General features: G+C 57.3%; 102 protein-coding genes and 4 tRNA genes (1 of these 106 running past the window's edge). 36 read left to right on the forward strand and 70 right to left on the reverse strand.

The annotated features are described in order from the left end of the window. Window positions 1-152: 152 nt before the first annotated feature. Genes G5149_RS15240 through G5149_RS15265 form a run of 6 tightly spaced genes read right to left on the reverse strand, consistent with a single transcriptional unit; the run spans window position 153 to window position 4,980 of the window. The gene (locus G5149_RS15240) at window positions 153-1,331 is read right to left on the reverse strand and encodes a hypothetical protein (RefSeq protein WP_421212842.1); all 1,179 of its coding nucleotides are present in this window, start codon (window positions 1,329-1,331) and stop codon (window positions 153-155) included. A 2-nt stretch (window positions 1,332-1,333) separates the two neighbouring features. After that, window positions 1,334-1,996: an energy transducer TonB gene (locus G5149_RS15245; RefSeq protein ID WP_005339371.1), complete on the reverse strand. Its 663-nt coding sequence runs from the start codon at window positions 1,994-1,996 to the stop codon at window positions 1,334-1,336. After that, the gene (locus tag G5149_RS15250) at window positions 1,993-2,394 is read right to left on the reverse strand and encodes an ExbD/TolR family protein (RefSeq protein WP_005339369.1); all 402 of its coding nucleotides are present in this window, start codon (window positions 2,392-2,394) and stop codon (window positions 1,993-1,995) included. The genes G5149_RS15245 and G5149_RS15250 overlap by 4 nt, the downstream gene beginning before the upstream one ends. Beyond that, window positions 2,391-2,921 (reverse strand): MotA/TolQ/ExbB proton channel family protein, encoded by a 531-nt coding sequence (locus G5149_RS15255; RefSeq protein ID WP_421212844.1) that lies wholly within the window; start codon window positions 2,919-2,921, stop codon window positions 2,391-2,393. The genes G5149_RS15250 and G5149_RS15255 overlap by 4 nt, the downstream gene beginning before the upstream one ends. Then, complete coding sequence (locus G5149_RS15260) at window positions 2,918-4,222, reverse strand: MotA/TolQ/ExbB proton channel family protein (protein WP_421212846.1); 1,305 nt, start codon at window positions 4,220-4,222, stop codon at window positions 2,918-2,920. The genes G5149_RS15255 and G5149_RS15260 overlap by 4 nt, the downstream gene beginning before the upstream one ends. Then, the gene (locus G5149_RS15265; RefSeq protein WP_337073458.1) at window positions 4,219-4,980 is read right to left on the reverse strand and encodes a DUF3450 domain-containing protein; all 762 of its coding nucleotides are present in this window, start codon (window positions 4,978-4,980) and stop codon (window positions 4,219-4,221) included. The genes G5149_RS15260 and G5149_RS15265 overlap by 4 nt, the downstream gene beginning before the upstream one ends. A 208-nt stretch (window positions 4,981-5,188) precedes the next feature. Here G5149_RS15265 and G5149_RS15270 point away from each other — a divergent pair, with 208 nt between their 5' ends. Next, window positions 5,189-5,965 (forward strand): helix-turn-helix transcriptional regulator, encoded by a 777-nt coding sequence (locus tag G5149_RS15270; protein WP_005342366.1) that lies wholly within the window; start codon window positions 5,189-5,191, stop codon window positions 5,963-5,965. A gap of 59 nt (window positions 5,966-6,024) precedes the next feature. Here the strand turns inward: G5149_RS15270 and glmS are convergent, their stop codons facing one another. Both glmS and G5149_RS15280 read right to left on the reverse strand, forming a co-directional pair. Further along, window positions 6,025-7,857 (reverse strand): glutamine--fructose-6-phosphate transaminase (isomerizing), encoded by a 1,833-nt coding sequence (gene glmS / locus G5149_RS15275; RefSeq protein WP_421212848.1) that lies wholly within the window; start codon window positions 7,855-7,857, stop codon window positions 6,025-6,027. 56 nt (window positions 7,858-7,913) lie between these two features. Beyond that, the gene (locus tag G5149_RS15280; RefSeq protein ID WP_005355851.1) at window positions 7,914-8,687 is read right to left on the reverse strand and encodes a DeoR/GlpR family DNA-binding transcription regulator; all 774 of its coding nucleotides are present in this window, start codon (window positions 8,685-8,687) and stop codon (window positions 7,914-7,916) included. 122 nt (window positions 8,688-8,809) lie between these two features. Here G5149_RS15280 and blrA point away from each other — a divergent pair, with 122 nt between their 5' ends. From blrA to creD, 4 genes are all read left to right on the forward strand, one after another. Further along, window positions 8,810-9,484 carry a beta-lactam response regulator transcription factor BlrA gene (gene blrA, locus G5149_RS15285; protein WP_013724228.1) on the forward strand — a complete coding sequence of 225 codons (675 nt, stop codon included), beginning with the start codon at window positions 8,810-8,812 and terminating at the stop codon, window positions 9,482-9,484. Further along, window positions 9,481-10,902: a beta-lactam sensor histidine kinase BlrB gene (blrB, locus tag G5149_RS15290; RefSeq protein ID WP_421212850.1), complete on the forward strand. Its 1,422-nt coding sequence runs from the start codon at window positions 9,481-9,483 to the stop codon at window positions 10,900-10,902. Before blrA ends, blrB begins: the two co-directional genes overlap by 4 nt. Before the next feature lie 80 nt (window positions 10,903-10,982). Then, the gene (blaOXA, locus tag G5149_RS15295) at window positions 10,983-11,777 is read left to right on the forward strand and encodes an OXA-12 family class D beta-lactamase (protein WP_421212852.1); all 795 of its coding nucleotides are present in this window, start codon (window positions 10,983-10,985) and stop codon (window positions 11,775-11,777) included. Window positions 11,778-11,897: 120 nt separating this feature from the next. Beyond that, on the forward strand, window positions 11,898-13,274 hold the full coding sequence (gene creD / locus G5149_RS15300; RefSeq protein ID WP_421212854.1) for a cell envelope integrity protein CreD: 1,377 nt from the start codon (window positions 11,898-11,900) through the stop codon (window positions 13,272-13,274). Window positions 13,275-13,325: 51 nt separating this feature from the next. Here creD and glmU read toward each other — a convergent pair whose 3' ends face one another. The 15 genes from glmU to mioC form a co-directional block, all read right to left on the reverse strand. Next, on the reverse strand, window positions 13,326-14,687 hold the full coding sequence (glmU, locus tag G5149_RS15305) for a bifunctional UDP-N-acetylglucosamine diphosphorylase/glucosamine-1-phosphate N-acetyltransferase GlmU (RefSeq protein ID WP_421212856.1): 1,362 nt from the start codon (window positions 14,685-14,687) through the stop codon (window positions 13,326-13,328). A gap of 93 nt (window positions 14,688-14,780) precedes the next feature. Beyond that, window positions 14,781-15,209 (reverse strand): F0F1 ATP synthase subunit epsilon, encoded by a 429-nt coding sequence (locus G5149_RS15310; RefSeq protein ID WP_005339345.1) that lies wholly within the window; start codon window positions 15,207-15,209, stop codon window positions 14,781-14,783. Window positions 15,210-15,227: 18 nt separating this feature from the next. Then, window positions 15,228-16,616, reverse strand: a complete 1,389-nt coding sequence (atpD, locus tag G5149_RS15315; RefSeq protein ID WP_026455856.1) for a F0F1 ATP synthase subunit beta — start codon at window positions 16,614-16,616, stop codon at window positions 15,228-15,230. 33 nt (window positions 16,617-16,649) lie between these two features. After that, the gene (gene atpG / locus G5149_RS15320; RefSeq protein WP_041210471.1) at window positions 16,650-17,516 is read right to left on the reverse strand and encodes a F0F1 ATP synthase subunit gamma; all 867 of its coding nucleotides are present in this window, start codon (window positions 17,514-17,516) and stop codon (window positions 16,650-16,652) included. 42 nt (window positions 17,517-17,558) lie between these two features. Next, the gene (gene atpA, locus G5149_RS15325; protein ID WP_216952485.1) at window positions 17,559-19,100 is read right to left on the reverse strand and encodes a F0F1 ATP synthase subunit alpha; all 1,542 of its coding nucleotides are present in this window, start codon (window positions 19,098-19,100) and stop codon (window positions 17,559-17,561) included. A gap of 15 nt (window positions 19,101-19,115) precedes the next feature. Then, on the reverse strand, window positions 19,116-19,649 hold the full coding sequence (atpH, locus tag G5149_RS15330; protein WP_204480539.1) for a F0F1 ATP synthase subunit delta: 534 nt from the start codon (window positions 19,647-19,649) through the stop codon (window positions 19,116-19,118). 13 nt (window positions 19,650-19,662) lie between these two features. Next, window positions 19,663-20,133, reverse strand: a complete 471-nt coding sequence (atpF, locus tag G5149_RS15335) for a F0F1 ATP synthase subunit B (protein WP_204480536.1) — start codon at window positions 20,131-20,133, stop codon at window positions 19,663-19,665. 55 nt (window positions 20,134-20,188) lie between these two features. Beyond that, entirely contained in the window at window positions 20,189-20,431 is a 243-nt protein-coding gene (gene atpE, locus G5149_RS15340; protein ID WP_005307205.1) for a F0F1 ATP synthase subunit C, read from the reverse strand. A 58-nt stretch (window positions 20,432-20,489) separates the two neighbouring features. Continuing rightward, window positions 20,490-21,272, reverse strand: a complete 783-nt coding sequence (gene atpB, locus G5149_RS15345; RefSeq protein ID WP_005342348.1) for a F0F1 ATP synthase subunit A — start codon at window positions 21,270-21,272, stop codon at window positions 20,490-20,492. A gap of 8 nt (window positions 21,273-21,280) precedes the next feature. Further along, on the reverse strand, window positions 21,281-21,691 hold the full coding sequence (locus G5149_RS15350; RefSeq protein WP_421212858.1) for an ATP synthase subunit I: 411 nt from the start codon (window positions 21,689-21,691) through the stop codon (window positions 21,281-21,283). A 190-nt stretch (window positions 21,692-21,881) separates the two neighbouring features. Continuing rightward, window positions 21,882-22,790: a ParB/RepB/Spo0J family partition protein gene (locus G5149_RS15355; RefSeq protein ID WP_421212860.1), complete on the reverse strand. Its 909-nt coding sequence runs from the start codon at window positions 22,788-22,790 to the stop codon at window positions 21,882-21,884. Continuing rightward, window positions 22,787-23,590 (reverse strand): ParA family protein, encoded by an 804-nt coding sequence (locus tag G5149_RS15360; protein ID WP_005357226.1) that lies wholly within the window; start codon window positions 23,588-23,590, stop codon window positions 22,787-22,789. The genes G5149_RS15355 and G5149_RS15360 overlap by 4 nt, the downstream gene beginning before the upstream one ends. Before the next feature lie 26 nt (window positions 23,591-23,616). Further along, window positions 23,617-24,243: a 16S rRNA (guanine(527)-N(7))-methyltransferase RsmG gene (gene rsmG / locus G5149_RS15365; RefSeq protein WP_005339331.1), complete on the reverse strand. Its 627-nt coding sequence runs from the start codon at window positions 24,241-24,243 to the stop codon at window positions 23,617-23,619. Between the two features lie 21 nt (window positions 24,244-24,264). Next, the gene (gene mnmG / locus G5149_RS15370) at window positions 24,265-26,154 is read right to left on the reverse strand and encodes a tRNA uridine-5-carboxymethylaminomethyl(34) synthesis enzyme MnmG (RefSeq protein ID WP_100654726.1); all 1,890 of its coding nucleotides are present in this window, start codon (window positions 26,152-26,154) and stop codon (window positions 24,265-24,267) included. 507 nt (window positions 26,155-26,661) lie between these two features. Further along, window positions 26,662-27,111 (reverse strand): FMN-binding protein MioC, encoded by a 450-nt coding sequence (mioC, locus tag G5149_RS15375; protein ID WP_033138545.1) that lies wholly within the window; start codon window positions 27,109-27,111, stop codon window positions 26,662-26,664. A 396-nt stretch (window positions 27,112-27,507) separates the two neighbouring features. Here mioC and G5149_RS15380 point away from each other — a divergent pair, with 396 nt between their 5' ends. The 5 genes from G5149_RS15380 to fhuB all read left to right on the forward strand — a co-directional run bounded on the left by G5149_RS15380 (window position 27,508) and on the right by fhuB (window position 35,038). Beyond that, window positions 27,508-29,604 (forward strand): TonB-dependent siderophore receptor, encoded by a 2,097-nt coding sequence (locus tag G5149_RS15380; RefSeq protein WP_421212863.1) that lies wholly within the window; start codon window positions 27,508-27,510, stop codon window positions 29,602-29,604. A gap of 79 nt (window positions 29,605-29,683) precedes the next feature. Continuing rightward, the gene (locus G5149_RS15385) at window positions 29,684-31,330 is read left to right on the forward strand and encodes a multidrug ABC transporter permease/ATP-binding protein (RefSeq protein ID WP_421212864.1); all 1,647 of its coding nucleotides are present in this window, start codon (window positions 29,684-29,686) and stop codon (window positions 31,328-31,330) included. A gap of 46 nt (window positions 31,331-31,376) precedes the next feature. Further along, window positions 31,377-32,141, forward strand: coding sequence for an ATP-binding cassette domain-containing protein (locus tag G5149_RS15390; RefSeq protein WP_421212866.1), 765 nt, complete (start codon window positions 31,377-31,379; stop codon window positions 32,139-32,141). 33 nt (window positions 32,142-32,174) lie between these two features. Then, window positions 32,175-33,059 carry an ABC transporter substrate-binding protein gene (locus G5149_RS15395; protein WP_421212924.1) on the forward strand — a complete coding sequence of 295 codons (885 nt, stop codon included), beginning with the start codon at window positions 32,175-32,177 and terminating at the stop codon, window positions 33,057-33,059. Next, a complete protein-coding gene (gene fhuB / locus G5149_RS15400) occupies window positions 33,056-35,038 on the forward strand; it encodes a Fe(3+)-hydroxamate ABC transporter permease FhuB (protein WP_421212868.1) in 1,983 nt (660 codons plus the stop codon). The genes G5149_RS15395 and fhuB overlap by 4 nt, the downstream gene beginning before the upstream one ends. Window positions 35,039-35,111: 73 nt before the next feature. On the opposite strand, the gene mnmE is transcribed toward fhuB, so the two are convergent. From mnmE to G5149_RS15440, 8 genes are all read right to left on the reverse strand, one after another. Next, complete coding sequence (mnmE, locus tag G5149_RS15405; RefSeq protein ID WP_019445516.1) at window positions 35,112-36,473, reverse strand: tRNA uridine-5-carboxymethylaminomethyl(34) synthesis GTPase MnmE; 1,362 nt, start codon at window positions 36,471-36,473, stop codon at window positions 35,112-35,114. Window positions 36,474-36,571: 98 nt separating this feature from the next. Next, complete coding sequence (gene yidC / locus G5149_RS15410) at window positions 36,572-38,218, reverse strand: membrane protein insertase YidC (RefSeq protein WP_005342319.1); 1,647 nt, start codon at window positions 38,216-38,218, stop codon at window positions 36,572-36,574. 5 nt (window positions 38,219-38,223) lie between these two features. Beyond that, on the reverse strand, window positions 38,224-38,472 hold the full coding sequence (gene yidD, locus G5149_RS15415) for a membrane protein insertion efficiency factor YidD (protein ID WP_075116235.1): 249 nt from the start codon (window positions 38,470-38,472) through the stop codon (window positions 38,224-38,226). Continuing rightward, window positions 38,439-38,798 carry a ribonuclease P protein component gene (gene rnpA / locus G5149_RS15420; protein ID WP_005342318.1) on the reverse strand — a complete coding sequence of 120 codons (360 nt, stop codon included), beginning with the start codon at window positions 38,796-38,798 and terminating at the stop codon, window positions 38,439-38,441. Before rnpA ends, yidD begins: the two co-directional genes overlap by 34 nt. After that, a complete protein-coding gene (gene rpmH / locus G5149_RS15425; protein WP_005307156.1) occupies window positions 38,798-38,932 on the reverse strand; it encodes a 50S ribosomal protein L34 in 135 nt (44 codons plus the stop codon). Before rpmH ends, rnpA begins: the two co-directional genes overlap by 1 nt. A gap of 270 nt (window positions 38,933-39,202) precedes the next feature. After that, the gene (locus G5149_RS15430; protein WP_040068428.1) at window positions 39,203-39,937 is read right to left on the reverse strand and encodes an amino acid ABC transporter ATP-binding protein; all 735 of its coding nucleotides are present in this window, start codon (window positions 39,935-39,937) and stop codon (window positions 39,203-39,205) included. 12 nt (window positions 39,938-39,949) lie between these two features. Further along, window positions 39,950-40,618, reverse strand: a complete 669-nt coding sequence (locus tag G5149_RS15435) for an amino acid ABC transporter permease (protein WP_019445518.1) — start codon at window positions 40,616-40,618, stop codon at window positions 39,950-39,952. Further along, window positions 40,619-41,377, reverse strand: coding sequence for an amino acid ABC transporter substrate-binding protein (locus G5149_RS15440; protein ID WP_005339308.1), 759 nt, complete (start codon window positions 41,375-41,377; stop codon window positions 40,619-40,621). A gap of 311 nt (window positions 41,378-41,688) precedes the next feature. On the opposite strand from G5149_RS15440, the gene dnaA reads away from it, so the two are divergent. The 4 genes from dnaA to gyrB all read left to right on the forward strand — a co-directional run bounded on the left by dnaA (window position 41,689) and on the right by gyrB (window position 47,760). Beyond that, window positions 41,689-43,059, forward strand: coding sequence for a chromosomal replication initiator protein DnaA (gene dnaA / locus G5149_RS15445; protein WP_005339307.1), 1,371 nt, complete (start codon window positions 41,689-41,691; stop codon window positions 43,057-43,059). A gap of 83 nt (window positions 43,060-43,142) precedes the next feature. Continuing rightward, on the forward strand, window positions 43,143-44,246 hold the full coding sequence (gene dnaN / locus G5149_RS15450) for a DNA polymerase III subunit beta (RefSeq protein ID WP_005339306.1): 1,104 nt from the start codon (window positions 43,143-43,145) through the stop codon (window positions 44,244-44,246). A 2-nt stretch (window positions 44,247-44,248) separates the two neighbouring features. Next, entirely contained in the window at window positions 44,249-45,352 is a 1,104-nt protein-coding gene (gene recF / locus G5149_RS15455) for a DNA replication/repair protein RecF (protein ID WP_421212869.1), read from the forward strand. Continuing rightward, window positions 45,349-47,760 carry a DNA topoisomerase (ATP-hydrolyzing) subunit B gene (gene gyrB / locus G5149_RS15460; protein WP_421212871.1) on the forward strand — a complete coding sequence of 804 codons (2,412 nt, stop codon included), beginning with the start codon at window positions 45,349-45,351 and terminating at the stop codon, window positions 47,758-47,760. Before recF ends, gyrB begins: the two co-directional genes overlap by 4 nt. Before the next feature lie 97 nt (window positions 47,761-47,857). On the opposite strand, the gene G5149_RS15465 is transcribed toward gyrB, so the two are convergent. The 4 genes from G5149_RS15465 to G5149_RS15480 form a co-directional block, all read right to left on the reverse strand. Continuing rightward, a complete protein-coding gene (locus tag G5149_RS15465; RefSeq protein WP_374996077.1) occupies window positions 47,858-48,235 on the reverse strand; it encodes a VOC family protein in 378 nt (125 codons plus the stop codon). A 66-nt stretch (window positions 48,236-48,301) separates the two neighbouring features. Then, entirely contained in the window at window positions 48,302-49,006 is a 705-nt protein-coding gene (locus tag G5149_RS15470) for a helix-turn-helix transcriptional regulator (RefSeq protein WP_421212873.1), read from the reverse strand. Between the two features lie 65 nt (window positions 49,007-49,071). Further along, window positions 49,072-50,031, reverse strand: a complete 960-nt coding sequence (locus G5149_RS15475; protein ID WP_421212875.1) for a helix-turn-helix domain-containing protein — start codon at window positions 50,029-50,031, stop codon at window positions 49,072-49,074. Between the two features lie 91 nt (window positions 50,032-50,122). Continuing rightward, entirely contained in the window at window positions 50,123-50,893 is a 771-nt protein-coding gene (locus G5149_RS15480; RefSeq protein WP_265061855.1) for an MBL fold metallo-hydrolase, read from the reverse strand. A gap of 280 nt (window positions 50,894-51,173) precedes the next feature. On the opposite strand from G5149_RS15480, the gene G5149_RS15485 reads away from it, so the two are divergent. Both G5149_RS15485 and G5149_RS15490 read left to right on the forward strand, forming a co-directional pair. Continuing rightward, window positions 51,174-51,587 carry an Hsp20 family protein gene (locus G5149_RS15485; protein WP_005339298.1) on the forward strand — a complete coding sequence of 138 codons (414 nt, stop codon included), beginning with the start codon at window positions 51,174-51,176 and terminating at the stop codon, window positions 51,585-51,587. Window positions 51,588-51,679: 92 nt separating this feature from the next. Continuing rightward, window positions 51,680-52,117, forward strand: coding sequence for an Hsp20 family protein (locus G5149_RS15490; RefSeq protein WP_421212877.1), 438 nt, complete (start codon window positions 51,680-51,682; stop codon window positions 52,115-52,117). Between the two features lie 77 nt (window positions 52,118-52,194). On the opposite strand, the gene G5149_RS15495 is transcribed toward G5149_RS15490, so the two are convergent. Then, window positions 52,195-53,445: a valine--pyruvate transaminase gene (locus G5149_RS15495; RefSeq protein WP_421212878.1), complete on the reverse strand. Its 1,251-nt coding sequence runs from the start codon at window positions 53,443-53,445 to the stop codon at window positions 52,195-52,197. A gap of 293 nt (window positions 53,446-53,738) precedes the next feature. On the opposite strand from G5149_RS15495, the gene G5149_RS15500 reads away from it, so the two are divergent. After that, on the forward strand, window positions 53,739-53,972 hold the full coding sequence (locus G5149_RS15500) for a hypothetical protein (RefSeq protein WP_005342304.1): 234 nt from the start codon (window positions 53,739-53,741) through the stop codon (window positions 53,970-53,972). On the opposite strand, the gene G5149_RS15505 is transcribed toward G5149_RS15500, so the two are convergent. Then, window positions 53,902-54,726 (reverse strand): AraC family transcriptional regulator, encoded by an 825-nt coding sequence (locus tag G5149_RS15505; protein WP_421212880.1) that lies wholly within the window; start codon window positions 54,724-54,726, stop codon window positions 53,902-53,904. The two genes, G5149_RS15500 and G5149_RS15505, sit on opposite strands and share 71 nt — an antisense overlap. Before the next feature lie 92 nt (window positions 54,727-54,818). On the opposite strand from G5149_RS15505, the gene G5149_RS15510 reads away from it, so the two are divergent. Next, window positions 54,819-55,946, forward strand: coding sequence for an MFS transporter (locus G5149_RS15510; RefSeq protein ID WP_421212881.1), 1,128 nt, complete (start codon window positions 54,819-54,821; stop codon window positions 55,944-55,946). Between the two features lie 4 nt (window positions 55,947-55,950). On the opposite strand, the gene G5149_RS15515 is transcribed toward G5149_RS15510, so the two are convergent. The 10 genes from G5149_RS15515 to G5149_RS15560 all read right to left on the reverse strand — a co-directional run bounded on the left by G5149_RS15515 (window position 55,951) and on the right by G5149_RS15560 (window position 72,424). After that, on the reverse strand, window positions 55,951-56,634 hold the full coding sequence (locus G5149_RS15515; RefSeq protein ID WP_421212882.1) for a response regulator: 684 nt from the start codon (window positions 56,632-56,634) through the stop codon (window positions 55,951-55,953). Window positions 56,635-56,664: 30 nt separating this feature from the next. Continuing rightward, a complete protein-coding gene (locus G5149_RS15520; RefSeq protein WP_421212884.1) occupies window positions 56,665-59,253 on the reverse strand; it encodes a DUF4118 domain-containing protein in 2,589 nt (862 codons plus the stop codon). A gap of 103 nt (window positions 59,254-59,356) precedes the next feature. Beyond that, window positions 59,357-59,884, reverse strand: coding sequence for a potassium-transporting ATPase subunit C (locus G5149_RS15525; protein ID WP_135318699.1), 528 nt, complete (start codon window positions 59,882-59,884; stop codon window positions 59,357-59,359). Between the two features lie 60 nt (window positions 59,885-59,944). After that, a complete protein-coding gene (kdpB, locus tag G5149_RS15530) occupies window positions 59,945-62,002 on the reverse strand; it encodes a potassium-transporting ATPase subunit KdpB (RefSeq protein WP_421212886.1) in 2,058 nt (685 codons plus the stop codon). Between the two features lie 55 nt (window positions 62,003-62,057). Beyond that, on the reverse strand, window positions 62,058-63,740 hold the full coding sequence (gene kdpA, locus G5149_RS15535; RefSeq protein WP_421212888.1) for a potassium-transporting ATPase subunit KdpA: 1,683 nt from the start codon (window positions 63,738-63,740) through the stop codon (window positions 62,058-62,060). 349 nt (window positions 63,741-64,089) lie between these two features. Further along, window positions 64,090-65,439, reverse strand: coding sequence for a glutathione-disulfide reductase (gene gorA / locus G5149_RS15540; RefSeq protein ID WP_337073432.1), 1,350 nt, complete (start codon window positions 65,437-65,439; stop codon window positions 64,090-64,092). Between the two features lie 76 nt (window positions 65,440-65,515). Continuing rightward, a complete protein-coding gene (locus tag G5149_RS15545; protein ID WP_421212890.1) occupies window positions 65,516-67,483 on the reverse strand; it encodes an ATP-binding protein in 1,968 nt (655 codons plus the stop codon). A 118-nt stretch (window positions 67,484-67,601) separates the two neighbouring features. After that, window positions 67,602-70,682: a multidrug efflux RND transporter permease subunit gene (locus G5149_RS15550; RefSeq protein ID WP_216952542.1), complete on the reverse strand. Its 3,081-nt coding sequence runs from the start codon at window positions 70,680-70,682 to the stop codon at window positions 67,602-67,604. A 15-nt stretch (window positions 70,683-70,697) separates the two neighbouring features. After that, window positions 70,698-71,831, reverse strand: a complete 1,134-nt coding sequence (locus G5149_RS15555) for an efflux RND transporter periplasmic adaptor subunit (RefSeq protein WP_005355753.1) — start codon at window positions 71,829-71,831, stop codon at window positions 70,698-70,700. Further along, on the reverse strand, window positions 71,828-72,424 hold the full coding sequence (locus tag G5149_RS15560; RefSeq protein ID WP_005339267.1) for a TetR/AcrR family transcriptional regulator: 597 nt from the start codon (window positions 72,422-72,424) through the stop codon (window positions 71,828-71,830). Before G5149_RS15560 ends, G5149_RS15555 begins: the two co-directional genes overlap by 4 nt. 232 nt (window positions 72,425-72,656) lie before the next feature. Between G5149_RS15560 and G5149_RS15565 the strand changes: the two genes are divergently transcribed. From G5149_RS15565 to G5149_RS15585, 5 genes are all read left to right on the forward strand, one after another. Beyond that, a tRNA-Arg gene (locus G5149_RS15565) sits at window positions 72,657-72,733 on the forward strand. Between the two features lie 51 nt (window positions 72,734-72,784). Beyond that, window positions 72,785-72,860, forward strand: a tRNA-His gene (locus G5149_RS15570). A gap of 20 nt (window positions 72,861-72,880) precedes the next feature. After that, window positions 72,881-72,966, forward strand: a tRNA-Leu gene (locus G5149_RS15575). Between the two features lie 71 nt (window positions 72,967-73,037). Then, window positions 73,038-73,114 (forward strand) — tRNA-Pro (locus G5149_RS15580). Between the two features lie 178 nt (window positions 73,115-73,292). Continuing rightward, window positions 73,293-73,808, forward strand: coding sequence for a ricin-type beta-trefoil lectin domain protein (locus G5149_RS15585; RefSeq protein WP_216979787.1), 516 nt, complete (start codon window positions 73,293-73,295; stop codon window positions 73,806-73,808). 34 nt (window positions 73,809-73,842) lie between these two features. Here G5149_RS15585 and G5149_RS15590 read toward each other — a convergent pair whose 3' ends face one another. The 8 genes from G5149_RS15590 to G5149_RS15625 form a co-directional block, all read right to left on the reverse strand. Continuing rightward, on the reverse strand, window positions 73,843-74,658 hold the full coding sequence (locus G5149_RS15590; RefSeq protein ID WP_216980250.1) for a Cof-type HAD-IIB family hydrolase: 816 nt from the start codon (window positions 74,656-74,658) through the stop codon (window positions 73,843-73,845). Window positions 74,659-74,747: 89 nt separating this feature from the next. Next, window positions 74,748-75,788 (reverse strand): alpha/beta fold hydrolase, encoded by a 1,041-nt coding sequence (locus G5149_RS15595; protein WP_216979786.1) that lies wholly within the window; start codon window positions 75,786-75,788, stop codon window positions 74,748-74,750. Further along, a complete protein-coding gene (locus G5149_RS15600; RefSeq protein ID WP_216979785.1) occupies window positions 75,788-76,447 on the reverse strand; it encodes a CatB-related O-acetyltransferase in 660 nt (219 codons plus the stop codon). Before G5149_RS15600 ends, G5149_RS15595 begins: the two co-directional genes overlap by 1 nt. Continuing rightward, the gene (gene trmH, locus G5149_RS15605; protein WP_216979784.1) at window positions 76,447-77,178 is read right to left on the reverse strand and encodes a tRNA (guanosine(18)-2'-O)-methyltransferase TrmH; all 732 of its coding nucleotides are present in this window, start codon (window positions 77,176-77,178) and stop codon (window positions 76,447-76,449) included. Before trmH ends, G5149_RS15600 begins: the two co-directional genes overlap by 1 nt. 44 nt (window positions 77,179-77,222) lie before the next feature. Then, window positions 77,223-79,340, reverse strand: coding sequence for a bifunctional GTP diphosphokinase/guanosine-3',5'-bis pyrophosphate 3'-pyrophosphohydrolase (gene spoT, locus G5149_RS15610; RefSeq protein ID WP_216979783.1), 2,118 nt, complete (start codon window positions 79,338-79,340; stop codon window positions 77,223-77,225). Window positions 79,341-79,471: 131 nt separating this feature from the next. Then, window positions 79,472-79,747: a DNA-directed RNA polymerase subunit omega gene (gene rpoZ / locus G5149_RS15615; RefSeq protein ID WP_005307060.1), complete on the reverse strand. Its 276-nt coding sequence runs from the start codon at window positions 79,745-79,747 to the stop codon at window positions 79,472-79,474. A gap of 79 nt (window positions 79,748-79,826) precedes the next feature. Then, window positions 79,827-80,453, reverse strand: a complete 627-nt coding sequence (gene gmk, locus G5149_RS15620) for a guanylate kinase (protein WP_005339253.1) — start codon at window positions 80,451-80,453, stop codon at window positions 79,827-79,829. A gap of 303 nt (window positions 80,454-80,756) precedes the next feature. Next, window positions 80,757-81,809: a glycosyltransferase family 9 protein gene (locus tag G5149_RS15625; RefSeq protein WP_421212893.1), complete on the reverse strand. Its 1,053-nt coding sequence runs from the start codon at window positions 81,807-81,809 to the stop codon at window positions 80,757-80,759. Window positions 81,810-82,031: 222 nt separating this feature from the next. Here G5149_RS15625 and G5149_RS15630 point away from each other — a divergent pair, with 222 nt between their 5' ends. Both G5149_RS15630 and G5149_RS15635 read left to right on the forward strand, forming a co-directional pair. Further along, window positions 82,032-82,745, forward strand: a complete 714-nt coding sequence (locus G5149_RS15630) for a 3-deoxy-D-manno-octulosonic acid kinase (protein ID WP_005339249.1) — start codon at window positions 82,032-82,034, stop codon at window positions 82,743-82,745. A gap of 70 nt (window positions 82,746-82,815) precedes the next feature. Then, window positions 82,816-83,679, forward strand: coding sequence for a GGDEF domain-containing protein (locus G5149_RS15635; protein WP_421212895.1), 864 nt, complete (start codon window positions 82,816-82,818; stop codon window positions 83,677-83,679). Window positions 83,680-83,685: 6 nt separating this feature from the next. Here the strand turns inward: G5149_RS15635 and G5149_RS15640 are convergent, their stop codons facing one another. Beyond that, on the reverse strand, window positions 83,686-84,540 hold the full coding sequence (locus tag G5149_RS15640) for a carboxylate/amino acid/amine transporter (RefSeq protein ID WP_421212896.1): 855 nt from the start codon (window positions 84,538-84,540) through the stop codon (window positions 83,686-83,688). A gap of 40 nt (window positions 84,541-84,580) precedes the next feature. On the opposite strand from G5149_RS15640, the gene G5149_RS15645 reads away from it, so the two are divergent. Continuing rightward, on the forward strand, window positions 84,581-85,042 hold the full coding sequence (locus G5149_RS15645; RefSeq protein WP_421212897.1) for a DUF6314 family protein: 462 nt from the start codon (window positions 84,581-84,583) through the stop codon (window positions 85,040-85,042). Window positions 85,043-85,168: 126 nt separating this feature from the next. On the opposite strand, the gene G5149_RS15650 is transcribed toward G5149_RS15645, so the two are convergent. Then, entirely contained in the window at window positions 85,169-85,330 is a 162-nt protein-coding gene (locus G5149_RS15650) for a hypothetical protein (RefSeq protein WP_421212898.1), read from the reverse strand. Continuing rightward, on the reverse strand, window positions 85,315-86,214 hold the full coding sequence (locus G5149_RS15655; protein ID WP_058056571.1) for a DMT family transporter: 900 nt from the start codon (window positions 86,212-86,214) through the stop codon (window positions 85,315-85,317). The genes G5149_RS15650 and G5149_RS15655 overlap by 16 nt, the downstream gene beginning before the upstream one ends. Before the next feature lie 91 nt (window positions 86,215-86,305). On the opposite strand from G5149_RS15655, the gene G5149_RS15660 reads away from it, so the two are divergent. Continuing rightward, the gene (locus tag G5149_RS15660) at window positions 86,306-87,265 is read left to right on the forward strand and encodes a LysR family transcriptional regulator (protein ID WP_042656845.1); all 960 of its coding nucleotides are present in this window, start codon (window positions 86,306-86,308) and stop codon (window positions 87,263-87,265) included. On the opposite strand, the gene trpS is transcribed toward G5149_RS15660, so the two are convergent. Both trpS and G5149_RS15670 read right to left on the reverse strand, forming a co-directional pair. Continuing rightward, window positions 87,244-88,257, reverse strand: a complete 1,014-nt coding sequence (gene trpS, locus G5149_RS15665; protein ID WP_069529120.1) for a tryptophan--tRNA ligase — start codon at window positions 88,255-88,257, stop codon at window positions 87,244-87,246. The genes G5149_RS15660 and trpS overlap by 22 nt on opposite strands. Window positions 88,258-88,449: 192 nt before the next feature. Then, window positions 88,450-88,887: a universal stress protein gene (locus G5149_RS15670; protein WP_005339229.1), complete on the reverse strand. Its 438-nt coding sequence runs from the start codon at window positions 88,885-88,887 to the stop codon at window positions 88,450-88,452. Window positions 88,888-89,288: 401 nt separating this feature from the next. Here G5149_RS15670 and fabV point away from each other — a divergent pair, with 401 nt between their 5' ends. From fabV to G5149_RS15690, 4 genes are all read left to right on the forward strand, one after another. Beyond that, window positions 89,289-90,476, forward strand: coding sequence for an enoyl-ACP reductase FabV (gene fabV, locus G5149_RS15675; protein WP_421212901.1), 1,188 nt, complete (start codon window positions 89,289-89,291; stop codon window positions 90,474-90,476). 92 nt (window positions 90,477-90,568) lie between these two features. After that, window positions 90,569-91,093, forward strand: coding sequence for a non-heme ferritin (gene ftnA, locus G5149_RS15680; RefSeq protein WP_005339225.1), 525 nt, complete (start codon window positions 90,569-90,571; stop codon window positions 91,091-91,093). Window positions 91,094-91,243: 150 nt separating this feature from the next. Next, on the forward strand, window positions 91,244-92,428 hold the full coding sequence (locus G5149_RS15685) for an NAD(P)/FAD-dependent oxidoreductase (protein WP_080764968.1): 1,185 nt from the start codon (window positions 91,244-91,246) through the stop codon (window positions 92,426-92,428). 216 nt (window positions 92,429-92,644) lie between these two features. Then, window positions 92,645-93,892, forward strand: a complete 1,248-nt coding sequence (locus tag G5149_RS15690) for a winged helix-turn-helix domain-containing protein (protein WP_421212903.1) — start codon at window positions 92,645-92,647, stop codon at window positions 93,890-93,892. Between the two features lie 284 nt (window positions 93,893-94,176). Here the strand turns inward: G5149_RS15690 and G5149_RS15695 are convergent, their stop codons facing one another. The 5 genes from G5149_RS15695 to G5149_RS15715 all read right to left on the reverse strand — a co-directional run bounded on the left by G5149_RS15695 (window position 94,177) and on the right by G5149_RS15715 (window position 99,733). Continuing rightward, the gene (locus tag G5149_RS15695) at window positions 94,177-95,085 is read right to left on the reverse strand and encodes a hypothetical protein (protein ID WP_421212905.1); all 909 of its coding nucleotides are present in this window, start codon (window positions 95,083-95,085) and stop codon (window positions 94,177-94,179) included. A 185-nt stretch (window positions 95,086-95,270) separates the two neighbouring features. Further along, entirely contained in the window at window positions 95,271-95,840 is a 570-nt protein-coding gene (locus G5149_RS15700) for a fimbrial protein (RefSeq protein ID WP_421212906.1), read from the reverse strand. A gap of 10 nt (window positions 95,841-95,850) precedes the next feature. Beyond that, entirely contained in the window at window positions 95,851-96,594 is a 744-nt protein-coding gene (locus G5149_RS15705; RefSeq protein ID WP_216979777.1) for a fimbria/pilus periplasmic chaperone, read from the reverse strand. Between the two features lie 34 nt (window positions 96,595-96,628). Further along, complete coding sequence (locus G5149_RS15710; RefSeq protein ID WP_421212908.1) at window positions 96,629-99,094, reverse strand: fimbria/pilus outer membrane usher protein; 2,466 nt, start codon at window positions 99,092-99,094, stop codon at window positions 96,629-96,631. An 84-nt stretch (window positions 99,095-99,178) separates the two neighbouring features. After that, complete coding sequence (locus tag G5149_RS15715; protein ID WP_005342239.1) at window positions 99,179-99,733, reverse strand: fimbrial protein; 555 nt, start codon at window positions 99,731-99,733, stop codon at window positions 99,179-99,181. 1,082 nt (window positions 99,734-100,815) lie between these two features. On the opposite strand from G5149_RS15715, the gene G5149_RS15720 reads away from it, so the two are divergent. The 3 genes from G5149_RS15720 to G5149_RS15730 all read left to right on the forward strand — a co-directional run bounded on the left by G5149_RS15720 (window position 100,816) and on the right by G5149_RS15730 (window position 104,579). Further along, window positions 100,816-102,489 carry a LytS/YhcK type 5TM receptor domain-containing protein gene (locus G5149_RS15720; protein WP_421212910.1) on the forward strand — a complete coding sequence of 558 codons (1,674 nt, stop codon included), beginning with the start codon at window positions 100,816-100,818 and terminating at the stop codon, window positions 102,487-102,489. A gap of 46 nt (window positions 102,490-102,535) precedes the next feature. After that, window positions 102,536-103,279, forward strand: a complete 744-nt coding sequence (locus G5149_RS15725; RefSeq protein WP_421212912.1) for a LytR/AlgR family response regulator transcription factor — start codon at window positions 102,536-102,538, stop codon at window positions 103,277-103,279. Window positions 103,280-103,388: 109 nt separating this feature from the next. After that, window positions 103,389-104,579, forward strand: coding sequence for an MFS transporter (locus tag G5149_RS15730; RefSeq protein ID WP_421212913.1), 1,191 nt, complete (start codon window positions 103,389-103,391; stop codon window positions 104,577-104,579). A 549-nt stretch (window positions 104,580-105,128) separates the two neighbouring features. Here the strand turns inward: G5149_RS15730 and G5149_RS15735 are convergent. From G5149_RS15735 to ecpA, 5 genes are all read right to left on the reverse strand, one after another. After that, the gene (locus G5149_RS15735) at window positions 105,129-105,797 is read right to left on the reverse strand and encodes a fimbria/pilus periplasmic chaperone (protein ID WP_421212914.1); all 669 of its coding nucleotides are present in this window, start codon (window positions 105,795-105,797) and stop codon (window positions 105,129-105,131) included. A gap of 14 nt (window positions 105,798-105,811) precedes the next feature. Beyond that, window positions 105,812-107,428 carry a hypothetical protein gene (locus tag G5149_RS15740; protein WP_421212916.1) on the reverse strand — a complete coding sequence of 539 codons (1,617 nt, stop codon included), beginning with the start codon at window positions 107,426-107,428 and terminating at the stop codon, window positions 105,812-105,814. Between the two features lie 2 nt (window positions 107,429-107,430). Beyond that, window positions 107,431-109,878, reverse strand: coding sequence for a TcfC E-set like domain-containing protein (locus tag G5149_RS15745; RefSeq protein WP_236348279.1), 2,448 nt, complete (start codon window positions 109,876-109,878; stop codon window positions 107,431-107,433). 82 nt (window positions 109,879-109,960) lie between these two features. Beyond that, window positions 109,961-110,626: a hypothetical protein gene (locus G5149_RS15750; protein WP_421212918.1), complete on the reverse strand. Its 666-nt coding sequence runs from the start codon at window positions 110,624-110,626 to the stop codon at window positions 109,961-109,963. 59 nt (window positions 110,627-110,685) lie between these two features. Then, complete coding sequence (gene ecpA, locus G5149_RS15755; RefSeq protein ID WP_288728203.1) at window positions 110,686-111,270, reverse strand: common pilus major fimbrillin subunit EcpA; 585 nt, start codon at window positions 111,268-111,270, stop codon at window positions 110,686-110,688. 595 nt (window positions 111,271-111,865) lie between these two features. Here ecpA and G5149_RS15760 point away from each other — a divergent pair. Further along, window positions 111,866-112,489 (forward strand): response regulator transcription factor, encoded by a 624-nt coding sequence (locus G5149_RS15760; RefSeq protein ID WP_216979767.1) that lies wholly within the window; start codon window positions 111,866-111,868, stop codon window positions 112,487-112,489. Between the two features lie 2 nt (window positions 112,490-112,491). Next, window positions 112,492-115,343: the 5' portion of an ATP-binding protein gene (locus G5149_RS15765; protein ID WP_421212926.1), read on the forward strand. 736 nt of this gene lie beyond the right edge of the window; only the first 2,852 of its 3,588 coding nucleotides appear in the window; it begins with the start codon at window positions 112,492-112,494; its stop codon lies off the right edge, out of view.

Genomic DNA, 115,343 nt, shown 5'->3' on the forward strand with positions numbered 1-115,343 from the left:
GGAAGCTGGCTCATCAGTTCGGCGTGTTCCGCCGTGCTGGTAGGGGCGCATTATAGGGAGCCGCGCCGGGATGACAAGGGCTTTTTGCAAAAATGCGTTCGTTTGCTGAAAAAGCGAACTGAACGCCCCAAAACAACCCCTTGGCACCTCTTTTACGCCGCTTTTTTACTCAACTCTTCGCTTTGTGCCCGGATATAGTTGACCCAGCTGGTTGCCTTCTGCTGCCAGTTATCCTGTTGCTGCAGCTCACGGGCCAGTTCCAGCGCCTGGGCATACTGCTCCTTATTAAGGTGTGCCTGCACCAGCAGCGCTTTGGCACGATTGCCTTGCTCGCCTTTTACCGACTTGATGGCGGCGAGCTGGATCATGGCAGCATCAGTCTTGCCCTGTTGCAGCATCAGTTCGGCGGCGCGCATGGCAGCTTTGGGCTGACCATGTAGGCTGGCCAGCTGCTGCCAGCTATCAACTGCTTGTGACCACTCCCGGGCACCTTCCCACAATTGGGCCAGCAGTTGGCGGTTTTCAGCACTTTGCTTCATCTGTCCCTTGGCCATGGCCGCCTCCAGCAGACGGGCACCACGATAAGGCAGCCCTTGCCAGGCATAGAGGCGGATCAGCTGGTTGCGGGCTGACGCGTCATCCATCAGTTTTCTGTCGATGGCAGTCTGCAGCAGCGCCAACGCCTGATCCCCACGTTTGGCGGAGAGGTTGAGCGACACCGCCTGCTGCCACCATTTGCTCTCTTTGGGTTCGTGGCTGATCAACTCGGCCGCCTGATCAGCAGCCACGCCATAACGTTGCTGAGCGGTGAGGGCGGAGAGACGAATAATGGCGGCCTGCTTCTGCCAACCCTTCTTCAACAACTGTTCGCTCTGGCTGGCAGCGTCACCGTACTGTTTGTTGTGGTAATAGAGGCCGGCCAGACGCAGGCGCAGCCCATCGTCTTGTTTGAGTGCCAGTGCCGCCTTGTAGCTGGCGATGGCGCCAGACCAGTTGGATTGCTGGGCCTGAATATCGCCGCGCAGTCGCAACAGCTGGAGCTGTTGCTGCTCGGGCCACTCTTTATAGGCAAGAGCCTGTTCGACATAACGGCTCGCCTGGGCGGTCTGTTGCAGATTGGCCGCCAGCGAGGCTTGCAACTGCGCCAGCCAGGCACGCTCGGCATCGCTATTTGGCTTGAGGCCGGACGCCTTGCTTTGAGCTTGTTGCCACTGACCGGACTGATAGAGCTTCATCACGGGTTCAAGCTGACGGGAGAAGTGAGGGCTGACCTCCATCGCCAGACAGACTTGGCCGACCAGGGCCAGCAGACAGATCCAGATCCGCAACATAGTTATGACTCCAGTTTGAATTTGAGCGTGATGACTTGCACCAGCTTGTCGGTGGCGCCCGGTCTCGGCTGATAGCGCCACTTGTTGATCGCCTGAATGGCCGCCCGCTCGAACTGACGCTTGGGCTTGGCCTCGACCACTTCCACATCCTGCACGCCACCTTCGGCATTCACGCTAAAGCGCAGGGTGACGAATCCTTCGATCCCTGACTGCTGGGCACGATAGGGGTAGACCGGCTCGATCCGTTGCAGCGGCATCAGCATGTCACCTGCGCCGATACCCGCTCCCTGCTGCTGGCCGTGGTAGTTGCCACTCAATACCGGTGCGGTACTGGTCGCCACGCCGGGGGCATAGACCTGCACCGCACTGAGGCTGGAGACCAGATCCAGACTCGGCTCAACGGCCGCCAAGGGGGCCGCGGCAGGCATCGGCAGCGGTGTCGAGGCCAATGCCGCGGGAGGCTCTGGCAGAGGCTCGGGTTCCTGCGGTACCGGACGCTCGCGTACCTGCACCTCGGTCACCTCGTTCTGCATATTGATGACGATGGGCTTCTGTTCGCTCGCCACCTTCTCGCCCCGGGGCGGTTCAACCAGCGTGGCCATGAACAGCAGGATGCCCAGACTGAGGGCGATCCCCAGCCCCAGGCTCATTAGCTTGTATTTCATTTCGGCGCCACCGCCACGGCGATATTGGCGATACCCGCCGCCTTGGCCTCATCCATCACCCGCACCACCTTGCCATGGGGCACTCGCTCGTCGGCCTGGATCACCAGGCTGGCATCGGGCTGCTCCGCCAGCAGACGGGCGATGGTGGCCTGTACCCGCTCCACATCGATCTGCTTGCGGTCGAGGAAGATCTGACCCTGAGCCCCGATCGCCAGCATGATGCTGGAGGATTTCTGCGCCTTGGCCTGACTGGCCTGGGGTCTGTGCACCTCGAGCCCGGCTTCGCGCACGAAGGAGGTGGTGACAATAAAGAAGATCAGCATGATGAACACGATATCCAGCATGGGGGTCATGTCGATCTGCACTTCGTCACGCTGGCGTTTGGATTGCCGTCTCATTGCATTACCTTCTCTTCTCGCAGGCCGTCCCAGGTCTTGGCCAGCGCACGCTTGGCCTGACTCTCGAGCCGACTGAGTAACAACACGCCGGAGAGCGCCACCACCATGCCCGCCATGGTGGGGATGGTGGCGCGGGAGATCCCGCCAGCCATGCTCTCCGGGTTAAAGCGGTTGGCCGCAGCCAACGCATCGAATACGCCGATCATGCCGGTCACAGTGCCCAGCAGCCCCAGCATGGGACAGAGCACCACCAGGGTGCGGATGAAGATCAGATGACGGTTCAGTTCCAGCTCCGCCTGCGCCAGCCAGCGGCTGCGGATCGCCCGGGCGTGCCAACTGTGGCGCTCGCTGCGGGCCTGCCAGCGGCCGAGCAGCTGTTGCTGCAGCGGACCGAAACCCAGATTGAGGTAGAGCAACCGCTCGATCATCAAAATCCACATCAGCACCAGCAGGGCCAGAATGACCCAGAGCACCGGGCCGCCACGGCCCATGAAGCTCTGCAGCTGTTGCCAGATGTCGAGCATCATGCTGCTCGCTCCATCCCGCCGTTATTGCTCTCGGCGCGCTCGGCCAGAATGCCGGCTACCTGCTGCTCCAGTACATTGGAAAGCTCGGTGAAGCGTGATTGCAGCAGGCTGTGGGCCAGGATCAGCGGAATGGCCGCAACCAGACCCTGTACCGTGGTAACCAGCGCCATGGAGATGCCGCCCGCCATGATCTTGGGATCGCCGGTGCCAAACTGGGTGATGGCCTGGAAGGTGCCGATCATCCCGGTTACGGTACCGAGCAGACCCAGCATGGGGGCGATGGCCGCGATCACCTTGACCATGCCGATGCCGCGCTCCATGCGAGGAGTCTCCTGCAGGATCGCCTCATCAAGACGCAGCTCGAGGGTCTCCATGCTCAGCTCGGGGTGTTTGTCTGCCACCGTCAGCACCCGGCCGAGGGCGTTATCAGCGTGATACTCGCCGCTCTTGAGCTGGCGACGAACCCGACCCAGCTCGCGAGAGAGGCTCCACAGCCGTACTGCCGCAATTCCCAAACCGATAGCGGCCAGCAGCACGATAATGGCGCCGACCTGACCACCTTGCTGTACCTGCTGCCAGAAGGTAGGTGCCTGTGCCAGCATCGCCAGCAGAGTGCCATGCGAAGGATCCAGCGGCAGCGCTTCCCCTTCCTGACCCTGATAAGCCGCAACGGCAGAGAGCACGCTACCGGGCAGACCCAGTACCGGGCTCAAGCCTTCGGCGGTCTGTTGCAGGAAGCCTTCGCTCCCCAGCAGGGCAAAACTGCCAACCCGGGTCAGCAACTGCTCGCTGGCAGCCCCCTGGGCATCTAGCACCTTGCCATTGAACTGGGCAATCCGGCCAGATTCACGGATCTCCTGCAGCAGCGTGGCGGGCAACAAGGCGAGAGCGGCGCGATCCGGCACCTGTTTATCCTGTGCCATGGTTTTCAGCGGGGCGAGACGCTCCGGGTACTGGCCCTCGACGGCGGATTCGCTCAGCAGCTTGACCGCATCGCTGGCGCCCTGACGGGTGACCGCGAAGATCTCGTTCATATCGCCGGAGGCTTGCTCCCACTGGGCGTTAAGCTCGACCAGCTGCTTCTCGTTGCTGGCGAACTTGCCAGCCAGCTCCTTGCTCAGGCGCTGGGCCTCGGCCAGTCTGGCGCGGGCAGTGCCGAGCTCCTTGGCAACGGTCGCCAGATCTTGCTGAGCCTGCTGTTCACGAGCCTGTTCCTGCTGCTGCCACTCATCGGCGACAGCGGCGTTGGTACCGCAGGAGAGGGCAATAAGGAGGGGGAACCACTTCATGGTGACTCTCATGATTGGGCCTCCTGACTGCGGCTGACAGAGAGGGGGACATTGAGCAACTGGGGAACTTTCTTGTCGGCGGCCACATCCATCGCCTCGGCGATAGGGGAGAGCCACTTGCTGTCGAGGGCTTGCCACTGCTTCGCCTCGGCAGACCAGCGCCATGCCTGACTGCGATCGGCCGTCATTGCCAGCAGGGAGACCCGACCCAGCGCCAGCACATCGACCCGACGCGGGGCACCATCCAGCTCCAGCTCGGCGGAATAGCGGTCCATCCTGCTGCCGTACTCGGCTTCGATCTGATAGGCCTGCAGCAGCTGACGGAATTTCTCTGCCTCGCTCACGTCCGCACGGGCCAGGGTCGCTTTCAACTGTTCAACCCGCGCTAAACGATCTTCCTTGCGCAGCGGGATGTCGTTTTGCACCAGCTGTTCCAGATCTGCCTGCATCTGCAGCATCAGCGGGATCAAGCCCTGACGGGTCTCTTGCACCGCTTCCAACTGCTGGCTCAATTTACCCAGCTCATTTTGCTGATCGGCCACCAGAGATTGCATGTAGCGGTTGTAGGCTTCGAGGTCACGCAGTTGCAGCTGGGCATTTTGCAGCTCCAGTCGTGCGGCAACCGCGGCATCGGCGGCTTTTTCCACCCGCTGCTGGGAGGCTTTCCCGGCAGCGATGCTGTTCTTGAGAGCGGGAGCAACCAGCTCATCCCCAATGGCAGCAAAGTGGACTGACAGTGGCAGCAGGGCCACACCCCATAATTTGTTCATTGAAATACATCTTACTAATGATAACTATTATCATTATCTCAAATACAGGGCGGACTGGCAACGAGAGGATTTTCTTGGCCTTTATGCACAAAAACAGGATAATTTTTAAACACGCACGGAATAAGTGGCTCCAATAGCCACCGACAAATATAAATAACGAGAAAAATCTTTTCGATCAGTGTGATAGAGATCGAAAAAGGAGAAAGTCATGCTCAACGATGCGATCTGGGAACATATCGACAAGTTCACCAAGGCAACAAAAACCAGCGATATCCAGCAACAGCTGGAGCGCTTCAGTCATCAAATGGGCTTTGATTACTTCCGGCTGCTGATTATTTTCCCCATCACCATGCAAAAATCCCATGTGGCGCTGTTTAACAACTGTCCGACCAGCTGGTTTGACGCCTATAGCGAAAACCAGTATCTGACCCAGGATCCGGTGGTCTATCTGGGGCTGAAACAGACCCAGCCCATCTTCTGGAACAAACTCGACTGCGACTCGCCCTGGCTACCCAGCGCCAGTCGGGAGGTGATGAACCTGGCGGCCGATTTCGGTGTACGCAATGGGGTCTCATTTCCGCTGCACACCCCGCAGGGGGAGCACGGTATCCTCTCATTCATCACCAAGGACAAATCCAACTCAGACCTGATGTTTGAAAACGTGCCGCTGCTGTCGTTCTGCGCAAGCTACATCTTCAACTCTGCGCTGCAACTGATCAAAAGCAGACCGGATATGATGAAATACCTGACCGAACTGTCGGATCGGGAGAAGGAGTGCCTGTTCTGGGCAAGCGAGGGCAAGACCTCCTGGGAGATCGCTACCATACTCGGCATCAGTGAGCGGACGGTCAACTTTCACCTGACCCAGGTGACCAACAAGACCGACTCGAAGAACCGCAGTCAGGCCATCGCCAAAGGGATCACCAGCGGCATCATTGTGCCCTCCCTCGACGAGGTCACCATCACCAACCTGCGGCTGTCGTAACCCCTCAGCCAAAACAAAAAGAGCCGCAATTGCGGCTCTTTTTCATTTGAGAGAGTGACTTACTCAACGGTCACCGATTTTGCCAGGTTGCGCGGCTGATCTACGTCGGTGCCCTTGATCAGGGCAACGTGGTAGGAGAGCAGCTGCAGCGGCACGGTATAGACGATCGGCGCGATCACCTCTTCCACATGGTTGAGGTTCATGACCCGCATGGTCTCGTCGCTCTTGAAGCCGGTATCGGCATCGGCGAAGACGTAGAGGATACCGCCACGGGCACGCACCTCTTCCACGTTGGACTTCAGCTTCTCCAGCAGATCGTTGTTCGGCGCCACCACAATGATGGGCATCTCGGCATCGATCAGCGCCAGCGGGCCATGCTTCAGCTCGCCAGCAGCATAGGCTTCGGCGTGGATGTAGGAGATCTCTTTAAGCTTGAGCGCACCTTCCATGGCGATGGGGTACTGGCTGCCACGGCCGAGGAACAGGCTGTGCTGCTTGTCGGCAAACTCTTCGGCCAGAGTCTCGATCTGCTTGGCCAGCGCCAGGCTCTCTTTAATGCGCTGGGGCAGGGCGTGGAGCGCCTTGACCAGCTCGGCCTCGGCGGCCGCACTCAGGTTGCCGCGGCAGTGACCGACCGAGGCCACCAGCATCAGCAAGCCAGCCAGCTGGGTGGTGAATGCCTTGGTGGAGGCAACGCCGATCTCGGCACCGGCACGGGTCATAAAGGCCAGCGCCGATTCACGCACCAGCGAGGAGCCCGGTACGTTGCAGATAGCCAGCGAGCTCATATAGCCGGACTCCTTGGCCAGACGCAGGGCGGCCAGGGTATCGGCGGTCTCACCGCTCTGGGAGAGGGTGATCAGCAGGCTGTTGGGGCGCACCACGGATTTGCGATAGCGGAATTCGGAGGCGATCTCCACATCGCAGGAGACGCCGGCGATCTCTTCAAACCAGTAACGGGCGACCATGCCGGAGTGGTAGGAGGTACCGCAGGCGACGATCTGTACGTGCTCCACCTTTTCGAAGATGGCGCGCGCGCCGTTGCCGAACGATTCGACTACCACGTGATCGCTGCCCAGACGCCCTTCCAGGGTGTTGGTGATCGCTTTGGGTTGCTCGTGGATCTCTTTGAGCATGTAGTGACGGTATTCACCCTTGTCACCGGCATCGTGGGAGAGTTCGGACTCCTGCTCTTCACGCACCACGGCGTTGCCGTTGGTATCGAAGATATGCACGTCACGGCGGGTCACTTCGGCCACATCACCCTCTTCCAGGAAGATGAAACGACGGGTCACCGGCAGCAGCGCCATCTGGTCGGAGGCGATAAAGTTCTCGCCGATACCGCGGCCGATCACCAGCGGTGAACCGGAGCGGGCAACCACCACGCGGCTGTCGTCGCGGCTGTCCATCACCACGGTACCGTAGGCACCGCGCAGCTGCTTCACCGCAGTCTGCATGGCGGCCAGCAGGCTGCCGGCGCTCTTCAGCTCGTGATGGACCAGATGGGCAATCACTTCGGTGTCAGTGTCGGAGCTGAACACATAGCCCAGCGCCTTCAACTCTTCCCGCAGCTCTTCGTGGTTCTCGATGATGCCGTTGTGCACCACCACGATATGCTCGGAAACGTGAGGGTGAGCGTTGCGCTCGGAGGGCTCGCCGTGAGTGGCCCAGCGGGTATGGGCAATACCGGTACCGCCGTGGACGGACTGCTCGTCGAGCGCCTTGGCCAGCTCAGCCACCTTGCCCAGACGGCGAACCCGCTGCAACGGCTGGTTGGCGCTGAACACGGCCACACCGGCTGAGTCATAACCGCGGTACTCCAGACGGCGCAGGCCCTCTACCAGAATTTCAGCCACATCACGTTGGGCGACAGCCCCGACGATGCCACACATACACTTCTCCTTGAGATGCAAATCGTAAAGTCAGTTCGATGGTTCAGAGCTCGATGTCAGCAAGTGACCGGGGCGCAGATAAGCGTCACCCCCTGGGCTTGAATCTGTTCTCTGGCCTCGCTGGCCAGCCCCTCGTCGGTCACCAGGGTATGGATGCTCGACCAAGGAAGTTCGAGATTGGGGATCTTGCGGCCGATCTTTTCCGATTCGACCATCACAATGACCTCCCGCGATACCTCGGCCATCACCCGTGACAGGCCCACCAGCTCGTTGAAGGTGGTGGTGCCACGCTCCGGGTCGATACCGTCGGCACCGATAAAGAGCTGGTCAAAGTCGTAGGAGCGCAGCACCTGTTCCGCCACCTGCCCCTGGAAGGATTCGGAGTGAGGGTCCCAAGTGCCACCGGTCATTAACAGGGTAGGCTCATTTTCCAGCTCGCGCAGGGCACCGGCCACATTGAGGGAGTTAGTCATCACGATGAGGCCGCGCTTGTTGCCCAGCATGGGGATCATGGCGCTGGTGGTGCTGCCGCTGTCGATGATGACGCGGTTGTGATCACGCAGCCGCTCGGCCGCCGCACGGGCAATGGCTAACTTTCGGTTCGAAACTTGTTCAGGGTTGACCTCGACCACCATCTCGCTCGGCAAAGGGACAGCACCACCGTAACGGCGCAGCAGCAGACCACCGGTCTCCAGTACCGCCAGATCTTTACGGATGGTCACTTCGGAGGTAGAAAAGTGTTTGGCGAGGGCGTCGACGCTCACTTCACCCTGCTCTTGTACCAGGGTCACTATGGTGTGGCGGCGTTGTTGAGTATTACGTTTGGTCATTTTTAAGTTTCGATTCGAAAGAACATCGAAATGTTAGCCCCTTTTTCGGAAAAATAAAACAGCAAATAGGATCCGGTTTGGTTCGATGCCAGAATGGGGTGCCAATTTGCGACGAGGATGCCATGCAAAAGAGAGTCATCTGGCTGGTGGAGGATGAGGCCAGCATCGCCGACACCCTGATTTATGCCCTGCAGACCGACGGGTTTGAGGTGGAGTGGTTCATGCTGGGCCAACAGTTGCTGACACGACTGGAACAGACGCGACCCGACTTCCTGATCCTCGATGTGGGGCTGCCCGACATCAGCGGCTTCGAACTCTGCAAGCAGGTGAGGGCGCTGACCGATATTCCCCTGATGTTCCTCACCGCCCGCAGCGAGGAGATAGACCGGCTGATCGGGTTGGAGATCGGTGCCGACGACTATGTGGCCAAACCCTTCTCGCCACGGGAAGTGTGTGCCCGGGTGCGGGTCATCCTGCGCCGCAGCCAGCCCGTCGCCCCCCAACCCAGCGCCCTGCTGGTGCTGGATGAGGAGCGGGCCCGCATCCATTTTCGCGGCCAACCGCTGGCCCTCACCCGCTACGAATATCTGCTGCTCAAGACCCTGATGCTGGCGCCGGGCCGGGTCTACTCCCGCCAACAGCTGATGGATCTGGTGTGGCAGGATGCGGAGGAGAGTCTGGATCGCACCGTCGATACCCATATCAAGACTATCCGCGCCAAGCTGCGCGAACATGATCCCGAGGCCAACCTGATCCTCACCCACCGCGGGCTGGGCTACAGCCTGGAGCTGGCATGAGACTCGGGTTGCAACTGCTGTGCGGCCTGCTGCTGATCTTCGCGCTGGCCGCCTGGTTCGTGCTGGAGATCTTCGTCGAGGAGATAAAACCCGGGGTGCGCAGCGCCACCGAGGATACTCTGGTAGACATGACCCAGCTGCTGGCGCCGCTCGCCCTCGATGATCTGAAAGAGGGCAATATGATGAACGGGCGGTTGGCCAGCGCCTTCGCCCGCCTCAACCAGAATCCCATCAATGCGATGATCGACGGCCACCTCAAGCAGCAGGCGGAGTACCGCATCTATGTCACTGACCAGAAGGGTATGGTGATTTACGACTCCGACGGCACGGATCTGGGCAAGGACTATTCCCGCTGGAACGATGTCTACCGCACCCTGCGCGGCCAATATGGCGCCCGCAGCACCCGCACCGATCCCGACGATGCCGCCAGCTCGACCATGTATGTGGCGGCACCGCTGCGGGAAGGGGCCAAAATCATCGGCTCCCTCACCGTCGCCAAACCCAATCGCACCCTGATGCCAGCCATCGAGCGCGGGGAACAGGAGCTGCTGCGGGCCGGCGGCCAGATGCTGCTCATCTCGCTGCTGATCGGCAGCCTGCTGGTGTGGTGGCTAAACCGCGCCATCGGCAAGCTGGTGCACTACGCCGACTCGGTCAGCAAGGGGGAGGCGGCACCGCTGCCACGGCTGCACACCGTCGAGCTGGATCGGCTCGGCCGCTCACTGGAGACCATGCGCCACCAGCTCGATGGCAAAAGCTACATCGAAGCCTATGTGCACAGCCTGACCCACGAGCTGAAGAGCCCTCTGGCCGCCATTCGCGGGGCGGGGGAGATTTTGGCCGAAACGCCGCCCCCCGAAGTTGCCAAACGCTTTATCGGCAACATCAATCTGGAAACCGCGCGCATGCAGCAGCTGATCGAGCGAATGCTGCAACTGGCGCGGCTGGAGTCGGGGCAGGGGCTGGATCGCCAGTCGGTGGAACCGGCAAAACTGGGCAAGCGCACCCTCGACGCCCGCCAGATCATCGCCCAGCGCCGTCAGGTCGAGTTGGTGGCCGAGCTGGCCAGCGCGCCGAAACAGAAGTGGGATCCGCTGCTGGTGGAGCAGGCCATCGGCAACCTGCTGGATAACGCCATCGACTTCTCTCCCGCCTACGGGCTGGTCACCCTGAGTGGCAGCCAGCAGGAGGAGGGCTACTGTTTTCGGGTCACCGACTGCGGCCCCGGCATCCCCGACTACGCATTGCCACGCATCTTCGAGCGCTTCTACTCCCTGCCACGACCGGACAAGGGCAAGAGCAGTGGTCTGGGGCTCAGCTTCGCCCATGAGGTTGCCCACCAGCATGGCGGCCGTCTGACCCTGAGCAACCGGCCGGAAGGGGGCGCGCTGGCGGAACTCTGGCTGCCGTTCGCCTAGTCCCCCCGCAACTTCACATTCCCCACACAAAGCGGCATTAGACTGCCGCTTTCTCTCATCCATTTGCTCAAGGAAATGCTATGTCCCGCCTGCTTCTCTCCAGCCTGCTGGCTGCCGGTCTACTCGCAGCCCTGCCTGCCTCCGCCGCCAGCGGCTGCTTTCTCTATGCCGACGGCAACGGCCAGACCCTCTCCAGCGAAGGGGACTGCTCCAGCCAGCTGCCGCCCGCGTCCACCTTCAAGATCCCGCTGGCGCTGATGGGTTACGACAGCGGCTATCTTGTGGATGAAGAGCATCCGGCACTGCCTTACAAACCGAGCTATGACGGCTGGCTGCCCGCCTGGCGTGAAACCACCACCCCGCGCCGCTGGGAAACCTACTCGGTGGTCTGGTTCTCCCAGCAGATCACCGAGTGGCTGGGGATGGAGCGCTTCCAGCAATATGTCGACCGCTTCGACTACGGCAACCGGGATCTCTCCGGCAATCCGGGCAAACATGACGGCCTGACCCAGGCCTGGCTCAGCTCCAGCCTCGCCATCAGTCCGGAGGAGCAGGCTCGCTTCCTCGGCAAGATGCTCAGCGGCAAGCTGCCGGTCTCGGCGCAAACCCTGCAATACACCGCCAATATCCTCAAGATGAGCGAGATCGAGGGCTGGCAGATCCACGGCAAGACCGGCATGGGCTACCCGAAGAAGCTGGATGGCAGCCTCAACCGCGATCAGCAGATCGGCTGGTTCGTCGGCTGGGCCAGCAAACCGGGCAAGCAGCTGATCTTCGTCCATACCGTGGTGCAAAAGCCCGGCAAGCAGTTCGCCTCCCTCAAGGCAAAAGAAGAGGTGCTGGCCGCATTGCCCGGGAAGCTGAAGACCCTGTAATTCCTCCAGAAACCGGCGCAATGCCGGTTTTTTTATCCCCCTTCACCACCACTTCACACAAGCCCATCACCACTTCACGCCGGACTGACAGACTCACTCCATCAAACAAGGAGACGTGTCATGGTCAAACAGATATTCACCCACAAGATCTTTCTGCTGCTGTTGCTCAGCCTGTTGTTGATGGTGCCGGTGCAATCCATCATGGAGCTCAACCGGGAGCGTCAGGCTTACCGCAATCAGGCCATTCACAGCATCATGTCCAGCAGCAGCGGCCCGCAACGACTGATGGGGCCCATTATCGTGCAGCCCTATACCCGTTCGGTGACGGTCGAGCAGGAGGGCAAGCGCTTCGTCCGTCAGGAGCAGATCTACCGCTACCTGCTGCCGGAGCAGTTGGATATCAAGGCCAACATGGAGGTGACCCCGCGCAAGCTGGGCATCTATCAGGCGCAGGTCTACCAGACCCGCATCACCCTATCCGGCCGCCTGCCCACCCGGCAGAGTTTGCTGAATGACGCGACCTCACCGCTCAGTGAAACGGCCGAGCTGGTGGCGGGCAAACCCTACCTGAGCCTGGTGCTCTCCGATGCCCGCGGTATCAACAGCGTCCCCGAACTGCAACTCGGCACACAGAGGATCCCGTTTGCCCCCGGCGCCCGCCTCGGCGACGCACTGGCGGGTATCCATGCCCCACTCGACAACCTGCCGCAGCAGGATGGCACCTTCCATCTGGAGCTCAATCTACAGGGGATGAACGCCCTCGACATAGTCCCGCTGGGCAAGGAGAGCACCCTGCAGCTGGCGGGCAACTGGCCCCACCCCAACTTTATCGGTGACTTTCTGCCGGGCAGTCGCACCCTGAGCCCACAAGGGTTTGAGGCCAACTGGCAAACCAGCTGGTTCGCCAGCGACATGGAGACCCGCTTCAACCGGATGATGAACGGGGGCGATAGCCATCTCTCCACCTTCAGCGTCAGTCTGGTGCAGCCGGTGGATCACTATCAACTCAATGAGAGGGCGGCCAAATATGCCCTGCTGTTTATCGGCCTCACCTTTATCAGCTTCTTCATGTTCGAGCTGCTCAAGGGGCTGCGGGTTCACCCGATCCAGTACGCGCTGGTAGGCATGGGGCTGGCTATCTTCTATCTGGTGCTGCTGGCCCTGACCGAGCACCTCGGCTTTGGCTGGGCCTATCTGGTAGCCGCGCTGGCCAGCGTGCTGCTCAACGGCTTCTACCTCAGTCATGTGCTGGGTGGCCCGAAAAAGGGGATCGGCTTCGCAGCGCTGCTCGGGCTGGTCTATGCCATCCTCTACAGCCTGCTGCAGGCCGAAGAGATAGCTCTGCTGCTCGGCGCCCTGCTCTTGTTCGCCACTCTGGCACTGATCATGATGCTGACCCGCAAGCTCGACTGGTATCAGGTGATGGATTACAGCACACCCGCCACCACATGGGCGGCCCCCCAGCCATCGACCAGTGACCTCAGCCATAAGTCATAAGCCAAAAAAACCGGCGCCATCAGGCGCCGGTTCTATTTTATTGATCGGGCATCACTTCTTCTTGACCGGGCGAGCCCAGTTCTTGATGTGGCGCTGGGGCACCCGAGTGATCACCAGCTCGTTCTCGGCCACATCCTTGGTGATGGTAGAACCCGCCCCCAGAGTCGCCCCCTTACCGATGCGCACTGGCGCCACCAGCTGGGTATCGGAACCGACGAACACATCATCCTCGATGATGGTCTGGAATTTGTTGACCCCGTCGTAGTTGCAGGTGATGGTACCGGCACCGATATTCACCCCAGCTCCGATCTCGGCATCACCCAGATAGGTCAAATGACCGCACTTGGAACCGACACCAAGACGGGCCTTCTTCATCTCGACGAAATTGCCGACGTGAGCATCCTGCTCCAGAACCGCGCCAGGACGCAGACGGGCAAACGGGCCGACCGAACACTGATCCGCCACCTGAGCCCCTTCGACGATGGAGTAGGGCTTCACTTCGGTGTGATCGCCAATGACGCAATTCTTCAGCACGGCACCGGCACCGATACGGACGTGGTTACCGAGGGTTACCTTGCCTTCGATGATGACGTTGACGTCGATCACCACCTCTTCACCGATCTCGAGGGTTCCGCGCAGATCGAAGCGGGCCGGGTCGATCAGGGTGGCACCGGCGATCATCAGCTTCTCGGCCTGCATCTGCTGATAGCTGCGCTCAAGCTGAGCCAATTGCACCCGATTGTTGGCCCCTTCCACCTCGGCGGCACGCTCCGGATGAACGGCGGCAATCGGGCAATTATCGCCGTGAGCCATGGCGATCACATCGGTCAGATAGAACTCGCCCTGGGCGTTTTTGTTGTCGAGACGAGACAACCATTGACGCAACTGGCCCCCATTGGCCACCAGCACGCCGGTGTTCACCTCACGAATGACCAGCTGTTCGGCATTGGCATCCTTCTGCTCGACGATACCGACTACCTGACCATTTTCACGGACGATGCGGCCATAGCCGGTGGGGTTGTCCAGCACCACGGTCAGCAGTGCCATCCCGTTTTCAGCCTTGGCGGCGAGCAAGCGCTGCAGGGTCTCGGGCTGGATCAGCGGGGTATCGCCGTAGAGCACCAGCACATCGTCTTCATCCTTCCAGAACGGGATGGCCTGGGCGACGGCATGACCAGTTCCCAGCTGCTGAGCTTGCAGCACCCAGTTCACATCGGCCGCCACGATCCGCTCTTTCAGCAGCTCGGCACCGTGGCCATAGACCAGATGCAGCTGCTCGGCACCGACCTGACGAGCGGTATCGATCACATGGGAAACCATGGGTTTGTTGGCTACCGGGTGCAGTACCTTGGGCAGGGAAGAGCGCATACGGGTACCTTTACCCGCAGCCAGGATCACGACGTTGAGGGACATAAATTGGCCTTTGGAACATGAAAAATACTCGGCGGAGTCTATCCAACGGGTAAAAAAAAAGCGACCCGAAGGTCGCTTTTTGCATCACCGTTATTAGCGGTAATTCTTTTTGACGATATCGATGACTCGCAGTTGAGCCATCGCCTTGGCCAGCTCGGTGGCGGCCTGGGCGTAGTCGATATCACCATGGGAGCTGTGGATCCGCTCTTCGGCTGCGCGCTTGGCTTCCTGGGCTTTCGCCTCATCCAAGTCGTCAGCACGAATCGCGGTGTCCGCCAGCACGGTCACGGATTCAGGTTGTACTTCCAGCATACCGCCGGAGATGTACAGCACCTCTTCAGTTCCGTTCTGCTTCACCAAGCGGACCAGGCCCGGCTTGATGGCAGTCAGCAACGGAGCATGACCGTGGCGGAGACCCAACTCACCTTCGGAGCCTGATACCTGAGCGGATTGCACGCGACCGGAAAACAGTTTTCCTTCGGCGCTCACCACGTCCAGGTGAAAGGAGATCATCTCTGCCATGGGCCCTCCTGTCGAGGCTTACAGTTTCTTGGATTTCTCGACGACTTCGTCGATACCGCCAACCATGTAGAACGCCTGCTCGGGCAGATCGTCATACTCGCCTTTCAGGATGCCCTGGAAACCACGGATGGTCTCTTTCAGCGGCACGTATTTACCCGGAGAACCGGTAAACACTTCTGCAACGAAGAACGGCTGGGACAGGAAACGCTCGATCTTACGGGCACGGGCTACGGTCAGTTTGTCTTCTTCTGACAGTTCATCCATACCCAGGATGGCGATGATGTCCTTCAGCTCTTTGTAGCGCTGCAGTACGGTCTGAACGCCACGAGCGGTCTCGTAGTGCTCCTTGCCAACCACCAGCGGATCCAGCTGACGAGAGGTAGAGTCCAGCGGGTCAACGGCCGGGTAGATACCCAGTGCCGCGATCTGACGGGACAGTACGACGGTCGCATCCAGGTGGGCGAAGGTGGTCGCCGGAGACGGGTCAGTCAAGTCATCCGCAGGAACGTAAACGGCCTGTACGGATGTGATGGAACCGGTCTTGGTGGAGGTGATACGTTCTTGCAGAACACCCATCTCCTCGGCCAGGGTCGGCTGGTAACCTACTGCGGAAGGCATACGGCCCAGCAGTGCGGATACTTCGGTACCGGCCAGGGTGTAACGGTAGATGTTGTCCACGAAGAACAGCACGTCACGACCTTCGTCACGGAACTTCTCGGCCATGGTCAGGCCGGTCAACGCTACGCGCAGACGGTTTCCGGGCGGCTCGTTCATCTGACCGTAAACCAGAGATACTTTGTCCAGTACGTTGGACTCCATCATCTCGTGGTAGAAGTCGTTACCCTCACGGGTACGCTCACCTACACCGGCGAATACAGAGTAACCACTGTGTTCGATCGCGATGTTACGGATCAGCTCCATCATGTTTACGGTTTTGCCTACACCGGCACCACCGAACAGACCAACCTTACCACCCTTGGCGAACGGACATACCAGGTCGATAACCTTGATGCCGGTCTCCAGCAGCTCGGTGCTGTTGGACTGATCTTCGTAGCTGGGGGCTTCACGGTGGATTGACCAGCTCTCTTCTTCACCGATCGGGCCTTTCTCGTCGATTGGCTCGCCCAGTACGTTCATGATCCGACCCAGTGTCGCAGTACCGACCGGAACCTGGATGGATTTACCGCTATTCATTACTTCCAACCCACGACGCAGACCGTCGGAGGAACCCATGGTGATGCAACGAACGACGCCGCCACCGATCTGTTGCTGAACTTCCAGCACCAGACCCTGGCCTTGACCTTCGCTAACGACCTTCAGTGCATCGTACACCTGGGGCACGGCATTCTGCGGGAACTCGATGTCCACTACAGCGCCGATGATTTGGACGATGAAACCGTTACTCATGTCAAATCCTCTAAACCTTTGATAACCCTTGCCTTACACCGCAGCAGCACCGGATACGATCTCTGTCAGCTCCTGGGTAATACTGGCCTGACGGGCCTTGTTGTATACCAGTTGCAGATCGTTAATCAGGTTACCGGCGTTGTCAGTCGCGGCTTGCATGGCAACCATTCGGGCTGCCTGTTCACTGGCCAAGTTTTCCACTACACCTTGGTAGACCTGAGATTCGACATAGCGAACCAGCAGGGTATCCAGCAGCTTCTTGGGATCCGGCTCATAGAGGTAATCCCAGTGGTGTTTCTTGGCGAGCTTGCTGTCTTCAGTTACGGGCAAAGGCAGCAGTTGATCGACCCGTGGTTGCTGCACCATGGTGTTGACGAACTTGTTGTACACCAGATACAGCTTGTCAATCTCACCGTTGTCGTAAGCCTTCAGCATGACCTTGACTGAACCAATCAGGTCATTGACGCTCGGGTTATCGCCCAGTCCTGCGACATGAGCTTTCACCTTGGCGCCGTGCCGTTCAAAGAAGTTGGAGGCTTTGTTGCCGATCAGAGCCAGGTCAACCTTGGCACCTTTCGCGCTCCATTGCTTCATATCATTGAGGGCAGCCTTGAACAGGTTGATGTTCAGACCACCACACAGGCCACGGTCGGTGGAGACGACGATGTAACCCACTCGCTTGACCTCACGTTCGATGAGGTAGGGGTGCTTGTATTCCAGGTTCCCCTGAGCGATATGGCCGATCACCTTGCGCATGGTTTCAGCGTACGGACGGCTGGCAGACATGCGATCCTGCGCACGGCGCATCTTGCTTGCTGCCACCATTTCCATAGCGCTGGTGATCTTTTGAGTGTTTTTAACACTCCCGATCTTGTTACGTATCTCTTTTGCGCCGGCCATCTCTTCTCTCCATCAGGTGGCAGCTTGCGCTGCCACACTCGCTTACCAGGTCTGGGTTGCCTTGAAGTCATCCAGCAACGCAGTCAGCTTGCCAACGATCGCGTCGTTGTAGTCAGCCTTGGCATTGATTTCAGCCATCAGCTCAGCATGCTGGGTATCGGCGAAAGAGAGCAGAGCGGCTTCGAAGTCGAGGATCTTGCTCAACTCGACATCAGAGAGATAGCCTTTTTCCGCGGCGAACAGCACCAGAGACTGGTGAGCCACGCTCATCGGAGAGTACTGCTTCTGTTTCATCAGCTCGGTCACTTTCTGACCGTGGTCCAGCTGCTTGCGAGTTGCATCGTCCAGGTCGGAAGAGAACTGGGCAAAGGCAGCAAGTTCGCGATACTGGGCCAGCGCGGTACGGATACCACCGGACAGCTTCTTGACGATCTTGGTCTGGGCGGCACCACCCACACGGGATACGGAGATACCCGGATCAACCGCAGGACGAATACCGGCGTTGAAAGACTGGGAAGTCAGGAAGATCTGACCATCGGTGATGGAGATCACGTTGGTCGGAACGAACGCGGATACGTCGCCCGCCTGGGTTTCGATGATCGGCAGCGCGGTCAGAGAACCGGTTTTGCCCTTCACTTCACCCTTGGTGAACTTCTCTACGTACTCGTCGTTGACGCGAGCTGCACGCTCCAGCAGACGGGAGTGCAGATAGAATACGTCGCCCGGGAATGCTTCGCGTCCTGGCGGACGGCGCAGCAGCAGGGAGATCTGACGATATGCAACGGCCTGCTTGGACAGGTCATCATAAATGATCAGGGCATCTTCACCGCGGTCACGGAAGTACTCACCCATGGAGCAACCTGAATACGGAGCCAGGTATTGCAGGGCAGCCGCTTCGGAAGCAGAGGCAACCACTACTATGGTGTTGGCCAGAGCACCGTGCTCTTCCAGCTTGCGCACCACGTTGGCGATGGTGGAGGCCTTCTGGCCAATCGCAACGTAGACACACTTAATGCCGGAGTCTTTCTGGTTGATGATGGTGTCGATCGCAATGGCAGTTTTACCTACCTGGCGGTCACCGATGATCAGCTCACGCTGGCCACGACCGATAGGGATCATGGAGTCGATGGCTTTCAGACCGGTCTGGACAGGCTGGTCAACAGACTTACGCTCGATAACGCCCGGGGCAATCACTTCTACCGGAGAGAAGCCATCGTGCTCGACCGGACCTTTACCGTCGATAGGCTGACCCAGGGTGTTGACCACCCGGCCCAGCAGACCACGACCGACCGGCACTTCCAGAATGCGGCCAGTACCTTTTACTTTCATCCCTTCGGCCAGATCGGCATAGGGACCCATCACTACGGCACCAACGGAGTCACGCTCCAGGTTCAATGCCAGAGCGTAGCGGTTGCCCGGCAGCTCGATCATCTCACCCTGCATGGCATCGGCCAGGCCGTGGATACGAATGATACCGTCACTCACGGAGACGATGGTACCTTCGTTACGCGCTTCGCTCTTTACATCAAACTGCGCAATGCGCTGCTTGATCAGCTCGGCGATTTCAGTGGAATTCAGTTGCATGCTCTAATACCCCAATCAAGATTGCAGCGCGTCAGCCATGCGATCCAGCTTACCGCGGACAGTTCCGTCGATAACCAGATCACCGGCCTTGATGAGCACCCCGGCCATCAAGGACGCGTCGATGCTGCAATTCAGCTTCACTTTGCGCGCGAGACGTTGTTCCAGAGAAGCCTGAATATTGGCTTTCTGCTGGTCGGTCAGTGCAATCGCCGAAATCACGTCAGCCTGAACTTCTTTGTCCAGTTCAGACTTGAACACCACAAATTCGGCAACGACCGCCGGCAGCACACCCAAGCGACCATTCTCTGCCATTACCCGGATCAGGTTCTGGCCATGCTCGTCGAGTTGCTCCCCGCAGATGCTGACAAACAGTTTTGCCAGCTCGTCGGCAGCCACAGAGCCGTTAACCAGGGAGTGGATGGTCTCGTTCTTCACTACTTCCGCAGCGAAGCTGAGCATCCCCAGCCACTGATCAACCGCCTTGTGCTCAACGGCAAACTCGAAAGCAGCCTTGGCGTAGGGGCGAGCGATTGTAGTCAGTTCAGACATAGCCCCGTTCCCGTTACAGTTCAGCTACCAGTTTGTCGACGATGTCGCTGTTGGCAGCCTGGTCGATTTGGCGCGCCAGGATCTTCTCTGCACCCGCAATGGCAAGAGCAGCAACCTGCTTGCGCAGTTCCTCTTTGGCACGATGACGTTCAGCTTCAATCTCGGCACGGCCTTGAGCCAGGATTTTTTCCCGCTCAGCCTGAGCACCGACAGTTGCCTCATCAATGATCTGGGCCTTGCGTTTGTTGGCCTGTTCAATGATTTCAGCAGCCTGCAGCTTGGCTTCTTTCAGCTGATCGACGGCATTGGCCTTGGCCAAATCCAGATCTTTCTTGGCTCGTTCGGCAGAAGAGAGACCGTCAGCAATAGCTTTCTGACGGGCTTCGATGGCAGCCATCAGCGGCGGCCATACATACTTCATGCAAAACACAACGAAGAAGAAAAAAGCAATTGCTTGGCCGAGGAGGGTGGCGTTGATATTCACAGCCGATGTCCTCTTTAGTTAGTTAATGGGTTATGCCTGGAGATGTCGTAACGACTTAGCCAGCAACCGCAAACATCACATACAGACCCAGACCAACGGCGATCATCGGGATCGCATCCACCAGACCCATTACGATGAAGAACTGGGTACGCAGAACAGGGATCAGATCAGGTTGACGAGCAGCACCTTCCAGGAACTTGCCACCCAGAATACCGATACCGATGGAAGCGCCGATAGCAGCCAGACCCATCATCATTGCAGCAGCGATGTACAGCAGGTCCATGTTCAAGTTTTCCATGAGGATCTCCATTTATTTAGATGTAATTGATTGTATAAAAAGGATTATTTGAGTTGCATCAACCATGGTCTTCCTGCGCCATCGACAGATAGACGATGGTCAGAACCATGAAAATGAATGCCTGCAAAGTGATGATCAGGATGTGGAAAATTGCCCAAGGCACGGACAGGATCCACTGTGACCACCAGGGTAACAAACCCGCAATCAGGATAAAGATCAGTTCGCCAGCATACATGTTGCCGAACAGTCGAAGACCCAGAGAAACAGGTTTGGAAATCAGCGTAACAGTTTCCAGGATGAGGTTAACCGGGATGGCCGCCGGGTGGTTGAAAGGCTGAAGCGTCAGCTCCTTCACAAACCCGCCGATACCCTTGACCTTGATGCTGTAATACAGGATCAAGAAGAACACGCCCAAAGCCATGGACATGGTGATGTTAACGTCAGCAGAGGGAACCACACGCAGATAGGGAATACCCATCAATTGTGCAGCGTGAGGGATAAAGTCAACGGGGATCAGATCCATCAGGTTCATCAGGAAGATCCACACAAACACCGTCAGCCCCAAAGGTGCGATGACCTTGTTGCGACCGTGAAAGATGTCTTTGACGTTACCATTCACAAACTCGACCAGCATCTCCACAAAGCACTGCAGCTTACCCGGCACCCCGCTGGTAGCATTAACGGCTACTTTGCGGAACAGCAGGATAAACAGGGCGCCTAGCACGACGGAAAATACCATTGAGTCGATATTGACCGTCCAGAACCCGGACCCGACTTGAAGGTGGGTCAGGTGGTGGGAGATATATCCCTGAGGAGTCAGGACTTCTCCGGTTGCAGACATGAGTTTTCCTAATAGTGGTTGTTAAGCGTGAATGAAACCATCCACTGTACAACGAGGGCGAGGATATAAGTGGCGAAAAACGAGACGGTAACGACCTCGACTCCCGCACCAAACATCAGGGCGAATAGACCTGTTGTAGAAATGAGCTTAATCCCTGCCCCACCATAAAAGTCCCGCAAAACCAGGCCTACACTCTCGGTTGTCACCTTGCGGCGCAGCACCCAGACAGTAAACAAGGCTTGAGGAACCCAGTACATCCCCCCTCCGTAGAGGGCGGAATAACCGGCGCTGGCACCAGTCAGGTAAAACCAGACGGCACTCATCGCCAGGATCAGGATGAGCTGACAAACGAGCATAACCAAGGCCAGTGTCAAACCTTCCAAGGCTATTTTCTGCTTCACCAACTTACCCCTGAACATTACAGAACTGTAAAAAATCGGGATCCGAAGACCCCATGTTAACAGCTCTTAAAGCCGGTCAAATTATACCCTTGAGGGCAGCTATTGCAATATGACAAAAATCCTTAATTTTTGCGGCTTTCCGCGGCAAATCAGGGTTATGGTCATATCAAAAGGAATGGATGTTTTATTACTACAAAAAGCGTAAAAATCACGATTCCGACACGCCAAAATAGCCCAATATACGGTCCAAATCGGACAAATTCTCGTAACTTATTACTAACTTCCCGCTATCCCGCTTGCCAGGCTGAAGTTGCACCTGATTGCCAATTTTTTCTGCCAGTTGGCGCTCCAGGTAGCCGATCTGCGGATCACGGGCCGGTTCAACCCTGGCTTTTGCCGGTTCGAGCGCTTTTTGCACCAGCTTCTCGGTATCGCGCACGGTCAACCCTTTCTGGGCAACCAGCTTGGCCAGTTCGGACTGGGCCTGGCCGCTCAGAGCCAGCAGGGCACGGGCATGGCCCATATCGAGGTCGCCATGTTCAACGAAACGCTTCACATCGTCGTTGAGCTGGTTAAGACGCAGCAGGTTGGTCACCGTGGTGCGGGACTTGCCCACCGCCTCGGCCACCTGCTGGTGGGTGAGTTCGAATTCGGTCAGCAGTCTTTGTAGAGCGACCGCCTCTTCGATGGCATTGAGGTCTTCCCGCTGAATATTCTCAATCAGCGCGATGGCGACGGCAGCCTCGTCGGGTACATTCTTGACGATGCAGGGCACCACCTCGAGCCGCGCCAGTTGGGACGCGCGCCAGCGCCGCTCACCGGCGATGATTTCGAAGGATTGTTCGCCGAGAGGGCGTACCACGATGGGCTGGATCACCCCCTGAGCGCGGATGGAGTTGGCAAGCTCTTCCAGTGCATCCTGGGACATGTCTTTGCGGGGCTGGTACTTGCCGGACTGCAACCACTCCACCGGCAGCTTGCGCAGCTCGCCCTGATTGGTGGGGGCCATGGCCTCTTCAGTACGTTGATCGCTCATCACCTGTTTCTGGCGGGCAGCCGTGCTGGTACTGAGCAGGGCATCCAGCCCCTTGCCCAGTCCACGTTTTTTCGGAGTCATATGCTCTCTCGGTCTGCGATGGTCGCCTGACGTTCCTGCTCCTGGCGGCGCAGGATCTCGCCAGCCAGTGCCAGGTAGGCCTTGGCGCCCACCGATGATTTGTCATAGTGCATGGCCGGGGCACCGAAACTCGGGGCCTCAGCCAGTCTAACGTTGCGGGGAATGATGGTGCGGTAGACTTTGTCGCCAAAGTGCTGTTTTAGCTGATCGGACACATCATTGGCCAGCCGGTTGCGGTGATCGAACATGGTGCGCAGCACCCCTTCGATCTTGAGCTCCGGATTGACCACGGCGGCCAGCTTGCTGATGGTGTCGACCAGGGCGGTGAGCCCCTCCAGCGCGTAATATTCGCACTGCATGGGCACCAGCACGGAGTCGGCGGCGGCCATGGCGTTCACGGTCAGCATGTTGAGAGAGGGCGGGCAGTCGATGAAGACGTAGTCGTATTTGTCCCGCACCGAAGCCAGCGCATTGCGCAGGCGGATTTCGCGGGCGAAAAATTCCATCAGACGGATTTCGGCCGCGGTCACGTCGGCGTTGGCGGCAATCAGGTGATAGCCCCCGGTGGTTTCGGGGATGATCACTTCGCTGATGGGGGCATCCTCGATCAGCAGCTCATAGGCGGTGCGCTCGACGTCATACTTGTCGACACCGCTGCCCATGGTGGCATTGCCCTGCGGATCCAGATCGATCACCAGCACCTTGCGCCGGGTGGCAGCCATGGAGGCGGCCAGATTCACACAGGTGGTGGTTTTACCCACTCCACCCTTCTGGTTGGCTATGGCGATGACTTTTCCCACACGATCCCCTAAATGAAACTGCGACCCTATTCGGGCTGGATATGTTTGAATTCCAGCAGATGACGTTCGCCTTCCAGCTCCGGCACCCGCAACTCATGACAGGCTACCAGACGGATATTGGCAGGCAACTGGGCCAGCTCCTGCTCGGGATATTGTCCCTTGAGCGCCAGGAAGCAACCCTGTTCTGACGGCAGGTGGTGACACCAGCTCAGCATGTCCTCCAGCGAGGCAAATGCCCGACTCAGTACACCATCAAACCCCACCTCAGGTTGATACTCTTCAACCCGGGATTTGACCGGCGTCACATTAGTCAGACCCAGCTCCTGGATCACCTGGCGGATGAAGTTGATCCGCTTGCCCAGACTGTCGAGCAGGACGAACTGCTTGTCCGGATTGATGATCGCCAGCGGCAATCCCGGCAGGCCGGGACCTGTCCCCACGTCGATGAAGCGCTCACCGTGCAAGTGGGGGCTTACCACCAGGCTATCGAGGATATGCTTGACCAGCATGGCGTCCGGATCTCGCACCGAGGTGAGATTGTAAGCCTTGTTCCACTTGTGCAGCAACTCGACCAACTGCACCAGTTGGCTCTTTTGGGTATCGGTGATAACAATTTCGGCCTGCTTGAGCAGGCCGTTCAATCTTTCCAGCATATTTTCCAACGGTAAGAATCCTCAGGCGGTTTTACGCAGCAGGCCGTGTTTTTTCAGGTGAACCAGCAGGATGGAGATGGCTGCCGGGGTGATGCCGGAGATGCGGGAAGCCTGACCAATGGTCTGCGGCTTGGCATCGTTCAGCTTGGCTTTCACCTCGTTGGAGAGGCCGTTCACCTCGCGATAGTCCAGATCCAGCGGCAGCAGGGTGTTCTCGTTGCGCAGCTGTTTTTCCACTTCATCGTGCTGACGCTCGATGTAACCGGCGTACTTGATCTGGATCTCAACCTGTTCGGCCGCGGCAGGATCGGTCACGGAGGGGCCAACCCCTTCGATGGCCATCAGCGCATCATAGGTCACCTCGGGGCGACGCAGCAGCTCTTCCAGACTCTGTTCGCGGGTCAGCGGGGTGTTGACCAGGGCGTTGACCGCTTCCAGTGACGGATGTTGCGGGTGGATCCAGGTTGAACGCATGCGCTGACGCTCCAGCTCGACCTGTTCCATCTTGGCGTTGAATTTGCTCCAGCGCTCGTCATCCACCAGACCCAGTTCGCGACCGATGGCAGTCAGGCGGATATCGGCGTTGTCTTCCCGCAGCAGCAGGCGATATTCGGCGCGGCTGGTGAACATGCGGTAAGGCTCGCGGGTCCCCAGGGTGGAGAGATCGTCCATCATCACGCCCATGTAGGCCTGATCCCGACGAGGATTCCAGGGATCCTTGTCCTGGGCACGCAGGGCCGCGTTCAGACCGGCCATCAGGCCTTGTGCCGCCGCCTCTTCGTAACCGGTCGTGCCGTTGATTTGGCCAGCGAAGAACAGGTTTGGAATGCACTTGCTCTCCATGTTGGCCTTGAGATCCCGCGGATCGAAGAAATCATATTCGATGGCATAGCCGGGGCGGGTGATGTGGGCATTCTCGAAGCCGCGCACGGAACGGACGATCTGCACCTGCACGTCAAACGGCAGGCTGGTGGAGATCCCGTTCGGATAGAGTTCGTGGGTGGTCAGGCCTTCCGGCTCGACGAAGATCTGGTGCGCCGTCTTGTCGGCGAAACGGGTGATCTTGTCTTCGATCGACGGGCAGTAGCGCGGGCCGATCCCTTCGATCACCCCGGCGTACATGGGGCTGCGATCCAGGTTATTGCGGATCACCTCGTGGGTGCGCTCGTTGGTGTGGGTGACGTAGCAGGGCACCTGACGAGGATGCTGACTGGCATTGCCGATAAACGAGAAGACCGGACGCGGATCGTCGCCGTGCTGTTCCTGCATGACGGAGAAATCGACGCTGCGGGCATCGATGCGCGGCGGGGTGCCCGTCTTGAGACGATCGATGCGCAGCGGCAGTTCACGCAGGCGCTGGGCCAATGCGATCGAGGGAGGATCCCCGGCACGGCCGCCCTTGTAGTTTTCCATCCCGATATGGATCAACCCGTTCAGGAAGGTACCGACCGTCAGCACCACAGTCTTGCCGCTGATGCGGATCCCGCTCTGGGTGACCACACCGGCAACACGATCCCCGTCCATGATCAGATCGTCACAGGCCTGCTGGAAGATCTTCAGGTTCGGGTAGTTCTCCAGCATCTGGCGAACGACGGCCTTATAGAGCAGGCGATCCGCCTGGGCACGAGTGGCTCGCACTGCCGGGCCCTTGGAGGAGTTGAGGGTGCGGAACTGGATCCCGCCAAGATCGATGGCACGCGCCATGATCCCGCCGAGTGCGTCAACTTCCTTGACCAGGTGTCCCTTGCCGATCCCGCCGATCGCCGGATTACAGGACATGTGTCCCAGCGTATCGATATTGTGGGTCAGCAACAGGGTGTTCATGCCCATACGGGCTGCCGCTGTTGCTGCTTCGGTTCCGGCATGACCGCCACCGACGACGATCACATCAAATTGTTCATGGTATTGCATTGGGATCACCTTGATCTGCACGCCTGAAGATCTTTATTTGCCTGGGCTAAAGGGCGGAACATTCTATCTGTTTCGCGTCCTGAGGGGAACGTCTACTTAACGTTCAGTATGAAGGGAGGATCCACTAATTAGATCTTAAGGATCTTTAGATCGATCTTTTACTGGATCTCTTATTAGGATCCACCCTTTCTGTTGATAAGCACTTTTTGATCATAAAGATCATTAATTTAAGGACGATCCTAGCTTGTGGAAAAGCTTGGATCCTGGCCTGGTGAACGAGGGGATAACCAGGACTTTTATACACAGAGGTCTGTCAGTCTGGATCTAATACATGGATAACTATAGGTTTTGCAGAGCTTTACACCGTAGTTATGCACATTACCCCTGGGCGTTGTGGGTAACCTTGTAGAACAACTCCCCCGGATCAATCTGTTAATAACATGGTGGATAGTCGATCTGGGGATAAGTGGGGAAATCAAGCTTTTTTCAGGATCTCCCGCACGCTGATCAGGCGATCATCGTCATCCAGTCGCGGATCCACACTTCTGCGGCATCTTCCGGGATCTCGTGTTGGGTCACATCGATGTCGAGCCGCTCGCCGATCCGGCTGGCACCGCACTCGGCCAGCAGCCGATCCAGCGTCTTGCCACCCTGGCAAAAGGTGTCATAACTGCTGTCGCCAAGGGCGATCACGCCATATTTCAATGAATTAAGATCCGGATGCTGCTCGGCAAGATCCTTGGCGAAGGGTTGCAGGTTGTCGGGCACATCCCCGGCACCGTGGGTCGAGGTGACCACCAACAGGATGGATCCCGCATCATCCAGCACCTCTGCCAGCTTGGCCGGGTTGTGGATCCGGGTCTGGTGGCCAGCCTGTTCCAGCAGGTTGGCGACGTGGTCTGCGACATATTCGGCGGCGCCCAGCATGGAGCCGACGACGAGATTGAGTTTGGCCATGGAATGGATCCTGATTTCAGACAAAGAAACGGAAAGCCGGATTCTACCGCCAAAGGGTGTGGATAAATATGGATAAAGCTTGGGGATAATGGATCCAGTCAGATAATGCCGCCGGATCCATCCTGCCGATCTTTTTTCTGCTTCTTTATTTTCCTCTCAATTTTCTTCTCCGCTCATGGCTCTCCTGATGGCTCACATCTTCCGCGAAATCCTGCCAACGATGCAGTCAGATAACAATGTAGATGCAAATGATTAGCAATTATTGAATCGATTCGATCACGGCTCCTGTAGTAGGATTGCGCTGCTTTATTCGCCCATGGAACAGGGTGATGTCGTGACAAACGACCACAAATAACAATTAAAACAACATAACTCATTGATAAACGAGACTTTAATATGATTGCGCAAAAATACACTACAGGACCCGGCAAGAAGGGCGCCTTCGGCGTGCTTTCGCTCTCCGGTTTGCTCGTCTCCCTGCCGCTGATGGCCGAACAAACCACCGCTGAGCTGCCCAAAGCCAGCGAAACCATGGTGGTGACAGGTACGGCTATGAAGGTGGAAGTGCCGATGGCCGAGACCCCTCGCGCCGTTTCCGTGGTTAATCGCGAGGAGCTGGATCAGCACGCCGTGTTGCAGCTGGATGAAGCGATTCGCTACCGTTCCGGCGTATTGACCGGCCTCTATGGCTCAGACAACAACACCGACTGGTTCAAGGTGCGTGGCTTCGATGCCTCCTCTTATCTGGATGGCAACCGCTTGTTTGGCACCGGCTACTACGTCTGGACGCCGGAACCGTTCGGTCTGGATAGTGTGGAAGTGCTGAAGGGGCCAGCCTCGATCCTTTACGGTGAGGCGCCTCCGGGCGGGGTGATCAATGCCATCAGCAAGCGACCGACCGCCACGCCGCAAGGGCAGGTGGATCTGCAGCTTGGCAGCCGGGATCACCGTCAGGTCGGGGTGGACGTCTCTGACGCGCTCTCCGACAACAGCCGCTACCGCATGGTTGCTCTTTATAAAGAGCGTGATGGAGTGCTTACCGGCACCTACAACGATCGGGTTTATCTGGCGCCGAGCGTCACCTTCGATCTTTCGGATCTTACCAGCCTGACCCTGCTGGCCAGTTTCCTGCACGACGAAGGGGTCCCGACCAACGGTTTCTTCCCGGTCTATGGCACCCTGAATACGTCAGGTGGCCAGATTGATCCCTCCACCAACCTGAGCCAGCCGGATTACGATCGCAACCGCAATACCCAGATCTCCACCGGTTATGAGCTGGCCCACCAGCTCAACCAGGCCTGGGAGTTCAAGCAGAACGTCCGCTTCAACTACAACGATCTGCTGCTGCGCCAGACCTATATCTTCCCGACCTATGAAGGCACAACTGCCAGTCGTGGCCTGGTTTACCGTGATGGCAATACCAAGAGTGCCACTATGGACAACCAGATGGTGGGCTACTGGAACACCGACAGCACCGAGCAGACCTTGCTGCTGGGGGTGGATCTGCAGCGTCACGTCAATGAAGGGGTCGAGGCCGACAACTACGCCATGGGCTCCATCAATACCATGAACCCGGATTACAGCGGCTTCCCCGGTTTTGACGAGTCGACCTCCACTCACCAGAAGAGCAGCAAGGGCCAGAGCGGCCTCTATGCCCAGCACCAGATCCGCTGGGACGATCGCTGGTTGCTGACTGCCGGTGGCCGTTTCGACTATGTGGAGACCCACAACACCAATACCAGCAAGGACGAGCGCCAGTACGATCACGAGCTCTCCCTCTCGGGCAGCCTGATGTATCTGGCTGACAACGGCCTCTCTCCCTACTTTGCCTATGCCGAGTCGTTCGAGGTGCTGCCGGGGATTGATCCTAACACCCGAAACTCCTACAAGCCGCTCAAGGGCAAGCTCTACGAGACCGGCATGAAGTATGCGCCAGCCTTCCTCGACGGATACATCAATCTGGCGCTGTTCGATCTGGCCCAGACCAACTCGCTGGTCTCTACCGGTTCCGGCCAGCAGACCCAGGCGGGTGAAGTGACCTCTCAGGGGGTTGAGCTGGAAGGGAGCGTGCAGGTGACCGATGCGCTGCGTCTGACCGCTGCTTATACCTACACCGATGCCAAAACCAACGACACCGGCAGTGGCGATCGCCGTGCCAGCCTGATCCCGCGCCATCAGGCCTCCTTCTGGGGTAACTACAAGGTGCAGCAAGGGGTGGCTTCGGGTCTGGAGCTGGGGACCGGTGTACGTTATATCGGTTCCAGCGTGGGTATTGGCGCCGTGAATGCGGACTACACCCCCATCTACGGCTCTGCCGAGGTGCCGGCCCATACCGTGTGGGATGCGATGATCGGGTATGACTTTGCCAAGAACTGGCGTGCCCAGCTCAACGTCAACAACCTGCTGGGTGAAACCTACGTGGCCAGTTGTGACTACTACTGCTACTACGGCGAGCCGCGCAGCGTAGTGGGCAGCATCAACTACCGCTGGTAATCGAAATCGGGCGGGAACCAGGTTCCCGCCCTTCTTTTCACCCGCAGTTGTTCTGATCTCTCTGGAATACCGGTCCGTTATGGAACTCTTGTCTCTGGTTTATCGCCAATATCGTTGGCCCTTTATCGCCATTACCCTGCTCAGTCTGCTCAGTGCCGTCAGTGGGATTGGTGTCATTGCTTTTATCAATCAGTCTCTTATCGAATCTATAGGTGATCCGCTGCCGATCCTCGGTCAGCTGGTCGGCCTGATTGTGTTGCTGCTGGTGATCACACTCGGATCTCAGCTGGCCCTGACCACTCTCGGTCACCATTTTGTCTACCGGTTGCGCGGCCGTCTGCTCAAGCAACTGCTGGATACCGATGTCGCCCGCATCCGCCAGATTGGTCAGGGGCCGCTGCTGGCCTCCCTCTCCAGCGATATCGGCCAGATCACCATTGCCTTCGTGCGCCTGCCGGAGCTGGTGCAGGGGCTGGTGCTCACGCTGGGTTCTGCCCTCTATCTCGGCTGGCTCTCTCCGGCCCTGCTCGGGGTGACCGCGCTCTGGGTCACCGTCACCATGGTGGTGGGCTGGCTGCTGGTGAACCGTGTTTATCGCCATCTCTCCCACATGCGTCAGGCCGAAGATCGGCTCTATCAGAACTATCAGGCCATCATCGCCGGCAGCAAGGAGCTGGCGCTCAACCGCGAGCGGGCTCACTTCGTCTATCACCAGCTCTATGAGCAAAATGCCCGTGACTACCGCCAGCAGATCATTCGCGCCGACACCTATCACCTGAGCGCGGTGAACTGGTCGAATATCATGATGCTGGGGGCCATCGGTCTGGTCTTCTTTCTGGCCAACGGCCTTGGCTGGGCCAACACCAATGTGGCCGCCACCTTTGCGCTGACCCTGCTGTTCCTGCGCACCCCGCTGTTGCAGGGGATTGGCGCCCTGCCGACCCTGCTTGCCGCTCAGGTGGCGTTCGACAAGATCGCCGCCCTCAATCTGGCCGAGCCGGATGCGGACTTCCCGCTGCCGCCCGCCATCCGACCCTGGCAGCGTATCGAGCTGGAGCAGGTGAGCTTTCACTATCAGGGGGAGGGCGGTTTTGCCGTTGGCCCCATCGATCTGGTCATCGAAAAGGGGGAGCAGACCTTCATCATCGGCGGCAATGGCTCCGGCAAGTCGACCCTGGCCATGCTGCTGACCGGCCTTTACCAGCCGGTATCGGGCCGGATCCTGCTGGATGGTGAGCCGATCACCGATCGCAACGGCTATCTGGCGCTCTTCTCCGCCATCTTCACCGACTATCACCTGTTCCAGCACCTGCTGGGGCCGGAACCCAAGGATGAGCTGGTGGCCGAGTGGCTGGAGCGGTTGCAGATGGGCAGCAAGCTCACCATCGAGGATGGCTTTATCGCCGATATCGATCTCTCCCAAGGGCAGCGCAAGCGGGTCGCTCTGCTGCTGGCGCTGGCCGAGCAGCGCGAGGTGATGCTGTTTGACGAGTGGGCCGCGGATCAGGATCCCCAGTTCCGTCGCATCTTCTATCAGGTGCTGTTGCCGCGCCTCAAGGAGATGGGCAAGACGGTGATTGCCATCAGTCACGACGATCACTACTTCCCGCTGGCCGATCGCCTGCTGGAGATGCGTCAGGGCCAGCTCACCGAACTGACCGGGGCGCGCCGCGCCGCAGTGAGCCGCGATGCGATTGCCCACCTGGATTGCGAGGTGCCGGCTTGATGCTGGCACCGATGAGACTGGCGGCAAGCCAGCACAGGAATTGCTTATGTTCGAGATGAAATCAGCCAGCTTCACCGTCAATGACCGCACGCTGCTGCACCCCACCGACCTGCGTTTCGAGCAGGGACAGGTCTATGGCCTCATCGGCCACAATGGTTCGGGCAAATCGACCCTGCTCAAGCTGCTGGCACGCCAGCAACCCCTCAGCGACGGCGAGATCCTGTTCGATGGCAAGCCGCTACCCGACTGGGGCAACCGGGAGTTCGCCCGTCAGGTGGCCTATCTACCCCAGCATCTGCCGAGCGCCGAGAATCTGCTCGGGCGGGAGCTGGTGGAGATGGGCCGCTACCCCTGGCGCGGCCTGCTGGGCCGGATGGGGGCGGAGGATCACAGTCAGGTCGATCGGGCCATCGCCCTTACTCATACCGAACGCTTTGCCGATCGGCTGGTGGATACCCTCTCCGGCGGCGAGCGGGGCCGGGTCTGGCTGGCGATGCTGTTGGCCCAGGAGAGCCGCTTCATCCTGCTGGACGAGCCGCTGGCCGCGCTGGATGTGGCCCATCAGGTGGAGGTGCTGACGCTGGTCAAGCAGTTGAGTCGTCAGCTTAACCTTGGGGTCATCATCGTCATTCACGACATCAATATGGCCTCCCGCTTCTGTGATAGGTTGGTGGCGCTCCACTCCGGCCGCCTGCTTACCCACGGCGAACCTGAGGGGATCATGACCAGCAAGACCTTGCACGCCATCTATGGCATCCCGATGGAGGTCATTCGCCACCCGGCTCATGCTCATCCCATCGCCATCGTCTGACCGGGGGCATCCTTGAACCGTTTATTGAAGAAGATGGCACCCTGCCTTATTAGCCTGCTGCTGCCACTTGCGGCGCAGGCCGACACATCCCCGATCGCCTCTGCACCGCTACCCCGTATCGCCACTGTCGACTGGACCATTGCCGAAACCTTGCTGGCGCTCGGGGTGACGCCGCTGGCGGTGGGGGATGCAGGCCCCTATCAGGCATGGGTTGGCGAGCCACGGCTACCCGCCGGAGTGGTGGATATCGGCCTGCGCACCCAGCCCAACCGTGAGCTGCTGGCAGAGCTCAAACCCGATCATATCCTCATCTCGCCGCTGGCGGCCCCGCTGGCGCCAACTCTTTCCCGCATCGCGCCGGTGAGCACCATCGCCCTCTATGATGGGCAAACCGATCTGTGGCAGCGGCTGCACGAGGTGACACTGACCCTCGCCCGCATGGTGGGCAAAACCGCCGAGGGCGAACGGCTGCTGGCCGGGCTGGATCGGGATCTCGCCAGAATGCAGGCCGGATTGCCTGCGGATCTGCCGCCTCTGCTGGTGGTGCAGTTTATCGATGAGCGCCATGTGCGGGTGTTTGGTCGCCACAGCCTGTTCGATGCGGTGATGACGCGGCTCGGGCTGCGTAATGGTTGGCAGGAGCAGACCAATGACTGGGGTTTCTCGGTGGTCAGCATCGAGCAGTTTATGACCTTGCCAACCGCGCGGCTGGTGGTGGTCGATCCCATCCCGGTAGGGGTGAGCGAACGGCTGCAGGAACCTGGGCTGTGGCAGCATCTGCCGCTGGTACGGCAGGCGCCCGTGCTGCATCTGCCTGCGGTCTGGAGTTTTGGCGGCGTACTTGCCGCCCGCCGTTTCGCCGGTCTGCTCAGTGATGCATTGCTGCAAGATGCCGAGCGTATGGAGGCTGGTCGATGAAGCGACTGCTCACATCGCCGCTGCTGCGGCCGGTCTCGATCCTGCTGGGGTTGACCCTCTTGCTCGCGTATTGGGAGCTGGCTCGCCAGCTGCCTGGTGCGCTCTGGTGGCGGAGCCTCTTCACCCCCAATCTGGATGACGTCAGCCAAGCAGTGGTGCATTTCAGCTGGCTGCCCCGCTTGGCGGTCACCCTGCTGGCCGGGGCGGCGCTCGGGCTGGCGGGCACCCTGATGCAGCAGGTGCTGCGCAACCCGCTCGCGTCACCGACCACCTTGGGGGTGGCCTCCGGTGCCCAACTGGCGTTGATGATGGTGACCCTGTTTGCCCCCTCCTGGTTGCTGTTGGGGCGGGAGTGGATCGCCATGGCCGGTGGCAGCCTCGCGATGGCACTGGTGTTTGCCCTGGCCTGGCGTCGCCAGCTCAATCCGGTGGTCATCGTCTTTGCCGGGCTGGTGATCAACCTCTATCTGGCGGCCATCAGCATGGGGCTCTTGCTGTTCTTTCAGGAGGAGCTGAAAGGCTTGCTGGTGTGGGGCAGTGGCTCGCTAGTGCAGAACAGCTGGAGCGGGGTGAGTTACCTGTTGCCCCGCCTGCTGGCAGCCGCTTTGCTGGCCGCAGTACTGGTGCGCCCGCTGGCGGTGCTGGAGCTGGATGATGCCAGCGCCCGCAGTCTGGGGGTCTCCCTGCAGCATCTGCGTTTTGCCGGACTGGGGCTGGCGGTGTTTGTCACCGCTTGCGTGGTGAGCGTGGTGGGGCTGATCGGCTTTATCGGGCTGGCCGCACCCGCCATGGTGCGGCTGCTCGGGATCCGCCAGCTTGGCCAGCGGCTGCTGTGGGCACCGATCCTCGGCGCCCTGCTGCTGGCGGCGACCGATCTGCTGCTGCAGAGTCTGAGTCGCTTCTGGCCAGTCTTGATCCCCACCGGCGCCATGACCGCCCTGCTGGGGGCGCCGCTGCTGCTCTGGCTGATCCCGCGCCTAGGTATCAAGTCGGGTACGCCGAAGGCTAACGCCGGCCTGCTGGTGGCTCGCCATCCGGCTCCGGCTCGCCTTATCGGCCTGTTGCTGGTCGGGCTGCTGTTGGCCGTGGTCGCCTCCCTGCTGGTTGGGCAGGGAATGACGGGCTGGAGCTGGCCGAGCTGGCTCCGCTGGCAGGCCCAATTGGAGTGGCGGCTGCCGCGCACTCTGGCGGCTGGGGCGGCTGGCGTGCTGCTGGCGCTGGCGGGCACCCTGTTGCAGCGGGTCAGCAACAACCCTATGGCGAGCCCGGAGTTGCTGGGGGTGAGCGGCGGCACCTTTATGGGGGTGATAGCGACGGCGTTGTTGCTGCCTGCATTGCCCCTGCCGCTGATGCTGGTCGGTGGCCTGCTCGGTGCCTTCGCTTGTCTCTTGCTGCTGGTGGTGGTCAATCGCAAGCACGGCTTCCAGCCGGAACGGATCCTGCTCTCAGGTATCGCCATCACGGCGTTGTTTGAGCCGCTGCAGGCCATCGCGCTGGCCAACGGTGACCTGCGGGTGCAGCAACTGCTCTCCTGGATGTCCGGTTCTACCTATTACGTCACCCTGCCGGTGGCTTATGGGTTGGTGGGGCTGGCGCTGTTGATGCTGGCCGCCTGCCTGTTGGTGAGCCGCTGGCTCGATCTGCTGCCAATGGGGAGTGCTGTAGCGACCGCGCTTGGCATTCGCCTCAACCGTGCCCAGCTCGCCATCCTGCTGCTGGTGGCCGTGCTCACCGCCAGTGCCACCCTGGTGGTCGGGCCGCTCTCATTCGTCGGTCTTCTGGCGCCACATATGGCCAAGCTGATGGGGCTGGTGCGGGCACGCTGGCACCTGCTTGGGGCCGCCGCTTCCGGCGCCCTGTTGATGGTATCGGCGGACTGGGTCGGCCAGCAGCTCCTCTTCCCGCAGGAAGTGCCGGTTGGACTGGTCTCCACTCTGTTAGGGGGCGCTTACTTCATGTGGTGCCTGCGTCGCCTCTAGGTTTGCGGACAAAAAACGCACAATAAAAAGCCCGGGTTCATCCCGGGCTTTTTATTGTCTGCTGTGCGGAGAGTTACTTGCCGATGCAGAAGCTGGAGAAGATACGGCCCAGCAGATCGTCGGAGCTGAATTCACCGGTGATCTCGGAGAGGGACTCCTGTGCCAGGCGCAGCTCTTCGGCCACCAGCTCGCCAGCCACGAACACTTCCAGCTGTTCTTTGGCCACCAGCAGGCGCTCGGCGGCGCGCTCCAGCGCATCCAGATGGCGGCGGCGGGCCATAAAGCCCCCTTCGGTGTTGCCCTGGAAGCCCATGCAGGCTTTCAGGTGCTCACGCAGGGCGGGCAGCCCCAGTTCGGTCTTGGCGGAGATGCGGTAGACGGCGTGGCCCTGCTCCTGACTCGGTGCCAGATCCTCGCCAGTCAGGTCGGCCTTGTTGCGAATGACGGTGAGGCCGATGTTTTTTGGCAACCGATCAACAAATTCCGGCCAGATCTCCCGCGGGTCAACCGCGTCTGTGGTGGTGCCATCCACCATAAACAGCACCCGGTCGGCCTGTTCGATCTCGGCCCAGGCGCGCTCGATACCGATCTGCTCCACCTTGTCCTGAGTGTCGCGCAGACCGGCTGTATCGATGATGTGCAGAGGCATGCCATCGAGATGGATATGCTCGCGCAGCACGTCGCGGGTGGTACCGGCAATCTCGGTGACGATTGCTGACTCGCGCCCAGCCAGGGCATTTAGCAGGCTCGATTTGCCAGCGTTGGGACGACCGGCGATCACCACCTTCATCCCTTCCCGCAGCAGGGCGCCCTGTTTGGCTTCCCCGCGCACGTCGTCCAGCTCGGACATGATGGCGTAGAGGTCGCCCGCCACCTTGCCGTCGGAGAGGAAGTCGATCTCCTCGTCCGGGAAGTCGATGGCCGCTTCCACATAGATGCGCAGCCGGATCAGGCTTTCCACCAGTTGCTGGATTTTGCTGGAGAACTGCCCCTGCAGGGAGTGCATGGCGCTGCGGGCGGCCTGTTCGCTGGAGGCTTCAATAAGGTCAGCGATGGCTTCGGCCTGGGCCAGATCCAGCTTGTCGTTGATGAAGGCGCGCTCGCTGAACTCGCCGGGGCGGGCAGGACGAATGCCGTCGATTTTCAGAATGCGGCGGATCAGCATGTCCATGATGACGGGGCCGCCGTGGCCCTGCAGCTCCAGCACATCCTCGCCGGTGAAGCTGTTGGGAGCTTTGAACAGCAGGGCGATGCCCTGATCCAGTACCTGGCCTTGCTCATCCTTGAACGGCAGATATTCGGCGTAGCGCACCCGCGGGAGCTTGCCGAGCACTATCCCGGCGACCTGTTCGGCGGCGGGGCCGGAGACCCGGACTATGCCGACGCCACCACGGCCTGGCGCGGTGGCCTGGGCCACGATCGTATCTGTTGTCATCTTGCTTGGCTCGTTTGTTCGCTGATAGGAAAACGTAGTGGGGACATTGTAATAAAAAAGGCGGCCCGAAGGCCGCCTCTTTTGTCATCACGGGAAGATTAGCTGCGTGAATGCAGTCCTTTCTTCTCCAGCTGACGATAGATGATGGTCTGCTGGATGATGGAGATGACGTTGCTCACCAGCCAGTAGAGAGTCAGGCCAGCCGGGAACCAGAGGAACATGAAAGTGAAGATGATCGGCATGAACTGCATCACTTTCTGCTGCATCGGGTCGGTTACGGTGGTCGGGCTCATCTTCTGCAGATACCACATGGAGGCACCCATGAGGATTGGCAGCACGAAGAAGGGGTCCTTCACTGACAGGTCAGTGATCCACAGGGCAAACGGCGCGTGACGCAGTTCAACGGACTCCATCAGTGCCCAGTAAAGGGCGATGAAGATCGGCATCTGAACCAGGATCGGCAGGCAGCCACCCAGCGGGTTGACCTTCTCCTTCTTGTACAGCTCCATCATGCCCTGAGACATCTTCTGGCGGTCATCGCCGAAGCGCTCGCGCAGGGCCGCAATCTTGGGTTGCAGCATGCGCATCTTGGCCATGGAGGTGTACTGGGCCTTGGTCAGCGGGAACATGATGCCGCGTACCAGCAGGGTCAGCATGATGATGGCCAGACCCCAGTTCTGGACGAAACCGTGGAACACGGTCAGCAGCCAGTGCAGCGGTTGGGCGATGAACCACAGCCAGCCGTAGTCGACGGTCAGGTCGAGGTGGTTAGCCACCTTGGCCATCTGGTCTTGCAGCTTGGGACCGACCCACAGCTTGCTGGTTACTTCAGCCTGTTGGCCGGCAGCCACGTCAACCAGCGGCGCCTTGTAACCGATGATGGCCTGGCCTTTACCAGGGATCACACGGCTGTAGAAGCTGTTGGTATCGTCGGCATTCGGTGCCCAGGCAGAGACGAAGTAGTGTTGCAGCATGGCGACCCAACCACCCTTGGTGGTCTTGTTCAGGTCGGCATCCTTCATCTCGTCGAAGGTGTACTTCTTGTAGCGGGTATCTTCAGTGGAGAAGGCACCACCACGGTAAGCGCTGGCTACCATGGCATGACCTTCCTGATCCTTCGGTGTGGCTACGGTCTGCTTCAGCTGACCATAGAACTGCACCTGAACCGGCTCGGCAGATTTGTTGTCGATCTTGTAATCAACGCCAACGGCATAGTCGCCACGTTTGAGGATGAACTCCTTGGTGAAGACCACGCCCTTGCTGTCGGTCCAGGTCATCGGAACGACGACTTGATCCTGACCATCGGCCAGCTGATAGCTGGTCTGGGCGGCTTCATAGGTAGGACGACCTTCGGCCTGACTGTCCGGACCGTTGCGACCCACCAGACCGCTCTGGGCGATATAGAGGTGCTCAGGCTTGCTGGTCAGCAGCACGAACGGTTGGTCCTTGCCCTCTTCCAGTTTGTGAGACAGCAGTTCGGCAGACACGATGTCGCCACCCTGGGTGTCCAGGGTCAGCTTGAGCACGTCAGAGGAGACGGTGATCAGCTTGCGTGCGGCAGTCGCGTTGGCTTGCTCGGAAACCTGAGGAATATCACCGGTCTGACCGGCTTCAGGTACGAAATGTTCGGTTTGGGCCACGGTAGTCGGGGCCGGCTTCGGAGCCTTGTCGGACTCCCACTGTTGCCAGAGCAGAAAGCTCACGAACAGCAAACCGATCAGGAGTAGATTGCGTTGTGATTCCATAGTTTTCAGTTTCTTCGCTTTGGTTGCGGAACCGGGTCATAACCACCCTCGGATAAGGGATGGCATTTTAATAGACGTTTGCTGGCTAACCAAACGCCTTTTATGAAACCGTGAAGTCGGATGGCTTCTATCGCAAATTGGGAACAAGTTGGAGTAAAACGGCAGCGCGGCCCGAGCAGAGGGCTAATGATTAGCTGATACAGGCGTATCAGTTTGATAGCTACCCATTGCAACGGCGTGACAGGGTGCGCCATAGCTTTTCCAGTAACTTGAACAGTTCCTCGTTATCCATCTCTTTCACACCGGCCTTGGCGATCACCACGATGTCGATAGCGGGCAGCTGATGTTGTTTGAGGCGGAAACTTTCCCGAACCACCCGTTTGACACGATTACGCCAAACGGCACGCTTGAGTGCTTTTTTGGGCACAGCGAGACCAAGACGAGGGTGTTCGAGCGAATTGGGAGAAGCGAGAAGGGTAATCTGCGGAGAGGCGGCCCGGACAGGCTCGGCGAAAACGCGTTTGAAGTGTTCGGGAGTTAACAGACGTAACTCCCGAGAGAAGGTGTGCTGGGTAGGCATTAGACTACCAGGCGGGCACGACCCTTGGCACGACGAGCGGCCAGAACTTTACGACCGTTGGCAGTTGCCATGCGGGCGCGGAAACCGTGAGAGCGCTTGCGCTTCAGGTTGGACGGTTGAAAAGTACGTTTCATGATTCGATTCCGTATTTCTGTACAGTTTTGATTGTCACACTTAGCCGACGCGCCAGCTATAGCGTGTGACGACTAGCAAAAGAGGCCGAATTCTAAACAGAGTTCGGCTTTTAGTCAATCCGCCGTTCCCTCTCATCCTGCCGTGGTCTTGAAAAGGCCGCTGCCGAGCGTGAGGATCCAGAGGATCAAGGGCTCCGGATTATACTGGCAACCCGGGGTTAAACAAGGGATCCCTCAATAAAAAAGGCGGCCAGGCCGCCAAAGAGAGAGCTATTTAAGGACTTTCCGCAAGAACTCCCGGGTACGGGGATCCTTGGGATCGACCAATATCTGATCCGGCGGGCCCTGCTCGACGATCCGCCCTCCTTCCATAAAGATCACCCGATCGGCAACATCACGAGCAAATTCAATCTCATGAGTCACCACCACCATGGTCTGGTGCTGGCGGGCCAACTCTTTCATCAGTCCCAAAACCTCGTCGACCCACTCGGGATCGAGGGCCGAGGTGGGCTCGTCAAACAGGATCACCTTGGAGTGGGCCGCCATGGCGCGACCAATGCCGACCCGCTGCTGCTGGCCGCCGGAGAGGGAGGCCGGATAGGCATCCTGCTTGTCGGCGAGGCCAATGTCCTTGAGGATGCCGAGCGCTGTGGCGCGGGCCTCCGCTTTTGGCTGCTTCCAGACGGTGATCAGCCCTTCGGCGATGTTGTCGAGCGCCGTCTTGTTGGCAAACAGGGCGTAGTTCTGGAACACGAAGGAGGCCCGTTTACGCAGCTCGATCGCCTGCTGTTCGCTGGCCTTGGCTAGATTGAGCTTGAGATCGTCGATGGCAAGGGTGCCCGCATCCGGGGTCTCCAGCAGGTTCAGGCAGCGCAACAGGGTCGACTTGCCGGTGCCGGAGGGGCCGATGATGACGACAATTTCCCCCTTTTTGACCTCCAGATCGATGCCGTTGAGCACCTGATTGCCGTGATATGCCTTGGAGAGGCCGGTTAGCTTGATCATGAACGCCCTCCTTTAATAGGCACGGTTGAGACGGACTTCCAGCAGATGCTGCAAGCGGGTAAAGAAGATCACCACCACCCAGTAGATCAGCGCCACCGCCATAAAGCTCTCGAAGAACTTGAAGGAGGAGGAGGCTTCCATCTGCGCTTTGCCCATGATCTCGGCCACTCCCAGGGTGAAGGCCAGCGAAGTGCTTTTGATCATGTCGATGAAGTAGTTCATCAGCGACGGGGTGGCGATACGGGCCGCCTGCGGCAGGATTATCCGCTGCATCGCCTGATAACGGCTCATGCCGATACTGAGCGCCGCTTCCATCTGGCTTTTGTGAATGCCGAGGATGGCTGCTCGGATCGACTCGGCCATGTAGGCGGCGAAGTGCAGGGTCAGACCGACGATGGCGGCGGTAAAGGCATCCATCCCCACGAAGATCGGGAATAGTTGCGGCAGTCCGTAGTAGAGCAGGAACAGCTGAACGAGTAGCGGTGTACCCCGAAAGAACGAGATATAGAGCATCGCCAGCCAGTGAATCGCGGGGACGCGAAACACCCGTACTATCGCCAGGGCCAGCGAGAGTACGAGTGCCAGCACGAATCCCCACAGGGCCATTTCCATCGTGGTGCCCAGATATTTGAGCAGGATGGGAAACAGCCCCAGCGTGTATTCGAGGTCAAATTCCATCATTTATTTGTCGGTGATGTCGGAAGCGAACCATTTCTCGGAGATCTGACGCAGGGAGCCATCCTTGCGCATGGCGGTCAGGGCCTCGTCGACCTTCTTCAGCAGCGCCTGTTTCTCCGGGGTCTTCAGGAAGGGCAGGGCGTTCTCGATAGTCTCGAACGGTGCGCCAGCCTGTTGCAGCGGCAGCTTGGACTCTTTGATCAGCTGGGCGGTGGAGACGCGGTCCATCACGAAGGCATCGATGCGACCCAGCGCGACATCCTGCTCGAAGGCGGAGTCATAGGTGCGGATATCGATCTTCTTGTTCGGGTCGTTCTTGCGCAGCAGCTCTTCAAAGTTGGAACCCAGGTTCACGGCCACCTTCTTGCCTTCCAGATCCTTGATACCGTGAATGGTGCTGTTGCCCTTGCGTACCACGATCTGGGCGCCGTCATAGACGTAAGGTTGGGAGAAGTCGTACTTCGCCTTGCGCTCGTCAGTGATGGTGATCTGGTTGGAAATGGTATCGATGCGGCCGGTTTCCAGCATGCCGAACAGGCCGGAGAAGCTGGCGGTCACGAATTCGACCTTGTAGCCGGTACGCTCGCCGATCTGGTTCCACATATCCACTTCAAAGCCTTGCAGCTTGTCCTGTTTGACGAAGGTGAACGGGAAATATTTGCCAGACATGCCGACCTTGATGGTCTCCTGGGCGATGGCCTGACCGGACAGGGTGGCGAGCAGGATGGCTGCGCCGGAAATAAGCTTGATGGAAGTTTTCATGGGGTTTCTCTCTCTAAATGTCTTGTATTTGTAGTTGTAATAACTGCTTTGGCGCTGATGTTATTGGAATAAAATTTAAAAAATAAATGACATTTGGTTATATGAAATAACAGGAGTGCAGCACGAGATCCGCCAGTTGCAGCAGTGGATCAAGCTGTGGGTAACTTTGGGGATGAAATCCGATCCAAAGGCGCTGGATCCTTGAAAGTCAAGGATCTTATTTGCTGGATCCACCGGGCGATGGCTGGAGATCCGGCGGCTAAAAACGTAGAATAGCCGGTCTTTAGTTAATCAATCGACAGGAGTTTAGAGTGACTGCTTCGCTATGGCAGCAGTGCCTTAACCGGCTGCAAGATGAGTTGCCCTCGGCAGAATTCAGCATGTGGATCCGGCCGCTTCAAGCGGAGTTGAGTGACAATACTCTGACCCTGTATGCACCGAATCGCTTTGTTCTGGACTGGGTACGAGACAAGTATCTCATCCGGGTTAACGGCATCATCAACGAACTCTGCGGGGTCGACGGCCCCGCCCTGCGTTTTGATATAGGCAATCGTCCCCATCCTGTTGCTGTCGCCAGAGCGCCGGTACAGGGTGCCGCGCCTGTGAATAACTTGCAGAAGAGCTGGGAAAGCAAGGCTGAAGCCAAGCCCGAGCCGAACCACAAGAGCAACACCAACGTGAACTATACCTTCGAGAATTTCGTCGAGGGTAAGTCCAACCAGTTGGCGCGTGCGGCTGCCCGTCAGGTAGCGGACAATCCGGGTGGTGCTTACAACCCGCTGTTCCTCTATGGTGGCACCGGCCTGGGTAAAACCCACCTGTTGCACGCCGTTGGCAATGCCATCAAGGAGAGTAAAAAAGATGCCAAAGTCATCTATATGCACTCCGAGCGGTTTGTTCAGGACATGGTGAAAGCGCTGCAAAACAACGCCATTGAAGAGTTCAAGCGTTACTACCGCAGCGTCGATGCCCTGCTCATCGATGACATCCAGTTTTTCGCCAACAAGGAGCGCTCCCAGGAGGAGTTCTTCCATACCTTCAATGCCTTGCTGGAAGGTAACCAGCAGATCATCCTGACCTCGGATCGCTATCCGAAGGAGATCAACGGTGTCGAGGATCGCCTCAAGTCCCGCTTCGGCTGGGGCCTGACCGTGGCGATCGAGCCGCCGGAGCTGGAGACCCGTGTCGCGATCCTGATGCGCAAGGCAGACGAGAACCAGATCCATCTGCCGGACGAAGTGGCCTTCTTCATTGCCAAACGTCTGCGATCCAACGTCCGTGAATTGGAAGGTGCCCTCAACCGGGTGATCGCCAACGCCAACTTCACCGGCCGTGCCATCAACATCGATTTCGTGCGCGAAGCGCTGCGCGACCTGTTGGCACTGCAAGAGAAGCTGGTCACCATCGACAACATCCAGAAGACGGTGGCGGAGTACTACAAGATCAAGCTGGCGGATCTGCTCTCCAAGCGTCGTTCCCGCTCTGTTGCCCGTCCGCGCCAGCTGGCGATGGCACTGGCCAAGGAGCTGACCAACCACAGTTTGCCGGAGATAGGTGATGCCTTTGGTGGCCGTGACCACACTACCGTTCTTCATGCCTGCCGCAAGATCGAGCAGCTGAAGGAGGAGAGTCACGACATCAAGGAGGACTATTCCAACCTGATCCGTACCCTTTCTTCCTGATAACGGAATCGAGTGGACAGATGCAGCGCGAATATTCCAACCTGATCCGAATCTTTTCCTCCTAATCACAACGGAGAGCACAGATGCAGCTCGAAATTAGCCGTGAGGCCCTGTTACGTCCTCTGCAACTGGTGTCCGGCGCCCTCGGCGGCCGACCGACCCTGCCGATCCTCGGCAACGTGCTGCTTGATGTCAGCAATGGTCTGCTGTCACTGACCGGTACCGATCTCGAAGTAGAGATGATCGGTCAGGTCTATCTGAACGGGGCCAGCGAAGATGGCCGCACCACAGTACCGGCGCGCAAGCTGCTGGATATCTGCCGTGGTCTGCCGGAAGGCGCCGAGATCCGTCTCAATACCGAAGGCGAGCGCCTGATCATCCGGTCCGGTCGTTCCCGCTTCAACCTCTCGACCCTGCCGGCGACCGAGTATCCGAACATCGAGGATTGGGAATCCGTGCTCGAGTTCGATATCAGCCAACTGGAGCTGAAGAAGCTGATCGATGCGACCCAGTTCTCCATGGCCAGCCAGGACGTGCGTTACTACCTGAACGGCATGCTGTTCGAGAGTGAAGGTCACGGTCTGCGTACCGTAGCTACCGATGGTCACCGTCTGGCCACCTGCCGCCGCGAGGTTGTAGGGGAATCGCTGCCCGATCATCAGGTTATCCTGCCGCGCAAAGGGGTACTGGAGCTGGTGCGTCTGCTGGAGGCGGAAGACAAGCCGGTGCGGCTGCAGATCGGTCGCAGCAATCTGCGTGCAGCCCTGGACGGCTTCATCTTCACCTCCAAGCTGGTGGATGGCCGCTTCCCGGACTGGCGCCGCGTCATTCCGCGCAACAGCGACAAGGCCCTGATCGCCGGCCGTGAGGATCTGCGTCAGGCGTTTGCCCGCGCCGCCATCCTCTCCAACGAGAAATTCCGTGGGGTGCGTCTCAATCTGCAGGAAAACCTGCTGCGCATCACCGCCAACAACCCGGAACAGGAAGAAGCCGAAGAGCTGCTTGACGTACAATATGCCGCTGGCGAGATGGAGATCGGCTTTAACGTCTCTTATGTGCTCGACGTGCTGAATACGTTAAAATGTGACCAAATTCGGATTAGCCTGAGCGATTCCATCAGCAGTGCCATTATTGAGGATTTTGAACATCAGGATGCTCAGTACGTGGTGATGCCGATGCGGATCTAGTCGTGTCCCTGGTCAAACTCCAGCTCAGCGACTTTCGCAATATCCAGCAAGCCAGTCTCAAGCTGTCGCCCGGCCTCAACATTCTGGTCGGGTGCAATGGCAGCGGCAAGACCAGCGTGCTGGAAGCCATTCACTACCTTGGTCTGGGGCGCTCCTTTCGCACTCATTTGACCGGGCGGGTCATCCGCCAGGGGGAGAGGGCCTTTACCCTGTTTGCCCAGTGTGAACTGGAGGGGCGTCAGGTACCGATCGGTCTTGCCAAAGACAAGAGTGGCGAGACCCAGCTCAAGATTGCCGGGGCGCAGGCCCAGCGGCTGGCAGATTTGGCGGAGCTGTTGCCGGTGCAGTTGATCCATCCCGATGGCTTCAACCTGCTGACGGGCGGGCCTCAGGCTCGCCGCGCCTGGCTCGATTGGGGCGTTTTCCATCAGGAGCCGACCTTCTTTGCCCTGTGGGGGCGAGTGCGGCGGCTGCTGAAACAGCGCAATGCGCTGCTGCGCCAGAGCACCCGGTACCGCCAGCTGGCGTTCTGGGATCAGGAGCTGGTGCGGCTGGGTGGTGAGCTGGCCGAGTTTCGCGCCAGTTATTGTCAGGCCATTACGCCCCTAATCAAGGAGATGACGGCGGATTTTCTGCCGGAATTCGATATCAGTCTCGGCTTTTACCGGGGCTGGGAGAAAGATACTCCCCTCGGCGATCTGCTGGAGGCGGGGTTTGAGCGGGATCGGGCGCTGGGCTATACCGGTTTCGGTCCACAGAAAGCCGATGTGCGCCTCAAGGCGAACGGGGTACCCGCTCAGGATATTTTGTCCCGGGGTCAGTTGAAGTTGCTGGTCTGCGCCATGCGACTGGCCCAAGGGCTCTATTTGAATCAACATAGCAGCCGTGGCTGTATTTTTTTAATTGACGATTTTGCCTCTGAACTGGATGTCGACAAGCGCCGCTTGCTGGCCGCAAGGCTGAAGCAGTGTGCGTCCCAGGTGTTTATCACCGCCATCGACACCGGTCAGCTCGCAGACATGATGGATGCGAATGACTGTAAGTTGTTCCACGTGGAACAGGGTAAAATCTCCGAAACGTTAGAGAAGGCAGAGAGTAAGCTATGAGTGAAAATACTTACGACTCCTCGAATATCAAGGTGCTGAAGGGCCTGGATGCGGTCCGCAAGCGCCCGGGGATGTATATCGGCGATACGGATGATGGCTCGGGTCTGCACCACATGGTGTTCGAGGTCGTCGATAACTCCATTGACGAGGCGCTCGCTGGCTACTGCTCCGATATTCAGGTCAAGATCCATTCCGATGGCTCCGTCTCCGTGCGTGATAACGGCCGTGGTATTCCGGTCGATATTCACCCGGAAGAGGGCCGCTCCGCCGCAGAGGTCATCATGACCGTGCTGCACGCTGGCGGTAAGTTCGATGACAACTCCTACAAGGTATCCGGCGGCCTGCATGGCGTGGGTGTCTCGGTAGTTAACGCCCTCTCTGACAAGCTGTTGCTGACTATTCGTCGTAACGGCCACGTCTACGAACAGACCTATCATCTGGGTGAGCCGCAAGCTCCGCTCAAGCAGATTGGCGACAGCACCGGCACCGGTACTGAAGTTCGCTTCTGGCCGAGCCCGACCATCTTCAGTGACACCCTGTTCCACTACGAGATCCTGGCCAAGCGCCTGCGCGAGCTCTCCTTCCTCAACTCCGGTGTCTCCATCCGTCTGCAAGACGAGCGTGATGGCCGCGAGGCGCATTTCTGCTACGAGGGTGGCATCAAGGCGTTCGTTGAATACCTGAACCAGAACAAAACCCCGATCCACCCGAAGGTGTTCCATTTCACCACCGAGCAGGATGGTATCGGCGTTGAAGTGGCGATGCAGTGGAACGACGCCTATCAGGAAGGGGTCTACTGCTTCACCAACAACATCCCGCAGCGGGATGGTGGTACTCACCTCGTTGGCTTCCGTACCGCGCTGACCCGTACTCTGAACTCCTATATGGACAAAGAGGACTACAGCAAGAAGGCGAAGTCTGCCGCCAGTGGCGACGACGTGCGTGAAGGTCTGATTGCCGTTATCTCCGTCAAGGTGCCGGATCCCAAGTTCTCCTCCCAGACCAAAGACAAGCTGGTCTCTTCCGAAGTGAAGACCGCAGTTGAGCAGGCGATGGGTGAGAAGCTGGCGGACTTCCTGCTGGAAAACCCGGGCGATGCCAAGATCGTGGTCAACAAGATCATCGATGCGGCCCGTGCTCGTGAAGCGGCCCGCAAAGCCCGCGAACTGACCCGCCGCAAAGGCGCGCTGGATATCGCCGGTCTGCCCGGCAAGCTGGCTGACTGTCAGGAAAAAGACCCGGCTCTCTCCGAACTCTACATAGTGGAAGGGGACTCTGCTGGTGGTTCCGCCAAGCAGGGTCGCAACCGGAAGAACCAGGCCATCCTGCCGCTCAAGGGCAAGATCCTGAACGTGGAGAAGGCCCGTTTCGACAAGATGATCTCCTCGCAAGAGGTGGGCACTCTGATCACCGCACTGGGTTGCGGTATCGGTCGCGACGAGTACAACCCGGACAAGCTGCGTTATCACAACATCATCATCATGACCGATGCGGACGTCGATGGTGCGCACATCCGAACCCTGCTGCTGACCTTCTTCTATCGTCAGATGCCGGAAATCATCGAACGTGGCTACGTCTACATTGCCCAGCCGCCGCTCTACAAAGTGAAGAAGGGCAAGCAGGAGCAGTATCTGAAAGACGAAGACGCGCTGCTGCAGTACCAGACCGCCATGGCGCTGGATGGTGCGACCCTGCACGTTAACGAGTCTGCCCCGGCCATCGGTGGCGAGGCGCTGGAGCGTCTGGTCAACCAGCATCGCTCGGTGACTCACCTGATCACCCGTATGTCTCGTCGTGCGCCGGAAGCCGTGCTGACCCAGCTGATCTATCAGCCGGAGCTGAACGAAGCGCTGCTGAACAGCGAGAGCGATCTGCTGGCCTGGTGTCAGGGTATGGAAGCCGTACTCAACGAGAGCAACCAGGGTATCCAGTACCAGATGCAGGTTCGCCGCGATGAAGAGCGCCGCCTGTTCGTGCCGCATGCCGTGGTACGTCAGCACGGTGTCGACCGCGAATATCCGCTCAGCTACGACTTCCTGCAGTCCGGTGAGTACCGTCAACTGGTCTCGCTGGGCAAGGAGATCGCCAACCTGATCGAGGAAGGTGGTTTCATCAAGCGTGGCGAGAAGGTCAAACCGGTTGCCAACTTCGTGGAAGCCGTCGAGTGGCTGATGGGTGAAGGCAAACGCGGCATCTACATCCAGCGCTATAAAGGGCTGGGTGAGATGAACCCTGACCAGCTGTGGGAAACCACCATGGATCCGGAAGCTCGTCGCATGCTGCGCGTCACCATCGACGACGCCGTCGGTGCTGACCAGCTCTTCTCCACCCTGATGGGTGATGCCGTTGAGCCCCGTCGTGACTTTATCGAGACCAACGCCCTGCGCGTAGCCAACCTCGACGTCTAATCAGAATCGCTGATTGCAGTAAAAAGCCGCTCACAAGAGCGGCTTTTTGTTTTTCTGTGGAGGACGTTGCTCGTTCCACGTGGAACATTGAACCCGATTAACCAAGCTCAGGTGCCGGGCAGTAGAGGCGCAGACGATGGCCGTCTGGATCGAGGGCCATGCAGGTGTAGCCAAACTCCATTTTGGTCGGCGCCTGGATTAGGGTGAGCCCGCGCGCCAGCCACTCGGCAGACAGGCGATCGACGGCGGCATTATCGGGAAGGGCAAAGGCCAGCTCCATTGCTCCGGCCGTTTGGGTCACGGCAGGTTCGACCGTTGCACTGGACCAGAGTGCCAGTCTGGCGCCCGATTCGAACACGAACATGACAAAGGTAGGTGACTCCTCCACCGGCTGGCGACCGAACAGCTCTCGGTAGAAGAGCGCGCTGCGGGTCGGGTTGGCAACGTAGAGGATGGTGAACTGGGGGACTAACATGGTGATGCTCCTTGCTGATGAGATGGCGCATCGGCGCCGACCCCGTCAGCATGGCGCTACCTGCTGTCAGTTTCTGTCAGCAATGAATTTCGGCTGCGGGATCTGCTGGGTGGCGCGCCACTCCTTCAGCAGGCTCTCTCTGCTTTTTGGATAGCGGCAATCTTGCGGCTGCATCCGGGTAATGCGATCGACCCGAAAGTGGCGAAAACCCTGACGCAGTTCGCACCAGGCCACCAGTACCCGCACCTGTTCGAAGTAGCCGAGGGCAAAGGGCCAGACGGTGCGCTCAGAGGCCTCATCCTTGAGATCCCGATAGTTCAGGGTCACCTTGCGTTGCTGGCGGATGGCACTGCGCAGGGGGGCTTCATCGGTGAGGCTGTCGCTGCGGGAGGTGCCGATCAGCAGGGCATTGCTCTGGAGCTGCTGGCGATAGTCGGCTGGCAGCACGGCTTCTATCTTGGCCAGCGCACTGCTGCCCGATGCACTCAAAGATCCGTCACCGTGGGCGACGACCCAACGTGACCCCAGCACCAGCGCATCCAGCTCCTCTTCACTGAACATCAATGGCGGCAGCATGAAGCCGGGACGCAGCACATAGCCGATCCCCGGCTCGCCCTCGATATGGGCCCCTTGCGCCTGCAGAGTGGCGATATCCCGATAGAGGGTGCGCAGGCTGATGCCAAGCTGGCTGGCCAGTTCCGCACCTGTGATGGCGTAGCGGTGGCCGCGCAGCAGCTGGAGCAGGGCCAGCAGGCGTTCGGAACGGGACATGGGATGACTCCTCGGGATTTCTGGTTAGCCTGCCATAGCGGAGTGAGCGGATATAGAGGATGTCATCAGACATTGTTTCCGCGAAAAGATCGTCGCCACTCGCTTGGGGAGATGGCAAAGCGGGCGCGGAAGTGATTGCGCAGAGAGGTGGCACTCTTGAAGCCGACCAGCTCAGCGATGCGATCGATGGAATGGCCGCTTACCTCCAGCAGTTCCTGACTGCGCCTGAGCCGCTCCGCCAGCAGCCATTCACCCACCGAGAGGCCGGTAGCCTGATGAAAACGGCGGGTAAAGGTGCGGCGGCTCATCAGGGTATGGGCCGCCAGAGAATCCAGGGTGTGGGGTTCGGCCAGATGGGCACGCAGGTGATCGAGCAACTGGTTCATCCGGACATCGCGGGTGGAGGTGGGCACCGGCTGCTCGATAAACTGGGCCTGACCCCCTTCCCGGTGAGGCGGGATCACCAGCCGCCGCGCCACTTTGTTGGCGATGGCCGAGCCGTGGTACTGGCGTACCAGATAGAGGCAGCAGTCCAGCCCGGCGGCGGTGCCTGCCGAGGTGACCAGCCCTTCGTCATCCACATAGAGGGCGTTGGTATCGAGCTGCACGCAGGGAAAGCGGTGGCAGAAATCCTGCTCATACTCCCAGTGGGTCGATGCCTTGCGACCATTGAGCAGCCCGGCGTAGGCGAGCACATAGGTGCCGAGACAGAGCCCGACCAGCCGGGCACCTCTGGCTCTGGCGGCAATCAGGGCATCGAGCAGTGCTGCGGGTGGCTGTGCTGCCGGGTCGTGCCAGAAGGGGATGACGATGATCTCCGCCTCGGCCAGCACCTCCAGCCCATGGGGAGCCTGAATGGTGAAGCCTTGCGCCGAGTGTGAATGAGGGTTGCCATCGCCGCAGCAGATCTTGAGCTCGAACAGCGGTTGGCCCGGCAGAATATCGCCGAAGATGAGGCAGGGGACGGCGCAGTGAAAAGGGCTGAAGTGATCGAAGGTCACCACGGCAACGATCGGGGTGGTCATGGTGTTGGCTCCTCTCTGCGCGCAGACCACTCATCATAAGCGCTCGGCAGTGAAAGCCGAAGGGCCATCTCTGGCATGGCCCTCCTGCGGGTCACAGTGATATCGCCTCGCCATCTTCTGGCACCCGTACCCGATCCATCATGCCCCGGTCCGCCAGATAGTCGCGCAGCTCCTGGCGTGACAGCACGGCGTGGTTGACCGCCTCCATATGGCTGGCGATCAGCGTGGCTTGCGGTGCGGCCTGATAAACGGCGGCGACATCCTCCTTGCCCATGATGATGGAACCGAGCCCGGGCACCTGTGCATCGCCGCAGTTGAGGATGATGACCTCGGGCTGATGCTGTTGCAGGGCTTGCTCGACCCGGGGATGCCAGATGGTATCACCGGCCAGATAGAGGCACTGTTCATCGGGGTGGGAGAAGACCACGCCGCACACTTCTCCCATTCGCTCGCCCAGTACCGCCATCAACTGGTCGCTGCCGTGCTGGCCACCGGTCTGCTGCAGGCGAATGCCGGCAAACTCGGGCTGGTCGCTCAGCAGGCGCACATCCTCAAAGCCACTGGCACGAATGGCATCGGCATCTTTCTGATGTTGCACCAATAGCGGCAGATGCTTGGGGATCAGGGCTCTGGCGGCGTCATCCCAGTGGTCGGGATGGTCGTGGGTGACGATAACGGCATCCACATCGACCAGCTCATCGATCGGTAGAGGCAGCTCGACCAGCGGATTGCGCAGCTGGCTGTTGGCGGTGCCCTCAAAGCCGGGGAAGGCCCCCTTGGCCGAGAGCATGGGGTCGATCAGAAAGCGGGTGCCGGCATAGTCGAGCAGCAGGGTGGCGTTGCGAACCTGGGTAATCTTCATGGGATGGCTCCATGTTGGCTGGTGGATATGCAACCAATTATGGGAGACGGAGCGAGTTGCCATCAGTGGCCCATGGGTCGATTATCATCACTATCGGGCCAACAGGTTGATGTTCTACAGGTCGGCGCGGCCATTTAAAAAATTTGAAAAAATCCCCTTGAAAGGAAAAAGTGAGCCCCTATATAGGTAACAAGGCCGGAATGCTCGACAGAGGTTTCGACCAGGCGCCCGTCCATAAGGAGGGCAAACAATCCGTTATCGCTCACAAGAGGGTAATACTATGCGTTCTATCGACTTTTCTCCGCTCTATCGTTCTGCCATCGGTTTCGATCGTCTGGCCAATCTCATCGAATCTGCGGCCAGCAATGGCAATGCCGGTTACCCCCCCTACAACATCGAGCAGTTGGGTGACAACGACTACCGCATCAGCATGGCGGTGGCGGGCTTTACTCAGGAAGAGCTGGAGCTGAGCTTCCAGGAAAATCTGCTGACGGTGAAGGGCAACAAGCAGGCCGACACCGGGCGCAACTATCTCTATCAGGGGATCGCCGAGCGTGGTTTTGAGCGCCGCTTCCAGCTGGCCGACTATGTGCGGGTGAAAGGGGCCGACCTGAAAAACGGCTTGCTGCACATCGAACTGGTACGTGAAGTGCCCGAGGCGATGAAGCCGCGCAAGATCGAGATCAACGGCTGATAGCCTGACCTCATTGAATTGTTGACGTTTCCCGGGTGCCGATGACGGGCCCGTGGAGAAGTGAAACCTGTTGCTTATAGAAGGATAGGATTATGCGTAACCTCGATTTTTCTCATCTCTATTCCAACGCCGTCGGCTTCGAGCGGATGGTCCGTGAGTTGGAAGGCCTGTTCGAGCAGAAAACCGCCGCTTACCCCCCGTACAACATCGAAAAGCGCGATCAGGACGGCTATCGCATCACGGTCGCCGTGGCCGGCTTCGAGCGTGAAGAGCTGGAGCTGGAGACCGAAAACGGCACCCTCAAGGTGAAGGGGCGCAAGGCCGCCGCCGATGAACGCCAGTTCCTCCATCAAGGGATTGCTGAACGCGACTTCGAGCTCGCCTTCAAGCTGAGCCAGCATGTGGAAGTGCAGAGCGCCAAGCTGGAGCATGGCCTGCTGACCATCGATCTGGCGCGCGAGCTGCCGGAGGCGCTCAAGCCTCGTGCCATCCCGATCGGCAAGCCCGATCAGCTGGCACTGCCCGGTTAAGCCAACCGGATCGCGATAAACAAGAGAGGCCTGCATGCATTTGCAGGCCTCTCTGTTTTTGGATCGCCGAACTGGGCTTAGCCGGCGTAGAGGGCGTTGATCTCGTCGGCCAGGATGGCGATGCCGCGCCGTACCAACTCCTCGTTCTGGGAGTAGTTGAGGCGGATGCACTCCTGACTGTGACGCCACTTTGGATCGTCGATGCCGGGGAAGAAATAGTGCCCCGGCACGATCAGCAGGTTCTTCGCCTTCAATCGCTCGTACAGCTCCTGACAGTGGATCGGCAGGCCTTCGAACCAGAGCCAGAGGAAGAGGGCGCCTTCCGGCTTGTGGATGTGGAAGCGCGGATCGGGGATCGCTTCGCGCAGCAGTTGTACCGCCAGCTCCGCCTTCTGCCGATAGAAGGGTTTCACCACTTGTTCGCTGAGGGCGATGATCTCGCCGCTCTCGATCATCGGGATGGTGATAGCAGGCCCCAGACTGCCCGGCGCCAGATTGATGATGCCGCTCAGGTTGGTGATGGCCTGAATGATCTTCTCGTCGGCGATGACGATGCCGCAGCGAGTACCCGGCAGGCCGAGCTTGGAGAGGCTCATGCAGAGGATGGTATTGGCATTCCAGAACGGCTTGGCTTCGCTGAAGATGATGCCCGGGAAGGGGACGCCGTAGGCGTTGTCGATCAGCAGCGGAATGCCCTTGTCGCGGGCAATCTGGTCGAGGTGTTCGATCTCTTCGTCGGTCAGCACGTTGCCGGTGGGGTTGGTCGGGCGGGAGACGCAAATCACCCCTATGTCGTCACCCACCTGCAGGCTCTCGAAATCCACGTGGTACTTGAACTGACCATCGGCCAGCTTCTCTATGGTGGGCTTGTAGGCCACGAAGTAGTCGTCCGCCAGCGCAGAGTCGGCATAGCCGATGTACTCGGGGGCGAGCGGGAACAGCACCTTCTTCTTGCGGCCATCGGCAAATTCGCCCGCCAGCAGGTTGAACAGATAGAAGAAGGCGTTCTGGCTGCCGTTGGTCAGGGCGATGTTGCGGGCGGAGATGTCCCAGCCCAGCTCCTTGCTGAGCAGGGCCGCCAGCGCCTTGGTGAACCTGTCCTTGCCTTGGGGGCCATCGTAGTTGGCCATCGCCTTCACCAGCTCGCCGTTGTCGAGCATGCTCTTGGCCTCGGCCTGGAAGCGTTCCAGCATGGCGGGGATGGGGGCCGGGTTGCCGCCACCCAGCATGATGGCGTCCGGATTGGTCAGCCCCTGATTAAGGTCATCCATGAGTTGGGTAATACCGGCATGGCGAGTGAACTTCTCGCCGAACAAGGAAAATTCCATTCGGTGACAGATCCAGAGTCAGTTACGGGGGAGCTAGCACCATAGCTCAGTTTAAAAGCGGGTGTCGATCAAAATAACGGGACGTTCCACGTGGAACATGGTGCAAAAATCAAGCGTGGTTAAAATCACCAACTGTTGGTTTAAAAATGACTGGGCGGGATGCATTTTGCGACTCAATTTGGTATCGCAAGATAGTTAATTTAAACAAAATCATCATGTTATGAATTGCATGAGGATTGGCACAACTATTGGAATAGCTATCTGGTCATCTCAACCATACCGGAGCAAACCAGATGAAAAGCCTGATCGCTACCCTGATTGTGAGTGCCCTGAGCCTGAACGTGATGGCCAACGAAAACCCGCGGCCCGAGCTGGAGAGTGCCCAGCTGGAGCAGGATGTGCAGAGTGAGTTGCAACAGGCATCCCATGCCGTGGTGCAGGATGCGCTGCACAACCTCAAACCGCTGGCGCTGGATACCCTGGTGGTGGAGGCGAGCCAGGCTGTGGCGACTCACCCTGAGAGTTGAGGTAGCGCAGGGGGGTCTGTCCCGTATGTTGTTTGAAGAAGCTGATAAAGGCGCTGTCGCTGGAGAACTCCAGCGCAGCGGCAATCCGGCTGATGGGCTCGCTTTCTGCCAGCAGCTCCATGGCGCGCAACAGCCGCCACTGCTGACGCCACGCCTGATAGCTCATGCCGGTCTCTCGCATGAAGATGCGGCCTATGGTCTTGTCACTGGCACCCACCCGTTCGGCCAGCCGGTTGAGCCGATCGGGCAGGGTGTCACCCCGCTTTATCTCCTGCAGCCAGCCGGTCAGACGCCCGTCTGACGGCAGCGGCAACTGCCAGGATTCCCGCGGCGCTTGCGCCAGCTCCTCCTGCAACAGCGCCAGCGTGCAATGCTGCTCCGCCGCTGGCTTGTCCCACGGCCAGAGCGCCATTCGTTCGATGATCTCCCGCAGCAGCGGGTTGACCGCCAGCACCGCCATCTCGTTTGGCAACTCGGGCTCCGGCTGGAAGTAGAGGGAGCGATAGGCCACTACCCCGCGCATCAACACCCGATGGGGCAGGCCTGCTGGCAACCAGGCCGCTCGCGTCGGCGGCAGCAGGCAGACCTGATCGTCCAGCTCTATGGTCATGCAGCCTGCCTGGGCGAACAGCAGCTGATGGCGCTTGTGCTGATGGCGGCCGGAGTCGTGCCAGCCGAGGGCGGAGGCGATCCCGATGGCGCTGCTCTCGTGCTGATCCGGGTCAAAAGAGTGATCGGGAAGAATAAAGGCCATGTGTCCGATTATTGATGTTTATAGTCCTGCTTATTGTAATCGGACAATCGGCATCACTCTAGAATGACGGCCTCTTGTGAAGGAGGTTTGTCATGAACAACAAGTTGCCACCGCTCTGGCTGGTGATCGGATTGATGATGTTTCCGCAGATAGTGGAGACCATCTACAGCCCGGTGCTGACCCATATCGCCAGTCAGTTTCGGGTGAGCGAAGGGCAGGCATCGCAGACGCTGTCGGTCTATTTTCTGGCGTTTGCTGCGGGCGTGGTCTGCTGGGGCCGACTGTGCGATCTGGTCGGGCGGCGTCCCGCGATGCTGGCGGGGCTGATGACCTATGGCGCTGGCACTCTGCTGGCTTTGCTGGCCACTGAGTTTGAAACCCTGTTGCTGGCCAGGGTCATCGTGGCCTTCGGCGCCGCCGTGGGCTCCGTGGTGACCCAGACCATGCTGCGCGACAGCTATCAGGGCAGCGATCTGGCGCGGGTCTTTTCAGTGATGGGTATCGCGCTCTCACTCAGTCCGGTGCTGGGGCTGGTGAGCGGCGGCCAGCTGGCGAGCGGGTTCGGCTATCTTGGGGTATTCAGCGCCCTGCTGGTGTTGGCTGCCGGATTGTTGCTGGTCACTTGCTGGCAACTGCCGGAAACCAGGCCGGCCATCACCCTGCGGGTGGCACTCTGGCCGCTGGCACAACGGATGGTGCGTGATGCAGCCTTGTGGCGCAGCGCCGCACTGGTAGCGCTGTTCAACACCATGCTGTTTGGCTACTACAGCCTGGCTCCCTTTCTGTTTGCCGGGCTGGGGTTGAGTGCGGGCGAGTTCGGTTACTCCGGCATCTTGCTAGCGCTGGCGACCCTGGGGGGCAGCCTGCTCAACAAGCGCCTGCTGGGGCATGGCTGGTCGCCAGCCTCGCTGATCCGGCTCGCTGCCGCATTGGCGCTGGGGTCCGGCTGGCTGGTGTGGGCCAGTCAGACTTCGCTCTGGTTCCTGCTGCCCATGATGGGGGTGGTGGTGGCGTTCGGGCTGGCGATCCCCAATGTGCTGAGTCAGGCGCTGCTGGCCTATCGGGAGGTGGCAGGCAGTGCCGGTGCCCTGTTCGGGCTCGGTTACTACCTGTTGCTCAGCCTGGGGTTGGCGGTTGCCGCCAGCTTGCAGGATCTCGGTCTGTTGCTTGGCGGTTGTGGTCTGCTGGCCCTCTGCTGCGGTTGGTGTCGTTCCACGTGAAACATCAGCTGCCGATAAAGCGGTAGCCAATGCCGGATTCAGTTTCGATCAGCGTGGGTTGCTGGGGGTTATCTCCCAGCTTCTTGCGCAGGCTGGCGATGACGATGCGCAGGTAGTGGGTATCCTCCTTGTGGCTCGGCCCCCAGATGTCGTTGAGCAGCTGGGTCTGCATCACCAGCTTGCCGGGGTGGCACACCAGCGCTTGCAGCAGGGCGAACTCCTTGCGGGAGAGAGGGATCTCCTCGTCTTTCATGGTCACCTTGTGGCTGCTGACATCCAGCGTCAGGCCGCATTGGGGGAAGTGGCGCCGCTCGCCGCTGCTGACGCCAGCCCGCTGGCGCAACAGCACCCGGATACGGGCCATCATCTCGCCGATGCCGAACGGCTTGCTCATGTAGTCGTTGGCCCCCGCATCCAGCAAGCGTACCTTCTCCTGTTCAGAGTCCCGTGCCGACAGCACCAGTACCGGGTGCTGATGGTGCTCGCGAATGGCCTGCAACACTTGGATTCCGTCCCCGTCCGGCAGGCCGAGGTCCAGGATCACCAGATCGGGATTGAGGTGGCGATACTGCGCCAGCCCCTCGTTGACGCCGACCGCCTCGCTCACCTGATGCCCCTCGGCGATCAGGCTGATCCGCAAAAAACGGCGGATGGCCGCTTCGTCGTCGATGACCAGTATGTGAGCCATTCAGCCTCCAGCTGGATAGAGTAAAAAGGTTCAGGCCGCGGCTGCATTGAGCGCCAGCGGCAGGGAGATGCGCATGCAGGTGCCGTTGCCGTTGGGGCCGGAAAATGCCCAGATGTGGCCGCCGTGGGCCTCTATCATAGCGCGGGAAATGGCGAGGCCAAGCCCGGTGCCGCGGCTGCCGCAGTCGCCAACCGGCTGGGTGTAGAACAGATTGAAGATCTTGTCCCGATCCGACTCGGCGATGCCGACCCCGATATCGATGATGTCGAGGATGAGATCGGGGTCCGCCAGCATTACCTTGAACTCGATGGGGGTGCCGGCCGGCGAGTAGCGGGAGGCGTTGTCGAGGATGTTGACCAGCACCTGCTCGATCAGGGCGCCGTGCACATAGAGGCGGGGGATCTGCTGATCGAAGTGCACCAGCAGCTTGTGCTGGCGCCAGGAGGAGTCGAGTCGGCGGCGGGCGTTCTCCACCAGATCCGCCAGGTCGACCCAGTCCCGTTTCAGCTGGAAATCCGGTGAGCCGATGCGGGTCATGTCCAGCAGGTTCTGCACATAGCTGTGCAGGCGGCGCGCCTCGTCCTGCACCGAGTGCAGCAGCTCGCTGCGATCTTCGCTGCTGATCCGGTCACCATATTCCAGCAGGGTGCTGCCGGCCCCCATGATGGTGGCCAGCGGCGTTTTCAGATCGTGGGAGACCGAGGAGAGCAGGGCGGCGCGCATCCGGTCGGTCTCCGCCTGCAGCTGGCTGTCGGCCAGCCGTTCGTTGAGATCGATCCGGGCCAGCGCGGCGCGGATATCGGTGAGCAGGGCCTGCAGCTGATGCTCGGCCGAGGAGGCGAGCGGATTGGCCAGCACTATCCCCAGCACCAGTTCATCGCTGAGGTGGTGGTACTGGGCCTCGGCAGCGTTGAGGGTGGCGGTGTGGGCGCCGGCGCTCTGCTTCTGGGCCAGACACCAGTCGATGGCCGCCTTGTCGGTCTGCCCCGGCTTGTGCTGGGTCGAACCGGCCCTGTGCTGGTAGTGCTGATCGAGGGCGAACACCGGCTGGCCCAGTGCCAGCGAGATGGCCTGGGAACCCTGTCTGAGCACCTCTTCCGGGCTGCTGGCGGTGGCCAGCCCCTGGCTCAGCGACAGCAGGGCGTTGCCCAGCTGCTGGGTTTCGCGCAGGCCGATCAGCTGTTGGCGCTGACGGGAGGCGAGCCGCCCGGCCGTGATGCCGACGATCAACAGCACGAACAGGGTGAGCAGATCGCTGTGGCTGGCCACGCTCAAAGAGAAGTAGGGGGCGGTGAACAGCAGATTGTGGCCGACGAAGCCCAGCACCGCAGCCAGGATGGCGGGCATCAGGCTGGTGGTGAGCGCGGTGGCCAGCACCCCCAGCACGAACAGCATGGGCAGGGAGGCGGGCGGCAGCCAGTGGGAGAGGCCCCAGACGGCGGCCGAGGTGGTCCCCATGATGGCCACTGCCAGCAGGCTCTGGCGAATGTCCTTGGGGTGGAGCGGCTGCAAGCCCAGGTTGGGCTTGCGCTTCTCGGTATCCACCAGTGTGATCTCGAGCCCCTGCGCCTGCTTGAGCAGGTGTTGCACCAGCGAGCGACGCCAGGGGGCCTTGTGAGGTTTGCCCAACAGCAGTTGCGACACCTGCTGCTGCTCGGCAGTCTCCAGCAGGGTGTCGGCCACCGCCGGACTGGAGAGAGTCAGCACCTTGGCCCCCAGCTGGGAAGCGAGCGCCAGCGCCTGCTCTAGCTCGACCGAGCGCTGCCCCTTGCTGTCGATGTGTACCACCAGCCAGGGCAGCTGGCGGCGCTGGGCGAAGCGGTGGCCGTAGCGCACCAAGGCGGCACCGTGCTGATCGCCGAGGCAGACCATCAGCTTGCCCCGCAGCGGCAGTGTGGTCTTGCCGGCGGCCTGCCACTGCAGCTGCAGATCCCCCTCCACGTGGCTGGCGGCGGTCTGCATCGCCAACTCGCGCAGGGCGGTCAGGTTATTGAGAGAGAAAAAGGACTGCAGGGCGGCCTTGGCCTGGTGGGGCACATAGACCTTGCCCTCCTTGAGGCGGCCGAGCAGCTCCTTGGGGGGGAGGTCTATCAGCACCAGGCTGTCGGCCTCCAGCAGCACCTGATCCGGCAGTGTCTCCTTGACCCTGACCCCGGTCAGTTGCCACACCAGATCGTTGAGGCTCTCCAGGTGCTGCACGTTGAGGGTGGTGTAGACGTCGATGCCGGCACCCAGCAGCTCCTCCACATCCTGCCAGCGCTTCTCATGGCGGCTGCCGGGGGCGTTGCTGTGGGCCAGCTCGTCCACCACGGCGATGGCGGGCTTGTGGGCCAGCAGGCCGTCCAGATCCATCTCCTCCAGCCGCTGCTGGCGGTGCAGGTGCAGCTTGCGCGGCTGGATGGAGAGCTTGTCGAGCAGGGCCAGGGTCTCCTGGCGGCCGTGGGTCTCCACCACCCCGATCAGGATGTCGACTCCCTCCCTGGCCTGCTCCCGTACCGCCTGCAGCATGGCGTAGGTCTTGCCGACGCCGGGGGCGGCACCGAGAAACACCTTCAGCTTGCCCCTGTGCTCCTGTTCCAGGCTCGCCAGCAGGGCGTCCGCCCTCACCTCATCACGCATCCCCGTGCTCCCGTTGCATCGGCCGAACCTCGGCCGTGACCTCATTGCTCATGCTTGTCCCCGTTGTCGAAAGGGAGCCTGTCCCGAACGGCAAGGAGCGCCCTCAGGCGCCCTTTTGATGATCGAGTTGCAGGTTCAACTGGAGAATGTTGACCACCTGCGGGCCAAGGATACCAGCTTGTGCCGCCGACTTGACCTGCTCCGTCAACTGAACGGGATCCAGCCCCCGTTGCCCGGCGACCCGCTCTACCTGGGCCAGCACTGCAGCGAGCGGCAGATGGGGATCGAGGCCGGAGGCGGAGCGGGTCAGCAGGGCGGGGACCCTGGCTTCCGGCTGCGCCCTGGCCGCCGCTGCGGCAAACTCGGCCCGCAGCGGCGAGCTCATCCCCAGGTTGCTGGCGCCTCCGCCTATGGTGGCGAAGTCGCTGGCTGAGGGGCGGGAGTGGAAGTAGTCGGCCCGCTCGAACTTCTGTGCCAGCAGGGCGCTGCCGACCACCTGCTGCTTGGCGTTGGTGAGCAGGCTGCCGTTGGCCTGCCAGGGGAAGAGCAGCTGGGCCAGCCCGGTGACGGCCAGCGGGTACGCCACCCCCAGCAGCAGGGTCAGGGTCAGCAGGGTTCTGATTGCTATCATGATTTTCTTGCTCCAAATACGTTGGTTGGATGCGGGTCTGCCCCGCATCCGGTAATGCCGTTACACCAGCCCCAGGCCGGTGATGACCAGGTCGATCAGCTTGATACCTATGAAAGGCACTATCAGGCCGCCGACGCCGTAGATCAGCAGGTTGCGGCGCAGCAGGCTGGCGGCCGAGCCCTGCAGGCTGACCCCGCGCAGGGCCAGCGGCACCAGCGCGACGATGATCAGGGCATTGAAGATGATGGCCGACAGGATGGCGCTCTCGGGGCTGCCCAGCTGCATCAGGTTCAACACCCCCAACTGCGGATAGGCGGCGATGAACAGGGCCGGCAGGATGGCGAAGTACTTGGCCACGTCGTTGGCGATGGAGAAGGTGGTCAGGGCGCCGCGGGTCACCAGCAGCTGCTTGCCCACCAGCACCACGTCCAGCAGTTTGGTGGGGTTGGAGTCGAGATCCACCAGGTTGCCCGCCTCCTTGGCGGCCTGGGTCCCCTCGTTCATGGCCAGCCCCACGTCGGCCTGGGCCAGCGCCGGTGCGTCGTTGGCACCGTCCCCGCACATGGCGACCAGCCGGCCATCGGCCTGCTCCTGACGGATGTAGGCCAGCTTCTTCTCCGGTGTCGCCTCGGCGATGAAGTCATCCACCCCGGCCTCGGCGGCGATGGCGGCGGCGGTCAGCGGGTTGTCACCGGTGATCATCACGGTGCGGATCCCCATGTGGCGCAGGATCTGGAAGCGGGCCTTGATGCCCGGCTTGATGATGTCCTTGAGGAACACCACCCCCAGCAGCTTCTCGTGGGTACAGACCAGCAGCGGGGTGCCGCCCTGGCGGGCGATGTTGTCCACCGATTTGAGGATGAGCTCGGGCACCGCCTTGCGATCGAGCGAGAGGTAGCGCAGCACTGCGTCCACCGCCCCCTTGCGATAGTGATGGCCGTTGCGATCCAGCCCGCTCAGCCGGGTCTCGGCGCTGAAGGGGATCAGGATGTCGCTCTCCAGCTGGCTTGGTCTGGTGTGGCTCTTGCCCGCCAGGGTCAGGATGGATTTACCCTCGGGAGTGCTGTCACCCAGCGAGGCCAGCATGGCGGCCTGGGCCAGCAGAGAGGGGTCCACGCCGGGGGCAGGGATCAGCTCGTCCGCCATCCGGTTGCCGAAGGTGATGGTGCCGGTCTTGTCCAGCAGCAGGGTGCGCACATCGCCGGCGGCTTCCACCGCCCGGCCCGACTTGGCGATCACGTTGAGCTTCACCAGCCGGTCCATGCCGGCGATGCCGATGGCGGAGAGCAGACCGCCAATGGTGGTAGGGATCAGGGTGATGAACAGCGCCAGCAGATAGAGCCGGGGCACCTGGGTGCCGTTGTAGTCGAGGAACCAGGGCAGGGTGGCCACCACCAGCAGGAAGATCAGGGTCAGCCCCACCAGCAGGGCGTCCAGCGCCATCTCGTTGGGGGTCTTCTGCCGCTTGGCTCCTTCCACCAGCGCAATCATCCGATCCAGCGTGCTTTCGCCCGGGTTGTTGCTGATGTGTACCCAGATCTGGTCGGAGACGACGGTGGTGTTGCCGGTCACGCCGCTGCGGTCGGTGCCCGACTCGCGGATGACGGGGGCGGATTCGCCGGTGATGGCCGCCTCGTTGACCGAGGCGATGCCGGCGACCACTTCGCCGTCGGCCGGGATCATCTCGCCGCTGCGCACCAGCACCAGATCGCCCTTGAGCAGGCTGGTGGCCGGTACCCATTCGCCCTTGTCATCTTGCGGGCTGGTGACCCGACGTGCCTTTAACTGGCTCATGCCGGCCTTCAGGCTGTCGGCCCGCGCTTTGCCGCGCCCCTCGGCCAGGGTCTCGGCGAAGTTGGCAAACCAGAGGGTGAGCCAGAGCCAGGCGGTCAGCTGCCAGGCCAGCGAAGGGGCGACGCCGGAGAGCGGCTGCCCCAGCAGTGACTCCAGGGTCGCCATCACTGCCGCCAGCCAGAGGGTGAACAGGATGGGGCTGCCAAACAGCGCCCTGGGGTTGAAGCGATAGAGGGCTTCCACCATGGCCTGCAGGATCTGTGATTTCTGTTTCTTGCCCTTCACCTGAATGGTGTCGGTGCTCATTGAGGCGGACTTGCTCATTGGAAAGCTCCCTGCATCGAATAGTTGGTCACGCAGATCAGTCGGGTGTGCAGCATCAGAAGGCACCTCCCAGCAGGCTCAGGTGTTCCGCCACCGGGCCCAGCGCCAGTACCGGCAGGAAGGAGAGACCCCCCATCAGCAGCACGGTGACGCTCAGCAGGGTGATGAAGAGCGGGCCGCTGACGGGGAAGTCCCCCTCGCTTCGCTCCTGGCGCGGGGCGCGGGCCAGCTGGCCAGCGATGGCCAGCACCGGAATGATGTAGCCGAAGCGACCGAGCAGCATGGCCAGCCCGATGGCGATGCACTGCCAGCTGTCGGCGGCGGCAAAGCCGGCGAAGGCGGAGCCGTTGTTGCCGGCGGCCGAGGCGTAGGCATAGATCAGCCGGGACAAGCCGTGGGGGCCGTCGTGACCGATGACGGTGGCGGAGTTCGGCATCAGCAGGGTAATGCCGCCGATCACCAATACCCCGACCGGCATCACCAGCATGCTGGCGACCACCCATTTCATCTCGGTGATGCCGAGTCGTTTGCCCAGATAGGTCGGGGTGCGTCCCACCATCAGGCCGCACAGGAACACGGTCAGCAGCACGAACAGCATCATGCCGTAGATGCCGGCACCGACGCCGCCGAACACCACTTCACCCAGCAGCATGTTGATCATGGCGACCATGCCGGCGAGCGGGGCGAAGCTGTCGTGCATGGCGTTGACCGAGCCGTTGGAGGCGGCAGTGGTGGCCACTTCCCAGATGCTGGAGAGCACGGGGCCGAAGCGACTCTCCTTGCCTTCCCAGTTGCCGGCTTCGCTGGTGAGGTGGGCGAGGGCGGGATCCGGTTTCAGCTCCTGGCCGATGGCGAGGCAGAGCCCCAGCACCAGCATGATGGTCATGGCGATGAGGATGGCGCGGCTGTGGGCCAGATCCTTCACGTAGCGACCCAGGGTACAGACCATGGCGGCGGCCAGCGTCAGCAGGGCGACCATCTCCAGCCAGTTGGAGAGGGCGGTGGGGTTCTCGAACGGATGGGCCGAGTTGATGCCGAAGAAGCCGCCGCCGTTGGAGCCGAGCTGCTTGATGGCGATCTGGGAGGCGGCCGGGCCGAGCGGCAGCAGCTGCTCCTGGTCTTCCAGCCCGTGGAACGGCAGGTAGGCCGACAGGCTCTGGGGCACCCCCTGCCAGACCAGCAGCAGCGCCAGGATCAGCGCCATCGGCAGCAGCACGTAGAGACAGAAGCGCACCAGATCCTGCCAGAAGTTGCCGAGGTGGGTGGTCTGCTGGCGGGCGATGCCGCGAAACAGGGCGATGGCGACCGCGGCGCCGGTGGCGGCGGAGACGAAGTTCTGGGTGGTGAGCCCCACCATCTGGCTGAAATAGGAGAGGCTGGCTTCACCGGAGTAGGCCTGCCAGTTGGTGTTGGTCATGAAGCTGACCGCGGTGTTGAAGGCGAGTTGCCAGTTCAGCCCGGGCAGTTGCTGCGGGTTGAGGGGCAGCAGCCCCTGCGCCAGCAGGATCAGGAACAGCAGGCCGAAGCCTGCGCCGTTGAAGGCCAGCAGGCTGAGGGCGTAGGACTTCCAGTCCTGCTCGCGCCCGTCCGTGCCGCAGCAGGCCTGGGTGGCACGCTCAAGCGGGGCGAGCCAGCGACTCTTGCCTTCAAATACCCGATACAGGTAGTTGCCAAGCAGAGGCGCCGGCAGCAGCACCAGCAGCACGAACGCGACGGGATAGATGATCTCTTGCCACATATCCTGTTCCTCACTCATGGGTGCGCGCGAGGGCGCGCAGCAGATAACCCGCGAGGGCGAGGACCAGCAGCAGATATAGCCAATTCATAACGACTCCGTTGAGGTAATTAGCGTCAGGGATCGATGCATATCCGTGTCGATCCCATAGGTCTCATTGACGCTGAAAGGGTATGTAAAACGGGCGTAAAGGCGCCATAAAGCCCGATTTGGCTGGCGTAAAATCGGCGTAAAGAACGAGGTTTTTGCGAGGGTTCTGGTGGCGAGGCGGGATCAAAAGACCCGGCCTGAGCCGGGTTTGAACGCTGGTGGAGAAGATGACCTGATAGTGGCAGGTCAGTCTGCAATGTGCTTATCGCATTGTTACAAACTCTTCCGCGCTAGTCGGGTGGATGGCGACACAGTTGTCGAAGTCTGCCTTGGTGGCACCCATCTTCATGGCGACGCCGAAGCCTTGCAGGATCTCGTCCATCGCAAAGCCGATGCCGTGCAGACCGACTACCTTCTCTTCCGGGCCGACACAGACCAGCTTCATCCGGGTGGGCTGGCGATGCTGGGTCAGTGCCGAGTACATGGCGGTGAACTGGCTGCGGTAGACCTTCACCTGATCTTCGCCGTATTCGGCGATGGCTTCCGGTTCGGTCATGCCTATGGTGCCGATGGGCGGGTGGCTGAACACCACGGTCGGCACCAGATCGTAGTTGAGGTGCTCGTTCGGTTTGTTGTTGAACAGCCGCTCCGAGAGGCGGCGGCCTGCCGCGACAGCCACCGGGGTGAGCTGGATGCGGCCGGTGTTGTCACCGACGGCATAGAGATTGGCGACGGCGGTGTTCTGGAACTTGTCGGTCGGGATGAAACCCTGCTTGTCCAGCTCGATACCGGCTGCGGCCAGGTTGAGGTTGTCAGTGGCCGGGACGCGGCCGATGGCCCAGATCAGGCAGTCGACGGTGAGGTGGCGACCATCTTCCAGCTGCAGGGTCAGGCTCTCATCGGCGTTCTTGACCACGGCTTTCGGAATGGCGTGGGTGTGAAGCTTGGGCCCTTCTTGCGCCATGATCTCCACCAGAGTCTCGTGGATCATGGGGTCGAAGTTGCGCAGCGGCGCGTGTTTGCGCACCACCAGATGGGTCTCGGAGCCCAGTGCTTGCATTACCCCAGCGATCTCGACGGCGATATACCCTGCCCCTACCACGGCAACCCGCTTGGGCTGGCTTTGCAGCTCGAAGAAGCCGTCGGAGTCGATGCCCAGCTCGGCGCCCGGGATGGCTGGCACTTCAGGACGGCCGCCGGTGGCGATCAGGATGTGATCGGCGCTGTACTGCTCACCATTCACTTCGATGGTGTTGCTGCTGACGAAGCGGGCGAAGCCCTTGATGACGGTGATCTGGTTCTTGCCCAGTACGTTCTGGTAGGACTGATGAATGCGGCCTATGTAGGCCTGGCGGGACTCGACCAACTTGGCCCAGTTGAAGTGGTTGAGGGTGGTGTCAAAGCCGTAGTCGGCGCCATATTTCAGGGCATCGGCGATCTGGCCGGCATACCACATGGCCTTCTTCGGCACGCAGCCGACGTTGACGCAGGTTCCACCCAACTCTTTGGCTTCAATCAGGGCAACTTTCTTACCGTACATGGCAGCCCGGTTGGCCGAGGCGATACCGCCGCTGCCGCCGCCGATGGCGATATAGTCAAAATGCTGTGCCATTGCGAGGTTCTCCGCTCATTAAGAATGCAATCACAGCATGATGGGGATAAAGCGGCTGGCTCACAAGAGCCAGCGCTCAGTTATGTTGGATCGGCAGGCGAATATGGAACTGGGCACCCTGACCCGGTTCGCTGGCACAGTTGATGCGACCACGTAGCAACTGCACTACCAGGTTGTAGATGATGTGGGTGCCCAGACCGCTGCCACCCTGACCCCGCTTGGAGGTGACGAAGGGATCGAAGATGCGCGGCAAGATTTCGGGCGGGATACCGCGACCGTTGTCCGAGTAATCGATAAACAGCTCCTCTCCCTGCTGCTCCACCTTGATGGTGATCTTCTTCGGTTTGTCCCAGTTGTCGAAGCCGTGGTTGATGGAGTTGAGGATCAGGTTCGAGTAGATCTGGGTGAAGCTGCCCGGGAAGGAGAATATAGACAGCTTGGGATCGCACTGGATATCCACTTCGCACTGGCTCTTCTTCAGTTTGTGGCCAAGCGAGACCACCACCTGATGGAGGTTGTCGGCGAGGCTGAAGTTGTAGCGTGCTTCCGATGACTGGTCGACCGCCACCTGCTTGAAGCTGGCAATCAGCTCGGAGGCGCGCCGCAGGTTGCTCTGCAGCAGCTGCATCGACTCGTCGAGGTTGACGGTGAACTCGTTGAGATAGGAACGCGACAGCTGTTTTGACTCTATATGAGATTTGAAGTCGGCAACCCGTTCCTGCAGGTAGGAGGAGGCGGTCACACTGATGCCGATTGGGGTATTGATCTCGTGTGCCACCCCGGCCACCAGCGAGCCGAGGGAGGCCATCTTCTCCGACTCCACCAGGGTTTGCTGGGCTTGTTTCAGGTCGTCGTACGCCTTGCCCAGCTGGTTGTTGGCTTCGCTCAGGCTGCGGGTACGCTCCACCACCTTGCCTTCCAGCTGCTCGTTGAGCTGGATTATCTCCCGCTCGACCTTTTTCAGCTGGGTGATGTCGTAGCCGAAGCCGATCTGGTACTTGAGGTTCGGCCCTTCATAGAAGGGTACGAAGGTCCACTGCAGCACCAGCTCGTGGGCCTGCTGGTCATGCATGATGACCTCTTTGTCCGCCAGTGAACCTTCCGCCGCCAGAATATCGTTCAGCTCTTCCCGCTGGGTCGGGCTGACGAAGAGATCCAGCCAGTTGTGCTGGAGCAGCTCCTGTTGGTGATAACCGGTCAGCAGGATGGCTGCCGGATTGATGCTGGCGATGGTGAGATCCGGCTCCATACAGCAGATGACCATGTTGGCCGAGTTGATCAGGGTGGCGGAGAAATCCCGCTCCTGTTGCAGTTGTTCCACCGCCTGATGACGAGCGACCAGCTCGTCACGTAGCCGTGTGCGCATCTGGTTGAGGGTGGAGACCAGGGTATCCAGTTCGTCGGGTTTCTTGCGTGGTTGCGGACGCCCCTCCAGCACCAGCTCCATGTCGAGCCGATCGAGGTTGAACTTCTGGGCGTAGTTGGCGATGCGGTTGATGTGTCTGACCACCAGATAGTAAATGATGATCAGGATACAAAATGAGACCACCAGGGTCTTGATGGTCTGGCTGACCATGATCAGCACTGATTTCTCGATCAGGCGCTGGTAAATCTGCTCCAGCGACGCGGCGACAAACAGCTTGCCGACAATTTCCCCCTGATAGGTGAGATTGAACTCCTGGGAGATGTCATAGCTTTCCCGTTCCACTCCCTGGGTCAACAGTGGCACTTCGGAGTTGCCGAGCATCTCCTTGACCATCACAAACTGCATGTTGGGCAGGTTCATGATCCCTTCGATCTGCACTTTGACCTGCTCCTCATCGAGGTTCCACAAGCTGGCGGCAATAGGTTGCAAAAAGGAGGCTTCGATCTGGCCGATGCTGTCTTCGATGACGGCGACATCCTTGCGGTAATCCCAGGCGAGTTGCAGCACCGTAATGATCATCGCCAATACGGTACTACACACCAGAATATAGGAGAGCAGGCGGTATGAGAGTCCGTTGCGGCCTACGGCCTCGGCGGTCTTGGAGATGAGTCCTGACATGGCGTCCTTGCGGTCTGGATGTTGTGTTTTTTAGTTTAACTGCTTCATGGACTTATGTCGTCTTTCCTGCGAACCATAAAAAAGGCCCCGTATCGGGGCCTTGGCAAGTGATTGATGATCAGTGTCCGCCGTTTGCCTTGGGCGGAATGGTTTCATCGAATACCGGCAAGGGTTTGTGCTCGGAAGCCAGATAGGTGTAGATCACCGGCAGTACGAACAAGGTGAACAGGGTACCGATGGCAAGGCCTGCCACGATGACGATACCGATGCTGAACCGTTGTGCTGCACCGGCGCCTGCGGCGTAGAGCAGCGGGATCAGACCGGCAATCATGGCGGCGGTGGTCATCAGGATCGGACGCAGACGCACCTTGGCGGCTTGCATCACGGCTTCCATCCGGTTCATGCCGCGCAGCAGCTGCTCTTCCTTCGCTACTTCACAGATCAGGATGCCGTGCTTGGTAATCAGACCCACCAGGGTGATGAGGCCCACCTGGGAGTAGATGTTCATGGTCGCCAGTCCCCATGCCAGGGCAATCAATGCTCCACTGATGGCGAGCGGGACAGAGACCATGATTACCAAGGGGTCACGCACCGACTCGAACTGGATCGCCAGCACCAGGAAGATGATCGCCAGTGCCAGCGCGAAGGTGGCATAGAGCGCATTGCCTTCGGTGACGAACTGACGGGCTTCACCCATGAAGTCGTAACGATAGCCTTGCGGCAGCTTCTCGTCGGCGGTGGTCTGGAACCAGTTGATCGCATCACCCATGGCCACACCCGGAGCCGGAACGGCACCGATAGTGGCGGAGTTCAGCTGGTTGAAGTGGGGCAGGGCGCGGGGCTCGCCAACCACTTCAATGGTGATCAGGCTGCCGAGCGGGATCGACTTGCCATCTGCGGCCCGCACGTAGTAGCCCTTGATGGACTCCGGATTGAGACGGTATTTGCGCTCGACCTGCGGGATCACCTCGTAGGAGCGGCCATCCAGGTCGATACGGTTGACGTAACCGTCCGCCATCATGGTGCCCATGGTGATACCGATATCCTGCATGGTGATGCCGTAGGCACCCGCCTTGTCCTTGTCGATGCGGATCTTCATGGTGGCGGAGTCGTAGTTCAGATCGAGATCCGAATAGACGAACTGACCGTTACTCTGCGCCGCGGCCAGAATTTCACCGGCCACCAGGAACAGGCTTTCGAAGCTGTTCGGGGTGGTGATGACGAACTGGATCGGCAGACCACTCGATGCTCCCGGCAGTTCCGGGAACTGGAAGGTGGTGATGGCCATACCCGGGATGTCTTTCACCAGATTGGCGACCCGATCCAGCACCTCTTTCTGGCTCGCTTCACGCTGACTCCAGGGCACCATGGAGGCGATACCGAACGCCTGGTTGGCGTTGAACACCCCTGAGAAGACCTGGGAGAAGGCGATCTCGGGCTGCTCGTCCAGGATCTTGTTCACATCCGCCATGGTGTTTTCGATGTAGTCCAGGTTGGCGTTGGACGGTGCGGTACCCAGCACGGCCATTACCCCCTTGTCCTCTGACGGTGCCAGTTCGCTCGGGATGAACTTGAACAGCAACGGCAGGCTGGCGAACACGATGACGGCGAACACCACGATGACGGGGCGCTTTTTCATCACGGCGTGCAGCATGCTGTCGTAGCGATCGGTCATCCGTTCCAGCAGGTGGTGGACCGTGCTCTCGAATTTGCCCGGCTGCTCGTTGGCTTTGAGCATCTTGGAACACATCATCGGTGACAGGGTCAGGGCGATGATGCCCGAGACGAACACGGCGCCAGCCAGGGTCAGGGCAAACTCCTTGAACAGGGAGCCGGTGATGCCCCCCATCAGGGCGATAGGCGCGTATACCGCAGCCAGGGTAACCGTCATGGCGATGACCGGCACCGCAATTTCACGGGTACCGATAATGGCGGCCCGGAACGGCTCTTCACCTTCTTTGATATGGCGGTCGACGTTCTCCAGCACCACGATGGCGTCATCCACCACCAGACCGATCGCCAGCACCATCGCCAGCAGGGTCATCAGGTTTATCGAGAAGCCGAACATATCCATCATCATCACCACGCCGATAAGACTGAGCGGAATGGTGATGATCGGGATGATGACCGCGCGGAACGAGCCGAGGAACAGGGTGATGACCACCAGAACGATGGCGGCTGCCTCCAGGATGGTCTTGATAACCTCGTGGATGGACTCGTTGATCGCCACGGTGGAGTCATACATCACGTTGAGACGCATGGTGCTCGGCATATTGCGCTCAAGGCTCGGCAGCAGTGCCAGCACATCGCGGGCGATATTGATGGGGTTGGCTGTCGGGGCGGCGTTGACCGCCATGACCACGGCTTCGCGACCATTGGCGCTGGCACGATAGACATCGTGACTCTTCTCGAGGGTTACCTTGGCGATGTCCGCCAGACGGATCACCTTGCCGTCGCGGGTGGCCACCACCAGTCGCTTCAGCTCGTCGACATCCTTGACCTGGGTCTCGGCATTGCCATTGAACAGGGTGAAGTAACCGGTCGCCTGACCTGTCGCGGACTGATAGTTGTTGCTGTTGAGCACCGTCATCACGTCGCTGGCAGTCAGGTTGAAGGCCGCCATCTTGGCCGGATCCAGCCATACCCGCAGGGCAAACTCGACACCGCCGTAGAGGTCAACCTTGGAGACCCCGCCGACAGTAAAGAGCTGTGGCTTGATAACCCGCTCCAGATAGTCGGTGATCTGGCTGGAGTTGAGCTCCGGGCTGGTAAAGCCGAGGTAGAGCACCGCCGTGGTTGAACCAGTGGAGGAGGTGACCGAGGGGTCTTCCGCCTCTTTCGGCAACTGAGAGCGCACCGAGTTCACCTTCGCCAGTATATCGGACAGCGCGGCGTTGGGGTCGGTATTGAGCTTCATGTATGCAGTGATGGTGGAGCTACCCAGCTGGCTGGAGGAGGTCATGAAGTCGATGTTGTCGGCTTGCGCGACCGCCTGTTCCAGCGGCTGGGTGATGAACCCCTGGATCAGATCAGAACTGGCGCCATAGTAGCCAGTGCTGACGGTGATCACCGTGTTGGTCACCTCGGGGTATTCCCGTACCTGCATCTTGAAGATGGCCTGAAAGCCCAGCAAGGCGATCAGGAAGCTGAGCGAGATCGCCAGCACAGGCCGTTTTATAAATATGTCAGTAAATCGCATCGCAGATCTCCGCGCTTACAGCATCGGGGTTTGTGCCGGAACGGCCAGGGCATCGTTCTCGACCACATGCACCTTGGTGTCGTTGCTCAGGCGAACCTGACCCGACAGTACGATCTGGTCACCGGCCTGGATGCCGGAGAGCACATGCACATCGTTGCCACGGCGCTCACCGGCCTTGACCACAACCTGCTTGGCTCGCAGCACTTTCACCTTGTTACCCTCTTTGTCGGTCTCTTCGCCCTCTTTGAGCACGTAGACGTTCTGACCGTAAAGGGTGAAGGAGATAGCGGTCTGCGGGATCACGATCTGATCTTTCACCGTCGGCAGAATGATGCTGGCGCGGGCGAACATACCGGAACGCAGCTGACCGTCGTTGTTCGGAATGTCTGCCTGTACCTGGATCAGGCCGCTCTGGAAGTTGACCGCAGGCTCGATGGCGGTGATATGACCGTCAAACTGGGTTTGCGGATAGGCATCCACATTGATCTTGATGGTCTGGCCCAGCTTGATTTTGGAGATATCGGTCTGGGGCACGGTGAAGCGCAGGCGCATCACGCTGGTATCTTCCAGGCGCACGATATCTGTGCCCGGCTGCAGATACTGACCGAGGAACACATTGCGCAGGCCGACCACGCCGCTAAAGGGCGCACGGACTTCACGACGGGCAATGGTCGCCTTCAGACTCTCGATATCTGCTTCCAGTGAGCGATAGGCCGCTTCCGCCTCATCCAGCTGCTCTTTGGAGATGGAGCTGGTCTTGTAGAGGTTCTGGAAACGATCGAACTTGGCTTTTGCCGCCGGCAGCTTGGCCTGGGAGGCGCGCAGATTGGCCCGCTCCACGGTGGAGTCCAGGCTGAGCAGCAGCTGGTCAGCCTTGACCGGTTTGCCCGACTCGAAGGTGATGGCGTCAATGGTACCGGCCAGTTCGGTGGAGAGGGTCACCCCCTGATTCGGCTCGATGAAGCCGATCGCTTCGATGGTCGGTACCCAATCCTGCGCCTTGGTCACCATGGCGGTGACGGGGAACTCGGGTTCCGGCCGGTTGGCCATATATTGGGCAATCATCTTCTGTTTGAACAAATTGAAGCCGATGACGCTGCCAAACAAGGCGATCGCTATCAGCAACATAATGGCCATCCACTTTTTCATGAACAGGCTCCTGAGGTGGAAAGATTGGGGGATAAAATGGCATTCCAGCTGGCCCGGATCGCGGTTTCCAACTGCGATTCGGTCAGCGTGATGTTGTGCACCCTGCACTGCAGGGCCAGATGCATGACACTGTCCAGACTCAACACCTGGAGTGCCCGTATCGGTAAATCAATAAACAATCCTTGTTCAACGCCCTGTTCAAAAAATCGGTCCAGAGGCTCCCAGGCGGCCAGAATGACAGGATTGGTCTCCAATTCTGCCCCTAGCGGAGAGCTCTCGTACTGCAATTTGCACCGGATAGCGTTGGGTTCGTTAACAAAAATGGCATGAATATTGAGCCATAATTGGCGAAATTGTTGAAATGAAACTTTATCGATTGCTACATCGGCCATGACCATGGGCACACACTGCAAGATAGTGTGCTGGTGCAGTTGCCGGATCAGATCATCCTTGTCGCCGAAGTAGCGATAGATGGTGCCGGTGGCAACATTGGCCTTCTTGGCGACTTCTGCAATCGACAGACCATGAAAACCCCGTTCACCCAGCACCTCATGGGCCGCGTTGAAGATGCTCTCTTTTTTATCCAGAATCATCAGTGTGACTTTCGATTGAATGAACGTTCATTCATTCTAGATGGGCATCAAATCAAGTCAAGGCAGCAAGGCGATTTGCGACTGCGATCTGCCCCTTTTTGGCTGTCAGCAGGGGAATAGTGGAAGAAAAGTGCGCAATGTGCTTGAAAAAACAACGAACGGTGTTTCGGTGACAGAAAAGTGTAGACAAACCAGCAACCATCATTAATAATGCGCCCCGTTCGACAGCGTAGCGCCCGTAGCTCAGCTGGATAGAGCGCTGCCCTCCGGAGGCAGAGGTCACAGGTTCGAATCCTGTCGGGCGCACCATCAAAAGTGCGTCGGTTAAACGGGCGTTGTTGTGGAACGAAAACAGCTGTGGTGGCTGTAGCTCAGTTGGTAGAGTCCCGGATTGTGATTCCGGTTGTCGTGGGTTCGAGCCCCATCAGCCACCCCATTTTACAGCTTGTCAGGTACGCGAAGGTGGCGGAATTGGTAGACGCGCTAGCTTCAGGTGTTAGTGCCCCCAGGGTGTGAGGGTTCGAGTCCCTCTCTTCGCACCATACTTGCTGTATGACGAGGATGACCATCAGGTCGTCTTTGTTTTTTGAAAAGCACTATTTTTGAATAGCATCGGTGATTAGCGCAGCCCGGTAGCGCATCTGGTTTGGGACCAGAGGGTCAAAGGTTCGAATCCTTTATCACCGACCACATTTAGAAAAACCTCGCTTCGGCGAGGTTTTTTGCTTTCCGGCCTTTACTGCGCCTGCACGCTTTCTCTGTTACGTCTGTTTACACTCTATCAGGGCAGAGTGCCCCACCTTTCGGTTATGCTTCAGCCTCGAGTCACTGACAAACGGATGTCATCGGCCCATTTCAGGCATTTTCCATGAATAACAAAATTTCCCTTGCTTGCTCTCCCGCCCTGCTGGTCGCCTTGTTGCTGGGAGGATGTACCATCAAGCCGCCATCAACCGATGAAATGATGGACTCAATCGCTTCGATACCGTCGGAGGACCGGGTGCTTTCCCCCTTGCTGACCAGCGGTGATTTTTGCGTTGCGGTGTCCCAACAGAAGGTGTTGGCACAACCTTGCAGCGGAAAAGACGATCAACTGTTCGAGTGGGATCTGGGTGAGTTGCGTCTGCAGGATCTCTGTTTGCAAGCCAAAAACGACAGCGAAGTGATGCTGGCACCCTGTGACGGTCAGGCGCAGTGGGAGTGGCAGAAAGACAGGCTTTTCAACAGCAAGGTCTCTCGCTGCCTCGATGTGGCCGGGCGACGCCATACCCCCGGCACGCCGCTGCGGCTGGCTGAATGCTACGGCGGAGCGAACCAGAGCTTCAGCTGGCAGCGGCCCAATCCCTGGCTGGAAACCCTGAAAAAACAAAGCCTCACATGGTGAGGCTTTGCTGAATCGGATGGCGGGCTGAAGAGGATCAGGCGGCGCTGACGCTCTCCAGCTCGAACAGCTTCTCCAGATAGACGGCGACGCCATCTTCATCGGAGGTGAGGGTCTGCTCGTACTCCGGCAGCGCCATTTTCAGGCGGTCATGGGCGTTACCCATGACGATGCCGCGCCCCACCATAGTCAGCATCTCGAGGTCGTTCATGCCATCGCCGAATGCGATCGCCTCCGACATGTCGAAACCGTTCTGCTCCAGCACGGCACGCACCGCATTGCCCTTGTGCACCCCGGCGTGCATCACTTCGAGGCAGTCCGGCAGGGAGAAAGTGACGTTGAGCTGATCGCCGTAACGCTGGTTGAGGTGCGCCTCAATCTTCAGCAGCTTCTCGTGGTCACCGATGTAGAACACCTTGTTGATCTGCTCTTTCGGTTCCTGTTTCAGGTCATCGACCAGACGGTAGGTGAACCCTGACTCGTCGTGGAACTGCAGCAACCAGGGCAGCTCCTCTTCCACCACCCAATCATCACCCTGATAGACATTGAGGTGGATAGAGGGATCTCGCTCCAGTGCAATCAGTTCGGCGGCGATCTCGGTCGGCAGCGGCTGGTTGAAAATCAGCTGGTCCTGTTTGTCATGGACCACGGCGCCATTGGAAGTAATGAGGTAGATGTCCATCCCCAGCGCATCGCGGAAGCTGCGAACGTCAACATGATGACGGCCGGTGGCGACCACGAATTTCACACCTTGTTCTACCAGGCGGTGCAGGGTATCCCGGGTACGGGGAGAGATCTGGTGCTGCTTGTTGAGCAGAGTGCCATCGAGATCGGATACAACTACCTTGAACATCATTACCTCGGCATCGATTGAAAACAGGGGCAGTTTACCTTAGCCCGCACTGTCACCCCATTTATTTAGGGTTACAAAAAATAGCCAGCTCAGAAGCGGGCGAAAAAGTCGACCATCGCGGTCAGGGCGGGCTGGCGTTTGTCATCGGATTCGATAAACAGTTCGTGCCAGGCCCCCTCGATGCGCAGCGGTTTGCCCCCTTCGCACTTGGCAATGGTGCAGAAGCGTTCCTGCGCGGCATTGTCCACCACGCTGTCCTTGCCAGCTTGCAGCACCAGCAGCGGGGTTTTGATGGCGCCCGCATCGGCGATGGCGGCATCGGCACCGGTGATCCCCTGATAAATCCAGTGGGCAGTCGCGCCACCCAGCTTGATCTGCGGGTGCTGCTCGTAGATTTGGCGGAAGGCTTGATAGCGGGGCTGGCTGTGAGTCAGCTCGTTATCGGCAAAGCCGTGATCCTGATAGGCGCCCTGACCGGGGCCGTAGGGAGGCTCGCCAAGCCAGCCGCCGACCGTGCCTATGGTGCTCGCCAATCCCTTGGCCAGCCACTTGGGCAGACCGCCGAGATTGATGCCCAGCATGGGGGAGGAGAGCACGGCCGCCTTGATATCATCGGGCCAGCGTTCCAGATAGCGGGCCGAGATGGCGCCGCCCATGGAGTGGGCCAGCAGGAACAGCTTTGCAGGCTGGTCCGCCATGATTATCTGGTCGTGAAACTGCTTGAGATCGACCACATAATCGTCGAACTGGTCGACATATCCCTTCTGCGGGTCATTCAGCATCCGGTCGGACATCCCCTGACCACGATGGTCGATGAGATAGAGGCTGTAGCCCTGACGCCAGAGATCCCACGCCAGCTCCTGATACTTGAGGTAGCTCTCGACCCTGCCATTGACGATCAGGATGGCGCGATCGACCTTGGCTTGCCGTAGCGCGGCATAGCGGATGGTTACGCCATCCTTGCCCTTAAACTCTCCTTCCACCGCATGCTGGCGCCAGAAGTCGGGCAGGGTTTGCTGGTAGAGGCTGGGTACATCGGCTTCGCTGGTGAGCTGATAGGTATTGGTCACGGCAAGGGCTCCGGCAGAAAACAGGGTCAGGGCCAACAGGGAAAGAGAGAGGGGTTTCATCAGGCACACTCCTGTTGCCAATGGTGATAAAGGGCGGCGATATCCCCCGAGCAGAGTAGCGCCATGCTGGCTTGCAAGCGGGGCAGGGGCCAGTCCCACCACTGCATCTCTTGCAGCATGAGGATCTGCTCATCGCTGAAACGGCGGCGGATCGGTTGGGCCGGGTTGCCGCCGACTATGGTGTAAGGGGCCACATCCCTGGTCACCACGGCGCGGGTGGCGATGACGGCGCCGTCACCTATGGTGATGCCGGGCATGATCATCGCTTCCGAGCCGATCCAGACATCGTTGCCAATCCGGGTGTCTCCCTTGCGCAGAAAGCCGCTGCGGGCCCCTTCGCCAAAGGTGTCGGGGTTGAACGGGAAGGTGGAAACCCAATCCAGCCGGTGGCCCTGATTGCCCGCCAGCATGAAGGTGGCGCCCGAGCCGATGGAGCAGAACTTGCCGATGATCAGCCGATCCACCTCGCCCCAGAGGCCGCTCTCCCAGGTGTCGCGGGTCGAGCCATCGCCGAGCAGGTAACGGACGCAGTGATCCTCGAACGGCTTGCCGTGGTAGTAGCCGGAGTAGTAGCTGTAGTCGCCGGCCTCTATGTTCGGGTTGGTCAGGTGATCCCGGATGATTTGCGATTCCAGCCAGCTGCCAAAAGGGTTCTCCATCACTCCTCCTGTAGGTCGTCCTGCTCGCTCTGCTGCGCCCACCCTTTGCGGGTCAGCTGCATCCGCTGCCACCACTCTTCGTCCGCCAGAATTTCACCGGCCGGGCCGAGCTGGGGGTAGGGCATTTCTTTCTCTTTGCAGAGCTGGGCATAGATAGGATAACCCCCCTCGAACAGGATGCTGTTCTGCTCCTCCAGCGTGAGCGGGCAGCCGCGCTGATAGCAACCGGCCAGCTCGCGCTGACGCTGCGCTTCGTAGAGGATGGCGGCGGCAGCCACCGAGACGTTGAGGGACTGCACCATGCCCACCATGGGAATGACGATATGGTGGTCGGCCAGCGCCAGCGCCTCTTCACCGATGCCGTGTTTCTCCTGACCCACCAGAATGGCGGTCGGTTTGGTGTAGTCGATAGCGCGAAAATCGACGGAGCTGTCGGAGAGGTGAGTCGCCAGGATCTGCATGCCGGAGGCTTTCAGCTCGGCAACGGCGCTGCCGATGTCCGGGTGCAGTTTTACATCCACCCAGTTCTGGCTGCCGCGGGCGGTGCCCTTGCGCTTGTGGATCCAGGTTTTGGGCCAGACGGCGTGTACCCGGTGGATGCCGATGGCATCGGCGGTACGCACGATGGCGGCCAGATTGTGGGGTTTATGGACCTCTTCCATGCAGACGGTCAAATCGAGCTGACGCTGGGCCAGCATGTCGGTGATGCGCTTGAAGCGTTCGGGGGTCATGGCTTGTCTCTATAAAAGCAGCAGGCGGCTTGCGCCGCCTGTGTTCAGTTCTTCTGTCGGCTCACCTTGAGCACGTTGGGCATCACGCGGATCTTGCGCATGATGTTGGCCAGGTGGATGCGGCTCTTGGTTGTGATGAGCAGGCTGACCTGATAGACCCGGCCATCCTTCTCTTCGGTGCTGATGGCGTGAATGTTGGCGCCGGTGGCGGCAATCACGTTGGCCAGCTCGGCCAGCGCACCCTGATGGTTGACGATCTCGATGCTGATACCGGTGCGGAACTCCTGCTCCTGCTCCTTGTCCACTTCCCACTGCACTGGCAGGTACTTGTCCGGCTCCTTGCTGTAGCCCTTGATGTTGCGGCAGGCTTCCTGGTGGATCACCAGACCCTTGCCCGGACTGATATGGGCGATAATGGCATCTCCCGGGATGGGGCGGCAGCAGTTGGCGAAGGTGACCAGCATGCCGTCGGCACCCTTGATCGGCATCTTCTTGCTGCTGGACTTGGGTTGCTCTTCCGGCGGCAGTTCATCCCCCAGCATGCGGCGCGCCACCATGACACTCATGGCGTTGCCGAGGCCCACATCGGCCAGCAGTCCCTGCAGATTCTCATGTTTGGTATCGGCGAGCACCTGCTTGATGCGCGGCTCGGGGATGTCTTCGATATTCTTGGCGCCCAGCGCATGGTTGAGCAGGCGGCGACCCAGCACCACCGACTCTTCGGTGCGCAGGTTCTTGAGGAACTGGCGGATCTTGGAGCGAGCCTTGGTGGTCACCACGAAGTTGAGCCAGGCTGCATTGGGGCGAGCCCCCGGCGCCGTGATGATCTCCACCGTCTGGCCCGAGTGTAGCGGGCTGCTGAGCGGGTAGGGGTGGCGGTCGACCCGCGAACCGACGCAGGCGTGGCCGATGTCGGTGTGCACCGTATAGGCAAAGTCCACCGGCGTGGCGCCAGCGGGCAGCTCCATGATGCGTCCCTCCGGCGTGAACACGTAGATCTCGTCGGGGAAGAGGTCGGTTTTGACCCCTTCGATAAATTCAAAGGAGCTGCCGGCGCTCTGCTGCAATTCCAGCAGGCTCTGCATCCAGCGCTGGGCGCGGATCTGGGCCGTGGTGCCCGAGCTGTCGCCATCCTGCTTGTAGGCCCAGTGGGCAGCAACCCCTTTGTCGGCCATCTGATCCATGAACTCGGTGCGAATTTGCACCTCGACCGGTACCCCGTGCGGCCCCACCAGCGAGGTGTGCAGCGACTGGTAGCCGTTTGTCTTTGGGATGGCGATGTAATCCTTGAAGCGGCCGGGGCGCGGTTTGTAGAGGCTGTGCATCTGCCCCAGCACCCGGTAACAGGTATCTATGTCCTTCACCTTGACCCGAAAGGCGTAGATATCCATTACCTCATGAAATTGCAGCTCTTTTTTCTCCATTTTGTTGTAGATGGAGAACAGATTCTTCTCGCGGCCACTGACCTGATGTTCGATCCCCGCCTCTTTCAGGCGACCGCTGATTTCGCTCTGGATGGAGTCGATGATCTCGCGGCGATTGCCACGGGCGCGGCGCACCGATTCGCGCAATACCCGCGATCGCATCGGATAGAGCGCCTCGAAGCCCAGCTCTTCCAGCTCGTTCTTCATGGTGTGAATACCGAGGCGGTTGGCTATTGGGGCGAAGATTTCGAGGGTTTCCCGGGCAATGCGGCGGCGCTTGTCCGGCCGCAGCGAGCCCAAGGTGCGCATATTGTGGGTGCGGTCGGCCAGCTTGATCAGAATGACCCGGATATCCTGGGTCATCGCCATCACCATCTTGCGGAAGTTCTCGGCCTGAGCCTCTTTGCGATCGCGAAACTTCAGCTTGTCGAGCTTGGAGACCCCGGCCACCAGCTCGGCGACCGCATCGCCAAACTGTTCGGCCAGATCGGCCTTGGTGATCGGAGTATCCTCGATGACATCGTGCAGCACGGCGGCCATCAGGGTTTCATGATCGAGGCGCATGTCGCCCAGGATTCGGGCAACGGCAACAGGGTGGGTGATGTAGGGTTCGCCACTGGAACGCATCTGACCCTGGTGGGCATCACGGGCCACCACATAGGCTTGCTTGAGCTTCTCAACCTGCTCTGGTGGCAGGTAGGAACTGGCTATTTCTTTAAGGTTTTCAAATAAATACAAGACAGTCCCCGCAGCGGTGAAACGGCAATTCGTGGAATTGAGGGTATAGCCCTGAGTTTGCGAGGTTTTCGAGCGGTTGTAAATGGGGATGAACAGTCGGCACCCGGGCGGGTGCCAACCGGAGGAATAACTTAACCGCGGCCTTCGGCGATGGCAGCAACGGCAGCCAGCTCGGCGGCTTCCTGCTCTTGCTGTTCGTAGCGGTCCTGGGTGTCCATCACTTGATTGTTCACCAGACCCAGCTCGATCTCACGCAGGGCGATCACAGTCGGCTTGTCGTTCTCTTCGTCGACCAGGGGATCTTTGCCTTGTACCGCGATTTGACGAGCGCGGCGCGCGGCGACCAGCACCAGGTCAAAACGGTTACCTACCTGTTTTACAGCATCTTCTACAGTAACGCGTGCCATGCAGGACTCCAGTGTTTGGGCTTTCTGTATTTAGAAAAGCAGTGTTTAAAAATGACGCAAAAGTTTACTTGTTTTTGGCTTACTCTGCCAGTAGCTGTTGCAGCAAGTTTTTTTGAGCCTGTTGCTGGTGACGCATCTCCAGCCGTTGGCACTCAATAATGGACCTGAGCTGGAACAGCGCCTGCTCGAAGTCTTCATTGATAATGACATAGTCATACTCGTCGTAGTGCACCATTTCGGCAATGGCTTTCGCCATCCGGCCGGCAATCACTTCGGCGCTGTCCTGACCGCGCCCAATCAGGCGGCGTTCCAGCTCTTCGCGGCTGGGGGGCAGGATGAAAATGGATTTGGTCGGCATCTGCTCGCGGATCTGGCGGGCACCTTGCCAGTCGATGTCGAGGAATACGTCGATCCCCTTGGCCAGACAGGCTTCGATGGCGGCGCGTGAGGTGCCGTAGTAGTTGCCGAACACTTCGGCCCACTCCAGAAAATCACCGCGTTCGATCAGCGCCTTGAACTCTTCCACCTGGACGAAGTGGTAGTGGACGCCGTGCTCTTCGCCCGGGCGGGTGGCGCGAGTGGTGTGGGAAACCGACAGCTGCATCTTGCCAGCTTGATTGTGGTTGGTCAGCAAGGCATTGAGCAGACTGGATTTACCCGCGCCGCTCGGAGAGGAGATGATATAGAGAGTGCCTTGTTGCGCCATATTATTACCTTTAATCGAAACCGCTGTTTTGGTTGTAGCAGAGACCGCCGTCTTGTGCCCGAAAGGGAGACAGCCAAACGCAAAACGCGGAAAACTCTTGAGTCAGGAGGATGTAAAGGCGGCGAATTTTACCAGAATGCGGCGAATAAAAAAACGGCCGGAATCATATTCCAGCCGATCAAAGTATTCGTAGCTTGCTGCGGGAGCGTAACCCACATCAGCCTGCATTGTGCCTTTGGCTGAGGGCAGAGGCTATCAGGTTATCCCTGCCTGATGGCTCGGAATTCCCGAGGTGCCCTGTCATTACGGCAGCTGACGATCTGCACAGAGGTGGTCGAAGGCGGCGATCACCTGCTCGCTGGTGATTTTTCGCATGGCCTCCGGATCCTTGAGGCGGGTGCGCCAGCTCAATTCGGCCAGCGGCTTGCCGGTCTCCTGCTCGACCAGCTCCTGATAGACGCTGACCACGTAGTCGCGGCACAGATAGGGGCCGGTGCGCGCAGGATTGTGGTGGGCATAGAGGCCGATCACCGGTGTGCCGACCAGGGTTGCCATATGGGTGGGGCCGGTATCGGGGGCCAGCACCAGACTCGCCTCACCAATCAGTGCCAATAACTGCTTGAGGTTGGTTTGCCCCACCAGATCGACCGGCTTGCTCTGGCTTAAGCGCTGGATGTCGGCAGCCAGATCCCGCTCCAGTTTGGCCGGCCCGCCACAGAGATAGACCTGAAAGCCCTTGTTGGCGGCGTGATCTGCCAGCGCGGCATAGCCTGCGGCAGTCCAGTTCTTGAACGCCTTGCTGGCGGCTGCGCAGATAAGCAGAGTCGGTTTACCGCCAATCTTCTCCTTTGCCCACGCCTGATGTTCGGCGCTGATGGGCAGTTGCCAGTCCGGGGTCAGATCCTTGATGCCGAGCTCTTTGGCGAAAGCGAGGAAACCGTCCAGCACGTGGGGGGAGGCAGGCGAAGGCACTTTGTGGTTGGTGAACAGCCACTGGCCGTCGTTGGCCCGTTCCCGATCAAACCCGAGTCTGACCTTGGCCTTGATGCCGAGGGTGGCGATGCTGGCTCGCATCGCTGCCTGCAGGTGGAGCAGGGCATCGAAATTGCGCCCCTTGAGGGTCTGCCAGAGATCGCGATAGCCGCGCCATCCCTTGCTCTTGTCGAAGGGGATCACCTCGACGCCGGGCAGATCGGCAAACAGGGTTGCCTCGATTTTGCCGGTGATCCAGGTGATGCGGGTCTGTGGCCACTCCCGCTGGATGACGCGCACCAGCGCCAGTGCGTGGCAGCAATCCCCGATGGCGGAGAGCCGCAGGATACAGATGGAGGAGGGGGGCGTTTGAAATAGCGGCATGTTGTGGCGCACGGCTGGCAAAAAGGGTGGATGGCATTATGCAAACTCCCCTCTGGATTGTAAAATTGCGCACAATCGTCAGCCAGGATAGGCCGGGCCCAGCGCCATGACCTGTTTCTGCACGTCGTTGATTAAAGGCCACTATTGCGGGCATGCCAGAGCGGCAGCCTCATCGCCAATTGAAAAATTGCGATCCATGACCCACCGAGCGGGATCTCCACGATGCGAGTACAGACCGAACACAACCAGATCTGCTGGTATGCCGAAGGGGCCTTTCGCGACCCTTCTCCCCAGTTATTCGATCCTGCCTGGTGGCAGAACAACCGTCAGGTGGTGGGGACCTCCATCGGACGGGGAGTGACCTGGTTCGTCAAGGATGAGTCCCGCCATCTGGTGCTGCGCCATTACTATCGTGGCGGCATGGTGGGCAAGGTGGTGCGGGATCGTTTCTGGTTTGAAGGGGTCGAGTCGAGCCGCGCCATGGCCGAATACACCCTGCTGGCCAAGCTGTGCGAGCTGGGGCTGCCGGTGCCACGTCCGTTTGGTGCCCGCATGGTCAAACAGGGCCCATTCTATCGTGCCGATATCCTGATCGAGCGAATTCGCGGTGCCAAGGATATGGTGGCGCTGCTCAAGCAGGGGCCGGTGGCGACCGAGGTGTGGCACAAGATAGGCCAGACGGTGCGCCAGCTGCACGATGCCGGGGTCTATCACGCCGATCTCAACAGCCACAACCTGCTGCTCGATAAAGAGGGCAAGGTGTGGGTGATCGATTTTGACAAGGGTGCGATCCGTTCCCCCGGCGAATGGCAGAAGGCCAATCTGGAACGCTTGCTTCGTTCATTCAATAAAGAGTCTCAACTGCATACCAGTTTCCACTTCGTACCGGAGAACTGGCAGACCTTGATGAACGGGTATCAGGGAAAAGCGCTCTGACCCTGTTGCTCGGCGTGAACGCCAATGTTACTTATTGAGCAGGTATTCAGATCCTGTTTCGAGGCGCCCCATGGAAATGCTCAAGACACCTTTGGTCGATGTGACTGCCCGGCTTGATCCGGGTCTGCTGTCTGATGCCATGGCGCTGCTGGAGGCGGGGATCTGGACTTGGTCAGCCCAACATGGACTACAGCGTGATCCCTCCTGCCTGCGATTGCTGGGATTGGGAGAGAGCTGGCCGGATGATCTCGGCTGGCTGGATCGGGTTCACCCCGACGATGTTGCCCGGCTGGAAGATGCCCTGCTCGCCTGTCAGAGTGGCCGCAGCAGTGGTCTGCGCCTCGAATACCGCATTCTTCACCACCACGGCCACTACATCCGGCTGGAAGAGCGGATGCGTCGTGACGAGCGGGGTCATCTGTTTGGCGTGGTGCGCCATCTCGATCCCGCAGTGGTGCTGGTGGAAGAGCGGCACGGCACCGATCCGCTGACCGGTCTGGAGAGTCGTGGCCGTTTCGAGCAACTGCTTGAAGAGCGGCTGGCGACCGAGAGCGGCACTTTCAGTTTGCTGCAGTTTTCGGTCGATCACATGGCCAAAATCCAGCAATTGTTTGGCGAAGCGGCTTGCGACGCCATGCTGGCCAAGCTGGCGCGTATCGTGCGCCACGAGCTGCGGCGGGAAGATCCCTTCGCCCGCTGGGATGAGGATGGTTTTATCCTGATGCTCTCCCAGACCGAGCGGATGAGTGCGCTGGAGATCGCTGAGCGGCTGCGCCTCGAGATTGCCGATGCCAGCCTGTTGTCACAGCGGCCGGTCACCGTCAGCATCGGTCTGGTGCAGAGCCAGACCGGCGAGCAGCTCGATCATCTGCTGGCCCGGCTGGCCACCTGTCACGGTCAGGCCAGACGGGAGCACAACACCGTCGTCGGCTGAGTGCGGTCAGGGTTGGCCGCTTTTGTCACGCTGGCAGACCCAGAGCGAGGCCAGCATCAGCAGGCCGCCGATGGTTAGCCGGGTCAGGTCGGTATCCTTGCCCCAGAGCAGCAGATTGACCAGCAAGCCGGCCGGAATGAGCGCATTGTTCATGATGGCCAGCACCCCGCTGGTGACCAGTGTCGCCCCCTTGTTCCAGAGGAAGTAGCCTAGGCCGGAGGCACCCACCCCCAGCCAGAGCAGAATACCCCATTGCAACCCTGATGTTGGATATTGCGGCTTGCCCAGCAACCACCAGGCGGGCAGGGCGATCACCAGCGCCCCCAGATAGAAGCAGCCGAACACCGCCAGTTGCGGCGGTTGCTCCGCCTCCCTTGCCAGCAGTACCTTGTAGCCCACTTGACCCAGGGCGAAACAGAGGTTGGCTCCCTGCACCACCAGAAAGCCCAGCGCATAGCTCTCGGTCAGCCCGTCAAAGCGGATCACGGCTGCACCGGCGACAGCCAGCAGGGCTCCCCACAGATAGGCGAGGTTGAAACGCCGCTCAAGCAGGTCGTGGAGCAGGGTGACGTAGATGGGGGTGAAGATGGTAAAGACCAGTACTTCCGGCACCGTCAGCAGCAGGAAGGAGTGGTAGTAGAAGAGATACATAATGCCGAGCTGGATGGCACCGAGAGCCATCAGTTTGCCTGCCAGAGCGGGGCGCAGCCAGCGGCGACGCAGGAAGGGTAGAAACACCAGACTGGCGAGAGCGATGCGGGTCAGCACCGAAAAGTAGGCATCCACCTGACCGGCGAGGTAGACCCCGATCAGGCTGAAGGAGAATGACCAGAGCAGGGTGACCCCTATCAAGTAGTTCATGTGGTTGATTTGTCATCAGTTGTCAATTTTTGAGGGGGCTATGATGGCCGAGATGGAAGCGGCAATCCAGCGTTTATGGGCACGATTGCCACAGGTCGGAGCATTTGGCTTCACCGCCAGCAATGGCGAGGGGTCGGCGACCGACTGGAATGGTCGCTGCGAGGGGGTTGTGGCGGTGACCGATCATCAGGGTGGCTTGCTCTTCAGCGAGCAGGGGCGCTACACCACTCCCCATGGTCGGGTGCTCACCATGCACAACCGTTTCTGGTGGCAGCGTAGCGAGCGGGGGATCCGCCTTTCTCACCTGCGTTATGAAGCGCCGGTCGAGTTGTTCGAGCTGCTGCCGCAAGGGGATGGCCGCTGGCTGACCGCCGAGCCCCATCTGTGCGGGGCGGATCACTATCGCGCCGAGCTGACCGAAATAGACGGCGGTTTTCTGCTGAGCTGGCAGATCACCGGGCCGCGCAAGAACGAACGGATCGATTACCGCTACCGGATGTGAGTGGCGGCAAACGGGCATAAAAAAACCGGCGCAGAGCGCCGGTAGCGGGGGACAAATCGGAGGTTTTTTAAAACAGTCCCAAAAAACAGGAGAGATGAACTCTCTTCACACACTCAGAAAAGTGATTCAGGCACTCAGGGCATAGCTCAGCATGGCTTGCAGCTTGCTATCGAAGAACCAGGGCAGCAGTACCATCAACAGCCCCAGCACGCCCGCCAGTCGCTGGCGATACTGCAAGCCGGCAATCAGGACCAGACCGCCGCACAGGGTGGTCAAGATGCCTGACATAGGGTTGCCTCACGCTGTACACGACGCTGTTGCGCCCACTGGTTCATGGCGACCGAGCCGAGGATCAGGGCCAGAGCCACGCCGGTAGTGGGGTGGATCTGCTCGCCGAGGAACAGGGCACCCAGCATCACGCCGAACAGCGGCACCAGATAGTTGCTGAAGGAGGCGAACGTCGGGCCGGCCTTCTGGATCAGCGCCATGTAGAGGAAGTAGACCAGACCGGTACAGAGGGTACCCAGCACGGTGATCGCGCTCAGGGCCTGGGTGCTCGGCAGGGTCAGGCTGCCGAGATCAACCATGAAGGGGGCGACCAGCAGCAACTGGATTGCCGAGGAGATCAGGATATTGCGGGCGACCACGACCGGATGGTCCTTGGCAAAGCGCTTGATCATCAGCAGGCCGATGGCGAAGCAGCTGGCACCCAGCAGGATGGCCATGGCACCGAGCAGACCGGCGTTCATGCCCTGGGAGAGTTTCGGCCAGAACAGGGTGAGTACACCGGCAAAGCCGATGATCACGGAAAGCAGACCGGTTTTGGTGATTCTTTCACCAGAAATAAACAGCGGTGCAGCCAGAATGGTCACAAACGGGATACAACCCATGACCACGGCAGCGATGGCGCTATCCACATACTGTTGGCCCCAGGCGACCATGATGAAGGGGATGGTGGCATCCAGCAGGGCGATCAGCATATAGGTGCGCCACGGGGTGTGCTCACTCTTGAGCCGCATGAACAGGCAGAGCAGACCCAGGGTCAGGCTGCCGCACAGGGCACGACCGGCAGCCACCAGAATGGGGGGCAACTCGGCGACGGCCTGGTGCATGAAAATGAACTGGGAACCCCACAGCAGGCCAATGGCCAGCAATAACAGATAGCTACGCATTTGAATCTCCGATGTATTAAGCCAGCGCATTCTAGGCAATCTGTTACTATGGTAAAAATGAATTGTTGGCATTTAACTATGGCTAATATCGATGGATAGCTCGCTCGCCCGTCTCGACCTCAATCTGCTCGCCGTATTCGACATGCTGATGCAGGAGCGCAACGTCACCCGTGCCGCCGAACGGCTGCATCTCTCCCAATCCACCGTCAGTCACGCCTTGGGGCGGCTGCGGGTGGCGCTGGATGACCCGCTGTTCGTGATGAGTCGGCGCGAGATGATGCCGACCGAGCGGGCCAAGGCGCTGGCCGGGCCGGTTCGCCAGGCGCTGGCGATGCTGGAGCAGGGATTGCGGCAGGCCAAGGGGTTTGATCCCGCCACCGCGCGGCGGATTTTCCGTATCGCCACCCCGGGCTCGGTGGAGCACGGGCTGGTGCCGGTGCTGGTGGATCGGCTCCATCGGCAGGCCCCTCACTGTCGGCTGGAGGTGTGCGAGCTGGCCGACAGCAACTACGAGCGGGAGCTGGAGAAGGGGGAGCTGGATCTGGTGATCGGTTTCGCCGGGGCGAATCATCTCTCACCCCGTTTGTGGCGGGAGGAGTGGTTCAACAACCCGCTGGTCTGCCTGTCGCCGCTCGGCAGCGAATTGCCCGATGTGCTGACTCCGGTCGAGCTGGTGAGCCGTCCCCACATCCACACCTCCAGCTGGGGTCACAGTCAGGCGATGGTGGAGCTCTGGCTGGCCCGTTTCGGGGTGGAGCGGGAGCTGGGCGTGCGGTTGCCGAGCTTTATGGCGGTGCCGCCGCTGATGGCGACCGGCCGCTATCTGGTGGTGGTGCCCGAGATGATCGGGCGCCACTTCTGCCGCTATTACCCGCTGCGGATGCATCAACTCGACCCCGCCATCCCCATCGTCTACCTGATGGCGGGGCACCCGCTGACCGCCCATGACGAGGCGATCGGCTGGTTCAAGAGCCTGCTGCACCAGCTGGTGTTCGACCTCTACGGCGACGATGCGCTCGGTACTCCCGCTCAGCGGATGCTGGCGAAGTAGTCGAGCCCCATGGCGCTTTTCACCTCCGCCAATACCTCATCGGTGATGATGCGGGCCTGCTCGGTGCCCTGATAGAGCAGTTCCAGCAGCATCTTCTTGTCGGCAATGGCCGCGGCCCGGCGCTCCCGCATCGGGGCGAGCAGGGTCTGCAGGCAGTCATTGAGCACCTGTTTGCAGCGCATGTCCCCCAGTCCGCCGCGCCGGTAGTGGGCTTTCATCTCGGCGACCAGCGCCTTGTCGGGGTGGAAAGCATCGAGATAGGCGAACACCGTATTTCCCTCCACCTGACCGGGATCGCTCACCTTGAGGTGGTTGGGGTCGGTATACATGGCGAACACCGCCTGTTTGATCTCTTCCGCCGACATGCCGAGCTCTATGGTATTGCCGAGGGATTTGGACATCTTGGCCTTGCCGTCGATGCCGGGCAGGCGGCCGGTGTCGCTCAGGATCGGCTGGCATTCGGTCAGCACCTCTTTGCCTACCAGAGAGTTGAAGCGGCGGACGATCTCGTTGGTCTGCTCCAGCATCGGCAGCTGATCTTCCCCGACCGGCACATGGCTGGCGCGAAAGGCGGTGATGTCGGCTGCCTGACTCACCGGATAAACCAGAAAACCGGCCGGCAGCGTGCGTTCGAACCCTTTCTGCTGGATCTCCGCCTTGACGGTGGGGTTGCGCTCCAGCCGCGCGACGCTGACCAGATTGAGGTAGTAGCAGGTGAGTTCGGCGAGGGCGGGCAGGGCGCTTTGCAGACAGAAGGTTGTCTTGGCTGGGTCGAGGCCGACCGCCAGATAGTCGGCCATCACCTCCAGCACGTTGTCGGTCACCTTGGCCGGATTGTGGCCGTTGTCGGTCAGCGCCTGCAGGTCGGCGATCATCACGAATTGACGGTAGTGGTGCTGGGCTTCGACGCGCTGGCGCAGGGAGCCGACATAGTGGCCGATGTGCAGTTTGCCGGTGGGACGATCGCCAGTCAGGATTACGGGGTTGTGCATGTCACTCTCTCCAGTTGGGTGAGCCGGGAGGCGACAAAGGGATAAAAACAGTTGACCGCCTCTCGGCGGTCACGGTGTTTTCTTTGGGAAATTTACAATAGAAACGCGGTGCCGCCTGTTTAGGAGCAGCACCACCAGTAGTTGTGATTGAATGAGGTCATGTTCATAGCAAATCAAACTACGCCGGTTTCATTACTTCTGCAAGGGGACGACCAGCAGATCGCAGGGCACCGTATTCATCAGCTGACGGGCGCTGGAGGTGAGCAGGCTCCAGAAGCTCTGGCGATGGCCGCACACCAGCAGGTCGATCTCGTACTCCTTGACTGCCTGATTGACCCGCTCGCTCAGATCGCCGCAGATCACCAGCTTCTTCTCGATGGGGTAGTCCACCGAAGCGAGGAAGGCCTCCAGCTTCTCTTTCGCTTCGGCGATCACCTGATCCTGCACGTTGTCGATATCGATATCGATCATCTCGGTGTAGAGATCCTTGAGGTCCACATCGACATGGATAACCGACAGCTTGGCGCCGTTGGAGCGGGCTCTGTCCACCGCCTTGTCGATCACCTTGCGGTTGTCTTCAGAGAGGTCGATCGCGGCCAGAATATGCTTGTAATAGGTTGTTCCACTCATGGGGGTTCTCCTTACCGATCCTGCAGCCCACTATACCAATCTCTGCTGAAACTAAAATGGTGCCTCAGGCACAGTTTTGGGATTTAAATGAGTTTAATGACGTGTGACACAGGGTCAGCCACTCAGTTATTAACCACTATTTGCCTATAAATTAAACAAGAGTTTGACGCCGGTCACACCCCTCGGCTTGCCGATCAGGGGGGAGAGGCATAGGATGGGCCCGTGCTTCGCAATGAACACAAAACAACAAAAAGCATCTGAATACCGCTTTGGGGAGCCACGTGCTCCCTTTTGTTTATCCGCCTCATTTCCCGCTGCTTTTCTGACTGATAGCGATCCGGCATCAAGTTAATCTCCTTCGATTTGGTTATGCTGTAGCCAGTTTCTTTGGAGGCCTTCACATGATCATTCATCCCCAGATTCAAGGTTGTGTTGCCCGCAACTGTCATCCCATCGGCTGCCGCGCCGCCGTGCAGCTGCAGATCGAACGCATCAAGGCCGCTGGTCCGTTCAACGGCCCCAAGCGGGTGCTGGTGCTGGGGGCCTCCTCCGGGTTCGGGCTGGCGTCGCGCATTGCGCTCGCCTTCGGAGCCGGTGCCGACACCATCGGCATCTCGTTTGAGCGCGGCCCTTCCGACAAGGGATTAGGCAGCGCCGGTTGGTACAACAACATCTGGTTTCGCAACGCGGCAGAGCAGGAGGGACGTATCGCCATCAACCTGATTGGTGATGCCTTCTCCGACGGGATGCGCCAGCAGGCCATCGATACCATCCGTCAGCAGCTGGGGCAGGTGGATCTGGTGATCTATTCGCTGGCGAGCGGCATCCGGGTGCTGCCCGACGGCACGCAAGTGCGCTCGGTGCTCAAGACCACCGGCCAGCCGTTCAGCGGTTGGGGGTTGGATCTGGAGCGCGATACCCTGGTGCAGCAGTCGCTGGCGCCCGCCACGCCAGAGGAGATCCGCGACACCGTCACCGTGATGGGGGGCGAGGATTGGCAGCTCTGGATGCAGGCGTTGCAGCAGGCCGATTGTCTCGCCCCCGGCGCGCAAACAGTGGCCTACTCCTATATCGGCCCCGAATCCACCTATCCCCTCTATCGGGACGGCACCATCGGTTATGCCAAGGAGCATCTGCACGCCACCGCCGAGACCATCAACCTGCAGCTGGCCGAGATTGGTGGTCACGCCTGGGTGTCGGTCTGCAAGGCGCTGGTGACCAAGGCGAGCGCCTATATCCCGGTGCTGCCGGTTTATCTCGGCTTGTTGATGGGGGTGATGAAGGAGCGCGGTGTGCACGAAGGCTGCATCGAGCAGATGCAGCGACTGTTCGCCGCCAAGATGTACGGGCCCAATGGGGTGGTGGCCGATGGCAACCGGCTGATCCGGATGGATGACCACGAACTCAACCCGGCCATTCAGGCCGCTGTCTCGGCGCTCTGGCCCAAGGTGACGCCGGACAATTTCCACGTGCTGGGGGACTTTGCCGGGCTGCGGCAGGATTTCATGCAGCTCAACGGCTTCGAGCTGCCGGGCGTCGATTATGCTGCGCCGGTGGATGTCGCCTCCCTTGGCGAGCTGACCCCCTGAGCTGAAAGAAACGGGATCTCCCTCTCGTTGGCGGGTTGATTCGCGGCGGGAGTGTGGCGACAATCGATACCAAATCACTGAGGAGAAACAAGATGCTGGCCCAAGCCATGATCGAGAAGTTGAACGAGCAGATTAACCTGGAGTTCTACTCCTCCAATCTCTATCTGCAGATGAGCGCCTGGTGCGAAGACAAGGGCTTTGAAGGGGCGGCGACCTTCCTGCGCCAGCACGCCGTCGAGGAGCGCCAGCACATGGAGCGTCTGTTCACCTATGTGAGCGAGACCGGCGCCATGCCCAAGCTGGGTGCCATCGATGCCCCTCCCCACGAGTTCAAGTCGCTGGGCGACGTGTTCCGTACCACCCTGGAGCACGAGTACCACATCACCAAGTGCATCAATGGTCTGGCTCACGTGGCCTTCACCACCCAGGACTACTCCACCTTCAACTTCCTGCAGTGGTATGTGGCCGAGCAGCATGAAGAGGAGAAGCTGTTCAAGAGCATCGTCGACCGTCTGGGTCTGGTGGGTGAAGATGGCAAAGGCCTCTACTTCATCGACAAGGAGCTGGCCGAATTGGCCAAGGGCGCCCCTGCCAGCATCATGGACAGCAACGCCTGATAGTCGTGGACACTTAGTGCTCAGCCAGTACAATAACGGCCCTTTTAAGGGCCGTTGTTTATTCTGGTGGGCAGCCACTATGGTTGTGTTCCGCCAGAGGTAATCACGGTTCTGGCCAGGTGCCGTTTCTATTTTGATAAGTGAGTGATGATGAAGCAGGTCGATGTGGTGGTGATCGGGGCCGGTGCGGCCGGATTGATGTGTGCGGCGCAGGCGGGCTACCGTGGCCGCTCCGTGCTGGTGCTCGATAACGCCAAGAAACCGGGCCGCAAGATCCTCATCAGTGGCGGTGGCCGCTGCAACTTCACCAACCATCAGGCTGGCGCTCACGCCTACCTGTCGGAGAATCCCCACTTCAGCAAGTCGGCGCTGGCTCGCTATACCCAGCAGGATTTCATCGATCTGGTGGACCGCCACGGGGTCAACTATCACGAGCGCACCCTGGGGCAGCTGTTCTGCCTCGAGAGTGCCAAGGATATCGTCGATGTGCTGCTCACTGAGTGCGACTGGGCCGGGGTGACCCTGCAGTTCCAGACCGAGATCCTCACCGTCAGCAAACAGGATGAAGGCTTTGTGTTGACGACCAGCAAGGGTGAGATCGGCTGCCACTCGCTGGTGGTGGCGACCGGCGGTCTCTCCATGCCCAAGCTGGGCGCGACCCCGTATGGCTTCAAGCTGGCGGAGCAGTTCGGTCTCAAGGTGCTGCCGACCCGTGCCGGTCTAGTGCCCTTTACCCTCCATCAGGCGGAGAAAGAGGCCTTTGCCGATCTGGCGGGCATCAGCCTGCCGGTAGCGGTGACCGCCGAGGATGGCACCCGCTTCAAGGAGGCGATGCTGTTCACCCATCGCGGCCTCTCCGGCCCCGTCATCCTGCAGATCTCCTCCTACTGGCATGCCGGCGAGAAGATCCACATCAACCTGCTGCCGGAGCTGGATATTCCGGCCGCCCTGCGTGAGTGGGCGCAGGCACACCCGGCGCAGGAGCTGAAAACCGTGCTGGGGCGCGAGCTGCCCAAGCGCTTCGTCGACAAGCTGGTGGAGTTGGGTCAGCTGGTCAGCAAGCCGATGCGCCAGTATAACGAGCGGGAACTTGAGGCGATCGCCAACCTGCTGGGTGACTGGCAGATCCTGCCCAACGGCACCGAGGGATATCGCACCGCCGAAGTGACCCTGGGCGGCGTCGATACCAACGAGCTCTCCTCCAAGACCATGGAAGCGCGCAAGGTGCCGGGCCTCTACTTCATCGGCGAGGTGGTGGATGTGACCGGTTGGCTCGGTGGCTACAACTTCCAGTGGGCCTGGTCCTCCGGCTGGGTGGCCGGTCAGTATTGCTAATTCGGGTATATCCCCTGTTGGAGAGCCCAAGAGAACATTATGTATAAGTGTGGTTCTTCATTGCCGACATACTGGGGGCCGAGTATGTCGGCTTGGGGCTGTGCCTACAGTTATCTGTTCATGATTACGTGTTACCGCATTCCCTAGAAAATTCCTCTAAGGTATATAAAATCATATACAATGTAGTTCAACAGAACGTTGAGATTAAATAAAATCATGACAAAGCAATATAAGTATAACGACACGTTCATATTTGAACCTGAGACATACAGAATTATTCTTGACGAGAAAGAAATAAAGCTCAGTCAAAAAGAAACCGTATTGCTGGAAGTGCTTTGTGATAATAGTCTGCGAGTTGTTGAAAGAAAAAAAATACTTGATGATATTTGGGGTGAAACAGAAAGCAGGGATATTAGTCTCAACAAAACAATTCTTCTACTACGTAGGAAGTTTGAGTCTATCGGGATTTTCAATTCTATAGAAACAATTCCTCGTGTGGGTTACATTTTCAAGTTGGAGGTTGAACTTGGTCATGGTGATGAATTGTCACACCGTACGGAAGTGATCACAAAGACTGAGGAATCCGATGATGTTGATGCAAACGAGGAACAAAGACTCTTTGATCGCGGTCGACTTGATAAATATATGTTAATGTTCTTTGTTTTTATTTTTACTGTCATTTCAGCTATTACATCATATTATATTTTGACAGAAAAAGATGAGATTTCATTAGAATTTAGAAAGCTTGAAAAGATAAAGGAATTAGCAACACCAAGTGTTAATCGTATTGTTATTTATACAGAGGATATTCGTTCCCCTGACGAGTATAAATATATTGAAAAGTTGATAAAAAAAGACCGAAACTTTTATGCTCTTGCATCAAAAGATGCATTCTCATATTTGGACTTTAATATAAAGGATAATATAGTTTGGCAAAAAACATTTTTAATGGATGAGCGGCTGGACATAAAGAAACAGCTGGAATGCATTGCTCAGAATATTAATCTTGAAGCTGTTTCACCGATCAATGTACACGATATTCCTGGGATGGGATTTGTGCGTTTGAGATTCTATCGCCCATGCCAGATTAAAGCAGACTATATCGGTTATATGTTGATCAAAACTACCGGCATTGATAATGATAATGTTGAACAAGCCGCATGGGCTCAAGATTTGATGTTTAACGATGCAAAGCAAAACATGGTGTTTGAAATAAAAAAGATTTCTCGCGTGCATTTTTATGAGAATGGTTTGAGACATCTTGAGAATAAGTCATTGAAGGTCAAATCGATACAGCAAGATATTTTGCAAGCCGATCCTCAAATTTATACCATTTTTGATCAATTTACACAGGATGATGCTTATTTGCGCACAATTAAGATAAAAAATGAGATTGTTCATGTAACAAGTCTTTTTGGTGGGGTTTTATTTTATACAAAAGTATTCAATGGTAAAAATAGTTAGTGCTTTAAGAAAGTTGAGTGTCTCATTAATATGGATGATTACTTGTCGCCAGATAGAGAAATGACTGATACATTGTTTTATAAATAGAATTGTCGGTAATGAGATGTTAATAAAGTCAGAATAAGAATGCTTGTTTTGATATGGAGTTATAAGTAAAAGCTAATATATAAAGCGTATGTGTCAAGTTACAATCTGATATCAGCGTCAAAGTGATATCAAATTATAACTTAATCTTTACTTTATATGTAACGAGCCGAAGCAGCACTTCCAAATTTTCTGGGCATTTAATCTACCGTAAATACAATTATTCCCGCACCTCGATGTAAACCTAGAGTATTCACGCCTGAAAATAGGCATTTAGCGATCACTTTTTTCCGCATTCCATATTGCACTGTTAACTTATGAGGTTTATTTGGACCAGAACCTAAATCAAGATTACAATAACCTCCACCATCTAAAACCAATTGACCTTTTTCATCGGTTAATTTAATTGTGCCTGAGGTTGTATTCGTACACTCTAAGTAACTTTCTGCACTTGCAGACATATTTTTAAATTCGCTTGCTGTACCTTTTGCATTTATGGAAATGTTAGGGCCAAATTTACAACTCTCAGCTGGTTTATAACCTGATACGCAATTTGATATTGGTCCAGGATATGAGGCTGATTGTACTGTATCTCTTCCATAAAAAAGACATAAATCAGGGCCTGATTTAAGTCTACGACTACCGATAGTATCATATAAGGGTCTCTGAAGTACGCCATTATTTCGCCAGCAAGAAATAACCTTTCCTAACGTTTTATTTTCATTGGAATTTACACAGCTTCGCCATGACTCTGAGTTAATGCCACCGGCATCATATGATTTATACCCATCAAGTTGTTTGTTTGGCCATGACCTTTCAACTAACCAAGCTAATATGGAACAATCACCCCATTTCTTACCAGCACATAAATTAGGCGTGAGATCATTATTATCTCCCCCAATAATTACCGCTTTCATATATGGATCGCCTTTCGTTGTAAGTCCTGGAGCTTCGGTTAAAGAAATGGAAAGGCTAGATGCATAGGTATTTGTTATGCCAAGTAAAAAAACAAACATAACATTTGTTATGAAGCACCAAAAGTAACCAAGGTGTTTTTTAAAATCACTGGTGCTAAATACATCTCGTATTATTTCGAAAAAAAAGACCATATAACCTCAGTATCACATAAATATTAATAAGGTGCTAAAAATTGCTATTAAGAGAGCATGGAGCATGATGCTTAACTTAAGTTTAAGACTTATCCACCACCACATGTAGAAATTTAGTAAGCCACGGGTGTTCGTCGAAAATCTCGAGAAGGAACACTGTGGATTCTAATTTTAACTCAGTATCTTTACTCATACTCTAGCTTGAAGTTGGCACTTGTACTAAACGTACCTGATACCAAGCCCGTTTGTCCCGATGGTAGCAATTGCACATAGGTCGCAAAGGTCAGTACGTTGTCACCAGCAGTTAACATCAATGCACGGCTTGCTTTGTTGAGGGGTAATGCCTTTCCCTGATGCTCCAGTCCGATGGCAATCCCTTTGGCGGTACTGTCCCCCATCAGCGCCAGCAAGTCCGGATTGTCTGGCGCTCCTTGACCACTGAATGTCACCTTCACACCCTTGGAGATATCGGGGTCACACTCTTCAAGATGAAGCTGAAACTCTCTACTTGGTGTGCGTTTGTCCCTCAATAACTCTTTGTTCACGATATTGCCAAAGTTGACGGTGATGGTTTCATCACCGGGGCGCAGCGAACAGGCTTGATTGACTACCTCTGCGACGACATTAATCATCAAGCTATCACTCCCCGCCTGAGCTTGAGACGGGATAAGCATGCTCTGAAAAGTGATCAATATGAACCACAGGTAACGAACACTGGAGTAGGCCGCGCGCGGAGAAGAAGAGCCTAGCGACATATTTATCTCTCTATTTTGCATCTTGAGCGGGCAACAAATGGCAGGTCCCGGTGCAGCGGTAGCTCAGGGTTCGACGGCCGCCGTAGTCATCCACATAGGTAAAAGTGGGTTGCTGGCCAAGCTGGGCCACACCAAGATTGACCATGGCACTGCTATTGGGGGCAATCATGACTGGCTCAAATCCCGTAGTACTACCCGCATTGAGTGTGCGGGCCCCATCCACAATGGAGATGTAGTAAGGGGTCGGATTGGTCAACTGGTATTTTCCTCCTACCGCTTGCAGGGTAACTTTTTCTTGCCACGGCGCTTGGTTGCTGCCCGGCTCAACCAGCAGAGTTGCGGGGCGGTAGAAGAACTTGATCCGGGTTTGCAGTGCAAGCTGCAGGGTGTTTGGCTTGTCGCTGCGAGGGGGAATCTCCCGTAAGTTGAAGTAGAACAAACTCTCTTTATCCTGGGGCAGCAGAGCGACAGCAGGTAATGCTTGCACCTTGACCAGGCTCTCCATACCCGGCTCCAGCCGCTGAACTGGTGGCAACAGGGTGAACGGACTATTTATCTTGTTGCCATTGGCATCTTCCAGCCAGGCCTGGGCCAGGTAAGGCAGTGTTTTGTTATTATTGTGGATCGTCAGGCTCATTGAATTGGCTCCCGCCGGATAGATCACCCGGGTGCGATCCAGTGAGACGGCAGCCTGAACCTGGCTAGCCATCATGGTTAGCAATAGAGGCAGAGTGAACAACAGTTTCTTGGTCATATCGGTTTATCTCAATCTGGTTATACAAAATCGATTACTGACAAGTCAGTCTCGCCGTCGTGTTGACTTCTGGTAGCGGTGATGGCAAATAAAAGCGGCAATGCTGCTCGCGGCCCCAGCGAGCCTCCACAGGACTTCCTTCATGCAGGCCTGCGAGATAGGCCATGCCATCATCACCGACCATCCCCAATTGTTGCCCCTTGTCATTGACGACTTCAGCGGCGAATGGAACTGGGCTGCCATCTGTTTTGACCAGTTCAAGCATGCGCTTGCCGCCCGACAACATATCGAAATGACGATAACCGATAGCTCCTTCGGTCAGGGTCCCCATGGAAATAGGTGTCCCAATAGGCTCAACATCATCACCCAATTGATCGATGTCGATGCTGGTTCGTTGACGATAGTAGCTGGATATATCGGCTACAACCGCCTTGCCATTTTGATTCGTGAAGGTGACTGGCCCGCCGGTGTGTACAGGCACACCGCTGGCCCCGTCAGTATCTACCATGATACGGCTGCCCCCCATCATGCCTACCCGGTGCATGGCAATCCCCTCTTTGGTCGCAGTAATTCCGCCATTGATGGAGAGCCCTGCGGCTGTTGAACTACCTGCCTGGTGACTAACGTTGGCCATCAGGGTGGTTTTGTCGCCAGTGTGGGTATAGAAACCGCTGGCGCTTTCACCTGCTGGCGAGGTTGAGGCCGTGACTGAGTAACTGTTACGGTCATCCACCCGGTTGAAGAGGCTGATATTGTTGGTGGTTTTGCCCCCCATGGTTGAGGCGCTGTAACTCACATCTTTGTTCAGCCCAAAGGGAATCGACAGTGTGAAGTACATGCCATTATCAGTCTGACGGCCCTGCTCGTTGTGATAGGTGGTGAGCGAGGTCGTCAGGCCACGCCACTCCATTACATCAAAATAGTGAGACAGAGAGAGGCTGATACGTTCACTATCTGTCTGGGACCAGTAAGACTGATGGGTGTAATCGATATATGCTCCCAGCTGAGCTGCTTTGAATTGTTTGCTTAGCCTCACGTTATACAGTTCTCTGGAGCCGCCCCTGTATGGTTGGCCAATCTTGCGGGCGGCCATAAAGTCATTCATGTTCATAAAATCCCGCTCCGAGAAGCGGTAACCGGCAAACGCCACTTGGCTGTCATACTCTTCGAAGTTCTTTGAATAGTTGATTCGATAAGAGCTGCCAGTTTTTGAGCCCTCTGCCAACTGGGCACGAGATTCAGTGATATCGAAAGAGATAGCACCTAATTGCAGCAAATCACGTCCAACCCCGACAGAGAGTGCATCGTAACCCTCACTGAGCAGAGCGCCTCCCAACAGTGACCATCCATTGCTCACGCCCCAAGAGAATTCACTGCTGGCAAAGGCCGGTCCATCCAAGCGATGGGGCTGACTGCTGATCTTGCCACTATTGAACTTGTAGCGTATCGAGCCTGGTCGGGAGAGATAGGGGATGCGAGAGGTGTTGACCTGAAAAGTCTGCACCGATCCATCCTGCTCCTCTACTCTGACATCCAGGGTGCCGCTGACTGCGCTGCTCAAATCCTGAATACGAAATGGCCCGGAAGCCACCTGCGTTTCATAAATAACGCGCCCTTGCTGACTAATCACCACCTTGGCGTTGGTCTTGGCAATACCTACCACTTCCGGGGCGTAGCCACGCAAGTCGGGGGGCAACATGTTGTCATCGTTAACTACAGAGGCGCCTGTATACAGAAAGCTATCGAACATGGAGTTACCCAGATCGAGTTCGCCCATCGTCAACTTGGCGCTGAGTTCGGGTAAGGCGCGATAGGCATACACACGACTGACATCCAGCTCACTTTGGGAGCCTGCTTGCTCTTTGTTACGCTCATAACGACCCTGCCAGTCAGCCCGCAGCCGCCAGGCCCCCATATTGACACCTGCCACACCATAGGCACTGACATTGGTTGTGTCACCATTACCATGGGTCGAATGGTTCTCTTGCAGATTGATGCCATAATCGAGCAGGGCACCATTGACCCCTTCATCCCAACGTGACGGGGGATCCCAGGAGTCACTCACATAATCCCGATATGCTTGAGGGACAGAAATGAGAAGCGTGTCTTTGCTGATATCGCCCTTGATCACTATTCCTTCGAGTACGTCAGGATTAAGGCAAGAGCCACTCTTCCCACTAGTCAGTAGACGTTCCAGATCGTGCTTTTTAAGGCCCAATTCATTGGCCAGCGCAACGGTCAAACACAGCTGTGAGCTGTTGCTGGAGGTTGCTTGAAACTTGACGTTACGCTCGCCAATAAAGGCATCGTTTACCACCATTTGCATGGTGTATTCACCGGGTACAATATAACCCGCCTGTTTAAAAGCACCTGATTCAATGCTTTCTTTATCTTTAACATCCAACAGGTCAGTATTGAACTCAATATCACCTGCGTGAGAACTTTTTGCCACACTCATAAAAATGAAAAAAATGGCCAACGATAATAAAAATTGTTTCATAGATTTCAATTTATAAGGTAAACAAAAGGAAACGCGCCTCCCTGCGCGTAATTACTGGATAATTGTTTGATTAAATTTAAATATTTACTGGTAGGTCATGATAAAGTCAGTGGTTGCACTAAATTCACCCGGGATTGCTTTTCCGCCGTCACCCGCTTTGATATTGCTTACCAACTTGGCACCAAATTTCAGGTGGTTGTCACCCTCAACCAGAGTGGCAGCCTTGGTCGGGGTGCCCAAAACAACTTCAGAACCATCCAGTTGGCTAATCATGGCGATAGCCGCACCTTTTGCGAAACCATTAATAGCTAAATGTTTTTTCTCAGTATCATCAGGAATGCCGTTGAAGGTAATCGCGGCAGTTTTGGCGGTATCAAGAGAGCAGCCTTCAAGATGAATATCGAACGGACGCAGAGGACCCTCACCTTGATGCTCGAGTACACTGTTGGAGATTTGTCCCATATTTATGGTTTGATCTACGCTTTCCGGGGCGATAGAGCAGGGGGCATCTACAATTGCACCAATAAATTTGATCACGCCATGGCCTTGATCAGTTGCTGCTGGAGTTGCACTATTTTCAGCATAACTGGCGCCAGAGAATACAGCTAGCAATACAGAAGCTACAATTGCCTTTTTCATATTTTACCCTTTTAATCTGAATTGAGAGTTTCATTCTTGACAAGACTAAGGTTGTCAAAAATGAAACAAGTTTTGAGAAAGCAACAAATTTTTATTAGAAGATTTATTGTTGTGTCATGTCATCAGAGACATGTTGATGACTGATTTCGGTGGCTATTTAATCACCGGGGGCAGTGGTTTTCAAAATATCTAAAAATACAAAAAAATACCAATAAAAACAAGGTCTTACTGTTTCTTTGTGATGTTGAAAAGGAGGGGTGGAAGTCATGGTGTTTTATGTAATTTAATATATTTTGTTTTTTGGTGTATTGTTTCTACCCCTTTAGGGTTGGCATGCAAAGTACCTGGAGATTCATGATGGTGACTGGCATGTTGGTTTGAACTTGTGATTTTTTTGATAAAGCGAGGAAAATAACAACTTATTTGCACTGATATATTTTATGTTGTTTTTAGATCTTTTATATTAAATTGCTTTCTGAAGTCGGTCACTCATTTAAATTGGTGGCGTTTAGTAAGCGTATAGCAATCAGGGTGATTAAAAATTCAGTGGGTTTTATTTTTACTGGTGCGTGCATCACGCCTATCATTTTATAGGCGGTAAATGATGTTTTTGCTCCAAAAAGTTAGCTTGGTATCAAGGGTACCAATCTCACAGATAGCAAAATAAAGTGGCAAGTCTTCAATGATGCGTAGAGAAATTAAGATTGTCTACTTGAGTAGACTATTTCCTATGTTAAATAAATCATCAATGATTTTTGAAAGAATGTTTTTGAGGCTGGGATTCAGAGATGGCTTTTGAATATATTCAGTTTTGCACTGTACAGGTAATTATCTCTAAAAGTATGGTTGATAGAGGATTTTGTTGTGCGTGGAGCTTGGATGACGGATGCCATTACATTAACAGTGAGCTGTTTTTTTAGCTGGCAAGTTAGTAGCCAGTAACTTGTGCTGACTCGTTATCCATAGACATGGTTTCGTTTTATTCGTACGGTTAGGCCACTTTCATCCTGTTTCGAAATCAGTACATTGCCAGCAAATAGGATATGATCCGGAGTACTCTTGGTTGATGCAGGAATACAGTTGTGCTTGAAAATCAGATGATGCTGCTGGCGGTGTTCGAACGGGCGGCGCTGATGCTGATGACCCTCTTCTTCCTGACCCGCACCCGGCCGTTCCAGCGGTTGTTCCAGAAGCGGGATCACACCCCCGCAGAGCTGGTGCTGGTGGCCTCCATCTTTGGCCTGTTTGCGGTGTTCAGTACCTACACCGGCATTCCGGTGGAGGGGGCGCTGATCAACGTGCGGATTATTGCCATTATTTCCGGCGGTATCCTGTTCGGCCCCTGGGTCGGCATTCCGGCCGGGGTCATCTCCGGTCTGCACCGCTATCTCATCGATATGGACGGTCATACCTCTATCCCGTGTCTCATCGCCAGCATCATCGCCGGTCTGCTCGCCACCTGGCTGCACCTGCGCTGCCGCAAGTCGAGGCTCTGGCTCTACGGCATTCTGGCGGGGATGCTCTGCGAAGGGCTGACCATGCTGCTCATCTGGCTGCTGACCGAGCCCCACGAAGTCGGGGTGGAGATCGTCAACCATATCGCCTATCCGATGATCGCCGGGGCGCTCTGCATCGGCCTCATCATCAAGCTGGTGCAGGATCTGGATGACGAGAAGGAGCTGATTGCCGCCAAGCAGGCCAAGCTGGCGCTCGATATCGCCAACAAGACGCTGCCTTTCTTCCAGAACATCGATCGCCACTCCCTCAGTCAGGTGTGCGATGTGATCCGGCGCGACATCAGCGCCGATGCGGTGGCCATCACAGATACCCATGACGTGCTGGCCTATGTCGGGGTGGGCAAAGACTATTACGAGCTGGATGAGCACCACGCCATCAGCGGCATGACCCAGCAGGCGGTGCTGCTCGACCAGATCATCATCAACAATGATTTGCGCCAGTATCACCTCTCTGATTTCCACTCGGTCATCATTATTCCGCTGCGGGAGAACGGCTCGGTGAGCGGCACCCTCAAGATCTACTATCGCCGTACCCACAGCATCACCAGCTCGCTGCGGGAGATGGCGGTGGGCCTCTCCCAGCTCATCTCCACCCAGATGGAGGTGTCGCGCATCGAGCAACTCAAGGAGATGACCCGCAAGGCGGAGTTCACCGCGTTGCAGAGCAAGATCAACCCGCACTTCCTGTTCAATGCCCTCAACGCCATCTCGTCGCTGATCCGCATCCGGCCCCAGCAGGCGCGCCAGCTCATTGCCAATCTGGCGGATTACCTGCGCTACAACCTCAACAAGGGTGACACCCTCATCGACATCAAGGAGGAGTTGCAGCAGGTGCGCGACTACGTGGCCATCGAGCAGGCCCGCTTTGGTGACAAGCTGGAGGTGGTGTTCGATGTGGATGACGTGCATATCGAGGTGCCGAGCCTGCTGTTGCAGCCGCTGGTGGAAAACGCCATCCTGCACGGCATCCAGCCCCGCAGCGCGCCGGGTCGGGTCACCATCGAGGTGAAGCAGCTGGCGGGCGGCATCCGGGTATCGGTGCGGGACACCGGTTACGGCATCAGTCAGGCAGTGATCGACGGGGTGGCCGCCGGTCGGGTGGAGAGCCGCAGCATCGGCCTGATGAACGTGCATCAGCGGGTCAAGCTGCTCTATGGCGACGGCCTGCACCTCAAGCGGCTGGAGCCGGGTACCGAAGTGAGTTTCTATCTGCCGGATCAGGAGTCGATTCCATGTTGAGTGCCATCATGGTTGAGGATAAGTATGTGCCGCGAGAGGTGTTGTCATGCTGAAAGCCATCATAGTGGAAGACGAATATCTGGCCCGCGAGGAGTTGATCTATCTGGTGGGGCAGCACAGCCAAATCGAGATAGTGGCGAGCTTCGAGGATGGGTTGGAGGCGTTCAAATACCTGCAGGATCACGAGGTGGATGTGGTGTTCCTCGATATCCAGATCCCCTCCATCGATGGCCTGCTGCTGGCCAAGAACCTGCACAAGTCGAGCCATCCGCCCCACATCGTCTTCGTCACCGCCTACAAGGAGTTTGCGGTGGAGGCGTTCGAGCTGGAGGCGTTCGACTACATCCTCAAGCCCTACAACGAGCCGCGCATCATCAATCTGCTGCAAAAGCTCGAACATGCGGGCAAGTCACAGCCTGCCACCACGGGGGAGGCGAGCGGCGAGGGGAGCAGTCCGCACAATCGCACCGTCAATCTGGTGAAGGGGGAGCGCATCATCGTCACCCCCTGCGAGCAGATCTACTACGCGGAAGCGGACGAGAAGCTTACCTATGTCTACACCCGTGATGACCGCTACGTGATGACCATGACCATCAGCGAGTTTGTCAGCCGGTTGCCTGCCGAGGGGTTCTTCCGTTGCCACCGCTCCTACTGCGTCAACATCAACAAGATCCGCGAAATCGTCCCCTGGTTCAACAGCACCTATCTCATCCGGCTCCATGATCTGCCGTTCGAGGTGCCGGTCAGTCGCAGCAACATCAAGGCGTTCCGTCAGCTGATGCGGCTCTGATTGTCATTCATTCCCGCCGATCTGCATTTCATGCCTTAATCGATCGGCGCGAACTGCGTCTTGTCTATAGTGGCCCCAGTTTCCTTAAGGCCATCGACCGAGACGCATCATGACCATCGATCTGAATCGCACCCGGTACCTGACACTGGTCGGTACCATCATCACCCAGTTTGCACTGGGTTCTGTCTACACCTGGAGCCTGTTCAACGCCCAGCTCTCCGACAAGCTGGACGAGCCGGTGAGTCAGGTCGCTTTCGCTTTCGGCCTGCTCAGCCTGTCGCTGGCAGTCGCCTCCTCCATGGCGGGCAAGCTGCAGGAGCGGTTCGGGGTGCGTAACGTGACCCTGGGCGCTGGCGTGCTGCTCGGCATCGGCTTCTTCCTCACCGCCCACGCCAGCAATCTGGCGATGCTCTACCTCTGCGCGGGCATTCTGGTCGGTTTTGCCGACGGTACCGGCTACCTGATGACTCTCTCCAACTGCGTGAAGTGGTTCCCGGAGCGCAAGGGGCTGATCTCCGCCTGTTCCATCGGGGCCTATGGTCTCGGCAGTCTCGGTTTCAAATACATCAACCTGCTGCTGCTCTCCAGCTCCGGCCTTGAGACCACCTTCCAGCTGTGGGGGCTGATCGCCATGTCCATGGTGCTGGTGGGCGGCATGCTGATGAAGGATGCGCCCAAGCAGGCCGCCTCCGTACAGCAGAGCGAGAGCCGTGACTTCACTCTGGCCGAGGCGATGCGCAAGCCGCAGTACTGGATGCTGGCGCTGATGTTCCTCACCGCCTGCATGAGTGGCCTCTACGTCATCGGCGTGGCCAAGGATATCGGCGAGAAGATGGTGGGTCTGCCTGCTGTAGTCGCCGCCAATGCCGTCGCCATCATCGCCATGGCCAACCTGGGTGGCCGTCTGGTGCTGGGTATCCTCTCCGACAAGATGTCCCGCATCCGGGTCATCACCATTGCCCAGCTGATTACCCTGGCGGGCATGGCGCTGCTGCTGTTCGTGCCGCTCAATGCCAACCTGTTCTTTGTGGCGGTCGCTTGTGTGGCGTTCAGCTTCGGTGGCACCATCACCGTCTACCCCTCGCTGGTGAGCGACTTCTTCGGTCTTAACAACCTGACCAAGAACTACGGCGTCATCTATCTGGGCTTTGGTCTGGGCAGCATCATCGGCTCCATCGTGGCCTCCCTGTTTGGCGGCTTTATGGCGACCTTCCACCTGATCCTGGTGTTGCTGGTGGTGGCGCTGGTGCTCTCCCTCACTATCCGTCTGCCGGCTCCGATAGCGGTGGAGCGGGCCTGATAGCCTCTTGGCTACACCAAGCAATAACATGACCCGACCCATGTCAGTTCTGTAATGTTGTTCACCTAAGCTGAGCCGCATTGCCGTCTAAAGTGACACATCATCATCAACGTCCTGGGCTTGATAGCCTGGGGCGTTTTTTTATTAATATTTCTCCAATCTGGCCCCGATACTCGACCAATCGCAGTGGCGTATGTAATAACGACAATACATTATCTATTATTTCATTATGAACCGAGCGGGAAATATTGTCCGTTGGATTTTATATGACTAGGTATATCAATGCGACGGTTAAGTTTTATACGGCAGACATAAAAATTAAGGCGCCGAGAAAAATGCTGCTAACGTTTTATAGCTGATTTTTTTGATATTTTATCTTAACTAAATAGCATGCAGGTATACCAATATTTTTCTTCATGAAACATAGGTGTTGATTTTGTGATGGTTCCAGGTAGTTTCATGGATGGATAATAATGAAATAGTGTTGCTACATTGCTTAGTTATATTTAACAATATTTAGCAACCATCAAACATCTTTATGAAAATAAATTACTTGCACTCTTTCCCGACTGGTATGAATTTATTTTTATATATGATCACATGCTGATTTCCTGCTTTTCCAATATTATTGTTGTGCCATCTTTCACCGGGTAATAAATACTTGCTTGTGGCTTCACTATCTGGCTGTTCACAGCCTTGCTTAACCATGAATTCAAAATAAGTGTTTCCTGAATTAGTGATTGTCTGTTGGTTTTCATCAAATAGATAATCAAAGGCTATTTGTCGCGGACGAACAACCAAAATAGATTGCACAGCCAGTTTTATCTCTAATGCCCCCTTTAGACTATTACGCATGTTTTTATCAACTTGAGCTACGGGTGACTCTGTGAAGGTGATTCGATAGTAACGCTCATTATTATCAGCGGGCCCTTTGTAATATAGCTTAATATTTTGTGAATTATTAGCATGTAACATGAAGCGTTTGGGGGAAAACAACAGTTCGCCTGGTATGGTTGGGAGTGTGACACCTTTAGTTGTTGGGTTATTTATCTTTTCCATCTGGACTTCATACACTTTTGTTACATTACTATTGTTGGTGATAGTTCGAACTATAAAGTCTTCTTTTGGAGCCATGGCGATTGTCATGGCTCCAATGTCAATCGCCAAGGCATTTGAAGAGAGTGCAAATATTAGCAAGGAGCCAAAAAAACGATACATAACTTTCTCCATATTTAGCGCCAAGTTCCCTTTATAGTTATAGTACCACTTTGTTGTACACTTCCCTCCCATAACTCATCATTAATGGTACGCTGTACCATGGGGTCGGTTAGATCAAACTCTAGCGCCAGCTCATAAAACCGGGTAATCCCTTTCCCACTGATGGGATCATTCCATTCTTGCGGTGTAGTGCTATCCTGGATCCCTAATGCACGAATGTCTAAAGGGGTGCCATCGCAACGGATATTATGCTGTGATAATAACCCATTGGTAGTTGAATTAAATACCAACTTGGTCGGTATTGGCACTGCCTGCTCGATGGCCGAGTCCTCTGCAGGATAGAAGGTGCAAAATCCCTGATAAGGTGACCCGATATCTTGGGTAATAGCAATCTCCAACATGTCCGCACTGATGGGGCCACTATCCGATATTTTGTAAGAGAAATTCAAAATGTCTTTTCCTACGCTACCCTCCTGGTATGGAGAGCTCACCCCTTCAGAGGACAGGATAGAGACGCTAAAATCTCGTGGCTTGATAACTATTTCAGTGGTACCACTGAACTCATAAAAACCGCTCTCCGGTGCTTTGATATTTCTCATATTAAAGTTAATCAAGTTTCTAGTTAGCTGTTCTTGCAATCCAAGTCTAACCACTTGCTTGAAAAAATTGCTTGATAGAAAAAGATAGATAGATGATTGGCCTTTAAGATAGCTGACATTGTAGTCTGCCCCCCTAAGAGCCCAGTTGGTCAAATTAGTGCTCATTTGAACATCTGCACTGACAATAGCACTATTCAACGTTGAGTTTTTTATGTTGGTGTAAATATAGGGGTCTGAAAATGACTGGCTGCCATCCTGATTAAATTCATAGTCAAGAAAACGACATAAAACACCATCTCTAGTTCCTAGCCGATAATTTTCACAACCTTGTGAACCAGGTAGTATGTATGGCATGCCATTGCTATCAACAATAACTTCGCTGATTGCATTGGTTTGGATAAAACGCAAGTGCCCCGCTTTTTTGTGCTGTGTTTTTTTTACATACCAAGATCCGCTATCTTGGTTTACACAGCGCTCTCCTGCTGCTGCGTTATATACTCTTGTTGTCATACAGAAGTTCATTTCTCTATTTAATATAGTGCCTACAGGCATGCTTCTAAGGTAGTCAAAGAAGCTGGAGCTTAGCTTTGCATGTGCATATCCAGTAGCTGCTTTCATTAACCCATAGAAACCTGATTCGTTAACTTCTGCAGGTTTATTAATGGCCTCTGCGGTTTGTGGATCACACCCAGACCAGCTTTTTATGCAGCGCTGGTTAATATATGGGTGTCGAATTGGCCCATTTTCCCACATATCTATATTATAGTTAGTTACACTATAGTTATGGCCATTATCCGCATATGCCAAACTCACCTGCCTGGAATCAGAGGTCCAAGCATTACCCCCTGATAAACGGGGGTCAAGGTAATCAGTTGGTGTGATAAATAAGTTGTGGTCCTCCTGATTTTCAATGAATAGAAAATGACGAAGATCAGCATCAACTAAATTATACTTGATGACAGCGGCGTTGCCATTTTGATTCCAGCACACGGCAAGAGTGATAACAAAAATTAATTTATATGGAAATTTCATAATCAATAATCTCTCAACATGGCATAGGTCGGCATTCCTTGGCAGGTTATCATTCCTACCCAAGCTGCTCCTGAATGTTTTTCAAGATCAAGTTCCGCTTCACAAAACTCACTGCCGTTGCGGAATGTCAATATTGGGTTGGATTTATCCACATCCAGTGAAAACTCTCCAACATCATTGGTGATAGTGGTGCCAACATGGTTATCAATCCGTGCATTAACTATCAGGGAGCCATCTTCGGCTCTTAGTATGCCAAATACAGTGACCATTTCTTTGATAGCATTGCTGGCATCCAGGGTTGCTACGTTACCGGGGAATAAAGTGTACTTTTGTTTTCCGGTATTAATGTCATAGCTGTCTTTGCCTTGCTTGCTATTGAGCAGCTCGATTTCGTATTCACTATAAGGTGAGAGAGCTAAAAAGGTTTGCTCGCCTTTTAAGGGGTAGTCCTGACCATTGATTTTGGCAAGCATCTGTCCTTCACGATCTATCCCGGTGTTAATAATGAGTCCGGAGCCGGAGCTATTTTGGCTTGAGGTAATCACTGAGTCTAGAGTTGTGACAAGTGCACCACGAGCAATGAGATTGCCATTTATATCGCCGCTGTGGCCACGTCCCATCGTTACCGTACCACCAATCGCTTTGTTCTCGAAACCCAAGGTTCCGGAGAGCGCTGTATTATGAACATCGCTACCATGCACCATTCGAGAAGCGTTGAATGAGGCCAGGTTAATGACGCCATCCATACGTTTTTGATAATTCAAGTTGGCAGTTGTCTGGCCTTGCTCGTTGCTGCTCATACCCAAGCTGAATAAATTGTCGAATGGAATAGAGTAGTCGAGCGTGATACTTCTGTTATCAAAACTATTGAACGTCCCGCCGTCACTTTGCAAGCTTGCTCGCATAGACAGATTGCCATAGCGGCCAGAATAGAGGTGCTGGCTGTAATCAACGTAGCTACGTTCACTGTTCATTTCACGGTCATGCGTGGTATTAAATGTCAGTTGCCCAAGACCATCAATCCAGCCACCTAGATTCAAGGTAATACCGGCAGAGTAAAGTTCCGCTTCACTTACCGTCAGGGTATTACCTACTTTCAGTTTTTCCTGGCTGAGCCACAGGGACGCATTTTCATAAGCCTGCAGGGATAGACCGGATGCGAATCTCCAGGATTGATCGGAAGACACCATGCTTTGCAATTGGGTATTGAGGTGCTCGTTTACTTGCCAGCTGGCGCGAGCTTCACCTACCGCGGCGTCTTTGAACGCATACGATGTCGTGGCCAACTCAATGGTGTTAAACGAACGAGCCAACGACATACCAAGCAATGGGGAATCGCCATTCTCCTGCGTCCCTTCCATCATCCCTCCCCACAATTGCCATCCCCACTCTTGGGTAAAGTGCTGAGTACCACCTAATTTGGTCACTCGTTGGCTTGTGGTGCTGGTAAGGCGCCCATCGACATACACTTCAACAGTGACGTTATAAATCCCGTTGGGAAAAGCCGAGGTATCGATGTTTTGGTTGCCGATAGCCAAATTTTGCAACGCAATCAGTCGTCCATCTCGGTATACCCTGGCCTCGCCATTGGCTGGCATGAAGACTTGCACCTGAGTGGTCGACTCATTGACTGTCTGCTTGCGTGACTGTGCCTGGTTGCCATACGACGCACCGTAAATACGTCCGGCACTTAGGGCGGTTACCCCGCTCAGCGTCTGAAGGTCCCATGTCGACACCATCCCTGCAGCAATACGACGGTCATCAAGATCTCGCTCGTACATGACGCGATAGATGTCTCCGGATTGTTCCGGTTCCCCGAGATTATAAAGAGAGGCATCCATGGCTATATGATGCGCACCCAGCCCGACGGTGCTGTTCAGTTGCAGGAAGTTCGAGTCGCTATGACCACTTTGTTGGTTATTGTTGAAAGAGTAACCCATGTTGTAGCGATGTACTCCTGTCAGGGTGTCAACGCTTGGTGTCAATGCAACCCGGTTGTCTTGCTGTTTGGCTTGGCCAAATGCTTCGCGTGAGACTTGAATCGTCAGCAACATGGACACCAGGTCAAGCTGCATGCTCGCGTTGCTATCTATTTGCAACCGCCCGTCCGCAGAGAATGTACGCCTTTGTTCATTGGCAAGCATGTTGGTAAGCGTATCGTTGAGTAGTTGCTGTTGTTCACCAGCACTGAAGTCGATACGTAACAAATGGAGCTGTCCACCCTGTAGAAGCAGGGTTGCATTACCGATAGGACTGTCTGTCAATGTGTCGAGTCCGTTGTTTTCATCGGAATATTGCAGGCGAACAGGAACCGCCAGCCCCTCTTCCAGTGCCTTTGCAAAGCTGGCCGGGATGATGACATTGGCAATCTTGAGTGGCGCCGCGCTGTTGGCCGAGGTAGAAACAACTATCAGCATGGAGAGCGGCAACAGGCAGGTTTTCTTCAACATATCAAGCACCATGGTTTACAGATTCCGGCAAGACAACACCGCCACTCGACCGAGTGGTACAGGCTGTACCAGTAGAAACGGGTTATTTGACGACGATGAACTCTTGACCGAGCCATAGGCCCAAGTGGCTTTTGGGATTGTGCATATCCACTTTCTTGAAATGACGCTTTTTACCGGGCAAGTCGTAATATGTTTCTTTGCATTGTTCTTGTCGCTTTGTGTCCAGACAGGGTCCATAGGCCACAGTGCGATAAGAGGCATTTCCCTGATTGGTTAGCACTCTGTTTTGCAAGTTGTAGGCGAACTTTTGCTGACGCGGGGTTACAACCAGAATGGTGCCAATCTGGGCTGAGGTCGTGGCCACGGCCTGGCGACGATTGTTTTTCTGGTCGTCCATCGACAGGGCGATATCCAGCCATCGGATGCGGTAGTAACGCTCTTTGCCATCCTGTGGGCCCTTATAAAAGAAACGCACGTTATTTTTGGCATTGGCGGGTAATACCAGTCGACTTGGCGAGAGCATCAACTCGCCTGCGACTTCCATAGGGATCTCTTCGCCACCTTCTTCTGGCGACGAGATTCGGCTGACTGAGATGGTGACTAACCTGGCTTGTGAACTGGCGTTTTCGATCTCCTTGGCGGCGTCTTGGCTGTCAGCATCAATGAAGGTGGTGACAGAGCCAACGTTGATAGCTTGGCTGGTCATGGGAAGCAACAGCATGGATGCCATCAGCATTTTCAGGTTCATGAGAACTCCTGTGATTAAAAGGGCCCCAGAGGGGCCCTGCGTAAAATCCGCTGTGGCAATTAGATCCAGTTAGCAACGAACTCGACGTTGACTTCCCCGGTCCACATACCATCCGGCAGGGTATCGAAAGCTGCTGCTACGCCGTTGGCCGTGGCGCTTTCAATATTGAAAGTGAACGAGCCCTGAGCTGTGTGACGCTGAAGATCAGTTGCATTGCCAACATTAAAGGAGCTGGCCAGCGGAGAAAGATCACCGCCAGTGTTACCAGCGGCGGTATCGATCAGCGTGGTATAGGCATTTGCGGTGACCGGTTGACCCATCCAGAACACGCCGACATCAACGGTGGAGCCACCGCTCAGATGGTTCAGTGTGCCGCTCAGCTTCTTGGCTTTCAGCGTAAAGTCGGTTGCGCTGTCATCACCCTGGATTGCTACATCGAACAGACCACTAACGGTATTAAAGCCCTTGATCCCTTCTGCATACTGGAAAGAGAGGCTGTCGAGTGGTGTTACTACCAGTTCAGACACAGTGTCTTTTTTGGCTGTTGCTTTCCATTTCGCAACTGCTTTTGCTTCTACAGCGGCGTTAGCAGCTGCAGTGAAACCCAGCCCTGCAACAGTCAGCGCAATCAGAGTCTTTTTCATCTTGATATTTCCTACACATTTTCTGATGGGGGCATTTGCTGCCACCCGTTTGATTCCACGCACCCAGGGTGCATTCCCTTTCCAGCTTGCAGGACTCTTTTGTCCAAGCAACTCTGCCGATTACCGAAGCGTGATGCTTCGCCAATCAGCTCATCTTTTCGCCGACAAAGATACTGGACGGACCTGCCTGGATCGATTTAATGGTGTGTAGGAAAAGTCCTAAAAGGTGGTTGTTGCATGCAACTTAAATGAGTTCTGACATGACGGCTTTACAGATGGATTTGTTGCTCACTATTTATTTGATTTATATGGTTTTTATGCTTTGATTTAAAATCAAATAGTCATTGTGATTTTTATGGTGGATCGTATGAACTCGTCAGAGACAATGATATCGAGAGAAAGGAGCCAAAAGAAGTCTGTTACGCATAACGCTATGATTTATATCGCTAAAATTGAGCATTGCAAGCTGGGAATGGCACTGAAATTAGCAAATGGTTTAAATGTGTAACATGTTATTAATATCTGGGTGCTATATGGTGCATATGCTGCATTTATAGTTAGTATGCGCAGCATCAAATTTTTAGTAGGTAGATATATGGCAAAAATATTGATAGTGGATGATCACCCAGCCATCAGGATGGCTGTTCGTATTCTGTTGCAGCAAGACGATCATCATATTGTCGCTGAGGTTGATAATGGCGTGGATGCTATTTTGGTTGCACGTACAAATAACCCTGACATAGTCATTTTAGATATAGGCATTCCTAAGCTAGATGGTGTTGAGGTTATTAAAAGACTTAAGGATATGGATGCTAAAATTAAAGTTGTAATATTATCTGCTCAAGCTACACATCATATTATGGTGCGCTGCTTGCAAGCTGGTGCAGATGGGTTTATATCAAAGTTAGATGATCTTTCTTTGCTGAAAAATGTACTTGTTAAAATTGGTAAAGGCCAGCTGTGCTTCCCTAGAAATGTAATGGCCGGGGCGAGGTATGCTCATGAAGTTGATCGCGAAGATGTCTTATCTGTCCTCTCTGATAGAGAAATGAGTGTGTTAATGCAAATATGTCAGGGGCATACCAACAAACAAATTGCAGAGAGTATGTTGCTTAGTGAAAAAACAGTCAGTACGTACAAAACTCGGTTGATGCAGAAACTGAATGTGACCAATATGGTTGACCTGATTAGCCTGGCCAAGCGCCAAGAGTTACTGTGAATATGAAAGCATCATACGTAGCCGCTCTGGCCTTATTATGCGCATTTTTTGCCTCAGCAAGTCATGTTGAGTCGCCATTCTTGCATGTGTATTCGCGAAATGACAGTGAATATATTGATAAAAATTTTTTGCCATTACATGTGGAAGAATGGCTTTGGTTGCGAAATAAGGGGCGCTTGGTGCTCGGAGTCCCAATGCCTGATAATCCTCCTATGGATATTACACTACGCGCTAATGCATACGAAGGAGTTACCGCTGACATTGTTGGAATGTTGAGCCATTTGTTGCATATCGAGATCGTTGTGAAAAGTATACCATCTCGCGCTGAAGCTATTGAGGCGCTGAAACGTGGAGAGATCGACTTCTTAAGCACGTCTAATGCCTATGAAGAACAACAGCAGCTATTGTTAACAGATAAATATATGCCGGATGATCCAGCTATATATAAAAATATACATGTAGATGAACATGACATACGAACTGTGGCTGTTCCAGAGTATTATCTTCCCACAATTGATGTGAAGCGATATCTACCAGGCATACAAATAAAAATGTATCCATCTCGTTACAGCGCACTCGCTGCCGTTGCTTATGGGCAAGTAGATGCTGTGATGCTGGATATGATTTCAGGAAATTTCATTGTTAATAAGTTTTACCAAGACAGTATTCAGTTATTAAAGCCACTATATCGAGATACTCATGGTTTTTCATTTTCTTTAGACAGGAGAAATCAACGGCTAAAAAAAATTATAAATATTGCTTTAGAGGAAATTCTAGATGGGAAACGTGAGGAAATTGCAAAGCGTTGGAATGGAGGTGGCCTTTCTATCAGCGCGCGTAAGGTTGAGTTAAGTAACGAGCAGTGGAACTGGCTAGGTAAACAAAAAAAAATAAAAATTGGCGTTAATGATGGTGTTCCTCCGCTTAGCTTTCTAGATGTAAATAACACCTTGCATGGGGTTGTTGCTGACTTGCTGCAAGTTCTGCGGGCGAAACTGGGTGTTGAAATAGAGATTGTACCGGTTAAGACGACTACACAGATGCTAAAGCTGCTTGACGAGCGTCAGGTAGACATAGCGGTATTGAGCCCATCGGACGCACGTAGAAGTAGTTATTTGTTCAGCCGCGCCTTTGTACTGGAGCCTTTGGCTTATGTCGTAGGAGTCAGTCACGAGGCAACGGTGCCGGAGACGTTACTTAAAACCGGTACGGTTGCGATGGTAAAGGATTTTATTTCCGAACAGGCGATTGAGGAAGAGTATGGCCAGTTGAAGGCCAAGCAGTTCGATCGCATCGAAGATGCATTGCGTTGTGTGGCAAGCAAGCTTTGTGATGTGACCGTGCTTCCATTGCGAGTTGCCAAGCACTACATAAATAGCAAGTTTCCGGACAGCCTGTTCATTACGGGTGAACTTTTTGAATCTATTCCAATAAGCGCAGCTTTTGCTGTTCCCCCGGAGCGCCGGATTCTAAGGGACATCCTGGATCAAGTGATAGCCATGATTCCGCCGGATGAGCTGGAGGGCCTTTCCAATCGCTGGCGCGTCAGTACCCAACAGGAGGCAATAACTTGGCAGGAACTGGTGCGGGAATTTGGCGGCATCATCGCCTTGATCATGCTGCTGACTATCTGGATTGGTCTGTGGGGTCTATCCCTGCACAAGCAGGTGCGCCAGCGTAGAGCTGCTGAAGTGGCCTTGAGCACGCAGCTCAAGTTCATCGAAGATCTGGTTGATGGCACACCTCATCCCATTTATGCCCGGGATCAGGAGGATAGACTGGTGCTGTGTAACAGCTCCTATGCTGGTTTTTTTGGTGAGGAGAAAGATAGTCTGCTGGGCACTACCATGGAGGAAGATATACGGCGCTGGCCTTTCCTGGCTCCCTTGCTAGAGGATTTCAGCATGGCACGTACAGTGCGGTGTGTCAGGCAAGGTGATCATCGCTTGTCAATGACAACAGGCGTTGTCGATGTTTATCACTGGGTTCAACCTTACTTTGATCTTGAGGGGAGTGTTCAAGGGGTCATTGGGGGCTGGATCGATGTGAGCGAGCGGCTGCGTTTGTTAGAAGAGCTGGCCCTGGCCAGCCAGGATGCTCAGGAGGCCAATCGTGCCAAGTCGACTTTTTTGGCGACCATGAGCCATGAGATTCGTACACCCATGAATGCAATTATTGGGTTGCTGGAACTGACCTTGCGCCGTGCTCGACTGCATGAAGAGGACAAGGCCTCACTCTCCATCGCCCATGGTTCGGCCAAGGATCTGTTGAGCCTGATTGGCGATATTCTGGATATTTCCAAGATAGAGTCCGGTCGGCTCGAACTAAGGCCGGAATCCCATGACATCGTGGCGCTGACGGCTTCGGTCGTCACTGTATTTACCGCTCTGGCCAGACAAAAGAACTTGCAACTGGAGCTCGCAGCCAGTGAGCCTCGCTGGGTTCTGGTCGATAGTATCTGCTACAAACAAATCCTCTCCAATCTTATCAGCAATGCCATAAAGTACACGGATAAGGGATCGGTGCGGGTCGAGTTGCAATCAAAAGCCAGTGACGGCTGGTGTACTTTGCAGCTGGCTATTCGGGATACGGGCATAGGCATTGCTCCCGCTGATCAAGCCAGGCTGTTCCAGCCTTTTGGTCAGGCGAGGCAGCCTGAGCACATCCAGCGTTCTGGCACGGGTCTCGGTCTGATGATCTCCCGCTCGCTCTGTGAGTTGATGGGAGGGGCTCTGTTGCTTGAGAGTGAACTCGGACGCGGCACTTGTGTCAGTATCGAGATGAAGTTGCCGTTGGCCAGCGCAGTCGAGCCTGCATCGCCAGTGGCATTGGGCACGATGACGGGCTACACCCG

The sequence above is a fragment of the Aeromonas sp. 600479 genome (assembly GCF_049175515.1).
Taxonomy (GTDB): domain Bacteria; phylum Pseudomonadota; class Gammaproteobacteria; order Enterobacterales; family Aeromonadaceae; genus Aeromonas; species Aeromonas veronii_A.

Coding starts and splice junctions, on each gene's coding strand:
- G5149_RS15245 (WP_005339371.1), bottom strand. CDS start 1,996: ATGAAATACAAGCTAATGAGCCTGGGGCTGGGGATCGCCCTCAGTCTG.
- G5149_RS15760 (WP_216979767.1), top strand. CDS start 111,866: ATGGCAAAAATATTGATAGTGGATGATCACCCAGCCATCAGGATGGCT.
- atpA (WP_216952485.1), bottom strand. CDS start 19,100: ATGCAACTGAATTCCACTGAAATCGCCGAGCTGATCAAGCAGCGCATT.
- rsmG (WP_005339331.1), bottom strand. CDS start 24,243: ATGCTGGAAAGATTGAACGGCCTGCTCAAGCAGGCCGAAATTGTTATC.
- G5149_RS15695 (WP_421212905.1), bottom strand. CDS start 95,085: ATGGTCTTTTTTTTCGAAATAATACGAGATGTATTTAGCACCAGTGAT.
- G5149_RS15240 (WP_421212842.1), bottom strand. CDS start 1,331: ATGTTGCGGATCTGGATCTGTCTGCTGGCCCTGGTCGGCCAAGTCTGT.
- G5149_RS15270 (WP_005342366.1), top strand. CDS start 5,189: ATGCTCAACGATGCGATCTGGGAACATATCGACAAGTTCACCAAGGCA.
- G5149_RS15640 (WP_421212896.1), bottom strand. CDS start 84,540: ATGAACTACTTGATAGGGGTCACCCTGCTCTGGTCATTCTCCTTCAGC.
- G5149_RS15670 (WP_005339229.1), bottom strand. CDS start 88,887: ATGAGTGGAACAACCTATTACAAGCATATTCTGGCCGCGATCGACCTC.
- G5149_RS15710 (WP_421212908.1), bottom strand. CDS start 99,094: ATGAAACAATTTTTATTATCGTTGGCCATTTTTTTCATTTTTATGAGT.
- G5149_RS15435 (WP_019445518.1), bottom strand. CDS start 40,618: ATGATGGAATTTGACCTCGAATACACGCTGGGGCTGTTTCCCATCCTG.
- G5149_RS15750 (WP_421212918.1), bottom strand. CDS start 110,626: ATGAACCTGAAAATGCTGATGGCATCCATGCTGTTGCTTCCCATGACC.
- blrB (WP_421212850.1), top strand. CDS start 9,481: ATGAGACTCGGGTTGCAACTGCTGTGCGGCCTGCTGCTGATCTTCGCG.
- G5149_RS15725 (WP_421212912.1), top strand. CDS start 102,536: ATGCTGAAAGCCATCATAGTGGAAGACGAATATCTGGCCCGCGAGGAG.
- G5149_RS15715 (WP_005342239.1), bottom strand. CDS start 99,733: ATGAAAAAGGCAATTGTAGCTTCTGTATTGCTAGCTGTATTCTCTGGC.
- G5149_RS15310 (WP_005339345.1), bottom strand. CDS start 15,209: ATGGCAGAGATGATCTCCTTTCACCTGGACGTGGTGAGCGCCGAAGGA.
- fhuB (WP_421212868.1), top strand. CDS start 33,056: ATGAAGCGACTGCTCACATCGCCGCTGCTGCGGCCGGTCTCGATCCTG.
- G5149_RS15255 (WP_421212844.1), bottom strand. CDS start 2,921: ATGATGCTCGACATCTGGCAACAGCTGCAGAGCTTCATGGGCCGTGGC.
- gmk (WP_005339253.1), bottom strand. CDS start 80,453: ATGGCGCAACAAGGCACTCTCTATATCATCTCCTCTCCGAGCGGCGCG.
- G5149_RS15265 (WP_337073458.1), bottom strand. CDS start 4,980: ATGAACAAATTATGGGGTGTGGCCCTGCTGCCACTGTCAGTCCACTTT.
- fabV (WP_421212901.1), top strand. CDS start 89,289: ATGATCATTCATCCCCAGATTCAAGGTTGTGTTGCCCGCAACTGTCAT.
- yidD (WP_075116235.1), bottom strand. CDS start 38,472: ATGGCGCACCCTGTCACGCCGTTGCAATGGGTAGCTATCAAACTGATA.
- G5149_RS15650 (WP_421212898.1), bottom strand. CDS start 85,330: ATGTCAGGCATCTTGACCACCCTGTGCGGCGGTCTGGTCCTGATTGCC.
- G5149_RS15655 (WP_058056571.1), bottom strand. CDS start 86,214: ATGCGTAGCTATCTGTTATTGCTGGCCATTGGCCTGCTGTGGGGTTCC.
- G5149_RS15355 (WP_421212860.1), bottom strand. CDS start 22,790: ATGACTCCGAAAAAACGTGGACTGGGCAAGGGGCTGGATGCCCTGCTC.
- G5149_RS15525 (WP_135318699.1), bottom strand. CDS start 59,884: ATGATAGCAATCAGAACCCTGCTGACCCTGACCCTGCTGCTGGGGGTG.
- G5149_RS15520 (WP_421212884.1), bottom strand. CDS start 59,253: ATGCGTGATGAGGTGAGGGCGGACGCCCTGCTGGCGAGCCTGGAACAG.
- G5149_RS15390 (WP_421212866.1), top strand. CDS start 31,377: ATGTTCGAGATGAAATCAGCCAGCTTCACCGTCAATGACCGCACGCTG.
- G5149_RS15465 (WP_374996077.1), bottom strand. CDS start 48,235: ATGTTAGTCCCCCAGTTCACCATCCTCTACGTTGCCAACCCGACCCGC.
- G5149_RS15630 (WP_005339249.1), top strand. CDS start 82,032: ATGCGAGTACAGACCGAACACAACCAGATCTGCTGGTATGCCGAAGGG.
- G5149_RS15495 (WP_421212878.1), bottom strand. CDS start 53,445: ATGGAATTTTCCTTGTTCGGCGAGAAGTTCACTCGCCATGCCGGTATT.
- atpE (WP_005307205.1), bottom strand. CDS start 20,431: ATGGAAAACTTGAACATGGACCTGCTGTACATCGCTGCTGCAATGATG.
- G5149_RS15645 (WP_421212897.1), top strand. CDS start 84,581: ATGATGGCCGAGATGGAAGCGGCAATCCAGCGTTTATGGGCACGATTG.
- gyrB (WP_421212871.1), top strand. CDS start 45,349: ATGAGTGAAAATACTTACGACTCCTCGAATATCAAGGTGCTGAAGGGC.
- G5149_RS15560 (WP_005339267.1), bottom strand. CDS start 72,424: ATGATTCTGGATAAAAAAGAGAGCATCTTCAACGCGGCCCATGAGGTG.
- glmU (WP_421212856.1), bottom strand. CDS start 14,687: ATGTCCCTCAACGTCGTGATCCTGGCTGCGGGTAAAGGTACCCGTATG.
- G5149_RS15490 (WP_421212877.1), top strand. CDS start 51,680: ATGCGTAACCTCGATTTTTCTCATCTCTATTCCAACGCCGTCGGCTTC.
- G5149_RS15470 (WP_421212873.1), bottom strand. CDS start 49,006: ATGTCCCGTTCCGAACGCCTGCTGGCCCTGCTCCAGCTGCTGCGCGGC.
- G5149_RS15595 (WP_216979786.1), bottom strand. CDS start 75,788: ATGAAACCCCTCTCTCTTTCCCTGTTGGCCCTGACCCTGTTTTCTGCC.
- yidC (WP_005342319.1), bottom strand. CDS start 38,218: ATGGAATCACAACGCAATCTACTCCTGATCGGTTTGCTGTTCGTGAGC.
- G5149_RS15480 (WP_265061855.1), bottom strand. CDS start 50,893: ATGAAGATTACCCAGGTTCGCAACGCCACCCTGCTGCTCGACTATGCC.
- kdpB (WP_421212886.1), bottom strand. CDS start 62,002: ATGAGCAAGTCCGCCTCAATGAGCACCGACACCATTCAGGTGAAGGGC.
- ftnA (WP_005339225.1), top strand. CDS start 90,569: ATGCTGGCCCAAGCCATGATCGAGAAGTTGAACGAGCAGATTAACCTG.
- atpG (WP_041210471.1), bottom strand. CDS start 17,516: ATGGCCGGCGCAAAAGAGATACGTAACAAGATCGGGAGTGTTAAAAAC.
- atpB (WP_005342348.1), bottom strand. CDS start 21,272: ATGTCTGCAACCGGAGAAGTCCTGACTCCTCAGGGATATATCTCCCAC.
- dnaN (WP_005339306.1), top strand. CDS start 43,143: ATGCAGCTCGAAATTAGCCGTGAGGCCCTGTTACGTCCTCTGCAACTG.
- atpD (WP_026455856.1), bottom strand. CDS start 16,616: ATGAGTAACGGTTTCATCGTCCAAATCATCGGCGCTGTAGTGGACATC.
- G5149_RS15485 (WP_005339298.1), top strand. CDS start 51,174: ATGCGTTCTATCGACTTTTCTCCGCTCTATCGTTCTGCCATCGGTTTC.
- G5149_RS15250 (WP_005339369.1), bottom strand. CDS start 2,394: ATGAGACGGCAATCCAAACGCCAGCGTGACGAAGTGCAGATCGACATG.
- atpH (WP_204480539.1), bottom strand. CDS start 19,649: ATGTCTGAACTGACTACAATCGCTCGCCCCTACGCCAAGGCTGCTTTC.
- trpS (WP_069529120.1), bottom strand. CDS start 88,257: ATGCACAACCCCGTAATCCTGACTGGCGATCGTCCCACCGGCAAACTG.
- G5149_RS15510 (WP_421212881.1), top strand. CDS start 54,819: ATGAACAACAAGTTGCCACCGCTCTGGCTGGTGATCGGATTGATGATG.
- G5149_RS15735 (WP_421212914.1), bottom strand. CDS start 105,797: ATGTATCGTTTTTTTGGCTCCTTGCTAATATTTGCACTCTCTTCAAAT.
- rnpA (WP_005342318.1), bottom strand. CDS start 38,798: ATGCCTACCCAGCACACCTTCTCTCGGGAGTTACGTCTGTTAACTCCC.
- G5149_RS15515 (WP_421212882.1), bottom strand. CDS start 56,634: ATGGCTCACATACTGGTCATCGACGACGAAGCGGCCATCCGCCGTTTT.
- mioC (WP_033138545.1), bottom strand. CDS start 27,111: ATGGCCAAACTCAATCTCGTCGTCGGCTCCATGCTGGGCGCCGCCGAA.
- G5149_RS15440 (WP_005339308.1), bottom strand. CDS start 41,377: ATGAAAACTTCCATCAAGCTTATTTCCGGCGCAGCCATCCTGCTCGCC.
- G5149_RS15740 (WP_421212916.1), bottom strand. CDS start 107,428: ATGAAATTTCCATATAAATTAATTTTTGTTATCACTCTTGCCGTGTGC.
- trmH (WP_216979784.1), bottom strand. CDS start 77,178: ATGACCCCCGAACGCTTCAAGCGCATCACCGACATGCTGGCCCAGCGT.
- G5149_RS15505 (WP_421212880.1), bottom strand. CDS start 54,726: ATGGCCTTTATTCTTCCCGATCACTCTTTTGACCCGGATCAGCACGAG.
- G5149_RS15500 (WP_005342304.1), top strand. CDS start 53,739: ATGAAAAGCCTGATCGCTACCCTGATTGTGAGTGCCCTGAGCCTGAAC.
- mnmG (WP_100654726.1), bottom strand. CDS start 26,154: ATGCAATACCATGAACAATTTGATGTGATCGTCGTCGGTGGCGGTCAT.
- creD (WP_421212854.1), top strand. CDS start 11,898: ATGGTCAAACAGATATTCACCCACAAGATCTTTCTGCTGCTGTTGCTC.
- G5149_RS15430 (WP_040068428.1), bottom strand. CDS start 39,937: ATGATCAAGCTAACCGGCCTCTCCAAGGCATATCACGGCAATCAGGTG.
- blrA (WP_013724228.1), top strand. CDS start 8,810: ATGCAAAAGAGAGTCATCTGGCTGGTGGAGGATGAGGCCAGCATCGCC.
- G5149_RS15590 (WP_216980250.1), bottom strand. CDS start 74,658: ATGTTCAAGGTAGTTGTATCCGATCTCGATGGCACTCTGCTCAACAAG.
- G5149_RS15385 (WP_421212864.1), top strand. CDS start 29,684: ATGGAACTCTTGTCTCTGGTTTATCGCCAATATCGTTGGCCCTTTATC.
- G5149_RS15660 (WP_042656845.1), top strand. CDS start 86,306: ATGGATAGCTCGCTCGCCCGTCTCGACCTCAATCTGCTCGCCGTATTC.
- ecpA (WP_288728203.1), bottom strand. CDS start 111,270: ATGAAAAAGACTCTGATTGCGCTGACTGTTGCAGGGCTGGGTTTCACT.
- G5149_RS15260 (WP_421212846.1), bottom strand. CDS start 4,222: ATGAGAGTCACCATGAAGTGGTTCCCCCTCCTTATTGCCCTCTCCTGC.
- rpmH (WP_005307156.1), bottom strand. CDS start 38,932: ATGAAACGTACTTTTCAACCGTCCAACCTGAAGCGCAAGCGCTCTCAC.
- G5149_RS15555 (WP_005355753.1), bottom strand. CDS start 71,831: ATGAAAAAGTGGATGGCCATTATGTTGCTGATAGCGATCGCCTTGTTT.
- mnmE (WP_019445516.1), bottom strand. CDS start 36,473: ATGACAACAGATACGATCGTGGCCCAGGCCACCGCGCCAGGCCGTGGT.
- G5149_RS15550 (WP_216952542.1), bottom strand. CDS start 70,682: ATGCGATTTACTGACATATTTATAAAACGGCCTGTGCTGGCGATCTCG.
- glmS (WP_421212848.1), bottom strand. CDS start 7,857: ATGTGTGGCATCGTCGGGGCTGTCGCCCAACGTGATGTGGCTGAAATT.
- rpoZ (WP_005307060.1), bottom strand. CDS start 79,747: ATGGCACGCGTTACTGTAGAAGATGCTGTAAAACAGGTAGGTAACCGT.
- G5149_RS15280 (WP_005355851.1), bottom strand. CDS start 8,687: ATGACCAAACGTAATACTCAACAACGCCGCCACACCATAGTGACCCTG.
- G5149_RS15705 (WP_216979777.1), bottom strand. CDS start 96,594: ATGACCAAGAAACTGTTGTTCACTCTGCCTCTATTGCTAACCATGATG.
- G5149_RS15690 (WP_421212903.1), top strand. CDS start 92,645: ATGACAAAGCAATATAAGTATAACGACACGTTCATATTTGAACCTGAG.
- gorA (WP_337073432.1), bottom strand. CDS start 65,439: ATGGCACAGCATTTTGACTATATCGCCATCGGCGGCGGCAGCGGCGGT.
- kdpA (WP_421212888.1), bottom strand. CDS start 63,740: ATGTGGCAAGAGATCATCTATCCCGTCGCGTTCGTGCTGCTGGTGCTG.
- G5149_RS15635 (WP_421212895.1), top strand. CDS start 82,816: ATGGAAATGCTCAAGACACCTTTGGTCGATGTGACTGCCCGGCTTGAT.
- G5149_RS15585 (WP_216979787.1), top strand. CDS start 73,293: ATGAATAACAAAATTTCCCTTGCTTGCTCTCCCGCCCTGCTGGTCGCC.
- G5149_RS15730 (WP_421212913.1), top strand. CDS start 103,389: ATGACCATCGATCTGAATCGCACCCGGTACCTGACACTGGTCGGTACC.
- G5149_RS15625 (WP_421212893.1), bottom strand. CDS start 81,809: ATGCCGCTATTTCAAACGCCCCCCTCCTCCATCTGTATCCTGCGGCTC.
- G5149_RS15395 (WP_421212924.1), top strand. CDS start 32,175: ATGGCACCCTGCCTTATTAGCCTGCTGCTGCCACTTGCGGCGCAGGCC.
- G5149_RS15700 (WP_421212906.1), bottom strand. CDS start 95,840: ATGTCGCTAGGCTCTTCTTCTCCGCGCGCGGCCTACTCCAGTGTTCGT.
- G5149_RS15685 (WP_080764968.1), top strand. CDS start 91,244: ATGAAGCAGGTCGATGTGGTGGTGATCGGGGCCGGTGCGGCCGGATTG.
- G5149_RS15475 (WP_421212875.1), bottom strand. CDS start 50,031: ATGACCACCCCGATCGTTGCCGTGGTGACCTTCGATCACTTCAGCCCT.
- blaOXA (WP_421212852.1), top strand. CDS start 10,983: ATGTCCCGCCTGCTTCTCTCCAGCCTGCTGGCTGCCGGTCTACTCGCA.
- G5149_RS15350 (WP_421212858.1), bottom strand. CDS start 21,691: ATGTTCAGGGGTAAGTTGGTGAAGCAGAAAATAGCCTTGGAAGGTTTG.
- G5149_RS15745 (WP_236348279.1), bottom strand. CDS start 109,878: ATGTTGAAGAAAACCTGCCTGTTGCCGCTCTCCATGCTGATAGTTGTT.
- G5149_RS15380 (WP_421212863.1), top strand. CDS start 27,508: ATGATTGCGCAAAAATACACTACAGGACCCGGCAAGAAGGGCGCCTTC.
- G5149_RS15600 (WP_216979785.1), bottom strand. CDS start 76,447: ATGGAGAACCCTTTTGGCAGCTGGCTGGAATCGCAAATCATCCGGGAT.
- G5149_RS15545 (WP_421212890.1), bottom strand. CDS start 67,483: ATGTCAGGACTCATCTCCAAGACCGCCGAGGCCGTAGGCCGCAACGGA.